79 protein-coding genes and 1 tRNA gene are annotated in these 89,825 nt (G+C 69.1%); 51 read left to right on the plus strand and 29 right to left on the minus strand.

Features of this window, described 5'->3' with window-relative positions; translation table 11 throughout:
- Positions 1–77: 77 nt before the first annotated feature.
- From A5757_RS04325 to lpqB, 10 genes are all read left to right on the plus strand, one after another.
- Positions 78–1,391, plus strand: a complete 1,314-nt coding sequence (locus A5757_RS04325; RefSeq protein WP_066828991.1) for a lipase family protein — start codon at positions 78–80, stop codon at positions 1,389–1,391.
- Positions 1,392–1,492: 101 nt separating this feature from the next.
- Positions 1,493–2,311: a GAF domain-containing protein gene (locus A5757_RS04330; RefSeq protein WP_066828993.1), complete on the plus strand. Its 819-nt coding sequence runs from the start codon at positions 1,493–1,495 to the stop codon at positions 2,309–2,311.
- 92 nt (positions 2,312–2,403) lie between these two features.
- Entirely contained in the window at positions 2,404–3,429 is a 1,026-nt protein-coding gene (locus tag A5757_RS04335; protein ID WP_066828994.1) for an iron ABC transporter substrate-binding protein, read from the plus strand.
- Positions 3,430–3,432: 3 nt separating this feature from the next.
- Positions 3,433–4,971: an iron ABC transporter permease gene (locus A5757_RS04340; protein WP_066828995.1), complete on the plus strand. Its 1,539-nt coding sequence runs from the start codon at positions 3,433–3,435 to the stop codon at positions 4,969–4,971.
- On the plus strand, positions 4,964–6,028 hold the full coding sequence (locus tag A5757_RS04345) for an ABC transporter ATP-binding protein (protein WP_066828997.1): 1,065 nt from the start codon (positions 4,964–4,966) through the stop codon (positions 6,026–6,028). The genes A5757_RS04340 and A5757_RS04345 overlap by 8 nt, the downstream gene beginning before the upstream one ends.
- A 2-nt stretch (positions 6,029–6,030) precedes the next feature.
- The gene (locus A5757_RS22670) at positions 6,031–8,673 is read left to right on the plus strand and encodes an AMP-binding protein (RefSeq protein ID WP_231983883.1); all 2,643 of its coding nucleotides are present in this window, start codon (positions 6,031–6,033) and stop codon (positions 8,671–8,673) included.
- A complete protein-coding gene (locus A5757_RS04350) occupies positions 8,582–9,169 on the plus strand; it encodes a dTMP kinase (protein WP_231983887.1) in 588 nt (195 codons plus the stop codon). Before A5757_RS22670 ends, A5757_RS04350 begins: the two co-directional genes overlap by 92 nt.
- A gap of 79 nt (positions 9,170–9,248) precedes the next feature.
- Positions 9,249–9,935 carry a two-component system response regulator MtrA gene (gene mtrA, locus A5757_RS04355; RefSeq protein ID WP_066828999.1) on the plus strand — a complete coding sequence of 229 codons (687 nt, stop codon included), beginning with the start codon at positions 9,249–9,251 and terminating at the stop codon, positions 9,933–9,935.
- Positions 9,936–9,957: 22 nt separating this feature from the next.
- A complete protein-coding gene (mtrB, locus tag A5757_RS04360) occupies positions 9,958–11,628 on the plus strand; it encodes an MtrAB system histidine kinase MtrB (RefSeq protein ID WP_066829001.1) in 1,671 nt (556 codons plus the stop codon).
- On the plus strand, positions 11,625–13,388 hold the full coding sequence (lpqB, locus tag A5757_RS04365; RefSeq protein WP_066829003.1) for an MtrAB system accessory lipoprotein LpqB: 1,764 nt from the start codon (positions 11,625–11,627) through the stop codon (positions 13,386–13,388). The genes mtrB and lpqB overlap by 4 nt, the downstream gene beginning before the upstream one ends.
- Before the next feature lie 15 nt (positions 13,389–13,403).
- On the opposite strand, the gene A5757_RS04370 is transcribed toward lpqB, so the two are convergent.
- Positions 13,404–14,717 (minus strand): DUF2252 domain-containing protein, encoded by a 1,314-nt coding sequence (locus tag A5757_RS04370; protein WP_066829005.1) that lies wholly within the window; start codon positions 14,715–14,717, stop codon positions 13,404–13,406.
- A gap of 88 nt (positions 14,718–14,805) precedes the next feature.
- Here A5757_RS04370 and A5757_RS04375 point away from each other — a divergent pair, with 88 nt between their 5' ends.
- From A5757_RS04375 to secA, 3 genes are all read left to right on the plus strand, one after another.
- Entirely contained in the window at positions 14,806–15,420 is a 615-nt protein-coding gene (locus A5757_RS04375) for a ComF family protein (protein ID WP_066829007.1), read from the plus strand.
- A 299-nt stretch (positions 15,421–15,719) separates the two neighbouring features.
- A complete protein-coding gene (hpf, locus tag A5757_RS04380) occupies positions 15,720–16,442 on the plus strand; it encodes a ribosome hibernation-promoting factor, HPF/YfiA family (protein WP_066829119.1) in 723 nt (240 codons plus the stop codon).
- Between the two features lie 156 nt (positions 16,443–16,598).
- Positions 16,599–19,430 (plus strand): preprotein translocase subunit SecA, encoded by a 2,832-nt coding sequence (gene secA, locus A5757_RS04385; protein WP_066829009.1) that lies wholly within the window; start codon positions 16,599–16,601, stop codon positions 19,428–19,430.
- Between the two features lie 3 nt (positions 19,431–19,433).
- On the opposite strand, the gene A5757_RS04390 is transcribed toward secA, so the two are convergent.
- The gene (locus tag A5757_RS04390; protein WP_066829013.1) at positions 19,434–19,958 is read right to left on the minus strand and encodes an Rv3235 family protein; all 525 of its coding nucleotides are present in this window, start codon (positions 19,956–19,958) and stop codon (positions 19,434–19,436) included.
- A gap of 211 nt (positions 19,959–20,169) precedes the next feature.
- Here A5757_RS04390 and A5757_RS04395 point away from each other — a divergent pair, with 211 nt between their 5' ends.
- The 5 genes from A5757_RS04395 to A5757_RS04415 all read left to right on the plus strand — a co-directional run bounded on the left by A5757_RS04395 (position 20,170) and on the right by A5757_RS04415 (position 26,434).
- Positions 20,170–21,579 carry a wax ester/triacylglycerol synthase family O-acyltransferase gene (locus A5757_RS04395; protein ID WP_066829015.1) on the plus strand — a complete coding sequence of 470 codons (1,410 nt, stop codon included), beginning with the start codon at positions 20,170–20,172 and terminating at the stop codon, positions 21,577–21,579.
- 61 nt (positions 21,580–21,640) lie between these two features.
- Positions 21,641–23,368 (plus strand): BCCT family transporter, encoded by a 1,728-nt coding sequence (locus tag A5757_RS04400; protein ID WP_066829017.1) that lies wholly within the window; start codon positions 21,641–21,643, stop codon positions 23,366–23,368.
- A gap of 34 nt (positions 23,369–23,402) precedes the next feature.
- Complete coding sequence (locus A5757_RS04405; RefSeq protein ID WP_281498367.1) at positions 23,403–23,903, plus strand: hypothetical protein; 501 nt, start codon at positions 23,403–23,405, stop codon at positions 23,901–23,903.
- A gap of 44 nt (positions 23,904–23,947) precedes the next feature.
- Complete coding sequence (locus tag A5757_RS04410; RefSeq protein WP_066829021.1) at positions 23,948–25,078, plus strand: ferredoxin reductase; 1,131 nt, start codon at positions 23,948–23,950, stop codon at positions 25,076–25,078.
- A 69-nt stretch (positions 25,079–25,147) separates the two neighbouring features.
- On the plus strand, positions 25,148–26,434 hold the full coding sequence (locus A5757_RS04415) for a fatty acid desaturase (RefSeq protein ID WP_066829023.1): 1,287 nt from the start codon (positions 25,148–25,150) through the stop codon (positions 26,432–26,434).
- 98 nt (positions 26,435–26,532) lie between these two features.
- On the opposite strand, the gene A5757_RS04420 is transcribed toward A5757_RS04415, so the two are convergent.
- The 3 genes from A5757_RS04420 to aroA form a co-directional block, all read right to left on the minus strand.
- Entirely contained in the window at positions 26,533–27,393 is an 861-nt protein-coding gene (locus A5757_RS04420) for an aldo/keto reductase (protein WP_066829025.1), read from the minus strand.
- A 93-nt stretch (positions 27,394–27,486) separates the two neighbouring features.
- The gene (gene rsgA, locus A5757_RS04425) at positions 27,487–28,467 is read right to left on the minus strand and encodes a ribosome small subunit-dependent GTPase A (RefSeq protein ID WP_066829028.1); all 981 of its coding nucleotides are present in this window, start codon (positions 28,465–28,467) and stop codon (positions 27,487–27,489) included.
- Positions 28,464–29,774 (minus strand): 3-phosphoshikimate 1-carboxyvinyltransferase, encoded by a 1,311-nt coding sequence (aroA, locus tag A5757_RS04430; protein ID WP_156618163.1) that lies wholly within the window; start codon positions 29,772–29,774, stop codon positions 28,464–28,466. Before aroA ends, rsgA begins: the two co-directional genes overlap by 4 nt.
- A gap of 54 nt (positions 29,775–29,828) precedes the next feature.
- On the opposite strand from aroA, the gene A5757_RS04435 reads away from it, so the two are divergent.
- Both A5757_RS04435 and A5757_RS04440 read left to right on the plus strand, forming a co-directional pair.
- A complete protein-coding gene (locus A5757_RS04435) occupies positions 29,829–30,596 on the plus strand; it encodes an SOS response-associated peptidase (protein WP_066829032.1) in 768 nt (255 codons plus the stop codon).
- The gene (locus tag A5757_RS04440) at positions 30,593–32,101 is read left to right on the plus strand and encodes a methyltransferase (RefSeq protein ID WP_066829034.1); all 1,509 of its coding nucleotides are present in this window, start codon (positions 30,593–30,595) and stop codon (positions 32,099–32,101) included. Before A5757_RS04435 ends, A5757_RS04440 begins: the two co-directional genes overlap by 4 nt.
- On the opposite strand, the gene A5757_RS04445 is transcribed toward A5757_RS04440, so the two are convergent.
- The 3 genes from A5757_RS04445 to ybaK form a co-directional block, all read right to left on the minus strand.
- Positions 32,089–32,883, minus strand: coding sequence for a class I SAM-dependent methyltransferase (locus A5757_RS04445; RefSeq protein WP_066829037.1), 795 nt, complete (start codon positions 32,881–32,883; stop codon positions 32,089–32,091). The two genes, A5757_RS04440 and A5757_RS04445, sit on opposite strands and share 13 nt — an antisense overlap.
- A 128-nt stretch (positions 32,884–33,011) precedes the next feature.
- A complete protein-coding gene (locus tag A5757_RS04450) occupies positions 33,012–33,869 on the minus strand; it encodes an NAD(P)-dependent oxidoreductase (protein WP_082929310.1) in 858 nt (285 codons plus the stop codon).
- A 125-nt stretch (positions 33,870–33,994) separates the two neighbouring features.
- Entirely contained in the window at positions 33,995–34,486 is a 492-nt protein-coding gene (gene ybaK, locus A5757_RS04455; protein WP_066829039.1) for a Cys-tRNA(Pro) deacylase, read from the minus strand.
- 232 nt (positions 34,487–34,718) lie between these two features.
- On the opposite strand from ybaK, the gene A5757_RS04460 reads away from it, so the two are divergent.
- Positions 34,719–35,348, plus strand: coding sequence for a sigma-70 family RNA polymerase sigma factor (locus tag A5757_RS04460; protein WP_066829124.1), 630 nt, complete (start codon positions 34,719–34,721; stop codon positions 35,346–35,348).
- Entirely contained in the window at positions 35,345–35,653 is a 309-nt protein-coding gene (gene rsrA, locus A5757_RS04465) for a mycothiol system anti-sigma-R factor (protein ID WP_066829042.1), read from the plus strand. The genes A5757_RS04460 and rsrA overlap by 4 nt, the downstream gene beginning before the upstream one ends.
- Before the next feature lie 73 nt (positions 35,654–35,726).
- Here the strand turns inward: rsrA and A5757_RS24010 are convergent, their stop codons facing one another.
- Complete coding sequence (locus tag A5757_RS24010; protein ID WP_003882799.1) at positions 35,727–35,819, minus strand: 50S ribosomal protein bL37; 93 nt, start codon at positions 35,817–35,819, stop codon at positions 35,727–35,729.
- Positions 35,820–35,967: 148 nt separating this feature from the next.
- On the opposite strand from A5757_RS24010, the gene A5757_RS04470 reads away from it, so the two are divergent.
- Together A5757_RS04470 and A5757_RS04475 are read left to right on the plus strand one after the other, a co-directional pair.
- Positions 35,968–36,183, plus strand: coding sequence for a biotin/lipoyl-binding carrier protein (locus tag A5757_RS04470; protein ID WP_066829127.1), 216 nt, complete (start codon positions 35,968–35,970; stop codon positions 36,181–36,183).
- A gap of 33 nt (positions 36,184–36,216) precedes the next feature.
- Positions 36,217–37,713, plus strand: a complete 1,497-nt coding sequence (locus A5757_RS04475; protein WP_066829044.1) for a sensor histidine kinase — start codon at positions 36,217–36,219, stop codon at positions 37,711–37,713.
- Positions 37,714–37,800: 87 nt separating this feature from the next.
- On the opposite strand, the gene whiB1 is transcribed toward A5757_RS04475, so the two are convergent.
- Entirely contained in the window at positions 37,801–38,055 is a 255-nt protein-coding gene (gene whiB1 / locus A5757_RS04480; RefSeq protein WP_003893300.1) for a transcriptional regulator WhiB1, read from the minus strand.
- Between the two features lie 257 nt (positions 38,056–38,312).
- Positions 38,313–39,266, minus strand: a complete 954-nt coding sequence (locus A5757_RS04485; RefSeq protein ID WP_066829048.1) for a diacylglycerol kinase family protein — start codon at positions 39,264–39,266, stop codon at positions 38,313–38,315.
- Positions 39,267–39,305: 39 nt separating this feature from the next.
- On the opposite strand from A5757_RS04485, the gene A5757_RS04490 reads away from it, so the two are divergent.
- A complete protein-coding gene (locus A5757_RS04490; protein ID WP_066829049.1) occupies positions 39,306–39,740 on the plus strand; it encodes a hypothetical protein in 435 nt (144 codons plus the stop codon).
- Here A5757_RS04490 and A5757_RS04495 read toward each other — a convergent pair.
- Genes A5757_RS04495 through A5757_RS04505 form a run of 3 tightly spaced genes read right to left on the minus strand, consistent with a single transcriptional unit; the run spans position 39,692 to position 41,879 of the window.
- Positions 39,692–40,174 (minus strand): GNAT family N-acetyltransferase, encoded by a 483-nt coding sequence (locus tag A5757_RS04495; RefSeq protein WP_066829050.1) that lies wholly within the window; start codon positions 40,172–40,174, stop codon positions 39,692–39,694. The two genes, A5757_RS04490 and A5757_RS04495, sit on opposite strands and share 49 nt — an antisense overlap.
- A complete protein-coding gene (locus A5757_RS04500) occupies positions 40,171–41,268 on the minus strand; it encodes an isochorismate synthase MenF (protein ID WP_066829130.1) in 1,098 nt (365 codons plus the stop codon). The genes A5757_RS04495 and A5757_RS04500 overlap by 4 nt, the downstream gene beginning before the upstream one ends.
- Positions 41,265–41,879, minus strand: coding sequence for an acid phosphatase (locus A5757_RS04505; protein WP_066829051.1), 615 nt, complete (start codon positions 41,877–41,879; stop codon positions 41,265–41,267). The genes A5757_RS04500 and A5757_RS04505 overlap by 4 nt, the downstream gene beginning before the upstream one ends.
- Positions 41,880–41,930: 51 nt before the next feature.
- Here A5757_RS04505 and A5757_RS04510 point away from each other — a divergent pair, with 51 nt between their 5' ends.
- Positions 41,931–42,737, plus strand: a complete 807-nt coding sequence (locus tag A5757_RS04510) for a ParA family protein (protein ID WP_197497248.1) — start codon at positions 41,931–41,933, stop codon at positions 42,735–42,737.
- Positions 42,738–42,743: 6 nt separating this feature from the next.
- Here A5757_RS04510 and A5757_RS04515 read toward each other — a convergent pair whose 3' ends face one another.
- Both A5757_RS04515 and A5757_RS04520 read right to left on the minus strand, forming a co-directional pair.
- Complete coding sequence (locus A5757_RS04515) at positions 42,744–43,961, minus strand: hypothetical protein (RefSeq protein ID WP_066829053.1); 1,218 nt, start codon at positions 43,959–43,961, stop codon at positions 42,744–42,746.
- Positions 43,962–43,979: 18 nt separating this feature from the next.
- Positions 43,980–45,575, minus strand: coding sequence for a DEAD/DEAH box helicase (locus A5757_RS04520; protein WP_082929312.1), 1,596 nt, complete (start codon positions 45,573–45,575; stop codon positions 43,980–43,982).
- Between the two features lie 230 nt (positions 45,576–45,805).
- Between A5757_RS04520 and A5757_RS04525 the strand changes: the two genes are divergently transcribed.
- Complete coding sequence (locus A5757_RS04525; RefSeq protein ID WP_066829055.1) at positions 45,806–46,510, plus strand: ferritin-like fold-containing protein; 705 nt, start codon at positions 45,806–45,808, stop codon at positions 46,508–46,510.
- Position 46,511: 1 nt separating this feature from the next.
- Here the strand turns inward: A5757_RS04525 and A5757_RS04530 are convergent, their stop codons facing one another.
- On the minus strand, positions 46,512–47,438 hold the full coding sequence (locus A5757_RS04530; protein ID WP_066829057.1) for a hypothetical protein: 927 nt from the start codon (positions 47,436–47,438) through the stop codon (positions 46,512–46,514).
- Between the two features lie 235 nt (positions 47,439–47,673).
- Here A5757_RS04530 and A5757_RS04535 point away from each other — a divergent pair, with 235 nt between their 5' ends.
- Positions 47,674–47,925: a DUF3107 domain-containing protein gene (locus tag A5757_RS04535; protein ID WP_066829059.1), complete on the plus strand. Its 252-nt coding sequence runs from the start codon at positions 47,674–47,676 to the stop codon at positions 47,923–47,925.
- Here A5757_RS04535 and A5757_RS04540 read toward each other — a convergent pair.
- Positions 47,912–48,589, minus strand: a complete 678-nt coding sequence (locus tag A5757_RS04540) for a TetR/AcrR family transcriptional regulator (protein WP_066829063.1) — start codon at positions 48,587–48,589, stop codon at positions 47,912–47,914. The two genes, A5757_RS04535 and A5757_RS04540, sit on opposite strands and share 14 nt — an antisense overlap.
- Positions 48,590–48,756: 167 nt before the next feature.
- Here A5757_RS04540 and A5757_RS04545 point away from each other — a divergent pair, with 167 nt between their 5' ends.
- The 3 genes from A5757_RS04545 (at position 48,757) to A5757_RS04555 (ending at position 52,123) form a co-directional block, all read left to right on the plus strand.
- Positions 48,757–49,803 carry a DUF3152 domain-containing protein gene (locus A5757_RS04545; RefSeq protein ID WP_066829065.1) on the plus strand — a complete coding sequence of 349 codons (1,047 nt, stop codon included), beginning with the start codon at positions 48,757–48,759 and terminating at the stop codon, positions 49,801–49,803.
- 185 nt (positions 49,804–49,988) lie between these two features.
- Positions 49,989–51,167 carry an adenylyltransferase/sulfurtransferase MoeZ gene (moeZ, locus tag A5757_RS04550; protein ID WP_066829067.1) on the plus strand — a complete coding sequence of 393 codons (1,179 nt, stop codon included), beginning with the start codon at positions 49,989–49,991 and terminating at the stop codon, positions 51,165–51,167.
- A 101-nt stretch (positions 51,168–51,268) separates the two neighbouring features.
- Entirely contained in the window at positions 51,269–52,123 is an 855-nt protein-coding gene (locus tag A5757_RS04555) for a TIGR02569 family protein (RefSeq protein WP_066829137.1), read from the plus strand.
- On the opposite strand, the gene A5757_RS04560 is transcribed toward A5757_RS04555, so the two are convergent.
- On the minus strand, positions 52,120–52,416 hold the full coding sequence (locus tag A5757_RS04560) for an MGMT family protein (protein ID WP_066829069.1): 297 nt from the start codon (positions 52,414–52,416) through the stop codon (positions 52,120–52,122). The genes A5757_RS04555 and A5757_RS04560 overlap by 4 nt on opposite strands.
- Positions 52,416–53,198, minus strand: coding sequence for an alpha/beta fold hydrolase (locus A5757_RS04565; protein WP_066829071.1), 783 nt, complete (start codon positions 53,196–53,198; stop codon positions 52,416–52,418). The genes A5757_RS04560 and A5757_RS04565 overlap by 1 nt, the downstream gene beginning before the upstream one ends.
- A gap of 64 nt (positions 53,199–53,262) precedes the next feature.
- On the opposite strand from A5757_RS04565, the gene A5757_RS04570 reads away from it, so the two are divergent.
- Both A5757_RS04570 and A5757_RS04575 read left to right on the plus strand, forming a co-directional pair.
- A complete protein-coding gene (locus A5757_RS04570) occupies positions 53,263–56,409 on the plus strand; it encodes an ATP-dependent DNA helicase (protein WP_066829073.1) in 3,147 nt (1,048 codons plus the stop codon).
- On the plus strand, positions 56,406–59,669 hold the full coding sequence (locus A5757_RS04575) for an ATP-dependent DNA helicase (RefSeq protein ID WP_066829075.1): 3,264 nt from the start codon (positions 56,406–56,408) through the stop codon (positions 59,667–59,669). Before A5757_RS04570 ends, A5757_RS04575 begins: the two co-directional genes overlap by 4 nt.
- A 4-nt stretch (positions 59,670–59,673) precedes the next feature.
- Here the strand turns inward: A5757_RS04575 and A5757_RS04580 are convergent, their stop codons facing one another.
- Positions 59,674–60,069: a hypothetical protein gene (locus A5757_RS04580; protein WP_066829076.1), complete on the minus strand. Its 396-nt coding sequence runs from the start codon at positions 60,067–60,069 to the stop codon at positions 59,674–59,676.
- 46 nt (positions 60,070–60,115) lie between these two features.
- Between A5757_RS04580 and A5757_RS04585 the strand changes: the two genes are divergently transcribed.
- Together A5757_RS04585 and nudC are read left to right on the plus strand one after the other, a co-directional pair.
- The gene (locus A5757_RS04585; RefSeq protein ID WP_066829078.1) at positions 60,116–61,210 is read left to right on the plus strand and encodes a TrkA family potassium uptake protein; all 1,095 of its coding nucleotides are present in this window, start codon (positions 60,116–60,118) and stop codon (positions 61,208–61,210) included.
- Positions 61,207–62,148, plus strand: a complete 942-nt coding sequence (gene nudC / locus A5757_RS04590; RefSeq protein ID WP_066829080.1) for an NAD(+) diphosphatase — start codon at positions 61,207–61,209, stop codon at positions 62,146–62,148. The genes A5757_RS04585 and nudC overlap by 4 nt, the downstream gene beginning before the upstream one ends.
- Before the next feature lie 83 nt (positions 62,149–62,231).
- On the opposite strand, the gene A5757_RS04595 is transcribed toward nudC, so the two are convergent.
- Entirely contained in the window at positions 62,232–62,495 is a 264-nt protein-coding gene (locus A5757_RS04595; RefSeq protein ID WP_066829082.1) for a mycoredoxin, read from the minus strand.
- 82 nt (positions 62,496–62,577) lie between these two features.
- Here A5757_RS04595 and A5757_RS04600 point away from each other — a divergent pair, with 82 nt between their 5' ends.
- From A5757_RS04600 to A5757_RS04605, 3 genes are all read left to right on the plus strand, one after another.
- Positions 62,578–64,692: an ATP-dependent DNA helicase UvrD2 gene (locus A5757_RS04600; RefSeq protein ID WP_231983885.1), complete on the plus strand. Its 2,115-nt coding sequence runs from the start codon at positions 62,578–62,580 to the stop codon at positions 64,690–64,692.
- Positions 64,693–64,819: 127 nt separating this feature from the next.
- Positions 64,820–65,014, plus strand: a complete 195-nt coding sequence (locus A5757_RS23095; protein WP_156618165.1) for a hypothetical protein — start codon at positions 64,820–64,822, stop codon at positions 65,012–65,014.
- Positions 65,015–65,160: 146 nt separating this feature from the next.
- Positions 65,161–65,436, plus strand: a complete 276-nt coding sequence (locus A5757_RS04605) for a WhiB family transcriptional regulator (RefSeq protein WP_066829084.1) — start codon at positions 65,161–65,163, stop codon at positions 65,434–65,436.
- Positions 65,437–65,461: 25 nt separating this feature from the next.
- On the opposite strand, the gene A5757_RS04610 is transcribed toward A5757_RS04605, so the two are convergent.
- The 3 genes from A5757_RS04610 to A5757_RS04620 are packed head-to-tail and all read right to left on the minus strand — an operon-like array spanning position 65,462 to position 69,121.
- Positions 65,462–66,796, minus strand: coding sequence for an AarF/ABC1/UbiB kinase family protein (locus A5757_RS04610; protein ID WP_066829143.1), 1,335 nt, complete (start codon positions 66,794–66,796; stop codon positions 65,462–65,464).
- A gap of 36 nt (positions 66,797–66,832) precedes the next feature.
- Complete coding sequence (locus tag A5757_RS04615) at positions 66,833–67,666, minus strand: cyclodehydratase (RefSeq protein WP_066829086.1); 834 nt, start codon at positions 67,664–67,666, stop codon at positions 66,833–66,835.
- Positions 67,667–67,723: 57 nt separating this feature from the next.
- Complete coding sequence (locus A5757_RS04620) at positions 67,724–69,121, minus strand: zinc-dependent metalloprotease (RefSeq protein WP_197497249.1); 1,398 nt, start codon at positions 69,119–69,121, stop codon at positions 67,724–67,726.
- Between the two features lie 73 nt (positions 69,122–69,194).
- Here A5757_RS04620 and A5757_RS04625 point away from each other — a divergent pair, with 73 nt between their 5' ends.
- The 12 genes from A5757_RS04625 (at position 69,195) to A5757_RS04680 (ending at position 86,521) form a co-directional block, all read left to right on the plus strand.
- Positions 69,195–70,223, plus strand: coding sequence for a PDZ domain-containing protein (locus A5757_RS04625; RefSeq protein WP_066829146.1), 1,029 nt, complete (start codon positions 69,195–69,197; stop codon positions 70,221–70,223).
- Positions 70,224–70,318: 95 nt separating this feature from the next.
- Positions 70,319–73,339: a UPF0182 family protein gene (locus A5757_RS04630; protein WP_066829089.1), complete on the plus strand. Its 3,021-nt coding sequence runs from the start codon at positions 70,319–70,321 to the stop codon at positions 73,337–73,339.
- Positions 73,340–73,370: 31 nt separating this feature from the next.
- Positions 73,371–76,817 (plus strand): BTAD domain-containing putative transcriptional regulator, encoded by a 3,447-nt coding sequence (locus A5757_RS04635; protein WP_066829091.1) that lies wholly within the window; start codon positions 73,371–73,373, stop codon positions 76,815–76,817.
- A 97-nt stretch (positions 76,818–76,914) separates the two neighbouring features.
- Complete coding sequence (locus tag A5757_RS04640; protein WP_066829093.1) at positions 76,915–78,303, plus strand: FAD-binding oxidoreductase; 1,389 nt, start codon at positions 76,915–76,917, stop codon at positions 78,301–78,303.
- Positions 78,304–78,456: 153 nt separating this feature from the next.
- A tRNA-Met gene (locus tag A5757_RS04645) sits at positions 78,457–78,530 on the plus strand.
- A 192-nt stretch (positions 78,531–78,722) separates the two neighbouring features.
- Entirely contained in the window at positions 78,723–80,252 is a 1,530-nt protein-coding gene (gene putP, locus A5757_RS04650; protein ID WP_066829095.1) for a sodium/proline symporter PutP, read from the plus strand.
- A gap of 170 nt (positions 80,253–80,422) precedes the next feature.
- Positions 80,423–81,412: a methionine ABC transporter ATP-binding protein gene (locus A5757_RS04655; RefSeq protein WP_066829097.1), complete on the plus strand. Its 990-nt coding sequence runs from the start codon at positions 80,423–80,425 to the stop codon at positions 81,410–81,412.
- Positions 81,409–82,104, plus strand: coding sequence for a methionine ABC transporter permease (locus A5757_RS04660; RefSeq protein WP_082929314.1), 696 nt, complete (start codon positions 81,409–81,411; stop codon positions 82,102–82,104). Before A5757_RS04655 ends, A5757_RS04660 begins: the two co-directional genes overlap by 4 nt.
- Positions 82,105–82,139: 35 nt before the next feature.
- Positions 82,140–83,075, plus strand: a complete 936-nt coding sequence (locus A5757_RS04665; protein ID WP_066829100.1) for a MetQ/NlpA family ABC transporter substrate-binding protein — start codon at positions 82,140–82,142, stop codon at positions 83,073–83,075.
- Positions 83,072–83,968, plus strand: a complete 897-nt coding sequence (locus A5757_RS04670; protein ID WP_066829102.1) for an amidohydrolase family protein — start codon at positions 83,072–83,074, stop codon at positions 83,966–83,968. The genes A5757_RS04665 and A5757_RS04670 overlap by 4 nt, the downstream gene beginning before the upstream one ends.
- A 1-nt stretch (position 83,969) precedes the next feature.
- On the plus strand, positions 83,970–85,205 hold the full coding sequence (locus tag A5757_RS04675) for a hypothetical protein (RefSeq protein WP_066829104.1): 1,236 nt from the start codon (positions 83,970–83,972) through the stop codon (positions 85,203–85,205).
- Positions 85,202–86,521 (plus strand): LLM class flavin-dependent oxidoreductase, encoded by a 1,320-nt coding sequence (locus A5757_RS04680; protein WP_066829106.1) that lies wholly within the window; start codon positions 85,202–85,204, stop codon positions 86,519–86,521. The genes A5757_RS04675 and A5757_RS04680 overlap by 4 nt, the downstream gene beginning before the upstream one ends.
- Positions 86,522–86,564: 43 nt before the next feature.
- On the opposite strand, the gene A5757_RS04685 is transcribed toward A5757_RS04680, so the two are convergent.
- Genes A5757_RS04685 through A5757_RS04695 form a run of 3 tightly spaced genes read right to left on the minus strand, consistent with a single transcriptional unit; the run spans position 86,565 to position 88,645 of the window.
- The gene (locus A5757_RS04685) at positions 86,565–86,966 is read right to left on the minus strand and encodes a nitroreductase/quinone reductase family protein (RefSeq protein WP_066829108.1); all 402 of its coding nucleotides are present in this window, start codon (positions 86,964–86,966) and stop codon (positions 86,565–86,567) included.
- Positions 86,967–87,006: 40 nt separating this feature from the next.
- Complete coding sequence (locus A5757_RS04690; RefSeq protein ID WP_066829109.1) at positions 87,007–88,002, minus strand: zinc-binding alcohol dehydrogenase family protein; 996 nt, start codon at positions 88,000–88,002, stop codon at positions 87,007–87,009.
- 40 nt (positions 88,003–88,042) lie between these two features.
- Complete coding sequence (locus A5757_RS04695) at positions 88,043–88,645, minus strand: NADPH-dependent F420 reductase (protein WP_082929317.1); 603 nt, start codon at positions 88,643–88,645, stop codon at positions 88,043–88,045.
- 143 nt (positions 88,646–88,788) lie between these two features.
- On the opposite strand from A5757_RS04695, the gene A5757_RS04700 reads away from it, so the two are divergent.
- Positions 88,789–89,391: a TetR/AcrR family transcriptional regulator gene (locus tag A5757_RS04700; RefSeq protein ID WP_231983886.1), complete on the plus strand. Its 603-nt coding sequence runs from the start codon at positions 88,789–88,791 to the stop codon at positions 89,389–89,391.
- Between the two features lie 59 nt (positions 89,392–89,450).
- Here the strand turns inward: A5757_RS04700 and A5757_RS04705 are convergent.
- Positions 89,451–89,825: HNH endonuclease signature motif containing protein (locus A5757_RS04705; RefSeq protein ID WP_197497250.1), on the minus strand; the 375-nt coding region annotated here is incomplete at its 5' end.

Below are 89,825 nucleotides of genomic sequence, written 5' to 3' on the forward strand. Positions count from 1 at the left end.
TTCGGACACCTCCACACCGACCACAACAACCGAGCAAAGCCTTGCCAAACGGCAGCGGCTTGACATAGGAGAAACGCGTGGGACGGGGCTTCTGCGGGTTGTTCGTCGCGGTCGTGTTCGTTTTGACCACCGGGGTCGCGCCCGCAGCGGCCGACGACCCGACCGTCGACCAGCACCATCCCTATTTCAACGAGGACGAATACCAGGCGTTCTACACGCCACCGGATCCGCTGCCGCCGAGTGAACCCGGCGATCTGGTGCGCACGGAGCCGTCGCGCCTCGTGCTCGAGCCGTCCGGGCAGCTCGGCATGATCATGGCCGAGGGTACGCGAATCATGTACCGCAGCAACGACGCTCGTGACAAGCCGAACGTCGTCACCGGCACCTACTTCGAACCGCACAACCCCTGGCCGCATCCGGGACCGCGACCGCTGATCGTCTACGGTCCGGGCACTCAGGGCCAGGCCGACCAGTGCGCGCCGTCGCGGCAGTTCAATCAGGGCATCCACTGGTCCCCGTACCTCGACATCGCGTTCAACTACGAGGAGCTGTTCGTCGCGACGATGGTGGCGCGCGGGTTCGCGATCGTCATGACCGACTACGAAGGCCTGGGCACCCCGGGGCTGCACACCTACGCGAACCGGGTGTCGCAGGGGCACGCGATGCTCGACGCGGCGCGCGCGGCCAAGAACCTGCCGGACACATCACTGGCCCCCGACGGTCCGGTGGCGTTCTGGGGGTACTCGCAGGGCGGGGGTGCGGCGGCGTCGGCGGCGGAGATGGCCGAGTCCTACGCCCCTGAACTCGACATCGTCGGCAGCTACGCCGGGGCGCCGCCGGCCGACCTGAAGGCGTTGTTCCCGTTCATCGACGGCAGCATGCTGGTGGGTGCGGTGGGTTACGCCCTGAACGGTGTCATCGCCGCCTATCCGGAACACGAGGCGGCGATCCGCTCGAAGCTCACCCCACGGGGCGCCGACCTGTTGTTCAAGACGCAGGATCAGTGCGTCGCCGAGACGCTCACAAAATTCATGTTCCGCCGCCTGCAGCCCTACTTCAACGAGGACATCCTCGCCGTCGTTCGGCAGGAGCCGTTCTCGTCACTGTTCGACGAACAGAAGCTGGGACGCACGAAACCCAATGCGCCGGTACTGATCAACGCCAACCGGTTCGATCCGCTGGTGCCCTGGGCGGCGGCGATGCAGATGGGGCGTGACTGGTGCGCACAGGGCGCCGACATCGAGGCGCGCACCAACGAGCAACCGCCGTTCCTGAACAAGGCCATGATCAACCACGGTCTGCCCATGCTGGTCGACGGTGAACCCGCGATGCAGTGGATCGCCGACCGCTTCAAGGGTGTGCCGACCGCGCCGAACTGCGGACGATTCTGAGTCGCCGAACCTGACGCGGATCTGACGGTCGCGTTGGGACGCGGTTAGCCGAATCACGCCTGGGGTAAAGAACGCTCACACTCCCCGACGAGAGGCGAACGATGAGCGGATTCCGCGGCGATGATCAGAACCACGACCACGACTCGGCGACGACGTGGGTGGCCGGGGTGAATCTGATCTCGCACGCCAGCGTTCGCGCCGCGGTAGCCCGACTTCAGGATGAGCACGCAATCACCAACCCGGACAACGCCTTCGACGCCCTGTACCGGGTGTCGCGTCGGTCGGGCGTCAAGCTGCGGCAGCTGTCGGCCGCGGTGCTCGACGGCGCCGCGATCCCCGTGGGCAAGGCGCCCGCCGCTCCCGCGCTCTCCTTCTCCCTTCGCGGCCGCGGCGGACGGCCCCATCCGTCCGACGTGCTCGCCGATCTCACCACCACCGCGCTCGAACTCACCGGCGCCCAGGGTGCCGTGGTCCAGGTGAAGGACGCCATGCACGGTGGCCTGTGCATCGAGGGGCACGCCGGACTGGGCGAGCAGTATCGCCACCACTTCAGCTACGTCGACGACGGCGGCTCCGCGGCCGGTCGCGCCACCGCGCGATGCGAGGTCGTCCGCGTCGACGACGTGTCCGTCTCCCCGCTCTACAGCCTCGGCGATCAGGCCGTGTTGGCCGCCGAGGGCGTCCGCGCCGAACTGGCCGTGCCCATGTGCGACGAGGACGGCACCAACCGGGGCGCGGTGACCGTCGTGTTCGGCGCCCGCCATCCGAACATCGACCCATTCGCGATCGAGATGCTGCACGGCCACGCCGATTCCTGCGCGCAGTGGTTGCGGTGGTACGACGCCACCGTGCTGCCCGCCCTCGTGGCCGCCGTGCACGAGGCGGCCGCGGCCTCCGCTGAAGAAGCCGTCTCCGCCTGATCCCCGACGTTGGTGAGGCTTACCTTCTCGGGTAGGTTCAGGCCACGCTCCGGTCGTATCGGCGGCCGGTGATCTCGGAAGGAACTCGCCGGATGTGGCCTTCAATCGTGCGGGTGATCGGTGTGGCAGCCGCTGCCGCAACCGCGCTCTCGTTGTCGTCGTGTTCTGACAGCGGCGGCGAGGACGAGTCCAAGCTCGTCGTCTACTCGGGCCGCAGCGAGGAACTGATTGCTCCGCTGATCGAGAAGTTCAGCAGTGAGACCGGCATCGAGGTCGAGGCCCGCTACGCCAACTCCGGTGAGCTCGCGGCGCAGCTGCTCACCGAGGGTGAGCGGTCCCCAGCCGATGTCTTCCTCTCCCAGGACGCCGGCGCGCTGGGAGCGGTCTCGAAGGCCGGTCTGTTCGCGCCGATCGCCCCCGACACGCTCGCTGCGGTGCCGGTGACCTACTCGGCCGCCGACGGCACCTGGCTCGGAGTGTCCGGCCGAGCGCGGGTCATCGTGTTCAACCCGACGCTGGCCCCGAACGCCCCCGACACCATCGACGGTCTCCTCGCGCCCGAGTGGAAGGGCAAGATCGGATTCGCCCCGAGCAACGCGTCATGGCAGGCGTTCGTGACCGGTCTGCGCGTCATCCGCGGCGACGACGGCGCCGAACAGTGGTTGCGCGCCTTCAAGGCCCAGGAGCCGCGCGCCTATGAGAACAACGTCGCCATCCGTGACGCCGTGGATTCCGGGCAGATCCCGCTGGGGCTGGCCAACCACTACTACCTCTACGAGTTGATCGACTCCAAGGGCGCCGAGGCGGTCACCGCCGAGAACCGCTTCATGGCGCCGGGTGACCCGGGCGGACTCGTCAACGTCGCGGGCGTCGGCGTCCTCAAGACCGCCCCCCATCCGGCGGAGGCCCAGAAGTTCGCGGCCTACCTGGTCGGGACGTCGGCCCAGGAGTACTTCGCGAACGAGACCGACGAATATCCCCTCGTCGCGGGTGTCGCGTCGAAGGACGGCATGCCTCCGCTGAACAGCCTGCAGCCGCCCGCGGTCGACCTGTCCGACCTCGACGACCTGGAGGCCACCCAGGAGATGCTCGTGTCCACCGGCCTCCTCACCAAGTAGGTCGTGCGCACAGCACGCACCCGGGCGCCGCTGCTTCTGGTGGTGCCCGCTGTGCTGGTGGTCGCGGTCACGCTGCTGCCGCTGGTCTACCTGGGTGAGCGCGCCCTCGAGCGCGGCTGGTCGTTCGTGGTCGACGAGCTGCTCCAAGCCCGGACCCTGCATCTGGTGATTCGCTCGCTGGCGCTGGTGGGGACGGTGACTGCGGCCTGCGTGCTGATCGGCGTGGCGATGGCGGTCCTGGTGACCCGCACCGACCTGCCCGGCCGCCGCCCGCTGGCGGTGATCCTCACCCTGCCGCTGGCCATGCCGAGCTATCTCCTGGCCTATCTCTGGGTGTCCGCGGTGCCCGCGGTCGCCGGTTTCTGGGGGTCCGCGCTGGTGCTCACCCTGGTCAGCTTCCCCCTCGTCATGCTCACCACCGTGGCGGCGCTGACGCGGGTGGACCCCGCACAGGAGGAGGTGGCGCGGTCGCTGGGCCTCGGCGGTGTGGCGGTGCTCTTCCGGGTCACCCTGCGGCAGGCCCGCGCCGCGATCGCCGCGGGCGCGCTGCTGGTCGCGCTGTACGTGCTCAGCGATTTCGGGGCGGTGGCCGCGATGCGCTACGAGGCGTTCACCTGGGTCATCTTCGGGGCGTACCGGTCGGGGTTCAATCCCGCCCGCGCAGCGGTGCTGTCGCTGGTGCTCCTCGCGTTCGCGGTCGCGCTGGTGGTCGCCGAGAACCGGGCCCGCGGCCGGGTCGCCGCGGCGCGGATCGGCGGTGGCACGCCCCGCCCGGCGCCGGTCAGCCGGCTGGGACGATGGTGGCCGGTGGCTGCGCTCGCGCCGGCCGCGGTGTTGGTGGCCGCGGCGGGGGTCCCGGCATGGGAGCTCTCGCAGTGGTTGCGCGGCGTCGGGCCGCGCTGGGACGCCGGCGAGTGGGCGGCGGCCCTGGGCGCCACCGTGTGGCTGTCGGCGAGCGCCGCCGCGGTGTGCACGGTCGCCGCGCTGCCCCTCGGTGTCCTGGCGGCCCGATACCGCGACCGTGCCACCCGCGTGCTGGAGGGCGGGAGCTACATCGCGCACGGTCTACCCGCCATCGTCGTCGGGATCTCGATGGTCTCTGTGGGAGTGGTGCTGCTGCGCCCCATCTATCAGGAGGCGCCACTGCTCATCGCCGCCTACGCCGTACTTCTGGTGCCGCTGGCGGTGGGATCGACCCGCGCCGCGGTGGAATCCGCGCCGATCCGCCTCGAAGAGGTGGCGCGCACCCTGGGGCGTCGACCGCTGCGTGCGTTCACCGCGGTGACGGCGCGCGTGGCGGCCCCCGGCATCGCCGCGGGCACGGCCCTCGTGCTGCTGACGGCGATGAAAGAACTGCCGGTGACACTGCTGCTGCGGCCCACCGGCACCGCCACCCTGGCCACCCGGCTGTGGGATTTCAGCTCGATCAGCGACTACGCCTCGGCGGCGCCCTACGCGGTCGCACTCGTGGCCTTCGCCGCGCTGCCGACCGCGGTGCTCGGGCTGTGGAGTTCCGGTTGGCGGGACGTGCGCAGTGATTGAGCCGTCGGGTGTGCGGGCGGTGGGCGTGCGGAAATCCTTCGGCGCCCGCACCGTGCTGGCCGGAGTCGATCTCGACGTTCCGGCAGGGACCATTGCCGCCGTTCTGGGACCGAGCGGTTGCGGGAAGACCACGTTGCTGCGGATCCTCGCCGGATTCGAGGATCCCGACGCCGGTGAGGTCCTGATCGCCGGACAGTCGGTGGCGACGCCCAACCGCGTGGTCCCCGCACACCGAAGGCGCGTCGGCCTGATGCCGCAGGAGGGCGCGCTGTTCCCGCATCTGAGCGTGGGGGACAACGTGGCATTCGGCCTGCCGCGTGCCGGAGCCGCCGACAAGGCGAAGACCGTGCGACGCTGGCTCGATCTCGTCGGCCTGGACGGGTTCGCCGATGCCCGTCCACACCAGCTGTCCGGCGGTCAGCAGCAGCGGGTGGCGCTGGCCCGCGCACTGGCTGCCGAGCCCCGCGTGCTGCTGTTGGACGAGCCCTTCGCCGCGCTCGACGCCGGGATGCGGGTGCGGGTGCGGGAGGAGATCGCCGAGGTGCTCCGGATCGCGGGCACCACTGCCGTCCTCGTCACCCACGACCAGGCCGAGGCGCTGTCGCTCGCCGACTCGGTGGCGCTGCTGATCGACGGCACCGTCGTCCAGCAGGCCGCACCGGTGGAGCTCTACGATCGTCCCGCGACACTGGCCGCCGCCCGATTCGTCGGAACCACCGTCGAGATAACCGGTGAGTGCCGGGACGGCACGGTGCTCAGTGCGCTCGGAACGACGCCCGTGCGCCTGTCGGTCCCCGAGGGGCCGGTCGTCGTCGTACTGCGGCCCGAGCAGCTGCGCCTCGTACCGCCCGGGGAGGGCACCACCGCGACGGTGGCGGCCCGTCGCTTCTACGGCCCGGACTCCGTTGTCCGCGTCCGGTTGGCCGACGGACAGCACCTCGACGCGCGGACGGTGGCCGGTGCGGTCAGCCACGCGGACGGCTCCGTGGTCGGGGTCGCCGTGGACGGCCCCGTGCTGGCCTACCCGCAGCGCCCGCCGGTGACCGGAGAAGACTGACCGTGGCGACTCTCATAGACCACCTCGCCGCATTCGGCGACCGGCCCGCGATCATCGCCCCCGAGGTCGAGCTGACCTACCGCCAACTCGCCGACCGCGTCGCCGCCACGGCCGAGGCGCTCGGTCCGCGCCGCAGACTGGTCCTGATCGAGACCCGCAACGAGATCGGGACTCTGGTGCCCTATCTCGCCACGCTGGCCGGCCGGCACGTCGCCTTGCCGGTGCCGCCCGACCGTCACGCCGATGCCATCGTGGCCACCTACCGACCCGACGCAACGGTCTCGCGCGACGGCGACATCGTGGTGCTCGGGGAGCCCACCGCGAGGCTGCACGACGATCTCGCGCTGCTGCTGAGCACCTCGGGGAGCACCGGTTCCCCGAAACTGGTCCGGTTGTCCCGCGACAATCTGCTCAGCAACACCGAAGCCATCGCGAGCTATCTGAGTATCGACGAGAACGATTGTGCGCCAACGACGTTGCCGATGTCCTACTGCTACGGCCTGTCAGTGGTGCACAGCCATCTGCTGCGTGGGGCGCGGCTGTTGCTGTCCGACCGCTCCGTGATCGATCCGCGGTTCTGGGAACTGTTCGTCCAGCACCGGGCCACCTCGTTGGCCGGGGTGCCCTACACCTTCGATCTGCTCGACCGGACCGGCTTCGACACCATGTCCCTGCCCGATCTGCGCTACGTCACCCAGGCGGGCGGCCGGCTGGCGCCGGACCGGGTGCGGCGCTTCGCCGATCTGGGCGCAGCCCGGGGCTGGGACCTGTTCGTGATGTACGGCGCCACCGAGGCGACGGCGCGGATGGCCTATCTGCCGCCGCACCGCGCGCGCACCGACCCGACGTCGATCGGACGTCCGATCCCCGGTGGCGAGTTCGACGTCGCGCCGATCGACGGGTGGGCCGATCCGGGGGTGGGGGAGCTGGTCTACCGCGGACCCAACGTGATGCTCGGCTACGCGCAGCAGCGCGACGATCTGGCGCTCGGCCGGTCCGTGACCGAACTGCGCACCGGTGACGTCGGCCGGCGCCGCCCCGACGGGCTCTACGAGGTGATCGGCCGCAGGGACCGCTTCGTCAAACTGTTCGGCCTACGCGTCGACCTGCAACGCGTGGAGGCCCTGCTGCGACAGGCCGACGTGCACACGCAGTGCACCCACGACGGCCGGCGGTTGCTGGTCGCCGTCGCCGGCAGTCCCACCACGGCACCCGACGCCGCCCGCGTGCGTGCGCTCGCAGCCGAGGCCGCGGGTGTCCCCGCCGATGCGGTCACCGTGGTGCCGGTGGACGAGCTGCCGATGCTGCCGTCGGGCAAGCCGGATCATGCGGCGGTGCGGGCGGCAGCAGCCGCGGCCGAGCCATCGGAGCCGAGCGACACCGATATCCGCCGGCTGTTCGCCGACGTGTTGCACTTGGACCCCGGGCAGATCCGGCCCGACGCCACGTTCACCGCACTGGGCGGAACGTCGCTGAACTACGTCACGATGTCGGTGCGGCTGCAGAGTCTGCTCGGCCGACTGCCGTCCGGCTGGCCGGACGTGCCGGTGGCAGACCTGGAACGGCAGACGGCGACCGCGGCGGCTCCGTCTTCCCGCCTGCTGTCCGGAACCGTCGAGACCAGCGTGCTGCTGCGCGCCCTGGCGATCGTGCTGATCGTCGGCTCCCACGCCGAGTTGTTCGAACTCTGGGGCGGCGCCCATGTCCTGCTCGCCGTGGCCGGCTACAACTTCGCGCGCTTCGGGCTGTTCGCGGGGCCACGGCCGGAACGGATTCGCCGGCTGCGCACGACCATCGCCTGGATCGCGCTGCCGTCGATCGCGTGGATCGCGCTCGTCATGACGTTCTCCGACGATTACCACGCGTCGAACCTGTTGCTGGCCAACAAGATCCTGGGTCCCCACGACAGTATGACCGCGGGTCGACTGTGGTTCATCGAGGTCCTGGTGTACACGCTGATCGCGCTGACTCTGCTGTGTGCGATCCCCGCCGTCGACCGGTGGGAACGCCGCGCGCCGTTCGTCTTCGCCGCGGTGTTCCTGGCCGGCGGCGTCGCGCTGCGATACGACGTCCTGGGGCTAGAGCTGGGGCAGCAGGCCTGGTTCACCTACACGGCCCTGTGGTTCTTCGCCGCCGGCTGGGCCGCGGCCAGGGCGCGCACTACCGTCGAACGCGCCGTCGTGAGTGCGGTCATGGTCGTCTGTCTGACCGGATACTTCGGCGACGGTGTGCGCGAGATGCTGGTGCTCACCGGTGTGCTGTTGCTGATCTGGCTGCCCGCGTTGCGCTGTCCCCGCTGGACGGTGGCCGCGGCCGGGGTGCTGGCGGAGGCGTCGCTCTACACCTATCTGACGCACTTCCAGGTCTACCCGCTCTTCGAGGGTCACCCCCTGGTCGGCGTGACCTGCGCGCTGGCCGTCGGTGTGCTCCTGTCGTCGGTGATCGCGGGCCTGCGCCGTCGGCGTGCCGCCGGAACCGGTCTCGCCCTGACCCCGCTACGCTCGCCGCGTGCTCATCGCGATAGAGGGCGTCGACGGGGCCGGCAAACGGACGTTGACCAACGGACTGCGGGCGGCGTTCGAGGGCGCCGGCAGGTCGGTGGCGACGCTGGCGTTTCCCCGCTACCACCGGTCGATCACCGCTGATCTCGCCGCCGAAGCGCTGCACGGTGCACACGGTGACCTCGCCGATTCGGTGTACGCGATGGCGGTGCTGTTCGCTCTGGACCGCTCCGGCGCCCGCGACGAGATGGAGCACCTGTCGGCCGCGTACGACGTGGTGATCCTCGACCGCTACGTCTCCTCCAACGCGGCCTACACCGCGGCCCGGCTGCATCAGGACGCCGACGGGGAGGCGGTCGAGTGGGTGCGCGCGCTGGAGTTCGATCGGCTCCTCCTGCCGGTGGCCGACTGGCAGATCCTGCTCGACGTGCCCACCGCCCTGGCCGCCGAACGCGCCGAACGCCGTGCCGAACAGGAATCCGACCGGGCCCGTGACTCCTACGAGCGCGATGACGGTCTGCAGCGACGCACCGCCGCGGTCTACACCGGGCTGGCTGCCGCGGGCTGGGCAGGCGGCTGGAAGGTCGCCGGACCGGACGTCGACCCGGCGGCGCTGGCCGCCGAGTTGACCGGGCGCTGACCGCCACTGGAACCCTCCGCAAGCCCGAACGCGAAACGCCCTGCGTGGTAGCCGCGTTTTATCGCGATCTGGTGACACCATGGACACCATGAGGCAAAGGATCCTGGTCGTCGACGACGACCCGTCGCTGGCCGAGATGCTCACCATCGTCCTGCGCGGAGAGGGTTTCGACACCGCCGTGGTGGGCGATGGCACCCAGGCGCTCACCGCCGTGCGCGAACTGCGCCCGGATCTGGTGCTGTTGGACCTGATGCTGCCCGGGATGAACGGTATCGACGTGTGCCGGGTGCTGCGCGCCGACTCCGGCGTCCCCATCGTCATGCTGACCGCCAAGACCGACACGGTCGACGTCGTGCTGGGCCTGGAATCCGGGGCCGACGACTACGTCATGAAGCCGTTCAAGCCCAAAGAGCTGGTAGCTCGAGTTCGTGCCAGGCTGCGGCGCAACGAGGACGAACCCGCGGAGATGCTGTCGATCGGCGACGTCGAGATCGACGTTCCGGCCCACAAGGTCACGCGGCTGGGGGAGCAGATCTCGCTGACGCCACTGGAGTTCGACCTGCTGGTGGCGCTGGCACGGAAACCGCGCCAGGTGTTTACTCGAGATGTGCTGCTCGAACAGGTGTGGGGCTACCGGCATCCCGCCGACACCCGTTTGGTGAACGTGCATGTCCAGCGCCTCCGGGCCAAGGTCGAGAAGGACCCGGAGAATCCGCAGGTGGTGTTGACCGTTCGAGGAGTGGGATACAAGGCCGGACCTCCGTGACACCAGCCGTGGACCGGTCGCCGTGATCTGGGGGTCCAGGCGGCGCATCCACCGGCGGTCGGCGCCACTGGTGCGCGGGCTGGGTGTGCTCGGCCGCGCGCTGAGTCTGGCGTGGCGACGCTCGCTGCAACTGCGGGTGGTCAGCCTGACCCTGGGGCTCTCCCTCGCCGTCATTCTGGTCCTCGGCTTCGTGCTGACCAGCCAGATCACCGACCGCATCCTCGAGATCAAGGTCAAGGCCGCGACCGAGGAGATCGAACAGGCCCGCAACACCGTCGGCGGCATCGTCAGCGGCGAGGAGACCCGTTCCCTCGACAGCAGCCTGCAGCTGGCGCGCAACACGCTCATCGACCGAAAGTCCGACGCCGGTGCGGGTCTGGCCGGCGCCTACGACGCGGTCCTGGTGGTGCCCGGCGACGGCCCCCGCGCGGCCACCGCCGCCGGTCCCGTCAGCCAGGTCCCCGAGGCGCTGCGCGACTTCGTCAAAGCCGGTCAGGTCAGCTACCAATACGCCACCGTCACCACCGACGGTTTCTCCGGTCCGGCACTCATCGTCGGCAGCCCGACCTCCACGTCCAAGTCCCAGGTCACCAACCTCGAGCTGTACCTCATCTTCCCGTTGAACAACGAGGAGTCCACCATCGCGCTGGTGCGCGGGACCATGGCCACCGGCGGCGTCGTACTGCTCGGTCTCCTCGCCGCAATCGCCCTGCTCGTCGCCCGCCAGATCGTGCTGCCGGTGCGGTCCGCCTCGCGCATCGCCGAACGCTTCGCCGAAGGCCACCTCACCGAACGGATGCCGGTCCGCGGTGAGGACGACATGGCCCGTCTCGCAGTGTCCTTCAACGACATGGCCGAGAGCCTGTCACGCCAGATCACCCAGCTCGAGGAGTTCGGAAATCTGCAGCGCCGCTTCACCTCCGACGTCAGCCACGAACTGCGGACACCGTTGACGACGGTGCGGATGGCCGCCGACCTCATCTACGACCACATCCACGACTCGACCGACGACCCCGACCCGGGGCTGCGGCGGTCCACCGAGCTGATGGTCAACGAACTCGACCGGTTCGAGACGCTGCTCACCGATCTTCTCGAGATCTCCCGGCACGACGCGGGTGTCGCCGAGTTGTCCGTGGAATCGGTGGATCTGCGCTCCATCGTGCGCAGTGCGCTGGACAACGTCGGGCATCTCGCGCAGGACGCCGGCGTCGACCTCATCGTCGATCAACCGGAGAACGAGGTGATCGCCGAGGTCGATCCGCGTCGGGTGGAACGCATCCTGCGCAATCTGATCGCCAACGCCATCGACCACGCCGAGCGCAAACCCGTCCAGATCCGCGTCGCCGCCGACGTGGACACCGTCGCCGTGACGGTCCGCGATTACGGCGTAGGGCTGCGCCCGGGTGAGGAGAAGCTCGTGTTCAGTCGCTTCTGGCGATCGGATCCGTCCCGGGTGCGCCGCTCGGGCGGCACCGGTCTGGGCCTGGCGATCAGCATCGAGGACGCCCGCCTGCACCAGGGCCGGCTCGAGGCCTGGGGCGAACCGGGCAACGGCGCCTGCTTCCGGCTCACCCTGCCGTTGGTGCGCGGCCACAAGGTGACCACCAGCCCGTTGCCGCTCAAGCCGACCGTTCCCGACGCGTCACCGGGGCGCTCCGCCCGGGACCGCCAACCCGCCGAGGAGAAGGTGTGAGACGCCTGCTGGCGGCGGTCCTGCTGCTGGTGCTCGCGGTGACCGCATCCGCCTGTGCCGGGGTGCCGAGTTCCTCTGCGCCGCAGGCGATCGGCACCGTCGAGCGGCCTGCGCCACCGAGCCTGCCGAAACCGACGCCCGGCATGGATCCCGACGTGCTGCTGCGCGAATTCCTCAAGGCCACCGCCGATCCCGCCAACCGCCACCTCGCCGCGCGGCAGTTCCTCACCGAATCGGCCTCGAGAGGATGGGACGACGCCGGCAGCGCACTGCTCATCGACCGCGTGGTGTTTGTGGAAACCCGCGGCGCCGAACGCGTCTCGGTGCAGATGCGCGCCGACATCCTCGGCTCGCTGTCGGATGTGGGGGTGTTCGAGACCGGTGAGGGCGCGTTGCCCGACCCCGGTCTGATCGAGCTGATCAAGACCTCGGACGGATGGCGCATCGACCGCCTGCCCAACGGGGTGTTCCTGGACTGGCAGCAATTCCAGGCCACCTACAAGCGGAATACGCTGTATTTCGTCGACCCGACCGGAACCACCGTGGTCCCCGATCCGCGCTACGTCGCGGTCTCCGATCCCGACCAGCTGGCGACCGAACTGGTCAGCAAGCTCATCGCCGGACCCCGGCCGGAGATGCTCAACACCGTCCGAAACCTCGTCGGGTCGCCACTGGGGCTGCGCGGTCCGGTGACGCGCGCCGACGGCGGCAAGACCGGCATCGGCCGCGGATACGGCGGGGCGCGTGTCGATCTGGAGAACCTGTCGACCACCGATCCGCACAGCAGGCAGTTGCTGGCCGCCCAGATCATCTGGACCTTGAACCGCGCCGGTATCAACGGACCCTATGTGCTCAACGCCGACGGCGCGCCGCTCGACGACCGCTTCGCCGACGGGTGGGAGACCTCCGACGTCGCGGCCACCGATCCGGGCGCCTTCCCCGGCGCCGCGGCGGGTCTGCACGCGCTGATGGGCGGCTCGCTGGTGTCGCTGGACGGGCAGCGGGCGCCCCGGGTGTCGGGATCCTTCGGTGAGGCGCCCAACCAGGTGTCGGCGGCGATCTCGCGCAGCGGTCAAGACGCGGCCTCGGTGGTCGTCGAGCGGCCCGGCGCCCCCGACGTGTCGGCAACGCTGTGGATCGGTCCCCTCGGCGGCCCGGCCGCCCAGGCGCTGCAGGCGCGCAACCTGTCCCGGCCGAGCTGGTCGCTCGAGGACGCGGTGTGGGTGGTGGTCGACGGCAACAACGTCGTCCGGGTCCTGCAGGACGCGTCCGGCCAGGCCGCGCGGATTCCCGTCGACACCGCGCCGGTGGCCGCCAAGTTCCCCGGCCCGATCACCGAATTGCAGCTGTCCCGCGACGGCACCCGCGCGGCGATGGTGATCGTCGGACAGGTCATTCTCGCCTCGGTGGAACAGATGCCCGGCGGCCAGTACGCGCTGACATATCCGCGCCGGCTCGGATTCGGTCTGGGTGACAGTGTGGTCTCGCTGTCCTGGCGCACCGGCGACGATGTGGTGGTCAGCCGCAAGGACTCCCAGCACCCGGTGTCCTACGTCAACCTCGACGGAGTCAACTCCGACGGCCCCAGCAGCAACCTCGCGATGCCGGTGACGACTGTGGCCGCCAACCCGTCGACCGTCTACGTCGCCGACGCCCGGGGGGTCGTGCAGCTGTCGGCGGCGACCGCGGAGGGGGTTCCGTCGTGGACCGAGGTGCGGCCGCTGATGACGCCCGGGACGCTGCCGGTGCTGCCCGGCTGACGCGCCCGGTGCCCGTCACGTCGCGCTGACGCCCGGAATCCGGCCCGCGCGGAACGCCTCGACGAAGTGCCGGTGATCGTCGCGCACCACCACGGCGTACTCCAGCGCGAAAGAGACCAGATCCGAGACGAATTCGTCGATGCCGTCGCCGATGGCCGCGACGATCGCGTCCTCGGTCTGGAACGGGACGAGCGACTGGTCGCTGTCGGAGTCGCTGACGCAATGGACCTTGGCGACCGCCCGCCCGAGTTGCTCGACCACCTCGGCGAGCTCGGCGGGTTCGGTCAACTCGGTCCAGTCGAGATCGGCCTCGTACGGCGAGATCTCGCTGACGACGAACCCGGTGCCGTCGATGTCGGTATATCCGAGCAGCTGGTCGGCGTGCGCCTGCAGGGCGCGCTGTGAGACCGCGGTGCGATGGCCGTGGTGCTGGAAGTACTCGTGGACCTCGCGGTCGTCGACGATGCGGCTGGGCGCGGCCACGTTGCCCTGCTTCATCGACAACACGACGTCGTTGTCGAGCGCCTGGTTGAACCCTTCGATGAGCACGGTGTAGCTGGGCAGGCCGGCACTGCCGATGCCGAACCCCGTCTTGCCGATCACGTCTTTGACGTCGTAGGTGATGCCGTGGAACTGCTTCGGTCGCGGGATGGTCTGCAGATAGCGCCCGAAGGCCTCCTCCACCTTGTCCCGCTCCGCGTCGTCGAGTCTGCGGACGCCGGGCAGATCGCGGAAGCGGCGGTCCCATTCATCCACCACCGTCATGCGGTTGAGCATCTGTGCGCGGGTCGACATCCTCGCCGACTGCAGCGCCGCCAGCACCGCGCCGCGCGCGGTCTGCAGATTCAGCGCGAACGACGCGTCGGCGTCATGCTCGGTGAACCACCGCACCTGATCGACATATGCGTGTGCGAAAGTCGTTGTCAGCGCTGCGATCTCTTCGTCCGACAGCGCTTTCTGCCAGCACAGCAGCGCCAGGCTCGCCACGAACCGCTGCAGGTCCCAGGTGAAATGCCCCACGAACGCCTCGTCGAAATCGTTGACGTCGAAGATCAGCACGCCGGAGCCGTCCATGTAGGTGCCGAAGTTCGCGGCGTGCAGATCACCCTGGATCCAGACCCGCCCGGTGCGTTCGTCGGCCCACCGGTCCGGCCGCGCGGCCACGTCGGCGTAGAACACGCAGGCGCTGCCCCGGTAGAACGCGAAGGGGTCGGCGGCCATCTTGCGGAACTTGGTCCGGAACGCATCAGGGTCCGCCGCCATCAGATCCGAGAACGCGTCGACGAGGCTGTCGACGATGAAGGATTCGCGTTCGCTGCCGGTGCGCATGCCGCAGTGTTGCCCGTGGCATCCGGTTCCACGCCCTTCGGCCGTCGGCTCCCTGCGAGTTGTCGGAGCCCCGCGCGACACTGGCCCCGTGCTCGATCTGGTGCTGCCTCGCGAATGCGGGGGTTGCGGCGCACCCGGGGTCTCCTGGTGCGGCAGCTGCGCCGGGGATCTGGCGGTCCGCGACGATCAGCCGCACGTCGTCATCCCACGGATCGATCCCGGCGTCCCGGTGTTCGCCCTGGGCCGCTACGCGGGGCCGCGCCGTCGCGCGATCGTCGAACTCAAGGAGCACGGCCGCAGTGATCTCGCCGCGGTGTTCGCACCCGCGCTGCGGCAGGCGCTGACACACCTGGCGACCTGGGGAATCGTGGACGGCGCGGTCGCACTGGTGCCCGCGCCCACCCGGTTCCTCGCGGCGCGCCGCCGCGGCGGTGACCCGGTGACGCGGATCGCCAGAGCGACCGGGCGGAAGGTGATCCCCGCGCTGCGCACGCGTCCGTTCACCCGGGATTCCGTGGGTCTGTCGGTCACCGACCGGGAGCGCAACATCGCAGGCCGCATCCGGCTGACGGCGCCGCCCGGCCGGGTGGTGCTGCTGGTCGACGACGTCATCACCACCGGCGCGACGGCCGCCGAATCGGTCCGGGTGCTGCAAACCGCCGGCGCGGAGGTTCCCGCAGTCCTCACCCTCGCGTACGCATGATCTACGGCCGTCGATTACCTCGGGATCAAACCGGCGTGAAGAACTCGAAACAGGTCCGGGAATCACTGGCCGACCGCGTGAACAACGACTACCGTCGGCCTTAACCAGCCGTGAACTCCACGGTGGGCGCTCAGCACGAAGCGCCACTTCGCCGCACAACGGTAGGAGGTGAGTACTCGACACCTTGCGCCGGTGGGCTGCGGCCTCCGTTTTCTCGACCGCACTCTCATCGGCGCGTCTCGTGATTGGTCCCGGCACGCCACCGGCGTGCGATGCGCAAGAGAAACGAGTTGCACAGTATGTCAACCCATTCCATCGAATCCGACAGCACTGCCGTCATGGACAGAGTGGTCGACCCCGAGCGTTCTTCCACCGAAGGTGGCTCGGCCGACGTCGTCGTCAAGGGCCGCAACGTCGAGATCCCCGATCACTTCCGCACCTACGTCGCCGAGAAGCTCGCGCGGCTCGAACGATTCGACCGCAGCATCTATCTCTTTGACGTCGAACTCGACCACGAGAACAATCGCCGTCAACGCAAGAACTGCCAGCACGTCGAGATCACCGCGCGCGGTCGCGGACCCGTCGTGCGCGGCGAGGCCTGCGCCGAGAGCTTCTACGCCGCCTTCGAGGCCGCGGTGAGCAAACTCGAGAACCGGCTGCGTCGCAGCAAAGACCGCCGCAAGATCCACTACGGGGACAAGCGTCCCGTCTCGGTGGCCGAGGCGACCGCCTTCACCGCGATGCTCGATGAGTCCGCACCCGCACCCGTCGACGAGGAAACCCGGATCGACGGCGCCGCTGTCGACGGGGCGGTCCTCGACGATCACGAACCCGGCCGCATCGTCCGCGTCAAGGACCACCCCGCCACCCCGATGACCGTCGACGACGCGCTGTCCCAGATGGAGCTCGTCGGTCACGACTTCTTCCTGTTCCACGACAAGGAGACCGATCGGGCCTCGGTGGTCTACCGCCGCCACGCCTACGACTACGGCATCATCCGGCTGACGGAGCCGCCCGGCTGATTCCGCGCCCACTGCTCGGACACGAGAACCCCGCGACCACCGCGTCGCGGGGTTCTTGCGTATCGGGGGCCGGACTTATGGCCCGGGGAATCGGCGTTCCCAGGTCCGGCCTCTACCATGGACGACGTTCCTTACCTCAAACACAGGGGAAAAAGCGTGCTCGATAAGTTGCTCCGTCTCGGTGAAGGCCGCATGGTCAAGCGCCTCAAGAAGGTCGCCGACTATGTCAATACCTTGTCCGACGACGTCGAGAAGCTGTCTGACGCCGAGCTGCGCGCCAAGACCGACGAGTTCCGCAAGCGGGTCGCCGACGGCGAAGACCTCGACGATCTGCTGCCCGAGGCGTTCTCGGTGGCCCGCGAGGCCGCTTGGCGGGTACTGAGCCAGCGGCACTTCGACGTCCAGGTGATGGGCGGCGCCGCCCTGCACTTCGGCAACGTCGCGGAGATGAAGACCGGTGAGGGCAAGACCCTGACCTGTGTGCTGCCCGCGTATCTCAACGCGCTGTCCGGCAAGGGCGTCCACGTCGTGACGGTCAACGACTACCTGGCCAAACGCGACAGCGAATGGATGGGCCGCGTCCACCGCTTCCTCGGCCTCGAGGTCGGCGTGATCCTGTCGGGTCTGACCCCCGATCAGCGCCGCGCCGCCTACGCCGCGGACATCACCTACGGCACCAACAACGAGTTCGGTTTCGACTACCTGCGCGACAACATGGCCCACCGGCTCGAGGATCTCGTGCAGCGCGGCCACAACTTCGCCGTTGTCGACGAGGTCGACTCGATCCTCATCGACGAGGCCCGCACCCCGCTGATCATCTCCGGGCCGGCGGACAGCGCGTCGAACTGGTATCCGGAGTTCGCGCGGCTGGCGCCGCTGATGGAGAAGGACGTCCACTACGAGGTCGACCTGCGCAAGCGCACCGTCGGTGTGCACGAGCTGGGCGTCGAGTTCGTCGAGGATCAGCTCGGTATCGACAACCTGTACGAGGCCGCGAACTCGCCGCTGGTCAGCTACCTGAACAACGCGCTGAAGGCCAAGGAGCTGTTCCAGCGCGACAAGGACTACATCGTCCGCAACGGCGACGTGCTCATCGTCGACGAGTTCACCGGCCGCGTGCTGATGGGCCGACGCTACAACGAGGGCATGCACCAGGCCATCGAGGCCAAGGAGCACGTCGAGATCAAGGCCGAGAACCAGACGCTGGCCACGATCACGCTGCAGAACTACTTCCGCCTCTACAACAAGCTCGCCGGCATGACCGGCACCGCTCAGACCGAGGCGTCGGAGCTCTACGAGATCTACAAGCTGGGCGTGGTGCCCATCCCGACCAACCGACCGATGGTGCGCGCCGACCAGACCGACCTCATCTACAAGACCGAAGAGGCCAAGTACATCGCGGTGGTCGACGACGTCGTCGAGCGCTACGAGAAGGGTCAGCCGGTCCTGATCGGCACTACCAGCGTCGAGCGTTCGGAATACCTGTCCAAGCAGTTCACCAAGCGCAAGGTGCCGCACAACGTCCTCAACGCGAAGTTCCACGAGCAGGAGGCGAACATCATCGCCGAGGCCGGCCGCCTCGGCGCGATCACCGTGGCCACCAACATGGCCGGCCGCGGCACCGACATCGTGCTCGGCGGCAACGTCGACTTCCTGGCCGACAAGCGCCTGCGCGAGCAGGGCCTCGATCCCGTCGAGACTCCCGACGAGTACGAAGCCGCCTGGGACAAGACCGTCAACCAGATCAAGGACGAGGTCGCCGCGGAGGCCGAAGAGGTCCGCGAAGCGGGTGGGCTCTATGTGCTGGGCACCGAGCGGCACGAGTCGCGCCGTATCGACAATCAGCTGCGTGGTCGCTCCGGCCGCCAGGGCGATCCCGGTGAGTCGCGGTTCTACCTGTCGCTGGGCGATGAACTCATGCGGCGCTTCAACGGCGCCACCCTCGAGGCGCTGCTGACCCGGCTGAACCTGCCCGACGATGTGCCGATCGAGGCCAAGATGGTCACCCGCGCCATCAAGAGTGCGCAGACCCAGGTCGAGCAGCAGAACTTTGAGGTCCGCAAGAACGTCCTCAAGTACGACGAGGTGATGAACCAGCAGCGCAAGGTCATCTACAAGGAACGCCGCCTCATTCTCGAAGGCGAGAACCTGCAGGACCAGGCGCACCAGATGCTCGTCGACGTCGTCACCGCCTACGTCGACGGCGCCACCGCCGAGGGGTACTCCGAGGACTGGGACCTGGAGAAGCTGTGGGAGGCGCTGCGGCAGCTGTATCCGGTGGGCGTCGACCACCACGACCTCATCGACTCCGACGCGATCGGCGAGGCCGGCGAGCTCACCCGCGAGGAACTGCTCGACGTGCTGATCAAGGACGCCGAGAGCGCGTACGCCGAGCGTGAGCGTCAGCTCGAGGAGATCGCCGGCGAGGGCGCGATGCGCCAGCTCGAGCGCAACGTGCTGCTCAACGTCATCGACCGCAAGTGGCGTGAACACCTCTACGAGATGGATTACCTCAAGGAGGGCATCGGCCTGCGCGCGATGGCTCAGCGCGATCCGCTCGTCGAGTACCAGCGTGAGGGCTACGACATGTTCGTGGCCATGCTCGAGGGCCTCAAGGAGGAGTCGGTCGGCTTCCTATTCAACGTCGCGGTGGAGGCCAACCCGTCGCCTACGGTCGCGCCGGTCGCGCCGCCGCAGGGCTTGGCCGACCTGGCCGGCGGTAAGGGCAATGCCCAGGCCGAGGCACGTCAGGGCGGCGGCGTGGCGACCAAGGAGCGCGAGACGCCGGCGCCGCAGGTGCGGGCCAAGGGCATCGAGAACGAGGCGCCGCCGCTGACCTACGTCGGTCCCGGCGAGGACGGGTCTGCGGAGGTTCAGCGCAGCAACGGCGGCGCCCCCGCCGCCGCGGGCGGCACCCGCCGCGAGCGCCGCGAGGCCGCGCGCCGGGAGGCCAAGACCAACTCGCCGAAGACGCGCCGCCGCGGCTGACGCTCAGCCGATCTGTAAAGCGGTCACCTGCCAGCGGCCGTCGCCGAGCGGTTCGACCCGCGCGGCGATGGCGCGTACGCGGGTGCCGCGGGTGTAGGTCGCGGACACCTCGACGGCCGAGTGTCCGTTGCTGCTGTGTAACCGCATCCGGCGCAGCGCCGCACCGGTCTGCTGCGCGCTGCGGGGCTGTCGGCTCAACGCCGCGACCGCGTCGAGTTGCGCCGGGGCGAGCAGCGTCTTGAGGTGCGACACCGGCCGTCTGCGGTCGAGTACCTCCAGGACGCGGCGCAACGCCAGGTCGGTGAACACCGCCGCGGCCCGCGGGGGGCCGGTACCGGACCCCGTATCCGACTCCGTGCCCGATTGTGCTGTGCGCGTTGACCGCAACGGTCGCGGAGTGTGCCTGCGCAACGCCGCGGGGGACGGTGCCGGACACGGTGCGGACGCCGAACCCACCGGTGCGGGTTCGTAGTCGACGACCGGCGACGTGAACGATCGGCGGGCGGCGGGCGGACGGGATGTGGTCACGGCGACTCTCCGAAGACACTGCGGGACAGGGGCGCCGTCGCGGGGAGAGGAACGGGCCGTTTCATCGTCGCACGGTTCGGCGGGGGTGCTGTGCACCCGTGATGCGCGTGCACAGCCTGTCCGGTTACCGTGGCCAGGACCGCTGATGGGCCGCCGACGGGTCGCCGATGGGCCGATGAGGTGACGGACGTATGGGGGAGGGCACTGCCGCATGGTGACGAGGCTGTCGGCGTCCGACGCGGCGTTCTACCACCTGGAGAACTCCGCGACGCCGATGTACGTCGGCAGCCTGTCGATACTGCGCAGACCCCGTAACGGCCTGAGTTACGAGACGCTGCTGGCCACCGTGGAACAGCGGCTGCCGCAGATCCCGCGGTACCGGCAGAAGGTCCGCGAGGTGACCATGAATCTGGCCCGGCCGGTGTGGGTCGACGACCGCGACTTCGACATCACCTACCACATCCGCCGTTCGGCGCTGCCGTCTCCGGGCAGCGACGCCCAGTTGCACGAACTGGTGGCCCGCCTGGCCGCGCGACCGCTGGACAAGTCGCGCCCGCTCTGGGAGATGTACCTGGTCGAGGGTTTGGCGAAGAACCGGGTCGCGATCTACACCAAATCCCATCAGGCGCTCGTCAACGGGATGACCGCGCTCGAGATCGGCCACGTCATCGCCGACCGCACCCAGAAGCCGCCGACGTTCGGCGAGGACATCTGGGTGCCCGCGCGGGAGCCGAGTGACCGTGCGCTGCTGATCGGCGCGGTCGGGGAGTGGCTGATGCGCCCGGCCGACCAATTGGCGTCGCTGCGGACGACCGTGGCCGAGGTGACGACCAACGCCGAGGAACTCCTCGCGGTAGGGCGGCGCTTCGCGGACGTCGCACGGCTGGTGGCGCGGGGCACGGCGCCGTCGAGCCCGCTGAACGCCACGGTGTCGCGCAACCGGCGGTACACGGTGGCCAACCACAGCCTCGACGACTACCGGGCCGTGCGGGCCCGCTACGACTGCGACATCAACGACGTGGTGCTCGCGGTCGTTGCCGGCGCGCTGCGGAACTGGTTGCTGTCGCGCGGGGAACCCGTCACGCCGACGACCACCGTGCGCGCCATGGCGCCGATGTCGGTGTATCCCGACGCCGAACTCGACGCGACCGGTCCCGGGCAGGCCATCAGCGAGGTGGCGCCGTTCCTGGTGGATCTGCCCGTCGGCGAGGGCAATGCCGTCATCCGGTTGTCGCAGATCGCCCACACCACCGAATCGCACCCGACCGCCGCGAGCCTGGTCGACGCCAGGACCATCGTCACGCTGTCCGGTTTCGCGCCACCGACGTTGCACGCCATGGGAACTCGCGTGGCCACCAGCTTCTCGGCCCGGCTGTTCAACCTGCTGATCACCAACGTCCCCGGCGCGCAGAAACAGATGTACGTGGCCGGGACCAAACTTCTCGACACCTACGCCGTCCCGCCTCTGCTGCACAACCAGGTGCTGGCGATCGGGGTGACGTCCTACAACGGTCAGCTGTACTTCGGCATCAACGCCGACCGGGACGCGATGAGCGACGTCGATGTGCTCCCGGCTCTGCTGCAGGAGTCCCTCGACGAACTGCTCGAAGCCGCCCGCTGACGGTCCCCGAAAGGGCCGGGGAGTTGACGGGGCTGCCCGTCAGGGGTCTCATGGTCAGACCATGACCACCTCCACTGAGAAGCCCAGAGGCGAGAAAGCCCGCAAAGCGCTGCGCTCACCGACCGGCGGCGCCATCCCGCATCCCGTCCTCGACATCGAGGTGGACGAGGACGCCCAGAAACGCCGTCGCGGCGTCGACTGGATCGTCTTCGGTGTCACCGCCGCCCTGGCGGTGGCGTTCCTGACCTGGGGCGCAGTGAGCACCGAGTCGCTGGCGTCGGCGTCCGCCGCGGCGCTCGGCTGGGTGATGGACAACACCGGCTGGTTGTTCGTGATGACCGCGTCGGGATTCGTCGTGTTCGTCGTGTGGCTGGCCGTCAGCCGGTTCGGCAACATCCCGCTGGGCCGCGACGACGAGGAGCCCGAGTTCCGGACCGTGTCGTGGATCGCGATGATGTTCAGCGCCGGTATGGGCATCGGCCTGATGTTCTACGGCGTGGCCGAACCGCTGACGCACTTCGTCACCCCGCCGCCGGGCACGGGTGAGGCCGGTAACGAGCACGCCGCCCAGACCGCGATGGCGACCACGCTGTTCCACTGGACCCTGCACCCGTGGGCCATCTACGCGGTGGTCGGCCTGGCGATCGCCTACGGGGTGTACCGCAAGGGCCGGCTGCAGCTGGTGAGCGCCGCCTTCGAGCCGTTGCTGGGCAAGCGTGTCCACGGTGGCTGGGGCAAGGTGATCGACATGCTGGCGATCTTCGCCACGCTGTTCGGTTCCGCCGCGTCGCTGGGACTGGGCGCGCTGCAGATCAGCAGCGGCCTGCAGATCGTGGCGGGGATCGGTGAGACCGGCAACGCGGTGCTGATCGGCATCATCGCGGTGCTGACCGCCGCCTTCGTGCTGTCGGCGGTGTCGGGCGTGGCCAAGGGCATCCAGTGGCTGTCGAACATCAACATGGTGCTGGCCGTGGTGCTGGCGTTGTTCGTGTTCGTCGTCGGCCCGACGGTGTTCATCCTCAACCTGATTCCGACCTCGTTGGGCAGCTACTTCCAGGATCTGGCGCTGATGTCCGCGCGTACCGGCGCCGAGGGCGGCGACGTCAACTCCTGGCTGCAGAGCTGGACCGTCTTCTACTGGGCGTGGTGGCTGTCCTGGACGCCGTTCGTGGGCATGTTCATCGCCCGCATCTCACGCGGCCGCACCATCCGGCAGTTCGTCGCCGGCGTGCTGCTGGTGCCCAGCGTGGTGTCGCTGATCTGGTTCTGTGTCTTCGGCGGCGCCGCGATCCGCGAACAGCAGTCCGGCGTCGACGTGGTGGGCGACGGCAGCAGCGAGGGTCAGTTGTTCGGGCTGCTCGAGCAGTATCCGCTGGCAACGATCGCCAGCGTGCTGGTGATGGTGCTGGTGGCGATCTTCTTCGTCTCGGGTGCGGACGCCGCCTCGATCGTGATGGGCTCGCTGTCGGAGCACGGCACGATCGAACCGTCACGGCGGACCGTCGTGTTCTGGGGTGTGGCCACCGGTGCGGTCGCGGCGGTGATGCTGCTGGTCGGCGGCTCGGACGCACTCAACGGGCTGCAGACCATCACGATCCTCGCGGCGGTGCCGTTCGTGCTGGTGATGGTCGGGCTGTGCGTCAGCCTGGTCAAGGATCTGCGGCTGGATCCGTTGATGGTGCGCAAGCGATATGCCTCGGAGGCGGTCGACAACGCGGTCGTCCACGGCGTGATGGAGCACGGCGACGACTTCGTGATCTCGGTGGAGAAGGATCCGAACGCCGACTGATCGGCAGGTTGGTCCCTACCGTCGCTAGTCTCGCCTGGTGCGCGTCTACATCCCGGTGACCCTGGCCATGCTGTCGCAGCTCGTCGCCGACGGGTCGATCCACGCGCTGTCCGGCACCGCGTTCGCGGTCACGCCGACGCTGCGGGAGTCCTACGCCGAGGGCGATGAGGACGAACTCGCCGAGATCGCGATGCGTGACGCGGCGCTGGCATCGCTGCGGTTGCTGTCCGGTGCGCAGGACGCGGGGGGCCATCCGCCGCGCCGGGCCGTGCTGGTGGCCGACGCCGAGGCCACGGTCCGGCCCGACCTCGACGATGCGGTGGTCCGGCTCGCCGGACCGGTGGCACTGAGCGATGTGGTGGCCGCCTACGTCGACATCGCCGACGCCGAGGCGGCCGTCCGGCGGGCGATCGAGGCGGTCGATCTGGCGGATCTCGGAGACGAGGACGCCGAGCTCACGGTCGGCGACGCCCAGGACCACGATCTGGCGTGGTACGCGCCGCAAGAGCTGCCGTTCCTGCTCGAATTGCTCTGATCCGGGGTGGTGACGGCCCTGTAACCTACGGTACCGTAGGTTGCATGGCCAAGAACTCGATCAAGGTCTCGGCCAACGTCGCCGAGACCGTGCGCCCCAAGATCACCAGCAGGCATCCTGCGCTGGCCGCCCTCCGCTCGCTTGCCGTGCGCGTGACGACTCCGCTGCTGCCCGACGACTATCTGCAGCTGGCCAATCCGCTGTGGTCGGCGCGCGAGCTGCGCGGTCGTGTGCTGGAGGTCCGCCGCGAAACCGAGGATTCAGCGACCCTGGTCATCAAACCCGGATGGGGTTTCTCGTTCGACTACCAGCCTGGTCAGTACATCGGCATCGGCCTGCTCATCGACGGCCGGTGGCGCTGGCGGTCCTATTCGCTGACGTCGAGTCCCGTCACCGGCGAGCGCACCATCACGATCACCGTCAAGGCGATGCCCGAGGGCTTCCTGTCGACCCACCTCGTCGGCGGAGTGCAACCCGGCACGATCGTGCGGCTCGCCGCACCCCAGGGCAACTTCGTGATGCCGGATCCGGCGCCGGCCAAGATGTTGTTCCTCACCGGAGGTTCCGGAATCACCCCCGTGATGTCGATGCTGCGGACCCTGGCCCGCCGTGACCAGATCACCGACATCGTCCACGTCCACTCCGCGCCGACCGAGGCCGACGTGCTGTTCCGAACCGAACTGGCCCGGCTGCACGACGACCACCCGGGCTACCGCCTGACACTGCGCGCCACCCGCTCCGAGGGCAGGCTCGACATGGCCGCACTCGACGCCGAGGTGCCCGACTGGCGCGATCGGCAGGTGTGGGCCTGTGGACCGGAGGGAATGCTCTCCGAAGCGGAGAAGAAGTGGACCGCCGCCGGCATCGCCGAACACCTGCATCTGGAGCGCTTCGCCGCGGTCCGCACCGCGGTGCACGGCGCAGGCGGCACGGTGCAGTTCGCCCGCAGTGGCAAAACCGTCGAGGTCGATGCGGCGACGTCGCTGATGGACGCCGGCGAACAGGCCGGCGTACGGATGCCGTTCGGCTGCCGGATGGGCATCTGCCAATCCTGTGTGGTCAGCCTCGTCGACGGCCACGTCCGGGATCTGCGCACCGGTGTCGAGCACGAACCCGGCAACCGGATTCAGACCTGCGTCTCCGCCGCGTCAGGCGACTGCACGCTCGATGTCTGAGGTTTACTGGCTGGTAACCTACGGGTACGTAGGTTACGGTAGCGTAGGAAGTGAAGGGAGGCGGAAACCATGGCAGTCACAGACGTACCGGCATTCACGCATTTGACGGAAGCCGACATCGAGGCGTTGGGCGCCGAGCTCGACGCGATCCGCCAGGACATCGAGGACTCCCGCGGCGAGCGCGATGCGCGCTACATCCGCCGTGCCATCGCCGCACAGCGGGCGATGGAGCTGGCAGGCCGCGTGATGCTGGCCGCGAGCTCGCGCCGCTCCGCGTGGTGGGCAGGTACCGCGACCCTGGGCGTGGCCAAGATCATCGAGAACATGGAGATCGGCCACAACGTCATGCACGGCCAGTGGGACTGGATGAACGATCCGGAGATCCACTCGTCGACCTGGGAGTGGGACAACGCGGGCGCCTCCAAGCACTGGCGCTTCACCCACAACTTCATGCACCACAAGTACACGAACATCCTCGGTATGGACGACGACGTGGGCTATGGGCTCATCCGCGTCACCCGGGACGCCAAATGGAAGCCGTTCAACCTCGGCAACCTGTTGTACAACACGATCCTCATGCTCGGCTTCGAGTGGGGAATCGGCCTGCAGCACGTCGAGCTCGGGAAGATCTTCAAGGGCCGCGACAACCGCGACGACTCCAAGGTGCGGGCGCAGGAGTTCGCCAAGAAGGCGGGCGCTCAGCTGGCCAAGGACTACGTCGCGTGGCCGGCGCTGACGGCGCTCTCGCCCGGTGCGACCTACCGGTCGACGCTGACCGCCAACGCGATGGCCAACGTCATCCGCAACGTGTGGTCGAACGCGGTGATCTTCTGCGGTCACTTCCCCGACGGCGCCGAGAAGTTCACCAAGACCGACATGGTCGGCGAGTCCAAGGGGCAGTGGTACCTGCGCCAGATGCTGGGCAGCGCGAACTTCGAGGGCGGCTGGGTGCTGCGGTTCATGAGCGGCAACCTGTGCCACCAGATCGAGCACCACCTGTTCCCCGATCTGCCGAGTAACCGGTACCACGAGATCGCGGTCCGGGTCAGGGAGATCTGCGACAAGTACGACCTGCCCTACACCACGGGCTCGTTCTTGCTGCAGTACGGCAAGGCGTGGCGCACCATCGCCAAGCTGTCGCTGCCGGACAAGTACCTGCGCGACACCGCCGACAACGCTCCCGAGACCCGCAGTGAGCGGATGTACGCCACGCTGGAATCCGGTTTCGGCGTGCAGGATCCGGTCACCGGCCGGCGACGCGGGTTGCGCACGGCGATCGCCGAGGCGCGGGCGCGTCGGCGCGAGAAGCGGGCGATCAAGGCGGTCGAGTCGAACCTGATCGACACCGCCGCCTGATCGACACCGACTGCCTGACAGCACAGACGAACGAAGCGGGCCTGCGGTTTTCACCGCAGGCCCGTTTCGCGTCTCGGGGGAAGAGTCAGTCGGGGATGTCAGTCGGGGATGTAGTCGAACGTGTCCGGATTCGGACCGGTCCGGCCGTCCTCACCCTTGTCGAGCGCGGTCAGTGCGTCGATGTCCGCGTCGCCGAGCTCGAAGTCGAACAGGGCGAGGTTCTCCTCAATTCGCTTGGGCGTCACCGACTTCGGGAAGACGATGTCGCCGCGCTGGATGTGCCAGCGCAGCACGACCTGGGCCGGGGTCTTGCCCGTGGCCTCGGCGATGCGGGTGACCTCCGGATCGTCGAGGACCTTGCCCTGCGCGATCGGTGACCACGCCTCGGTGGCGATGCCGTGCTCCCGGCCGTAGGCGCGGACAGCCTCGTTGACGAAGTACGGATGCACCTCGATCTGGTTGACCGCGGGCACCGTCTCGGTCTCCCGGGCCAGCCGCTCCAGGTGATCGACCTGAAAGTTCGAGACGCCGATACTGCGCGCGCGGCCGTCCTTCTTGAACTCCTCGAGGGTCTGCCACGTCGAGACGAAATCGCCGTCGTACAGCGTCGGCAACGGCCAGTGGATGAGGAACAGATCCACGTAGGCGTCATCGCCGTCGAAACCCAGCGCCTGCAACGTCTCGTCGAACGCGCGCCGCGCCTTGTCGGGCTCGTGGAAACCGTTGTTGAGCTTGCTCGTGATGAACACCTCGCCGCGGCTGATGCCGCTGTTGCGGATGCCTTCGCCGACGCCGCGCTCGTTTTGGTACATCTCCGCGGTGTCGATGTGGCGATAACCCAGATCCAGCGCGGTCTTCACCGCGTCGGCGGTCTCGTCGGGGTCGATCTGGTAGACGCCGAAGCCCAGCTGGGGGATCGTTGCGCCGTCGTTCAGGGTGATCGTGGGAATGGTGCTCAAGGTCGAGCCTCCTTCTGGTCGTGGTCCCCACTTGCCGGAGTGCCCGCTGATCCGGACGTGCACACGCCCGCCACCCTGTGCGTTATCTGGGTATCAGGCTTCCTTGAGCGCGGTGAGCAGCCTGCGGGCGGCGGCCACCCGGTCGGCCGCCGCACCGGTCAATGCGTCGAGAGCGCATTCGGGGTCCGCGGGGGGCCCCATGTGTCCGCAGCCGCGGGGGCAGTCGGCGATCGCCTCGGCCAGATCGGAGAACGCGAGCAGCACGTCGTCGGATTCGATGTGGGCCAGACCGAACGACCGGATGCCGGGGGTGTCGATCACCCAGCCGGATCCGGCCAGCGGCAGCGCCACCGACTGCGTCGAGGTGTGTCGGCCCTTGCCGACGCCGCTGACGCTGCCGATGGCCCGGTGCGCCTCGGGCACCAGCCGGTTCACCAGGGTCGACTTACCGACCCCCGAGTGTCCGAGCAGCACGGTCACCTTGCCCTCCAGCAACGGCCGCACCGCGTCGAGCGGGACGTCGCGGCCCGCGGTCGTCACGGTCAGATCGAGACCGGCGAACTGCGCGGCGAACTGTTCGGCCGGTGCCAGGTCGGATTTCGTCAAGCACAGGATCGGGTCGAGCCCGCCGGCGTACGCGGCGATCAGCGCCCGTTCGACGAATCCGGTGCGCGGCGGTGGATCGGCCAGGGCCACCACCGCGAGCAACTGGTCGGCGTTGGCGACCACCACCCTTTCGGTGGGGTCGGTGTCATCGGCGGTGCGGCGCAACACCGTTCGGCGCTCCCGCCGCCGCACGATCCGCGCCAGCGTGTCGGGGCGGCCGGTCAGGTCGCCGACCACGTCCACGTCGTCGCCGACGACGATGGGGGTGCGGCCCAGTTCGCGGGCGCGCATGGCGACCACCACGTTGTCCGGATCCCCGTCCAGTGCGCAACCCCACCGGCCGCGGTCCACCGTTACGACCATCGCGCTGCGTGCATCGGCGTGTTCGGGCCGGGTCTTGGTCCGCGGTCGAGAGCCCCGACCCGGCCGTATCCGGACGTCGGACTCGTCGTACTCGCGACGGCTCAAGCGCCGTCCCCGGCGACGGGGATCGTCTGTCCGGCCAGCATGTCGGCCCACATGGCGGCAAACTCGGGCAGCGTCTTGGCGGTGGTGCCGATGTCCTCGACCTCCACCCCGGGCACCCGCAGCCCGACGATCGCGCCCGCCATGGCCATCCGATGGTCGGCATAGGAATGCCAGGTGCCGCCCGTCAGTGGCGTCGCCTTGATGAGCAGACCGTCGTCGGTCTCCTCGCAGTCACCGCCGAGCCCGGTGATCTCGGCACGGAGCGCGGCCAGCCGGTCGGTCTCGTGACCGCGCAGGTGGGCGATGCCCGACAGCCGCGACACGGAGCCGGGCGTCGCCAGTGCTGCGAGGGCGGCCACCGCGGGTGTCAGTTCGCCGACATCGTGCAGATCGGCCTCGAACCCGTCGTAGAGCCGGCTGCCCTGCACCTCGAGGTAGGTGTCGGCCTGCCGGACGTCCGAGCCCACCTTCTCGAGGATGGCCAGGATCGCCTCGGCGGGCTGGATGCTGACGGGTGGCCATCCGGTCACCCGCACGGCCCCTCCGGTGACCACCGCGGCGGCCAGGAACGGCACCGAGTTCGACAGGTCGGGTTCGATCTCCCAGTCCCGGGCCGCGACGGGGCCGGGATGCACGGTCCACCGGTTGGCTTCCCGGTCGTCGACCTCCACGCCGGCTTCCCGCAGCATCGCCACCGTCATCGCGATGTGCGGTGCCGACGGCACGGAGGTGCCGGTGTGCACGATCGTCAGCCCCTCCGTGAACGCGGCACCCGACAGCATCAACCCGGACACGAACTGCGAGGACGCCGACGCATCGATTTCCACTGTTCCGCCGGACACCGCACCGGCGCCGCGCACCCGGAACGGGAGACCGTCCCCGTCGACGTCGACCCCGAGCCCACGCAGACCCGCCAGCAGCGGTGTGATGGGCCGCACGCGGGCCTGCTCGTCGCCGTCGAACTCGACGGTCTCGGTGCTCAGCGCCGCCACGGGCGGCAGGAACCGCAGCACGGTGCCGGCCAGCCCGCAGTCAATGCGCACGTCCGGTGGCGGGGCCAGCCGCCCGCCGACCCGGAGCCGGCTGTCGACGGCGTCGGCGCACTCGATCTCGACCCCGAGGGCCCGCAGCGCTCCGATCATCAGGTCGGTGTCGCGGCTGCGCAGCGCGCCGGTGATCGTGGACGGGCCCTGGGCGGTGGCCAGCGCAGCCAGCACGAGGGCCCGATTGGTCTGGGACTTCGAACCCGGAACGGTGACGGTCGCATGCACCGGGGTCGGCGTCGAGGGGGCCGGCCAATTGGTCACGGACCCATCCTGCCTCACAGCGGTGAACGCCTCGCCCGTGCCACTATCGAAGGTATGTGCGGACGTTTCGCGGTCACCACCGATCCGGCCCTGCTGGCCGAGAAGATCCAGGCCATCGACGAGACCACGGCCACCACGGCGTCGAAGGACAGCGGTCCCAATTTCAACGTGGCGCCCACGACCGTCATCAGCACCGTCGTCAAACGCCACACCGACCCCGACGACGAATCGACGCGCCGTATCCGCTCCATGCGCTGGGGCCTGATACCGCCGTGGGTGAAGTCGGCCGACGACGGCGCCCCGGACAACAAGGGCCCGCTGCTGATCAACGCCCGCGCCGAGAAAGTGAACTCGTCGCCGGCGTTCCGCAGCTCCGCGAAGAGCAAGCGCTGTCTGGTGCCGATGGACGGCTGGTACGAGTGGCGCGGCTCGAAGGGTGCCAAGACCCCGTTCTACATGTACGGCGCCGACGGGGAACCGCTCTTCATGGCCGGCCTGTGGTCGACGTGGCGGCCCGCTGGAAAGTCCGGGGCGGCGCCGTCCGATTCCCCGCCGCTGCTCAGCTGCACCATCATCACCACCGACGCCGCAGGGCCGCTGGCCGACATCCACGACCGCATGCCGCTGTCGATCAGCCGCGACGACTGGGACCGCTGGTTGGACCCCGATGCGCCGATCGACGAGGGATTGCTGCGCGGCCACGGCGACCTGGACCGCATCCGGGTCCGTGAGGTCTCCCGGCTGGTCAACAACGTTCGCAACAACGGACCGGAGCTGATCGAACCGGCCGAACCGCAGCCGGAGCAGGCGACGCTGCTGTGAGCGCGCCACTGCGGTCCGGTGCGCTCATCGACGCCCTCGGCGCGGATCTGCGCTCGGCGGGCTACACCACCGACGGGGTGGTCGAACTGCTGGGCGCCGACGCCGGTGCCGCCTTCAGCCGCGGGCTGTGGTGGGCCGCGCTGCGCGCCACCGACCGCGCCGATCCGGGCAGACAGCGCCTCGCGGTGCTGGTGCGGCTGTTCCTGCTCGGCGCCGACGAACTCCGTGAGCGGGTCGAGACGGCGGTGCCGACCGCCGGCGTCGATGGGCTGCAGGCCGAAGGGGTGCTGGAGACCACCCCGCAGGGCACGGTCAGGGCCGCCCTCGACATCCGCCCGCACAGTGACGGGGCGCGCGACTTCCTCGTGGTGTCCGACCAGGACGCGGCGCTGCGCGCAGGCCCGGTGCGCCACGACCACGTGCTGGGAATCGGCGGAGCGTCGGCGTCGCTGGCACACGCGGTGATCCGCACGCCCGTCGGCCGTGCGCTGGATCTCGGTACCGGCTGCGGCATCCAGTCGCTGCACCTCGACGCGCACTGCGAGCAGATCGTCGCCACCGATCTGAACGAACGGGCGCTCGCGCTCGCCGCGGCCACCGCACGCCTGAACGGGATGACGTGGGATCTGCGCGCCGGCAGTCTCTTCGAGCCGGTGGCGGGGGAGCGGTTCGATCTGATCGTGTCCAATCCGCCGTTCGTGGTGGGCACCGGCGCCCGCGACTACCTGTATCGGGATTCCGGGATGGCCGGCGACTCGGTGTGCCGGCAGCTGATCGAGCAGGCCGGCGACCACCTCGAACCGGGCGGAACCGCGCAGATCATGGCCAATTGGATCGTCCGTGAGGGCACCGATTGGCGAGAGCGCGTGCGGAATTGGCTGGCCGATACCGGTCTGCACGCGTGGGTGGTGCAGCGGGAGTTCGCCGACCCGGTCAACTACGTGTCGCTGTGGACGTCGGACGCCGGGGAACCGCCGGAGCAGGCGGCGCTACGGGGCGGGCAGTGGCTGGACTGGTTCGATGACCAGAACATCGCCGGCATCGGGATGGGCATGATCACGCTGCGCGCGCCCCGGCCCGGCGAACGCCGGGCACCCGAGCAGATCCTCGAGGAGATCACCGGCGTGGACGAGGGTCTGACCGGACCCGAGGTCGACGCGTTCTTCGCCCGCCGCGAATACCTGCACGACACCTCCGACGACGCCCTGCTGTCCGTGCGATTGAGCACTGCTGCGGTGTTCCTGGAGGAGCAGTCGCTGCCTGGCCCCCAGGGCTGGCAGACGGTGGGTGCGGCGGTGCGCCGGCCCGGCGGCCCGGCCGCGGTGATCGGGGTGGACGAGGTGTCGCGGGCCCTGCTGGCGGGGTGCCGCGGCGAGGTGCCGCTGGGCACCCTGATCGACCTGCTCGCCGCCCACCACGGGGTGGACGCCGGCGCGCTGGCGACCGCGGCGCTGCCGGTGGTGCGCGAGGCGATCGGCCGGGGCATCCTCTATCAGGCCCGGTGACCGTCCGGGTCCCCGGACCGGACGGCGCTGATCACCGCATACGGGGCATCGAACGACACCCCGCCGCGCTGATCGGCGTGGCCGGCCATCGCCTCGGCGAACGCGGCGAGCAGCGCCTGGCGCGCGGTCGGAACGCGGGCGAGCGCTGCCACATGCATCGGCGACTCGTCGGTGATGAACCGCATGGCCGCCTCGTGCGAGTCGAAATGCCAGGCATGGACGCCTGATTCGAACGCGACGTCGTCGAAGTCGGCGTCGAGCCGGGCTGCCGCGAGGTCTGGCCGCCCCCACTGGTCCGGGGTGTACCCGGCGTCGGGCGGGGCGCCGAGCACCGACACGATGGGGTCGAAGAAGGGGTTGGTCTCACCGCGCACCCAGGTCGAGAAGGCCAGCGTGCCGCCGGGCCGGAGCAGGCGGGTCACCTCGGCGATCTGCGCGGTCGGTTCCACGAAGATGATGCCCATATTCGAGACGACGACGTCGAACGACTGCTCGGGCAGTCCGGTGGCGGAGGCGTCGGCCGCCACCCACGTCACCCCCGTGCCGCCGTCTCGGGCAGCGCCGATGGCCATCAGTTCAGGGGTGATGTCGACGCCGGTCACGTGCGCCCCACGCGCCGCTGCGATCAACGCGGCATTGCCTGTCCCGCAGGCCAGGTCGATCAAAGCCGCATCTTTGAGCGGCCGCCGTCGGGCGGCGACGTCGACGACCTCGGCGGCGATGGTCGCAATGCGTTCGGCAACGGCTTCATAGCGGCCCGCGGACCAACTCGTCGATGTCACCTCCTCAGCCTGCCACTATGGCGTCACAGGCGGAGGGGGTCGCCCGGCCACCCGCGAGCGTGCGCAAAATGCCACAATTTCGCGGCGTGTCGCGTGTAAACACGCACGCTCGGGGAGTGGCGGAACGCCTACGGCGCTTCGTAGCCCGGCGGATTCGGGCTGTCCACCCACAGATCGACACCCAGGTCGGAGCCCGGCACGCAGTCGTAGACCGACAGGTCGGTGACTCCGGCGTCGAGCAGCACGTCCTCACACAGCAGGCTCTGGCCCGTGTACTCGCGGGCCGGCTTCGTCACCACCGCGTAAGCCGCGTCGGCGTAGACCTCTGGCTTGCGCGCACGTGCCATCGCCTCGTCGCCGCCGAGCAGGTTCTGCACCGCCGCCGTCGCCACCATGGTGCGGGGCCACAGCGTGTTGGAAGCAATGCCCGCATCGCGTAGTTCTTCAGCAATGCCCAACGCACACAACGTCATTCCGAACTTCGCCATCATGTAGGCGGTCGGTTTGAGCCACTGCTGCTCCAGCCGGATCGGCGGCGACAGCGTCAGGATGTGGGGGTTCTCGCGATTCTTCATGTGCGGGATGCAGGCCTGGGTGACGGCGTACGTGCCGCGCACCTGGATGCCGTTCATCAGGTCGAAGCGTCTGAGCGGCACCTCCTCGACCGAACCGAGGTTGATCGCCGAGGCATTGTTCACGCAGATGTCGATGGCGCCGAACCGTTCGACGGTCTGTACCACGGCTGCGGTGACCGCATCGCCGTCGCGGATATCGCCGACGATCGGCAGCGCCTGCCCGCCGGCTTCCTCGATCTCTGCGGCCGCGGAATAGACCGTGCCGTCGAGTTTGGGGTGGGGTTCGGCGGTCTTGGCGATCAGCGCAATGTTCGCACCGTCGGCCGCGGCGCGCTTGGCGATCGCCAACCCGATACCGCGGCTGGCGCCGGAGATGAACATGGTCTTCCCGGACAGGGGCTTGTCTGCCATGGCCTCACCCTATGCCGCGGCGACGGTCGGCCTGGGCGATGCGGCGCAGAATCATCGACGCCCGTTCGACCAGCGGCGAGCGCGGCCGCGCCGGGTGGGCCACTCGACGTCACGCCGCCTGAGCATCACGTAGCGGCGATGTCCGCCGTCACCGCATCGGTCAGCCGGATGAGATCTGCGGGTGCGACGGCGATCTCGAGGCCCCGCTTGCCGGCACTGCACAGGATCCGGTCCCACTGCAGCGCCGACGCGTCGATCACCGTCGGCAACCGCTTGCGCTGGCCGAGCGGCGAGATGCCGCCGAGGACGTAACCCGTCGACCGTTCAGCCGCAGTCCGTTCGGCCATGCTGGCCTTTCCGACACCCAAAGCGGCGGCCGCCGCCTTGAGCGACAGCTTGGCGGGCACCGGGACGACCGCCACCGCGAGCCCCTTCGGCAGGGCGATCACCAGTGTCTTGAAGATTTGCTCGGCGACCACCCCGGCGCGATCGGCGAGTTCGCCGACGGCTTCGTCGCCGAAGGACGTTGCGCGCGGATCGTGGTCGTACTGCAGCACCTCGTGATCCACGCCGGCCGCCACCAGGGCGGCGATGGCAGGAGTCGCTGCGCGAGACACGCGATCAGCCTAAGAGGTGGGGAACAGCGGGCCGCCCGCCGCTGTTGTGACCACATGCGGCGCACAATTCAGTGCGGCCGGAGCAGATGTCGGTTCAGCCTTTAGGATCGTGGGAGGGTTTTCGGTGCCAACGGCCTGCCTGGAACGTCCGGTGGATCTACCGGGCCTGTTCGTCGGCGCCCCAACAGACGCCCCGACAGAAGGGACGGTGTCGACAGAGATGCCCGACATGATGCCCGACACGGACGGATCAGCGGCCGCGCCGGCGGAGTCCGACGCCGAGCTGACCGCGCGCTTCGAGCGGGACGCCATTCCGCTGCTCGACCAGCTCTACGGCGGCGCACTGCGGATGACGCGCAATCCCGCCGACGCCGAGGATCTGCTACAGGAGACCATGGTCAAGGCGTACGCCGGCTTCCGGTCGTTCCGCGAGGGCACCAATCTCAAGGCGTGGCTCTACCGCATCCTGACCAACACCTACATCAACAGCTACCGCAAGAAGCAGCGGCAGCCGGCCGAATACCCGACCGAGGAGATCACCGACTGGCAGCTCGCCGCGAACGCCGAGCACAGCTCGACGGGTCTGCGGTCCGCCGAGGTGGAGGCCCTCGAGGCGCTGCCCGACACCGAGATCAAAGCGGCGCTGCAGGCGTTGCCCGAGGATTTCCGGATGGCGGTCTACTACGCCGACGTCGAAGGGTTTCCGTACAAGGAGATCGCCGACATCATGGACACGCCGATCGGCACCGTGATGTCGCGTCTGCACCGGGGCCGTAAACAGCTTCGTGAACTGTTGGCCGATGTGGCCAGGGACCGCGGGTTCATCCGCGGCGAACAAGCCCCGGAGGAGGTTCCGTCATGAGCGAGCAGCCCGAGTCGGAGGAGCGGTGGCGCCCGCCGGTCGGTCCGGTCGACCCCGAGCATCCCGAGTGTGCCTCGGTGATCGCCGAGGTGTGGACGCTGCTCGACGGCGAGTGCACCCCTGAGACGCGCGATCGGCTCAAGCATCACCTCGAGGAGTGCCCGGCGTGCCTGCGCCACTACGGCGTCGAAGAGCGCGTGAAACGGCTGATCGCGGCGAAGTGCAGCGGTGAACGCGCTCCGGATCGGCTGCGTGAGCGGCTGCGGATCGAGATCAGCCGGACCACCATCATTCGGGGCGGCTGACCGCTCCCGAACAGCAAGACGCCCGCCTGATCCCCTCGGGGACGGCGGGCGAATTGTTCGCGTCAGCGGGCGATCAGCGCACGGACTTCGAACCGGCGTTGGGTCGCTTGCCGTGGTTCGCCTTCGAGTGCTTCCTGTCGCGCTTCTTGCGGCCACGCTTGGCCATGAGAGTTCCTCCGTACGGTCTTCGGTATATCCGGCCCGCATCTCGTGCAGACAGGTCTCAGCCATTGTCTCATGACGCGGTGCATGCTCCGGCCACCCGGGGTGTGGTTCGATAGAGCGCGAAACTGCAGACAGTGAGTGGGGTGAAGATGGCCGAGGACGTTCGCGCCGAGATCGTGGCCAGTGTGCTCGAGGTCGTCGTCTCCGAGGGAGATCAGATCGGCGAGGGCGACACCGTCGTGCTGCTGGAATCGATGAAGATGGAGATCCCGGTGCTCGCCGAGGTCGCCGGAACGGTGACCAAGGTCAACGTCGCCGAGGGCGACGTCATCCAGGCCGGCGACCTCATCGCCGTCATCACGTAGCGATCGGTCCGTCCGGCCCCTCGGTGACATCCGATGTCCACACTCGGTGACCTGCTCGCCGAGCACACCGTTCTCCCCGGTAACGCGGTCGACCATCTGCATGCGGTGGTCGGGGAGTGGCAGCTGATCGCCGATCTGTCCTTCGCCGACTACCTGATGTGGGTGCGCCGCGACGACGGCGTGCTGGTGTGTGTCGCGCAGGTGCGGCCCAACACGGCGTCGACGGTGCTGTTGGCCGATGCCGTCGGTACCACCGCGGTCGCCCAGACCATGCCCCTGGTGGCCGACGCCTTCGAATCCGGCACGATCGGGCGCGAGGGCGCACCCCAGCCCGACGCGCCCGGCCTCAACGTCGAGGCCGTCCCGGTGCGCTACCGCGATGCCGTGGTGGCGGTGCTCACCCATCAGACCGCCCTGGCGGCCCACCGCACCGCGAGCCCGCTCGAGAATGCCTATCTCGACTGTGCCGGCGATCTACTGCTGATGCTGTCGGAGGGCACGTTCCCCAACGTCGGCGACCTGGCGATGTCCCGGTCGAGTCCGCGCGTCGGGGACGGCTTCATCCGCCTCAACCGCATCGGGGACGTCGTCTTCGCCAGCCCCAACGCGATCTCGGCCTACCACCGTATGGGCCTGACCGCCGAACTCGGCGGGCACAACCTGGTGACCGTCACCCGGCCCCTGATCTCCGACCCATTCGAGGCGCAGGAACTGGCCAATCACATCCGCGACTCCCTGGCCGGCGGGGCGAGTATGCGCATGGAGGTCGACGCGGGCGGTGCGGCGGTGCTGCTGCGCACGCTGCCCCTGGTGGTGCACGGCGAGGCGGTGGGCGCCGCCGTGCTGATCCGGGATGTCACCGAGGTCAAACGCCGTGATCGCGCGCTGCTGAGCAAAGACGCCACGATTCGCGAGATCCACCACCGCGTGAAGAACAACCTGCAGACCGTGGCGGCGCTGCTGCGGCTGCAGGCCCGCCGCACCAACAACGCCGAGGGACGCGAGGCACTGATGGAGTCCGTGCGCCGGGTGTCCTCGATCGCCCAGGTGCACGATGCGCTGTCGATGTCGGTCGACGAGGAGGTCAACCTCGACGAGGTGGTGGACCGGATCCTGCCGATCATGAACGACGTCGCCAGCGTCGGCCCGCCCATCCGCATCACCCGCGAAGGCGACCTCGGGGTCCTCGACGCCGACCGCGCCACCGCGCTGGTGATGGTGATCACCGAACTGGTACAGAACGCGATCGAGCACGCCTTCGATCCGACCGCCGCACAGGGCGCGGTGACGATCCGGGCCGAACGGTCGGCGCGCTGGCTGGACATCGTGGTGCACGATGACGGCCGGGGGGTCCCTGCGGGGTTCAGCCTCGAGAAGTCCGACCGCCTCGGGCTGCAGATCGTGCGGACCCTGGTGTCGGCCGAACTGGACGGCTCACTGGGACTGCACGACGGGGCGGGTGGCGGCACCGACGTGGTGCTGCGGGTTCCGATCGGCCGCGCCAGACTCAGCGCCCGGGTCCCGCAATAGCGTTGCGCGCCAGGGCACGGAAGGCGAGACAACGAAGACGGCCCCGGCGTTCGCCGGGGCCGTCTTCGTGGAAATCCGTTGAGGCGATCAGACTCCGGTGCGGGCCTTCGTCCGCGCGTTGCGCCGCTTGAGCGCACGTCGCTCGTCCTCGCTCATACCGCCCCACACACCTGCGTCCTGACCCGATTCCAGCGCCCAGCTCAGGCACTCGGTCGTGACGGGGCAACGGTTGCAGACGAGCTTCGCGTCGGCAATCTGCGCAAGGGCCGGTCCACTGTTTCCGACGGGGAAGAACAGCTCCGGATCCTCGTCGCGACAGACGGCCTTGTGGCGCCAATCCATTAGATGTAACTCCTCACTTTGTGCGCAGCACGGCGCACGAGCTTTTCTTCGGCTGTTAACGCGTGCACCCGAATGTTTCTGCACTGTTGCATCCGATGTTTTCACAGGCTCGACGGATGTCAAGAGAACTGCGTTAACACGTGTGCAACGTCACTTGGTGGCAACCCGGGACCACGCTGTCGGTGCGCGTACCCGGTTGTACTAGACTTCAACCCACATACGCCCTTGTTCGGGCCGTTGTTTCGGATCAGCCGAGTTCACAGCGTTTTCGTAGGTGGAGCGACCACGGCGAGCGCATCCGGCACCGACGTGAAGGTCATGGTGTCGCGCAGCCCGATGTAATCCCCGTCGATCTGGCACGCCACCGGCACCGAGGAACTCACCCGCACCCACGCCAGGTCGTCGTCGCGCACCAGATGGCGAGCCACCGGATCGGCTTCACGAGCGAACATCTGCCGAGCCAGACGCAAATTCGCCCACGCATTCATGCTGGTGGTCGCGAACAACCCCAATCCGGTCTCGAATGTGGTTCTCGGATTGGTCCAGATCGGCCGTGTATTCGCATATGTCCAGGGGCTGGAGTTGGACACGAATGCGAAGTGGACCCCGCTGATGGGGTCGCGGTCGGGGAGCGTCACCGTCAATGTCGGTTCTTTGCGCACGCTGGCCAGCATCTCGCGTACGGCAACGCGGATGTAGCGCGATGCGGTCACCGTCCGCCCCCGGGCCCGCTGCGCCTCGACCGCGGCCACCACGTCGCCGTCGACGCCGAGTCCCGCGGTGAAGACCGCCCAGCGCTCCCCGCAGTTCATCAGTCCGATGCGCCGCCAGGCCCCGCCCCGCCGGTACGCGCCGAGCAGGTCGACGAGCTGGTTGGTCGCCTCGATCGGATCGGGGTTGATGCCGAGCGCGCGGGCGAAGACGTTGGCCGACCCACCGGGCACGACGCCGATGGCGGGGGCGTCGCCTGCGCGGTCGCGACCGCTCAGCACGCCGTTGACCACCTCGTTCACCGTGCCGTCACCGCCGTGGACGATCAGTACGTCGACGCCGTCGTCGGCGGACTCGCGGGCGATCTCGATGGCGTGCCCGCGGTGGTCGGTGTGGACCACGCGCAGCTCGACGCGGCTCTCCAGGGCGTGCGCGAGCAGGTCACGCCCGGCCGCGGTGGTCGACGTGGCGTTCGGATTGACGATCAGCACGGCGCGCACGAGCCATGAGCCTAACGGCGGGCATCTAGTCTCGACAGCGTGACCGTTCCCGCGCCGACCGCTGTCCGCCAGGCCGCCGTGCTCGTGCTGCTGGAGGGTGCCGCCGGGCTCGCGGCCGCCGTGGTGCTGGTGGTTCGCGGGTTGATGGGCGCCGACCAGCACATCGTCAGCGGATTCGGCACCGCGATCTGGTTTCTGGTGATCGGTGGCGGGGTGTTCGCGGCGGGTTGGGCGCTGTGGACGGGCCGGCGGTGGGGCCGTGGCATCGCGGTGTTCGCCCAGCTGCTGCTGCTCCCGGTCACCTGGTACGTGGCGGTCGGCTCGCACCAGTGGTTCTACGGAATCCCCGTCGCGGTCGTCGCGCTGGTGGCGCTGCTGCTGTTGTTCAGCCCGGCGGCGCTGCAGTGGCTGGCCGCCGACGAGGATCAGATCTCCGAGGCGAGCGCCGACAACTCCGGTCCCGACACCCGGTAGGTGATCCAGTCGGTCTGCTGTTTGCCGCCGACGGCGTCGTAGAGCGCGATCGCGTCGACGTTCCAGTCGAGGACGGCCCAGCTCAGCCGGCTGTAGCCGTGCTCGACGCATTCGCGGGCCAGGGTCGCCAGCAGCTTCTGCCCGAGCCGGCGGCGGCGGAACTGCGGCCGGACGAACAGGTCCTCCAGATAGATACCCGCCACGCCGTCCCACGTCGAGAAGTTGTAGAACCACAGCGCCCCCGCGGCAACCTGCCCGTCGACCTCGACGATGTGCCCGTACACAGGGGGTCCGTCACCGAACAACGCGTCGCGCAACTGATCTTCGGTCACCGTGCACTCGGCGGCGGCGTGCTCGAACTCGGCGAGCTCGTGTATCAGCGCGGTCAGTTCGACCTCGTCACCGGGCCGGGCCCGGCGGATCTCGACGGTCATGGCGTCACCCCCAGTGCGGACAGGATCGTGGTGAATTTCGTTGTGGTCTCGGCGACTTCGTCGTCGGGGTCGGATTCGGCGACGATCCCGCCGCCGGAGTGGGCGTCGGCGCTGCGCCGGTCGGCCGACAGCTGCGCGCACCGGATGGACACCACCCACCGCCCGTCGCCGGACGCATCGCACCAGCCGACGGCGCCGGCGTAGAAGCCGCGATCACCCTCGAGCCGGTCGATCAGGGCGGTCGCCGCATCGACGGGGACGCCGCCGACGGCCGGCGTCGGATGCAGCGCGATCGCGAGATCCAGTGCGGTGGTACCACTTTCGCGCACTCGCGCGGTGATCGGGGTGTTGAGGTGCCATACGGCGGCGGTCGCGCTGAGCTGCGGTTGCGGCGCGATCTGCAGATCGACGCACAACGGTTTCAGTGCGGCGCGGATCTCGTCGATCACCACGGCGTGCTCGTGACGGTTCTTGGCGGACTCAGCCAGTGCGGCACCGCTCGCGCGGTCGGCATCGGGGTCGGTGAACCGTGGTGCGGATCCGGCGAACGGTCGGCAGGTCACCACGTCACCGCGGCGGGCCACCAGCAATTCCGGGCTGGCGCCGACCAATCCGGCGCCGGCGTACCGGCCGCCCGCGGGGGTGAGATCGGCGAAATAGACGTTGGCGTGCGGATCGTCGGCCGCCAACCGTCGCAGGACGGTCCGCGCGTCGATCTCACCGTCGGCGGCCAGCCGCAACGCCCGCGCCAACACCACCTTCTGCAGACCGCCCGCCGGATCGTTGAGCGTGCCCACCGCGGCGGCGACCCGCGCCCGGTGCTCGTCGGGGGCGGGCAGCGTCTCGGTGACGCGCACGGCCGGCAGCTGCGCAAGCGGCCAGTCCGGGAGCGTGTCGACGAAGCGCACCCGCTGCGGACGCATCAGCGCGGCCGGGCGGGTCTTGTCGAAAGGCAAGGCGCCCAACACGATCGGCGCCGAGCCGGACGTCAACGCGGCCCGTGCGTCGGCGAGGACGGGGTAGGCGGTGTGCATCCCGTCGGCGATCACCGCCCCGTCGGCGCCGGCGAGGACGAACGACGGTTCGGCCGTCACGGCGTCGGTGCGCACGAGTGGGGATACCCCGTGAGCGCCAGTGCGCTGATCTGGCGCACCCCGTGTTCCCATCCGCACACGGCGACCGAGGCAGCCACCATGGCGAAGCGAATCCCTTCGGCCAGCGGCAGTTCCACCCACCGGGTGAGTACCGAGCGCGAGAAGTGGCCGTGCCCGACGAAGATCACGTCGCGCTGTTCGAGATGCTGCAGCGCCATCTCGACCGCCCGGTCGGCGCGCGCGGCGACGTCGCCGACGCTCTCCCCGCCGGGACAACCGTGGGTCCACACCAGCCACTCCGGATCGGTCTCGCGGATCTCGGGGGTGGTCTTGCCCTCGTAGTCGCCGTAATCCCATTCCGACAGTTGCTCGGACACCTCGTCCACCGTCAGTCCGGCCAGCGCCGCCGTATCCAGGGCGCGGCGGCGGGGGCTGCTGATCACCAGGGGATCGTCGAGTTCCAGCCGCGCCAGCGCCTCGGCCGCGCGGGTGGCTTGGTCGCGACCGGTGTCGGTCAACTCCAGGTCGGTGCGACCGGTGTGCCGCCCCGAGCGCGACCATTCGGTTTCGCCGTGCCGGATCAGCAATAGCCGGTGATCGGTGAGGCCCACGCCCACCGATTCTGCCGCACGTCCCGGTGCTCGGCGGGTGGGCGTGTCAGGATGGGCAGCGTGACGCGAGTACTTGCGGTCGCCAATCAAAAGGGTGGGGTCGCCAAAACGACGACGGTGGCGTCGCTGGGTGCAGCGATGACCGAAAACGGCAAACGGGTGCTGCTCGTCGACCTGGATCCACAGGGGTCGCTGACGTTCTCCCTCGGGCATGACCCGGACAAGTTGCCGGTGTCGGTGCACGAGGTGCTGCTCGGCGATGTGGAACCGGACACGGCGCTGGTGGAGACACCGGAGGGGATGACGCTGCTTCCGGCGAACATCGACCTGGCGGGGGCCGAGGCGATGCTGTTGATGCGGGCGGGGCGCGAGCATGCGCTCAAGCGGGCGTTGGCGAAGGTGAGCGCCCGTTTTGACGTGGTGATCATCGATTGTCCGCCGTCGCTGGGGGTGCTCACGCTCAACGGTCTGACCGCCGCCGACGAGGTGATCGTGCCGCTGCAGTGCGAGACGCTCGCGCACCGCGGCGTGGGGCAGTTCCTGCGCACGGTGTCCGACGTCCAGGCCATCACCAATCCGGACCTGAAGATGCTCGGCGCGCTGCCGACGCTGTACGACTCCCGCACCACCCACAGCCGTGACGTGCTCTTCGACGTCGTCGACCGCTACGCGCTGCCGGTGCTGGCGCCGCCGATCCCGCGGACCGTGCGGTTCGCCGAGGCGAGTGCGTCCGGATCGTCGGTGCTGGCGGGGCGCAAGAACAAGGGTGCGGTGGCGTATCGGCAGCTGGCCGAGGCCCTGCTCAAGCACTGGAAGAGCGGTAAGGCGATGGCCACGTTCACCCCCGAGGTCGATTAGGGGCGCTCAGCCCGCGCCGAGGACCACCAGTTCGCTACCGCGCTGTTCGACGATGTGCGTACCGGCGACGGCGGGGATCACGGCATCCGGTGTGGCCGGCCGGGCGATCGGTAGATGGCGTTCGCCCGCGCCGTCGGCCGGGTTGAACACGTCGTAGCCGTCGGTCACCGGTACCAGTAGCCGCCCGGCCATCTCGGTGCCGGGGCCGAGCGGCAGATGCCCGCCCGACGGGGTCACGGTGTACTGGTAACGCAGCCCCTCGGCGGCGAACACCATGACCTCGCTGCCGGTCCACCAGGTGAGCAGGTCACCGGCTCGCGCGGCGGCGGCCTGCGAAGTGGCAGGCCGGCCGACCAGGGTGCTGGCGATGGTCGTCCCGGTCTCGTCGACGATGTTCACCGTCGGTGCGGGGGTGGGGAGGTAGACCGCCGTCGTGGTGCCCGACACCGCGATCACGCGGGCGTCGGAGTCGGCTGCCACGCCGGGCAACTCGACGTATTTGATGTCCGGGATGTCCTCCTCGTCCGAGGGCCGCAGCAGGGTCAGCCGCAGATCCGGTGCGTCGGGGCAGGCCTCGAGCACCGACACCGCCGACGAACTGGCCGCCGCGGACGTCAGACGGCACAGCGGGGTGATGGGCACGTCGGGTTTGATGCGGGCGTCCAGTGCGCCGTAGCTGATCATCCGCACCATGTCCGAGCGCCACAGTTCCAGTCGGTTCTCCCCGGCGGAGAGGACGGTGGTGCCGTCGGTGGACAGGGTGACGGTGTCATCGGCGTAGCTGGTGCGGGCGGCGCCCCGTTTGCCGGTGCGGCCGTTGACAGTGCTGACCTGGCCGCAGCCCCGCCGGTCGGGGTAGACCGCGACGGCGTAGTGGTAGACCGAGGTGACACCGCACAGTTCGCGGTCGCGGGCGTAGCTCCACAGGGCGGCCCCGGTGGCCGGATCGTGGCCCTCGACGGTGCCGCCGTCGCCGGTCACCACCACGCCGCCGACCACGACGGGCCGGCGTGTCTCGGGGCTCTGGGCGCTCCACAGTTCGTGCAGGGTGGTGGGAACGGCGTCGGCGGACGGGAGGTCCTCGATCGTGGTCGCCGCGGGCCGGCTGATGGTGGCCCTGGCGTCGCTGGTCCACCAGACCAGGGCGGCGGTCACCGCGATCACCGCGACGATCGCGGCGGCGGCCACCATGTCACCGCGCGTGCGGCGTTCGGGTCGAACCACGGAAGTCCGGGCTCGGAATCAGCTGCTGGTGGTTGTCGACGCCTTGCGCGGACGGCGCCTGCGCCGCCGGCGCGCCGGCTGGGCCTCGTCGCCGTCGGCGGGGCCGCTCGACGGGTCTGCGGCGGTGTCGGCAGGTCCGCTGTCGTTCGCGGGGGCGAAGTGCCCGGTGCTGGGCTCGCCGGCGCGCGTGCGGCGGCGGGTGCGGGTCCGGGTGCGGGCCGGCTTGTCGCCGGAACGGTCGGTGCGCTCGGAACGCTCGGTGCGCTCGGAACGGTCGCCACGCTCGGTCCGCTTCGCCGGAGCCTTGGCCTGCGATGCGCCGATCGAGCCGCCCGCGTCGGTCGGAATGCTCAACTCCTCGTACAGGTGCGGGGAGCTCGAGTACGTCTCGACCGGTTCGGGGACGCCCAGGCTGAGCGCCTTGTCGATCATCGACCAGCGGGGCAGTTCGTCCCAGTCGACCAGCGTCACCGCGATACCGGTCTTGCCGGCGCGGCCGGTACGGCCAATGCGGTGGACGTAGGCCTGCTCGTCCTCGGGGATCTGGAAGTTGATCACGTGGGTGATGTCGTCGATGTCGATGCCTCGTGCCGCGACGTCAGTCGCGACCAGCACGTCGATCTCACCGGTGCGGAACGACTTGAGCGCCTTCTCGCGGGCGCCCTGACCCAGGTCGCCGTGTACGGCGCCGACCTTGAACCCGCGTTCGGCCAGCTCGTCGGACACCTTCTGGGCGGTGCGCTTGGTACGGGTGAAGATCATCGTCGCGCCGCGGCCCTCGGCCTGCAGGATGCGGCTCACCATCTCCACCTTGTCCAGCGCGTGCGCGCGGTAGGCGAACTGCTCGGTGGTGTCGTGCGTGGCCGCCGAATGCGGCGCCTCCGCCCGGATGTGCGTGGGCTGGGTCATGAAAGTGCGGGCCAGGGTGATGATCGGATCCGGCATGGTCGCCGAGAACAGCATCGCCTGCCGGACCTCGGGGATCTGGCGCAGGATGCGCTCGATGTCGGGTAGGAAGCCCAGGTCCAGCATCTCGTCGGCCTCGTCGAGCACCAGCATGCTCAGACCGCCCAGGCGCAGGTGGCCCTGCTGGGCGAGGTCGAGCAGCCGGCCGGGGGTGCCGATCACGACGTCGACGCCCTTCTGCAGCGCCTCGATCTGCGCTTCGTAGGGACGGCCGCCGTAGATCGACGTGACGGAGAGTTTGCGGTCGCCGACGCGGAGGTACTTGGCGGCGCGGGCGATGTCCTCGTAGACCTGCAGGCACAGCTCGCGGGTGGGGACGACCACGAGCGCGCGCGGGATGCCGCTGAGGTCGCGCTCGGGGTCGGTGGTGATGCGCTGCAGCAGCGGCACACCGAAGGCCAGGGTCTTGCCCATGCCGGTGCGGGCCTGGCCGATGAGGTCGTCGCCGGCCAGTGCCATCGGCATGGTCAGTTCCTGGATGGCGAAGGGGTGTTCCTTACCGTCCTCGGCCAGCGCGCGGACGATCTCTTCGCGCACGCCCAGATCGGCGAAGGAGATCTTGGCGGGTTCGGCCTCGACAACCTCGGTGACCTGGGGGATCGCGGTGTCGTCGGTGGTTTCGGAAGTGGTGTCGGTGAATTCGGTCATACGGTAGGACAGTGCCTTTCGAGTCGATCCTCGTGGTTCATCGCGGATGTTCACGCGCGCACGAGTTTCGACGAAGTAGCACCGGGGCCCGGGCCTCATAGGTAAGGCAGACCGACTGCGTGCACGCACATTATCTCTGGTCACAGCTGCAAAACAGCGGACCCGTCGGCCATTCTACCTGGTGGGGTTCGCGATCTGTCGGCGGCGGCGTCGCCGTCTAGAGTTGCCGCATGACTCCGACCCAGCCCGCGGCCCCATCCGGGCAGGCCGCAGCCCCTGACGTGTCCGGCGTGTCGGCCGACCATCCCGGTGTCGTCGAGTTGTTCGCCTTACTGGCCTACGGCGAGGTCGCCGCGTTCTACCGGCTCACCGAAGAAGCGCGGATGGCGCCCAATCTGCGCGGCCGGATCAACATGGCGAGCATGGCGGCCGCGGAGATGAGTCACTACGAGTTGCTCCGCGACGAGCTGGAGCGCCGCGGGGTCGACATCGTGCCGGCGATGACCCGGTACGCGTCGGCGCTGGAGAACTACCACCGGTTGACGACGCCCAGCACGTGGCTGGAAGCGCTGGTCAAGACCTACATCGGCGATGCCCTGGCCGCCGACTTCTATCTGGAGATCGCCGACGCTCTGCCACCGCAGATCGCCGACGTGGTGCGCGGGGTGCTGGCCGAGACCGGCCATTCCCAGTTCGTGGTCGCCGAGGTGCGTGCCGCCGTCACGGCCAGCGAACGTCAGCGGCACCGGCTCGCGCTGTGGTCGCGCCGACTGCTGGGCGAGGCGATCACGCAGGCCCAGTACGTCCTCGCCGACCACGATGAACTCGTCGACCTGGTGATGGCCGGCGGTGAGGGCCTCACTCAGATCGCAGAGTTCTTCGACCGGTTGCAGGAGACCCACCGGACGCGCATTCAGGAGCTGGGCCTGGCCTGAGTCACTGCGTGCAGGTGGCCAGCATCGACGGGTTGGTCTGCGCGACCAGCGTCGTCCCGGCGGTATCGGTGATCGCGCAGGTCAGCTGCCCGCCGACACTCGTCGCAGTGACCGACTTGAGCTGCACCCCGGGATCGAGGGTGACGGTCTTGGTCCACGGCAGCGCCACGTTCAGCTCGGTCTGCAGCGCACCCTGCCGATCGGTGTAGATGACCGTGACCAGGTCGATGAGCTGCTTGTTGCCCGCGACGGTGTAGGTGATCGTGCGGGGGTCCGCTGTCGCGGCCGGCGGCGCCGCCGCGGCGGTCGGCAGAGGAGCGGGCGCGGCGGTGACGCTCGGATCCGGGGTCCGGGGGGCCGTCGGCGTCACGGTGGTCACGGTCTCGGGGGAGAGCGTGACCGACGGCGCCTGACGTGCGGACGGCTCCGGCGCCGCTGCGGTCGCCGGTGTCCTGCTCTCGGTGGGCGCAGCCACCGTCGCCGACACCGATCCGCTGTCGCCGCCGCCGAGGATGACCATCGTGCAGATCACCGCGACCAGCAGCACTGCGCCGGCCATACCGCCGATCCACACCCAGCGGCGGTCCACCTCGGTGTAGGCGCCACCGACGTAGGCGTCGTAATCCTCTCCATCGTCGCCGTAGCCGTAGTCGCCGTAGCCGTCCTCGAAATCGTCGGCTCGGCCCGACGCGCCGGAGTAGCCGTAGCTCTCGTGGCCTGCGTAGCCGGGGTGATCGTCGCGGTGCCGGGTGCGCGTGCGCACCGAGTGGTCCTGGTAGCTCGATCCGTGATCACGGCCGGAACGCCGGTAGGAGTCGTAGGTGCTGTAGTCGCCGAAGGTGCCGTAGGGCGAGCTGCCCGCGCCGGGGCGTTCGAGACGCTCGGTACGGGTGGGGGACTGGGGGTTCGGCGGAAAAGGCCTGCTCATGACTACTTCCGGTAGACGGGTGAGAGGGTCTGATCCGAGACTAACGAGACAGAAGTGACAGACGAGGCGCCAAGGCGACGTGTTGATCACGGTCCGGATTCGGTTCGGTCGCTCCCGGCTTCGCTCAGCGCGTAGTGCCCGCACAGGCGCAGTCGTGGCCGCGTCCACTAGCCTTTCGACAGGAACGCGGCAGCCGCCGGGCGGCGGCGACGGAATACGAACGGAAGGTTTCAGCGTGGAGGTCAAGATCGGTGTCACGGACAGCCCGCGCGAGCTCGTCTTCAACAGCGCGCAGACGCCGACCGAGGTGGAGAAGCTGGTCACCGATGCGCTGACCGAGGGCACCGGTGTGGTCGGGCTGACCGACGAGAAGGGCCGGCGGTTCCTGGTGCAGACCTCGCGGATCGCCTACGTCGAGATCGGCGCCGCGGACGTGCGCCGGGTGGGCTTCGGGGTGGTCGGCGCGGAGGCCGTCAAGAACGGGTGAGCGGTACGTGTGACAGTCCGCCCCAGGCGAACTGCACCGTGCCGTCGACCGCGTCGTCCTTGGAGATCGGCCGGTCGGCGTCCAGCCAGTAGCGGGCGCAGTCGACGCTGATGCCCACCAGACCCACCGCGATCATCCGGGCGCGGTGGGCTTCCAGCCCGGAATCCCGGCTGATCAGGTCGAATACGGCATCGGTGCACGCCTCGGTGGCGACCTTCACCGCGGCGGCCACCGACGGCTCGCTGACGTAGTCGTTCTCGAAGATCAGCCGGTAGCCCTGGCTGTCGTGCTCGATGAAGTCGAAGAACGCCTGCACCGCGGCGCGCAGTCGCTGCCGGTTGTCGGTGGTGGTGCGCAGCGCCTGCCGCACGCCGGAGACCATGTTGTCGACATGCCGCTGCAGCACCGCGAGGTACAGCTCGAGCTTTGACGAGAAGTGTTGATAGAGCACCGGTTTGCTGACTCCGGCGCGTTCTGCGATCTCGTCCATACCGGCCGCGTGGTAGCCGCGGTCGACGAAGACCTCGCTCGCGGCGATGAGCAACTGCCCGCGACGTTCGTCGCGGGGCAGTCGGTTACCGCGCCGGTTGCCGCCGGAGGAGGGCCCGGCACCGTTGGCCGGCTTGTCGCCTCTCCGCTCAGCGGTGTTGGCGAGATCGCTCATCACGTCCTTCAATCTGGTTTCGGGTGGCCCGTCTGACGCTGCCGGATCGGCGCGCTCATCCCGTCGACAGTACTACCGATGGCCTGACAGGCGCCTCATGACACCGGTCCGCCCAGCCGGTGGCGCGCCGGGGCCGGAAGTCGTTGTCGCTGTGCCATCCTGTTGCGGTGACCTACGACCCGGGACGTCACGGGGGCGGTCATGTTCCGGCGCTGCGCCATGAGTGGGAAGAGTCGGGACGTGCCGTGCGCGAACCCCTGCGCGCACATCGTGATCCGTTGGCGATCGACGCCGGCCGGGTGCGTTCGAACCGGGACGACCGTCAGCAGTGGCGCAAACAGTCGTGGCTGGGTCGCTTCATCTCGACCTACGGCTGGCGCGCGTACGCGCTGCCGGTGCTGGCGGTGCTCACCGTCGTCGTCATCTTCCAGACCATCACCGGCACCACCGCGCCCCAGCAGGTGGCCGACGAAGGCCCGGTGCAGGGTCCGCCGACCATCGGGGTGGACAGCACCGCGATCGTCGGGGCGCCGCCCAAGGGCCTCACCCAGTTCGACGCGAACCTGCCGACCGGGATCCTGCCCGCCGGCGGCGCGTTCACCGAGGCCGGCGCCAAGACGTGGCACGTCGTACCCGGAACGTCCCCGCAGGTCGGGCAGGGCACCACGAAGGTGTTCACCTACACCGTCGAGGTCGAGGACGGGCTGGACACCACCGGTTTCGGCGGTGACGAAGGTTTCGCGCGGATGGTCACCGAGACGCTGGCCAACCCGAAGAGCTGGACCCACAATCCGCAGTTCGCGTTCGTCCGCGTCGACTCGGGCGAACCCGATTTTAGGGTGTCGCTGACCTCGCCCCTGACCATCCGGGAGGGCTGCGGCTACGACATCCCGCTGGAGGCGTCCTGCTACAACCCGGCGTATCTGGGTGACCAGTCGAGGGTGTTCATCAACGAGGCGCGCTGGGTGCGCGGCGCCGTGCCGTTCCAGGGCGACGTCGGCTCCTACCGGCAGTACGTCATCAACCACGAGGTCGGCCACGCGATCGGCTACCAGCGCCACGAACAGTGCCCGGAGAACGGCGCGCTCGCGCCGATCATGATGCAGCAGACGTTCTCGACCAGCAATGACGACGCGGCCCGCTTCGATCCGGAGACGGTCAGCGCCGACGGGTTGAGCTGCCGCTTCAACCCGTGGCCGTATCCGATCGCCTGACCTGACCTGACCTGACCCGCCGAGCGTGCGTGTCTGCACGCGACACGCCGGCGATCGGTGGCATTTCGCGCACGCTCGCCGCCGTCGACGGGAAGCAATGCGCCACGTTCGCGGTTATGCCAGACGCCTATCCTGATATGCGTGCGTCTGCGTACCGCGGGCCGCTGAACTGAGGAGATATTCGGGTGTCGTCATCGTTGCCGCCGCTGGTCGAACCCGCGGCCGAACTGACTCGCGACGAGGTCGCGCGATACAGCCGTCACCTGATCATTCCCGATCTGGGCGTGGACGGTCAGAAGCGACTGAAGAACGCGAAGGTCCTCGTCATCGGCGCCGGTGGTCTGGGTTCTCCGACGCTGCTCTACCTGGCCGCCGCCGGGGTGGGCACGATCGGCATCGTGGAGTTCGATGTCGTCGACGAATCCAACCTGCAGCGCCAGATCATTCACGGCGTGTCCGATGTCGGCCGGTCGAAAGCCGAGAGCGCGCGGGACTCCGTGCTGGAGATCAACCCGCTCGTCACGGTCAACCTGCACGAGTTCCGGCTCGAGCCCGACAACGCCGTCCAGCTGTTCGAGCAGTACGACCTGATCCTCGACGGCACCGACAACTTCGCCACCCGGTACCTGGTCAACGACGCTGCCGTGCTGGCGCACAAGCCCTACGTCTGGGGATCGATCTACCGGTTCGAGGGGCAGGTGTCGATCTTCTGGGAGGACGCGCCCAACGGACTTGGCCTCAACTACCGCGACCTCTACCCGGAACCGCCGCCACCGGGGATGGTCCCGTCCTGCGCCGAGGGCGGGGTGCTCGGCATCCTGTGCGCCTCGATCGCGTCGGTGATGGGCACCGAAGCCATCAAGCTGATCACCGGCATCGGCGACCCGCTGCTGGGCCGGCTGATGGTCTACGACGCGCTGGACATGAGCTACCGCACCATCCGGATCCGCAAGGATCCCGCGACGCCGAAGATCACCGAGCTCATCGACTACGAAGAGTTCTGCGGCGTGGTGTCCGACGCCGCCGCCGAGGCCGCCGCGGATTCGACGGTCACCCCGCGGGAGCTCAAGGAGCTGCTGGACTCCGGGAAGCCGCTGGCGCTCATCGACGTCCGCGAACCGGTCGAGTGGGACATCAACCACATCGACGGCGCCGAACTGATCCCCAAGGGCGCCTTCGAGTCCGGTGAAGCGCTCTCGCGTCTGCAGGTCGACCGCACGCCGGTGTTCTACTGCAAGACCGGGGTGCGCTCCGCCGAGGTGCTGGCCATCGCGAAGAAGGCCGGTTTCTCCGACGCCATGCACGTTCAGGGCGGAATCGTGGCGTGGGGCAAGCAGCTCGAGCCCGACATGGTGATGTACTGACGGCTGTCGTTGCCAGGAGGGTGCCGGTCCGTTGCCCAGCCGTGATGCGACACGGCCGTCATCCGGGCTGGACCTGCGGCTTTAGCCAGTAACCTGTGCTGGTGAATTCCGAGCGACCGCCCGACCATGTCCTTGCGGCGTTCGGTCTGGTCGGTGTGCGGCCGGTTCCGCTGGGGTCCTCCTGGGAGGGCGGCTGGCGCTGCGGCGAGGTGGTGCTGTCGATGATCGCCGACCACGCCCGCGCGGCCTGGTCGGCGAAGGCCAGGGAGACGTTGTTCGTCGACGGTGTGCGCCTGGCCCGGCCGGTGCGGTCCACCGACGGTCGCTATGTCGTATCCGGCTGGCGCGCGGACACTTTCGTCGCAGGTACACCCGAACCGCGCCACGACGAGGTGGTCTCGGCGGCCGTGCGGCTACACGAGGCGACGGCGACGCTGGAACGGCCGCGTTTCCTGACCCAGCCCCCGGTGGCGCCGTGGGCGGACGTCGATGTCTTCATCGCGGCCGACCGGGCGGCGTGGGAGGAGCGGCCGCTGCACTCGCTGCCGCCCGGTGCGCGGGTCGCGCCCGGATCCACCGACGGACAGAAATCCGTCGAGCTCATCAACCAGCTGGCCACGCTGCGCCGGCCCACCAAGAGCCCGAGTCAGCTGGTGCACGGCGATCTGTACGGCACCGTGCTGTTCGCCGGTGCCGCTGCGCCGGGGATCACCGACATCACCCCGTACTGGCGGCCGGCGTCCTGGGCCGCGGGCGTCGTGGTGGTCGACGCGCTGTCCTGGGGCGAAGCCGACGACGGTCTGATCGAGCGGTGGGCGTCGCTGCCGGAGTGGCCACAGATGCTGTTGCGCGCGTTGATGTTCCGGCTCGCCGTCCACGCTCTGCACCCGCGGGCGACGGCGGCGGCGTTCCCCGGGCTGGCGCGTACCGCCGCCCTGGTCCGGCTGATCCTCTAGAACGCGAAGCGCACCTCGCGCAGCGCCACCCTGCCGTCGGAGGCGAGCACCCCCTCGGCGCGCAGCAGTTCGAGCTGGCGGTCGGCCAGATGGGCGGCGGGGCGACCGGACGCCGGGACGACGCGGTGCCAGGGCAGGTCGGAGGAGTCGGTGCGCATGATCCAGCCGACGATGCGCGCGCTGGACAGCCCGGCGGCGTCGGCGATGTCCCCGTAGGTGCTGACCCGCCCGGCCGGGATGGCGGCGACCAGTCGACGCACGGTCTCCACCTGGGCGTCGGTGATCGCCGCCATCACCGGTCCCGGTCGAGGTGCCCGCGGATCACCGCCGCGGTCTCCTCGGGCCGCGCGTGCGGCACCATGTGGTCGCAATCCCACTCCAGGACCGTGAGATTGGGTCCCAGCGCGGCATCCAGCGCGCCGAGCAGCTCGTCGGTGGCATACGGAGGGTGCGTGCGGGTGGCGCGCACCAGCGTCACCGGCATGCCGTCGCGCGGGACGGGGACCGGACGGGCGAGCTCGCTCCAGTAGGCCATCATCGCGGGCAGGCTGATCCGCCACCCGCTGCGGCCGTTGGGCAGTTCGACGAGGTGCTCGTCGAGGTCGCGGTCGAGTTCGGCCGCGGGCACCTCGCCCCAGGACCCCGACACCTTCTCCTGGCGGGCTTCGGCGCGATCGGTGTAGTCCGGCGAGGCGAACATGTCGTCGGCGATCTCGCGCATCCAGTCCCCGTCGAGTCCCACGGCCGGGTCGAGCAGCACCAGCCCGGACACCAGATCCGGGCGCTGCGCGGCCAGGGCTAGCGCGACCGCGCCACCGAACGAGTGCCCGGCCACCACGACCGGACCCTCGGCCTCGGCGTCCACGAGCGCCGCCAGCGCCGTGGCGTTCGCGTCGATGGTCCACGGCGCCGCCCACGTCGAGCGTCCGTGCCCGATGAGGTCGGGTGCGACGACGGTGAACTCGGGCAGGTGCCGGGAGAGCGTCTCCCACCGCCGTCCGTGCCCGGTCAGGCCGTGCAGGGCGAGCAGATGGGCGGGGCCGTCGGGTCCGTAGCGGTGCACGTGCAGGGGCATACAGCCGATGGTGCCAGCTTTCGCAGCGGACCGACTTGTCAGACCCCCGTGGTGTCATGCGTTCATGACCGCTTCAGACGTGGACACGGCGCCCCGGCCCATGCTCGATCCCGGCAGCCGCGGGTTGGTCCGGCTGGTCGGCGGTCCGGGTACCGGTAAGTCGACGCTGCTGACCGGTACCGCGGCCGCGCACATCCGTGCCGGTGTCGACCCCGAATCGGTTCTGCTGCTGACGGGTTCGGCTCAGCTCGGCGCACAGGCGCGGGCCGCGATCACCCGTGAGCTGTTGCGCGACGGCGTCCGTCGTGTGGTGCGCCAACCGCTCGTGCGCACCGTGCACTCGTACGCGTTCGCGGTGCTGCGGCTGGCAGCTCAACGCAACGGCGGTGCGCCGCCGCGGCTGATCACCGGCGCCGAGCAGGACGGCATCATCCGCGAGCTGCTGGCCGGCGACCTCGAGGACGGTGACCGTTCCGCCGTGGCCTGGCCCGAGGCGCTGCGCCCGGCCCTTTCGACGGCTGGTTTCGCCGGTGAGCTGCGCGATCTGATGGCACGGTGCACCGAGCGCGGCGTCGATCCCGCTGCGCTGCAACGACTCGGCCGGCGGTGTGGACGGCCGGAATGGTCGGCCGCGGGCCGGTTCGCACAGGCCTACGAGCAGATCATGCTGCTCCGCGCTGCGGTCGGCATGGCCGCCCCCCAGGCCACCGTGCCCGCGCTCGGCGCCGCCGAACTCGTCGGCGCGGCGCTCGAGGCCTTCGCCGCCGACCCCGATCTGCTCGCCGCCGAACGCGCTCGCGTCGGGCTGTTGCTGGTGGACGACGCCCAGCACCTGGACCCGCAGGCGGCGCAGCTCGTGCGGGTTCTGATGCCGGGTGCCGATCTCACGGTCATCGCGGGGGATCCCGATGAGGCGGTGTTCGGGTACCGCGGCGCAGACCCGGCACTGCTGCGCGAGCCGTCCGACAGCCCGGTCATCACGCTCACCCGGTCGTATCGCTGCGCGACCGCCGTGGCCGATGCGATCTCCGGTGTGGCGCAACGCCTGCCCGGTGCCGCGGCCCCCACGCTCGCCGGTGTCCCGGACCGCGCCGGGTCGGTGACCGTACGGTTGGCGGCGAGCACCCACGCGGAGTCGGCGCTGGTAGCCGACGCGCTGCGGCGGGCCCACCTGATCGACGGTGTGCCGTGGTCGGAGATGGCGGTCGTCGTGCGGTCCATGGCTCGGGTGGGCGCCCCGCTGGCCCGCGCCCTGACCGCGGCAGGCGTCCCGGTCGACCTGCCCGCGGCCGCGGCACCGCTGGCCGAGCAACCCGCGGTGGCCGCCCTGCTCACGGTGCTCGAGGCCGCCTCGGATGGGCTGACCGGCGCGCAGGCCGAATCGCTGCTCGCCGGTCCGCTCGGCCGGGTCGATCCGGTGTCGATGCGGCAGTTGCGGCGCGTGTTGCGCCGCGCCGACGGCAGCAGGCCGCCCCGCGACTTCGCCGATCTGCTCGTCGACGCTCTGACCGGGGAACCTCCGGTCCTGCCGACGGCGTTGCAGCGACCGCTGCGCCGGATCCGTGCGGTGTTGTCGGCCGCGGAACGCAGCGCGGCCGCCGGGCTCGATCCGCGGAACACCCTGTGGCAGGCCTGGCACCGCAGTGGACTGCAGCGCCGCTGGCTGGCCGCCGCTGAACGCGGCGGTCCGGCCGGTGTACAGGCTGACCGCGACCTGGACGCGGTCACCGAATTGTTCGATGTCGCAGAGCAGTTCGTGACCCGTACGCCCGCGGGTTCGCTGCGGGCCTTCATCGACCACGTGTCGGCACTCGGGCTGCCCCCGCGCAGCCCGGCCGAGCAGTCGACCGCCGACGCGGTCACCGTGCAGAGCGCGCACCGCGCCCTGGGCAGCGAATGGGAGTTCGTCGTGATCGCCGGGCTGCAGGAGGGGCTGTGGCCCAACACCGCACCGCGTGGCGGCGTGCTCAACACCCAGCGCCTCGTCGACGTCCTCGACGGCGTCATCACCGACGAGGACCGGGGGGTGTCGTCGCGGGCGCCCCTGCTGGCCGAGGAGCGACGCCTCCTCGTGGCCGCCCTGGGCCGCGCCCGCACACACGTCCTGGTGACCGCGGTGGACAGCGACGCCGGCGACGAGGCGATGCTGCCGTCGCCCTTCTGCGCCGAACTCGCCGAGCTGGCGCGCGAACGCCCGGGTGGCTCGCGGCCGGCCGACGAGATCGCCCCGGTCCGCGCACCCCGGGTGCTGGCGCCCGCCGCGCTGGTCGGCCGGTTGCGCTCGGTGGTGTGCGCCCCTGACGGCACCGTCGACGACGCGGCGCGCGACTGTGCCGCAGCGCAACTCGCCCGGCTCGCGCGGGCCGGCGTCCCCGGAGCGGATCCGCGGCACTGGCAGCCCCTGACGCCGCTGTCGACCGAGGAGGCGTTGTGGTCCGACGGCCAGGACGTCGTCACGCTGTCACCGTCGACGCTGCAGACGCTGACCGACTGTCCGCTGCGCTGGCTGCTCGAACGCCACGGCGGCAGCGACAGCCGGGACGTGCGCTCGGCGGTCGGCTCGCTGCTGCACGCGCTGGTGGCCGAATCGGGGCTGACCGAGACCCGGCTGCTCAACGATCTGCGGCGGATCTGGTCGCAGCTGCCCTACGAGGCGGCCTGGCACGCCGACAACGAACTGGGTCGGCACGAGGCGATGTTGACCGCGTTCGCACAGTGGCGCGGCCAGACCCGCGGTGAGCTCACCGAGGTCGGTACGGAGATCGACGTGGACGGCCTCGTCAGCGAGGCCGCCGACGGGGTGCCTGCGGTGCGGCTGCGTGGACGGCTCGACCGGTTGGAACGCGATGCGCAAGGCCGACTCGTGGTGGTCGACATCAAGACCGGTAAGACGCCGGTGACCAAGGACGACGCCCAGCAGCACGCTCAGCTGGCGATGTACCAGCTCGCCGTGGCCGCGGGGCTGCTGCCGGACGGGGACGTCCCCGGTGGCGGCAAACTGGTCTATCTGGGCCGCAGCACGGCAACGGGTCCCGCGGAGCGCGAGCAGGATCCGATGGGCGCCGAAGCGCTCGACGCGTGGCGCGCGCAGGTCGGCTGGGCCGCGGCGGCCACGCAGGGCCCGCGGTTCACCGCAAGGGTCAACGAGGGGTGCGCACACTGCCCGGTACGCAGCAGCTGCCCGGCCCAGACGGCGGGTGAGCGGCCGTGAGCGCCCGCTACAGCCCGGACGAATTGGCCTCGGCGCTCGGTCTTTTCGCGCCGACCGAAGAACAGGCGGCGGTGATCGCGGCGCCACCGGGGCCGCTGGTGGTGATCGCGGGCGCCGGGGCGGGCAAGACCGAGACGATGGCCGCCCGGGTGGTGTGGCTGGTGGCCAACGGATACGCGACACCGGGTCAGGTGCTCGGTCTGACCTTCACCAGGAAGGCCGCGGGGCAGCTGCTGCGGCGGGTCCGCACCCGGCTCGCGCGCCTGGCCGGCGCCGGGCTGGTTCCGGGCGCCGGCGGCGGCGACGCCACCGACATGCCGACGGTGAGCACCTATCACGCGTTCGCCGGAACGCTGCTGCGCGAACACGGTCCACTGCTCGGTTTGGAACCCGACACCCGGCTGGTCGGCGAGACGGAGCTGTTCCAGCTGGCCCACCAGGTCGTCTGCGCCCATCCCGGCCCGCTCGAGACCGACAAGACACCGGCCGCGGTGACGCGGATGGTGCTGCGGCTGGCCGGTCAGCTCGCTGAGCACCTCGTCGAGACCGATCAGCTCCGTGACACCCACGTCGAGCTGGAACGGTTGGTGCACACGCTGCCGGCGGGTCCGTATCAGCGCGACCGGGGCCCCAGCCAGTGGCTGCTGCGGATGCTCGCCACCCAATCCGAACGCGCCGAGCTGGTGCCGCTCATCGATGCCCTGCACACGCGGATGCGCGCCGACAACGTCATGGACTTCGGCATGCAGATGGGCGCCGCGGCCCAGCTGGCCGCCGACTTCCCCCAGGTGGGCGCACACCTGCGCAGCCGCTACCGGGTGGTGCTCCTCGACGAGTACCAGGACACCGGACACGCGCAGCGCGTGGCGCTGTCGGGGCTGTTCGGCGGCGGCGCCGACGACGATCTGGCGTTGACCGCGGTCGGGGACCCCATCCAGTCGATCTACGGCTGGCGCGGTGCGTCGGCGACCAACCTGCCGCGGTTCGCCACCGACTTCCCGCGCGCCGACGGCACCCCCGCACCGACACTGGAACTGCGCACCAGCTGGCGTAACCCGGCGAGCACGCTGCACCTCGCGAACGCCGTGTCAGCCGAGGCGCGTCGGCGTTCGGTCGCGGTGCGGGCGCTGCGGCCACGGCCCGACGCCCAGCCCGGAACCAATCGGCTGGCGCTGCTCAATGATGTTGCTGCCGAGCGGAACTGGATCGCCGATGAGGTGGCGCAGCGCTACCATGCCGCGCGGGCGGCGGGTGAGGCGCCGCTGACGGCGGCGGTGCTGCTCCGGCGCAACGCCGACGCCGCGCCGATCGCAGAGGCGTTGACCGAGCGTGGGGTGCCCGTGGAGGTGGTCGGTTTGGCCGGCCTGCTCGGCGTCGCAGAGGTCGCCGACGTCGTGGCGATGTTGCGGCTGGTCGCCGATCCGACCGCCGGCAGCTCGGCGATGCGGGTGCTGACCGGTCCGCGCTGGCGGCTCGGCGGCCGGGACGTCGCCGCACTCTGGCGGCGGGCCAGGGAACTCGACGACACCGGAGGTGCTGGACCGGAGGCCACCGCCGAGGAGATCGTCGCGCGCGTCGCCCCCGACGCCGACACCGCATGCCTGGCCGACGCGGTGTGCGATCCCGGCTCCGCCGAGCGGTATTCGGCCGAGGGGTACCGCAGGATCACCGCGCTCGGTGACGAACTGACATCGCTGCGGTCCCATCTGAGCTTCCCGCTGCCGGATCTGGTCAACGAGGTGCGCCGGGTGCTGGCCGTCGACGTCGAGGCCCGCGCCGCCCGGCCGATGTCCGCGGGCTGGTCGGGAACCGAACACCTCGACGCCTTCACCGACGTGGTGACCGACTACGCCGGCCGGCCGGGTGCGTCGGTGAACGGGTTGCTGGCCTTCCTCGACACGGCGATGGAGGTCGAGAACGGGCTGGCGCCTGCGGAACTGACAGTGTCCACCGAGCGCGTGCAGATCCTCACCGTGCACGCGGCCAAGGGATTGGAATGGCAACTGGTCGCGGTGCCGCACCTCAGCGGTCGCGTGTTCCCGTCGACGGGCCGCATGCGTACCTGGCTGACCGATCCCGCGGATCTGCCGCCGCTGCTGCGCGGCGACCGCGCCACCACCACCGACCACGGGGTTCCGGTCCTCGACACCTCCGACGTCAACGACCGGAAAGTTCTGTCGGACAGGATCAATGACCACAAGAGCCGGCTCGAGCAGCGCCGGACCGACGAGGAGCGCAGACTGCTCTACGTGGCGCTGACCCGCGCCGAGGACACGCTGCTGCTGTCAGGGCACCACTGGGGCGGCACGGAAGCAAAGCCGCGCGGTCCGTCGGAGTTCCTCTGTGAGCTCAAGGACATCATCGACCGGGCGGCGGCCGCGGGCAGTCCGTGCGGTGTCGTCGACCAGTGGGCGCCCGAACCGGCGCCGGGAGAGTCGAACCCGCTGCGCGGCAACGTCACCGAGGTCCTGTGGCCGGCCGAACCAGCCGCGGACCGCCGCGCCGACCTCGACGCCGGCGCCCTACGGGTGGCTCGCGCGATGGCCGGACACGATGTGACCGGCGGCCAAGGTTCAGAGGACCTCGAAGGGTGGGCGGCAGACGTGGACGCGCTGCTGGCCGAACGGGAGCGGACCCCGGATGCCGAGCCGGCGGCGCTGCCGGTGCAGGTGTCGGTCAGCACCCTGGTCGAGCTGAGCGGCGACCGCGACGGGGTACTTCAGCGGCTGCGCCGCAGGCTGCCCACCCCGCCGGCCCCGCATGCGTTGCTGGGCACGGCTTTTCACGACTGGGTGCAGCGATTCTATGGGGCCGATCGGCTGTTCGATCTCGACGATCTGCCCGGCGCCGTCGACGGAGCCGAACAGCTCGTCCAGGAACGGGAGCTCGAGGGGCTGCAAGAGGCGTTCATGGTCTCGCCGTGGGCGGCCCGCACGCCGATCGAGACCGAGGTGCCGTTCGAGATGGTCATCGGCGAGACGATGGTGCGGGGACGCATCGACGCAGTGTTCGCCGACGACGACGGTGGATTCACCGTCGTCGACTGGAAGACCGGTGCACCGGCCGGGGACCCGGAGGCGCAGCGGCAGGCCGCGATCCAGCTCGCGGTGTACCGCGAGGCGTGGGCGGAGCTGCACGGGTGTCCGGTCGAGCGGGTCCGGGCGGCCTTCCACTACGTGCGGTCGGGTCGCACCGTGCATCCGCCCGCGCTGCCGGATGCCGCCGAGTTGGCGTCGATGTTGCGGACGGAGGCGGCGTGACGGTCTAGGAGCTGCGGTAGATCTTCAGGGCTTGGGTGATCATCGGGATCTGCAGGGGCAGCCGGGCCAGCGCGATCGCGCGCATCGGCCACGGCTTGTCCCACCAGAGCCGCACCATGTTCACGTTGCCCGGGAAGACCGCGAGATACAGCGCGATCGCCGCCAGGGCGCCGGCCTTGCGGGTTCGCGGTGCGGCCAGTGCGGCGGCGACGCCGAGTTCGGCAACGCCGGAGGCGTAGGTGTAGAACCGCGGCGTGCCGGGCAGCTCGACGGGCACGATGCCGTCGAAGGGCTTGGGCGCCACGAAGTGCAGGGTGCCGATGCCGGCGAGCATCGCCGCCATGCGGACAGCGCGTGTCGGGTTGGCGATCTGCTGCAGTTCGGCCGGTTGAGAGGTCATGATTACATTGTGCTGGTGCGGCAAGCCCATCCGATGATGGACCCTCGTGGCTAAAGGCCGGCTTCGGCGGCGACTCGCCGCCATCGAGCAGGATCTGACATCTCAGCCCGACGCGGCGCTGGTCGACGTGTTGCGCATCCCGGAGCCGTTCGTCAGCCCCACGCAGAAGATCCTGCGCCGCATCCTCTACGCGGCGGGCGCCCTCTTCGCGGCGGTCATCATCGTCTACCTCGACCGGCACGGCTACCGCGACATCGAGGCCACGCCGGAGACCAGCGACCCGCTGTCGTTACTGGACTGCGTCTACTACGCGACGGTGTCGCTGTCGACCACGGGTTACGGCGACATCACGCCGGTCACCGAATCCGCCCGCCTGATCAACGTCCTGGTTATCACCCCGCTGCGGGTGGCGTTCCTGATCGTCCTGATCGGCACCACGGTCGAGACCCTGACCAGTCAGTCGCGCGCGGCATTGAAGATCCAGCGATGGAGGAGCAGAGTGCGCAACCACACCGTCGTCATCGGCTATGGCACCAAAGGCCGTACCGCGGTCGCGGCCATGGTCGGGGACGACATCGCCCCTGCCGACATCGTCGTCGTCGACACGAACGGCACTGCGCTGGAGCGGGCCAAGGGCGCGGGCCTGGTAACCGTGCACGGCGACGCCACCAAGGCCGAGGTGCTGCGGTTGGCCAGTGTCCAGCACGCCAAGTCGATCATCGTGGCCGCCGACAACGACGCCAGCGCCGTGCTCGTCACGTTGACCGCCCGCGAGCTCGCACCCAACGCAAAGATCATTGCCGCGGCCCGCGAATCGGACAATCAGCACCTGCTGCGACAGTCGGGGGCCGACTCGACGGTGGTCTCCTCGGAGACCGCCGGACGCCTGCTGGGTATAGCCACCCAGACACCCAGCGTCGTCCAGATCATGGAAGACCTGCTGACGCCCGATGCCGGCTTCGCGATCGCCGAGCGCGAGGTCACCCCCAAAGAGGTCGGCGGGTCCCCGCGGCATCTGCACGACATCGTGCTCGGAGTGGTGCGCGACGGGTCGCTGCTGCGGGTCGATTCGCCGGACGTCGACACCGTCGAATCCGGTGATCGCCTGCTCTACATCCGCAACGCGGACTCCGAGCGATGAGGGACTTCTCGGCGCTACGCAACGTCCCTTTGCTGTCGCGGGTCGGCGCCGACCGTGCCGACGCGTTGCGCACCGACATCGATGCGGCATCGGCCGGCTGGGCCGACGCGCTGCTGCTGCGGGTGGACCGGCGCAACCAGGTGCTGATCGCCGGGGGACAGGTGGTGCTGGGACGGGCGAGCGCCCTGGGCGATGCGCCTCCCGACCACGCGGTGTTCCTCGGCCGGCTCGCCGACGGCAGGCACGTCTGGGGGGTGCGGGCCAACCTCGAGCCGCCGGAGGACGGGGCTGCGGCCGGCGACCAGGTGGAGGTGCTCGACCTGCGGCGCGCCGGTCAGATCTTCGATGACACCAGCGCACAGCTGGTCGCGACCGCGACCGCCCTGCTGAACTGGCACGACCACGCGCGGTTCAGCCCGGTGGACGGTGCACCCACCAAGCCCATCAAGGCCGGGTGGTCGAGGGTCAATCCGGTCACGGGTCACGAGGAGTTCCCGCGTATCGACCCGGCGGTGATCTGCCTGGTGCACGACGGCCACGACCGCGCCGTCCTCGCCCGCCAGACGGTGTGGCCGCAGCGGCTGTTCTCGATCCTCGCTGGATTCGTCGAGGCTGGGGAGTCCTTCGAATCGTGCGTAGTGCGCGAGATCGCCGAGGAAGTCGGGCTGACCGTCACCGACGTCCGCTACCTGGGCAGCCAGCCGTGGCCGTTCCCGCGGTCGCTGATGGTCGGATTCCATGCGATCGGCGATCCCGAACAGCCGTTCTCGTTCAACGACGGTGAGATCGCCGAAGCCGAGTGGTTCACCCGCGACGAGATCCGCGCGGCCCTGGCCGACGGGGACTGGAACAGCACGTCATCGTCACGTCTGTTGCTGCCCGGCTCGATCTCGATCGCCCGGGAGATCATCGAATCCTGGGTCTACGCCAACGACTGACCGCCCAAACGAACAAGCGGGCGGGAAAGTGCGAGAAGAACCCGCCATTACGTCGATCTGGGCATCCCGCATGGGCGCGGAGCTCAGCGGCCGAGCTTGGCCTTGACGTCTTTGATGCTCGGATTCGTCAGCGCCGAACCGTCCGGGAACTTCACCGTCGGCACCGTCTGATTACCGCCGTTGACCGACTCGACGAACTTCGCGGCCTGCGGATCTTCTTCGATGTTGACCTCGGACCAGCTGATGCCCTCGGCCTTCATGGCCTTCTTCAACCGCACGCAATAGCCGCACCAGGATGTGGTGTACATGGTCACTTCGCCAGTCGATCCGGCGCTGTCAGCACTCATAAGAATTCCAACGTATCCGACGGCCTCGACATGCCCCACACGGGACGGGCGGTTGTCGGTGACGCCTGCCAAGATGGACTGCATGCCGGTCGAGGTCCACACCTCGTCACGGGAACGGCTCCTGACCGATCTCGATGACGAGCAGAGCGAGGCCGTCTTGGCGCCCCGCGGGCCGGTGTGCGTGCTCGCCGGCGCCGGGACCGGCAAGACGCGCACGATCACCCGCCGCATCGCCCACCTTGTCGCCGCCGGCCACGTCGCACCCGGTCAGGTCCTGGCGGTGACGTTCACCTCCCGCGCCGCCGGCGAGATGCGCTCTCGCCTGCGCGCGCTGGATCAGCAGGCGGGCGGCGTCGGCACCGGCGCGGTCCAGGCGATGACGTTCCACGCCGCCGCCCGCAGGCAGCTGCGCTACTTCTGGCCGCGCGTGGTCGGTGACACCCACTGGGAACTGATGGACAGCAAGTTCACCGTCGTCGCGCAGGCCGCCAACCGAGCCGGTGTACCGACCGGCACCGACAACGTCCGCGATCTGGCCGGTGAGATCGAATGGGCCAAGGCGTCCCTGATCAGCCCCGAGGGCTACCCGGCCGCCGTCGCCGAGGTCGGCCGCGACGTCCCGTTCGACGCCGAAAAAGTGGCCGCCGTGTACGCGGGCTACGAGACGCTCAAAGCCCGCACCGACGGCACTACGCTGCTGGACTTCGACGATCTGCTGTTGCACACCGCCGCCGCGATCGAGAACGACGCCGCCGTCGCCACCGAGTTCCGGGACCGCTACCGCTGCTTCGTCGTCGACGAATACCAGGACGTCACCCCGCTGCAGCAGCGGGTGCTCGACGCCTGGCTCGGCCCCCGAGACGATCTCACCGTCGTCGGCGACGCGAACCAGACCATCTACTCCTTCACCGGCGCCACCCCGCGCTACCTGCTCGACTTCTCCCGCCGGTTCCCGGACGCCTCGGTCGTCCGGCTCGAACGCGACTACCGGTCCACCCCGCAGGTGGTCTCGCTGGCCAACCGCGTGATCTCCGCAGCGCGCGGCCGCATGGCCGGCAGCAGACTGCACCTGGTCGGACAGCGGCCGCCCGGTCCCAACCCGACGTTCGCCGAACACCCCGACGAGGTGGCCGAGGCCGCCGCCGTCGCGAAGGAGATCAAGCGGCTGCTCACCGCAGGCACACCGGCCGCGGAGATCGCGGTGCTCTACCGCATCAACGCCCAGTCCGAGGTGTACGAGGAGGCGCTGACCGAAGCGGGGATCGCCTTCCAGGTCCGCGGCGGCGAGGGGTTCTTCAGCCGCCAGGAGATCCGCCAGTCGCTGGTCGCCTTGCAGCGGGCCGCCGAACGCGACGTCGACGGCGCGCTGACCGAGGTGGTGCGCGCGGTGCTCGAACCGTTGGGCCTGACCGCCGAACCGCCCGCCGGTACCAGGGCCCGCGAACGCTGGGAGGCGTTGACAGCGCTGGCCGAACTCGTCGACGAGGAAGTCGCCGTGCGGCCCGAACTGGATCTGCATGGTCTGGTCACCGAGCTGCGCCAGCGGGCCGACTCCCGACATCCACCGGTGGTGCAGGGCGTGACGCTGGCGTCGCTGCACGCCGCCAAGGGTCTCGAATGGGACGCGGTGTTCCTCGTCGGGCTCGCCGACGGCACACTCCCGATCTCCCACGCGCTGTCCCACGGACCCGACAGCGAACCGGTCGAAGAGGAGCGACGGCTGCTCTACGTCGGAATCACCAGGGCGCGAACACATCTCATGCTGAGCTGGGCGCTGGCCCGGGCTCCGGGCGGTCGGCAGAGCCGGCGCCCGTCACGATTCCTCAACGGGGTGGCGCCCCAGTCGGCGACCGACACCGGTCCTAGCAAGCCGCGCCGCCAGCGTGGCGCGACCCCGCGCTGCCGGGTGTGCAACAGCGCGCTGACCACGCCGCCGTCGATCATGTTGCGCCGCTGCGAGACCTGCCCGTCCGATCTCGACGAGGCACTGCTGGCCGAACTGAAGGAGTGGCGCCTGCAGACCGCCAAGGAGCAGAAGGTCCCGGCGTATGTGGTGTTCACCGACAACACGCTGATCGCCATCGCCGAGAGCATGCCGACCGACGAAGCGGCGCTGGTGGCGATCCCGGGCATCGGCGCCCGCAAGCTCGAGCAGTACGGCGGCGATGTGCTCGCCATGGTCAGAGCCCGGTCGTGAGAACGGTCAAGGACCGTAAAAATCGCGCCAAAACCGCTGGTAGAAATTCACTTGTGCGTTTCGGCTGTTAGCGTTTAGCCTCAGAATCTCAGGTTGGGCCAAGCGTGCGGAAGGAGGGTGCCCGGACATGATCAGCTTCAATGCGTTCACCGGCGTAGGCCAGTTCGCGCCTGCCGGCATGCCGCGCACCCACCGTGCTGTCGCTCCGATCACCGTCGCAGCGGCGCATATCGCGGCCCCGGCTGCCGCTCCTGTGGAGCGTAAGCGCCGTGCCGCTACCGCCGCCGCGACAGGCGCGTCCGTGAAGCGGGGCACCACCTAGGTAAGCCCCCCAAGAGCCGAATGGCCACGGACCCGATGTCACCGGATCCGTGGCCATCTTTGTCGGAGCTCCCGACGACCTGGTCGCAGATCCTCGAAAAGTCAAGTGCAAGAGGACAACAACGACCAGGAAGCAGGATTGCACTGATGTCTCTCGCGAGCACCCTCGACGAGAAGTTGCTGCCGGAACTGCCGTGCCACGCCGGAAATCCCGATCTGTGGTTCGCCGAGAGCCCCGTCGATCTCGAACGCGCCAAGGCGCTGTGTGTGGACTGCCCCATCCGCCGCGAATGCCTCGACGCGGCTCTGCGGCGTCAGGAGCCGTGGGGGGTGTGGGGCGGCGAGATCCTCGATCGCGGCAGCGTCGTGGCCCGCAAACGCCCGAGGGGACGCCCGCGTAAGGAGCGCTCGGCAGTCGCGTAACTGCCGGGCGCTCCGGCGCCCAGGCCTAGGCCGCGTCCTCGGCGAAACCTGGAATCAGTTCGAGCGCAAGCGATCTGGTGGGGATGTGCGCATCCAGCTGACAGGAGATCGCGACGTTCGACGCGATGACGCGCATCGGGATCGCGAGTTTGGCGGGTACGTCCATCTGGCGCACCGTCTTGATCTGCTGCACCGAGCGGTCCATGTTCACGGCCGTCATCTTCTGCAGCCACTTGCGGGTGTAGTGGAACACCTCGGACTCGAGCGGTTCGACATACTGGCGCAGCATGTCGTCGAGATCCTCGGGTGACACCTGCTCGCCGCGCTGGATGAAGCCGATCTGCTCCATCGTGGGCAGCAGCCGGTCGTAGTCCTTGGCCAGCGCGTAGCGCACCGCCTGGCCCAGTTCGACGGGAATGCCGCCCGGCAACGGCGCCACCGCGCCGAAATCGATGACACCCATCTTGCCGTCGGGCATCAGCATGAAGTTCCCCGGATGGGCGTCTCCGTGCATCATCTCCAGCCGCCGCGGCGCGTCGTAGGTCAGCTCGAACAGCCGGGTGCCCATCAGATCGCGTTGTTCCTGGGTCCCGTTGCGGATGATGTGGGACATCGGGATGCCCTCGATCCACTCCGCGATGACCACCTTCGGCGCGCTCGCGACGACGGCGGGGATCCGGAAGTGCGGATGGTCGTGGTAGGCCTTGGCGAAGGCGCGCTGGTTCTCGGCCTCCAGCCGATAGTCGAGCTCCATCTCGGTGCGTTCGATCAGCTCGTCGACCACACCTTCGACGTCGGCGCCGGGGGAGAGCTGGCGCAGCACGCCGACCATCCGCTGCATCGTCTTCAGGTCGGCGCGCAGCGCTTCGTCGGCGCCGGGGTACTGGATCTTGACGGCGACTTCGCGGCCGTCGCGCCACAACGCCTTGTGTACCTGCCCGATACTCGCCGAGGCGATCGGGGTGTCGTCGAACGAGGTGAACCGGTCCCGCCACTTCGTGCCGAGCTGCGCGTCGAGCACGCGGTGCACCTTTGCGGCGGGCAGCGGCGGTGCGTCCTTCTGCAGTTTCGTCAGCGCTTCCCGGTACGGCTTGCCGTACTGCTCCGGAATCGCCGCCTCCATCACCGACAGCGCCTGCCCGACTTTCATGGCGCCGCCCTTGAGTTCGCCCAGCACGGTGAACAGCTGCTGGGCGGCCTTGTCCATGAGTTCGGCGTTGACCTCGTCCTTGGACTTGCCGGTCAGCCGTTTGCCGAAGCCGAGAGCCGCCCGGCCCGCCATGCCGACCGGCAGACTCGCCAGCTTCGCATTGCGGGCGGCGCGCCCACGTTTGATGTCAGCCACCAGACCATCATCCACCACGCCGGTGAAGGCGCAGCGCCGAACCGGTGACGATCACGTCCAGCACTCGCAGCGGGGATGGTGCGACCAACGGCGAATGGTCGTGGTGCGGGTGGCGACATCGAACTCGTAGGTGGTGTCCACCGCGGGCGCGGGTTCCCCGGCGACGCCGATCGCGCCCGATTCGCGGATCGCGCGCAGTAGTCGCTCCACCTGCTCCAGGGCCAGCGCCGCGGTGGCCAGCACCGTCGCCCGGTCGGCGTTCCCGACCGTCCCGCGCAACTGCGCCGCGACCGCCGGCCAGGCCGCGTCCCGGTCGCTGCGATGCAGATCCGCGCAGGCCAGGCAGCTGGTGCGGCCGGGCAGCACCAGCGGACCGACCAGGCCGCTGCCGTCACGTGTGCGCACCGCCAGGTGCGGAACCCGGGCTTTGTGCAGGTCGCGCAGCAGCCGCGGTTCGGCGATGAGGTAGTCGGCCAGGATCACCAGATCGGTCGCCTCCGGCGGCGCGGACGCCTTCGGGGCACGGGTGTGCCCGACCCGCGCCCCGGAGCAACGCAGCCCCGCGACCAGCAGATCGGACAGCGGTCCGCGACCGTGGATGCGCACCGACGGGGTGCGGTGCGCGCGGGGCCGTTCCGGGGTCACCACACCCGCCTCGATGAGATTCGCCAGCAGATCGGCCAGCGCCGGGGTGTCCGCCTGCGCGGTGAGATCGTCGACGGTGGTGCCGGACTGCATGCCGCGCAACAGATTCGCCAGCGTGGTTGCGGTCAGACCCGCGGGAGGTTCGACGAGCACCGCCCGCCGCGGATCCCATCCGACCTGGACGGCGCCGTCGGGCCGCAGCAGCACCGGCAGGGTGGGATTGAGCAGATAGCCCGGCATGCGACGACAATGCCACGCCGCGCACCGGCGGCCCGGACGTTATCCACAGGGTGGCGATCAGCCCTGTGGATCGTTCTTTCCGTCGGGATCGTCCTCACCCTTGCCGAGGTCGCGTTCCAAGCCGGCGATCGCCTCTTCGATGGCGCTGTCGATGCCGCTGGTGTCGCCGCCGACGACGCGATCGATGAACGCCGCAGGCTCGTCGAGATCCGCCGACGAGGGCAGCAGATCGGGGTGCTGCCACACCGCGTCACGGGCGTCGGCGCCGACGGCCTGGGTCAGCCGTTCCCACAGCGCCGCGGCCTCGCGCAGCTTGCGCGGCCGCAACTCCAGCCCGACGAGCGTGGCGAACGTCTGCTCGGCCGGACCGCCGGTGGCCCGCCTGCGGCGCTGCATCTCCGACAGGGCGCCGGTGCCGGGGATGCGTTCCCCGAGCGCAGCGGTGACGACGGTCTGCACCCAGCCCTCGATCAGGGCCAGCAGCGTCTCGAGCCGTTCGAGGGCCGCGACCTGCTCGGGGGTGGCCTTGGGTTCGAAGATGCCCTGGTTGAGCAGCTGCTCCATCTGCGCCGGGTCGGTCAGCGCGGCGGGGTTGATGCCCTGCGCCAGATCCTCGATGCCCGACATGTCGACCTTCATCCCGCGGGCGAAGGCCTCGACCGCCGACAGCAGCTGGCTCGACAGCCAGGGCACGTGGCTGAAGAGCCGATGGTGCGCGGCCTCGCGGGCCGCCAGGAACGTCAGGACCTCGCTGCGCGGCTGCTCCAATCCCTCCGACAGCGTCTCGACCGCCTCGGGCAGCAGTGCGGCCACACCCTTGGGGCCCAGCGGCAGACCGATGTCGGTGGAGGTCAGCACCTCCCGCGAGAGCTTGCCCAGCGCCTGCCCGAGCTGGGAGCCGAACGCCATCCCGCCCATCTGCGACATCATCGCCATCAGCGGGCCGGCCATCGCCCGGGCCTCCTCCGGCAGGGCCGAGGCCCACACCGTCGAGATCTGCTCGGCCACCGGGTCGCACAGCCGCTTCCACGTCCCGAGGGTGTTGTCGATCCAGTCCGACGGCGTCCACGCCACCGCGCGGGTGGTGCCCGCCGGCAGCGGGGTGACGCCGTCCAGCCACATCTCGGCGAGGTGCACGGCGTCGGTGATGGCCGATGCCGTCGCCTCCGGAATGGGCGCCACGAAGCCGATCGCGTTGGAAGCCAACTGCCGGGCCAGGTCGTAGTTGACCGGGCCGGCCTGGTTGCCGCCGCCCATAGTGCCTGCGCCGCTGAACATCTCACCGAGCTTGGTGAAGATCTGTCCGAGATCGGACATGTCGAAACCGGCCCCGCCGAATCCGAACGGGTCCGACGGCGAACCGCCGTCGGGGTCCTTCTTGCGTTTGTCGCGCTCCGGGTCGTCACCAGAAGAGAAGCCGAAGGGCAGGTCAGACATGCCTTCAACCGTACTCACCGGGGGCGCGGCGTGCGCCACGGCCGGTCACGCTGTCAGTGAACGCTGCGGGACTACCTCTACTGTGGGCGGCGTGAACAGGCGGATTTCGACGCTGCTGGTCGCGCTGGTGCCGGTGGTCGCGCTCTTCGTGCTGCTCTCGGCCGTGACGGTGCCGTTCGTCTCGCTGGGTCCGGGGCCGACGTTCAACACCCTCGGCGAGGTCGACGGCAAAGAGGTCGTCGACATCGAGGGCACCGAGGTCAAGCCGACGTCCGGGCACCTCAACATGACGACCGTGTCGCAGCGCGACGGGCTGACCCTCGCGCAGGCGATGGCGCTGTGGATGTCCGGCCGCGAACAGCTCGTACCGCGCGAACTGGTCTATCCGCCGGACAAGAGCAAGGACGAGATCGATGAGGCCAACACCACCGACTTCCGGCGCTCGGAGGACAACGCGCAGTACGCGGCGCTGTCGTATCTGAAGTACCCCGAGGCCGTGACCGTCGAATCGGTGACCGACCCCGGACCGTCGGCCGGCAAGCTCGAGGACGGCGACGCGATCGACGCTGTCAACGGCAAACCCGTCGCCAACGTCGAGGAGTTCCAGGCGATCCTCAAGACCACCAAACCCGGCGACGACATCGTCATCGATTACCGCCGCAAGGACGAGGCCAATCCGATCGGCACGGCGACGGTGACGTTGGGCACCAACCCCGACCGCGATTACGGGTTCCTCGGCATCGGGGTGGTGGATGCGCCGTGGGCGCCGTTCACCGTCGAGTTCAACCTCGCCAACGTCGGCGGCCCGTCGGCGGGGCTGATGTTCAGCCTGGCCCTGATCGACAAACTCACCACCGGCGACCTCAACGACGGCCGCTTCGTGGCAGGCACCGGCACCATCGACGGGGAGGGCGAGGTGGGTTCGATCGGCGGCATCACCCACAAGATGCTGGCCGCGCGCGAAGCCGGTGCGACGGTGTTCCTGGTGCCCGCCGACAACTGTCCCGAGGCCAAGACGGACCCGCAGGACGGGCTGGACATGATCAAGGTCGGCACGCTGACGGAGGCCGTCGACGCGCTGAACACGATTTCCGCTGGTGGCGAACCACCGCGCTGCTGATCAACGGACAAACACCCGATGCGTAGAGTTGGTCCACATCAGATGTGGCGTCCCTGTGACGTCCCCTTTCCCGTGAGCGAGACTGGAGACACCAAGTGGGTATGCGGCCCGGGCCCGCGGCAAGGATGCCGAAGCTGACGCGACGAAGCCGGATTCTGATCGGGGTGGCCCTCGCCCTGGTGGTGCTCCTGCTGATCGGGCCACGGCTGATCGACACCTATGTGAACTGGCTGTGGTTCGGCGAACTCGGCTACCGCTCGGTGTTCACCACCGTCCTGTTCACCCGTGTCGTGGTGTTCCTCGTCGTCGCCGCGGTGATCGGCGGCATCGTCTTCGCGGGTCTGACCCTGGCCTACCGCACGCGGCCGGTGTTCGTGCCCACGGCCGGACCCAATGACCCGGTCGCGCGCTACCGCACCCAGGTGATGGCGCGGCTGCGGCTGTTCGGCATCGGCATCCCGGTCTTCATCGGCGTGCTGGCCGGCATCGTCGCGCAGACCTACTGGGTGCGCATCCAGCTGTTCCTGCACGGCGGCGACTTCGGCGTCACCGACCCGCAGTTCAATCTCGACCTCGGCTTCTACGCCTTCGAACTGCCCTTCTACCGCCTGGTGCTGAGCTTCCTGTTCGTCGCGACGTTCCTGGCATTCGTGGCGAATCTGGTGGGCCACTACCTGTTCGGCGGTATCCGGCTGTCCGGGCGCACCGGTGCGCTGAGCCGCGCGGCGCGCATCCAGCTGGTCACCCTGGTCGGCGTGCTGATCCTGCTCAAGGCCGCCGCCTACTGGCTGGACCGCTATGAACTGCTCAGCCACACCCGCGGCGGCAAACCGTTCACCGGCGCCGGCTACACCGACATCAACGCGGTACTGCCCGCGAAGCTGATCCTGCTGGCGATCGCCCTGATCTGTGCGGTGGCGGTGTTCTCGGCGATCGTGCTGCGTGATCTGCGGATCCCCGCGATCGGTGTCGTCCTGCTGCTGCTGTCCTCGCTCGTGGTGGGCGCGGGCTGGCCACTGGTCGTCGAGCAGTTCAGCGTCAAGCCAAACGCCGCGCAAAAGGAAAGCGAATACATCGCGCGCAGTATCACCGCGACCCGGCAGGCCTACGGTCTGACCGACCAGACGGTGACCTATCGCGACTATCCGGGCAACGCGCCCGCGACCGCCCAGCAGGTCGCCGCCGACCGGTCGACCACGTCGAACATCCGCGTCCTCGACCCGAACATCGTCAGTCCCGCGTTCACGCAGTTCCAGCAGGGCAAGAACTTCTACTTCTTCCCCGACCAGCTGGCCATGGACCGCTACCGCGACGACAACGGCAACCTGCGCGACTACGTCGTCGCCGCACGCGAACTCAACCCCGACCGGCTGATCGACAACCAGCGCGATTGGATCAACCGGCACACCGTGTTCACCCACGGCAACGGGTTCATCGCCTCGCCGGCGAACACGGTCCGCGGCGTCGCCAACGACCCGAACCAGAACGGTGGCTACCCCGAGTTCCTGGCCAGCGTCGTCGGCGCCGAAGGCGTCGTATCCCCGGGCCCGGCTCCGCTCGACCAGCCGCGCATCTACTACGGCCCCGTCATCGCCAACACCGCTGCGGACTACGCGATCGTGGGTGAGAACGGCGCGCCCCGTGAGTACGACTTCGAGACCAACACCGAAACCAGGAACTACACCTACACCGGTTCCGGTGGCGTGCGGGTCGGGAACTGGTTGGCGCGCAGCGTGTTCGCCGCCAAGTTCGCCGAGCGCAACTTCCTGTTCTCCAACGTCATCGGCGAGAACAGCAAGATCCTGTTCAACCGCGACCCCGCCGACCGCGTCGAGGCCGTCGCGCCGTGGCTGACCACCGACACCACGGTCTACCCGGCGATCGTCAACAAGCGCGTCGTGTGGATCGTCGACGGCTACACCACGTTGGACAACTATCCGTATTCGGAGCTGACGTCGCTGTCGTCGGCGACCGCGGATTCCAACGAGGTCGCCATGAACCGCCTGCAGCTCAACAAGCAGGTGTCCTACATCCGTAACTCCGTCAAGGCCACCGTCGACGCCTACGACGGCACCGTGACCCTGTACGCCCAGGACGAGAACGACCCGGTGCTGCAGGCGTGGATGAAGGTGTTCCCGGACACCGTCAAGCCCAAGGGCGACATCAGCGACGAACTGCAGCAGCATCTGCGCTACCCCGAGGACCTGTTCAAGGTGCAGCGCGCACTGCTGGCCAAGTACCACGTCGACGATCCGGTGACCTTCTTCTCGACGTCGGACTTCTGGGACGTCCCGCTCGACCCGAACCCGACGGCGAGCAGCTTCCAGCCGCCGTATTACATCGTCGCCAAAGACCTTGCGATGGAGGACAGTTCGGCGTCGTTCCAGCTGACCAGCGCGATGAACAGGTTCCGGCGTGACTTCCTGGCCGCGTACATGAGTGCCAGCTCCGACCCGGATACCTACGGTCAGATCACCGTGCTGACCATTCCCGGCCAGGTCAACGGTCCGAAGCTGGCGTTCAACGCCATCAGCACCGACACCACGGTGTCCCAGGACCTCGGTGTCATCGGCCGCGACAACCAGAACCGGATCCGGTGGGGCAACCTGCTGACGCTGCCGGTCGGGCCGGGCGGTCTGCTGTATGTGGCACCGGTGTACGCCTCGCCGGGCTCCAGTGACGCCGCGTCGACGTACCCCCGGTTGATCCGCGTGGCGATGTTCTACAACGACCAGGTGGGATACGGGCCGACGGTGCGCGACGCGCTGATCGAGCTCTTCGGTCCGGGTGCCGACGCGACGGCCACCGGCCCAGCGCCCACCAGTGCCGACGGTCAGGCGCCGAGGGCCACCCCGCCCGTGGCCGGACAGGCGCCGTCGGGTCAGCCGCCCGCAAACCAGGCCGGCAGCGTTCCCGCGGCGCCGGCTCCGGAGGCGGCCGTCCCCGGTCCGACCGGACCCCAGCAGCTGTCGGCGGCGAAAGTCGCGGCACTGCAGGAGGTTCAGGAGGCCATGAGCGGTCTGCAGAGCGCGCAGCGCGACGGCAACTTCGCCCAGTACGGGGAGGCGTTGCAGCGGCTCGACGACGCGATGGCGGCTTACAGCGAAGCGCGCTGACCCTTGCGGGTGCTGCCCTTAAGCTCGGTGGGTGCATTTCCGCGTACTCGGGTCGCTGCAGGTGGTCGACGGTGACCGCCCGGTCGACATCGGCCCGCCCAAGCAGCGTGCGGTGCTCGCCGTGCTGCTGCTGGCGTCCGGACGGGTGGTCTCGGTCGATCGGCTGATCGACGCGGTATGGGGCGACGACGCGCCCGGTAGTGCGACGGCCGGTCTGCAGGCCTACATCTCGAACCTGCGCCGGGCGTTGCGCGACGGGACGCATGGGCAGGTGGCCTCGCCGATCGTGCGTCAGCCACCCGGTTACTTCCTCGGATTGGACGCGGGCCGGCTCGACCTTGCGGAGTTCGCCGCCGGTGCCGGCAGGGCTGCCGAGGCGCTGGCAGCAGGGGACTGGCAGAGCGCGCTCGACACGGCGGATGCCGCGCTCGGGTTGTGGCGCGGGCCGTTCCTCGCCGATTTCCGGGACGAGCCCTGGGCCGCCGAGGAGGCGGCACGCGCCGAGCAGCAGCGCATCGAATGCCTCGACGTCCGGGTCGCTGCGTTACTGGCGCTGGGCCGGGTTCCGCAGGCGCTCACCGCAGCCGCCGACCTGCACAGCGCCGATCCACTCGCCGACCGCGGCTGCTGGCTGCAGATGCTCACCCTATACCGGGCCGGCCGCGCCTCCGACGCGCTGGAGACCTACACCCGATACGCAACGCTTCTCGACACCGAACTGGGTCTCGAACCCGGCAGCGAACTGCGCGATTTGCAGACCGCGATCCTGCGGCAGGCCCCCGAACTGGCCGCCTGGCCGCGCCCGCCGGAATGGACCGGGGCGCAGGAGGTCAGCACCCCCGCGCCGCCCGACATCGGTCCCGGGGCGGCCGAGGTGCAGCCCCGGCGCGCAGGGTTGATCGGACGCGACCGCGAGATCTCCGCGGTGACCCAGGTATTCGCCGATGTGGCGGTGGGATCGACGCGGTGGCTGGTGCTCTCGGGCCCGCCGGGTATCGGTAAGACCCGGCTGGCCGAGGAGTTCGCCGAGCGGGTGGGCGAAAGTGGCGGGCGGATCGTCTGGGTGAGTTGTCCCGACGAACGTGCCACCCCGCCGTGGTGGCCGATGCGCCAACTGGTTCGCGCCCTGGGCGCCGATCCCGACGACCTGCTCCAAGTTCCGGCCAACGTCGATCCCGATACCGCGAGATTCCATGTCTACGAACGTGTTCAGGCCCTCATCGAATCCGTTCCCGGACCGTTGGCCATCGTCGTCGACGACGTCCAGTGGGCCGACTCCACCTCGGCGGCCTGTCTGGCCTACATCGCCGGATCGCTGCGCGACCGCCCCGTGGCCATCGTCCTGACCCTGCGCGACGGCGAGCACAGCTCCGAGGTGGCGCGGCTGGTGGCCACGGTGGACCGCCGGGACCGCAACCGGCACATCGCCGTTCCGGCGTTGTCTCCGGAAGACGTTGCCGCCCTGGCCAATCAGATCGCCGATGATCCACAGCACATCGTCACGGACGCCGAAGCCGCGCTGCTCGCCGTTCGGACGGGCGGCAACCCGTTCTTCGTGTCCGAATACGCCCGGCTGCCGCGGACGCAGCGGATGGGCAACGAGATCCCGGTGGCGGTGAAGTCGGTCCTCGACCGCCGACTCGACGGGCTCGGCGAGGCGGCGGTGCAGATGCTGCGCGCCGCAGCGATCATCGGTGACACCGTCGACTCCGATGCGATCCCGGTACTGGCGGGCGCCACCGGGATGGACGTCGACACCCTCGCCGATCACCTCGACGACGCCGCCGACGAACGCATCCTCATCGCCGCACACACCGGGGACGGATACACCTTCGCCCACGGCCTCCTGCGCGACCACCTGATCGCGGGCATCCCCACCATCCGTCGGCAGCGACTGCACGCCCGCATCGCCGAGGTGCTCGCCGACAGCACGGCAGACGATGCCCTGACTCGTCGCGCCCAGCATCTGCTGGCCGCGCAACCGTTGATCCAAACCGCCGAGGTCGTCGACGCCTGCCGACTGGCCGCGCAGGATGCCACCGCGCGGTGGAGTTCGGACATTGCGGCCCGCTGGTGGCAGGCGGCCCTGGACGCCTATGACCGGTTGCCGCCGGCCCAGCGTGTCGACAGCGAACGTGACGCCCTGACCGTCTCCCTACTGGAGGCGCACTCGCGGGCCGGCCGCGGCCGGTTGGTGCTGGTCACGGTGGAGAAACAGCTGGGCGAGGCCGTGGACACCGGCCGGACGGCGACGGCGGGGCGGGTGGCCAGCGCCCTGTTGCGGGCCAGTGGCGGCTGGCCGTGGCTGGCCCCCGGGCACGATCCCGGCATGTTGCTCTCGCTGCTCGACCGGGCGGTGGCGCTGGCCGACGCAGACCCGGCCGCGGGTGCGCGGGTGCGGGCGGCGCTGGCCGTTGGGAACTGCTACCACCCGGACGGCGGCGTGGCGGCGGGGCTGCTCGACCGCGCAGGCGAACTGGCTGACGAGACCGGTGATCCGGACGTCATCGCCGACGTGCTGATGGGCCGGCTGATCACCTACTCCGGCGTCGCCACCCGCAGCGCCGAGACCCTTGACTGGGTGGCGCAGATGAAGTCGTTGCGCCACAGCAGGTTCCGTGAGGACAGCGTGATCGCTCACTCGGTGGCGACGATGGCGACGATGAACCTGGCCGACGTCGAAGGCACCCAGTCGCACCTGCGGGCGGGGATCGCCGGCAGCGAGGAGTTGCAGCTACCGGTGCTGCGAGCCCAGCTGCGCTGGATGGAGGCGGTGCTGGCGGTGTGGCGGGGTGACTTCGCCGAGGCTGAAAGACATCACGCGATCGCCGCGCACGTACACGAGCAGACCGAGCTGTACGAGGCGGGCAGCGGCCTGGTGGCGGCGGTGACCCTGATGCGGGAGAAGGGCGATGCGGTGCCGCCGGGCTGGCCGGGATTGCGCGCGGACGTCGAGAGCGGCGGGCAGGGCATGGTCGGTCTGGTGCACACCGCACTGCTGACCATCCAGAGCGGAGCGCAGGCGCAGGAACAGGCCCGGTTCCGGCTGCGTGAATGGCATGCGGTCCCCGACCGGCCCCACGTGTGGACGACGCTGGGTCACGCGGCGCTGCTGGCCCACCTGGCAGCCGATCATCGGCTGCCCGAATTCGCCGCCGGACTTCTCGATGTGCTGAGACCGTTCGAGGACCGCATCGCGGTGATCGGCCAGGTGGGTGCCGTCGGCCCCGTAGCGCTGGCGTCGGCGCGGCTGCACGCTCTCCTCGGTGCCGGGGACGCCGCACTGGCGGCCGTGCGCCGCGCCGAGGACATCGCCGAACGCACCGAGGCGGCGCCCACGCTGCTGCGCTGCCGGTTGGTGCGCTGCGAGTTGGGCCCGCCGGGGCCGCAGCGCGCGGAGCAGGCCCGGGCGATCGCCGCAGACGCGGAGAAGCTCGGTATGCACGCCGTCGCCAGGGCCGCGCTGACACTGCAGTGACGTCCGCTTGGAGAGCGCTTGGCGCCGCCGCCAAGCCGACGCCAAGCGCATTGATCTTCACTGGGCACCGACTTCACCGCCCGGGAAAGGACTTCTGATGACCATGACCGACCTCACCTGCGACGATCTCGCCGACCGGCTGACCGGTCTGCGCGAGCAGGTGGCCGCGCCGGTGGCACTGCCGGGGGAGGCCGGCTACGAACGGTGCACGCCGTGGAACGTGGCCGCCGACGTGCGCCCGGCGGCGGTCGTGCTGGCCAGGACGGCCGGCGACGTCGCCGAGACGGTGCGCTTCGCTGCGGCCAGGGGCCTGCAGGTGACCGTGCAGTCCACCGGGCACGGCGCCATCGGTGTCAGCCCGGATACCGTCATGATCGTCACCTCGGGGATGACCTCGTGCACAGTCGACGCGCACAACCGCATCGCGCGGGTGGGTGCCGGAGTGCGCTGGCAGCAGGTGCTCGACGCGGCCTGCCCGTTCGGGCTGGCGCCGGTGCTGGGATCTGCGCCGAGCGTAGGTGTCGTCGGCTTCCTGACCGGCGGCGGGATCGGCCCGCTGGTGCGGACGGTGGGTGCATCATCGGACCATGTCCGCAGCTTCGAGTTGGTCACCGGCACAGGTGAACTGCTGCACGTGACGCCGGAGCGGCACGCCGATCTGTTCTGGGGGTTGCGGGGCGGTAAGGCGACGCTCGGGATCGTGACCGCGGTCGAGATCGATCTGCTCCCCATCCCCGAGTTCTACGGTGGCGCTCTGTACTTCGACGGCACCGATGCGGTGGCGGTGCTGCACGCGTGGGCGCGGTGGTGCGCGACGCTGCCGGAGACGGTGAACACCTCGATTGCGCTGCAACAGCTTCCGCCGCTGCCCGGGGTGCCGGAACCGCTGGCGGGCCGGTTGACGGTCGCGGTGCGCTACACGTCGGTCGGCGACCTGGGGGAGGGGCAGCGGCTGCTGGAACCGATGCGGGCGGTGGCGGTACCGGTCCTGGACGGCACCGGGGTGTTGCCGTTCGCGGCGATCGGGATGGTGCACGCCGATCCGGTGGATCCGATGCCGGTGTGGGAGAACCACACGCTGCTACACGGTGTCGACGCCGAGGCCGTGGAGGCGCTGCTGGCGGTCGCAGGGCCCGGTTCGGGTTCGGTGCAGGCGATCGTCGAGCTCCGGATGCTCGGCGGAGCTTTCGCCCGCGAACCGCGGCACCGCAGCGCGATGTGCCATCGAGACGCGCCGTTCGCGTTGACGACGATCGGTGCGCTGGCGCCGCCGGTGGCCGAGATGGTGCCGCAGCATGCGGCGGCGGTGCTCGCGGCGATGGCGCCGTGGTCGACCGGCGGGCAGCTGCCGAACTTCGCGCCGGCGGCCGATGCGCAGCGGGCGGCTCGGGTCTACACGGAGGACACGCGGCAGTGGCTGGCCGCGCTGGGGGAGCGCTACGACCCGGTGGGCATCTTCCGCACGGGCCAGGTCGTCCGCGGCTGACCCCTTCCCCGCGAGCGTGCGTGTCTGTACGCAGACACGCCGGTGAAAGCGTGCACTTTGCGCACGCTCGCGGAGGGTGAGCAGCGTCATAGCGTCCGGCGACCTCGCGATTTGGAGGACCGCCGCGACCCCGGTAACCTCGTGTTCACCCAACGCGGGGTGGAGCAGCTCGGTAGCTCGCTGGGCTCATAACCCAGAGGTCGCAGGTTCGAATCCTGTCCCCGCTACTAAGTAGAACGGCCCTCGGAGATAATCCGAGGGCCGTTTTTTCATGGCTCGGGCGGCCCCGCGCATTGGTGAACCGGCCAAAGAGTTCGTCCATATTGCATACGATCGGCCAAGAAGTTCAGATAGCCGTCCTGCTTTCATGATCGAAATGACGAGCGCATCTCACGACCTTCGACGGAACGAGTGAACTCATGTCCGACACCGCGTTTCAGATGTTGGCGATCGGGCTGTACTTCGCCCTGATGCTCGCGATCGGCTTCTACGCCTTCCGCCGGACCAGCGACCTCGACGACTACATGCTCGGCGGCCGCAAGCTCACCCCTCCTGTGGCGGCGCTGTCGGCGGGCGCGTCGGACATGTCCGGATGGCTGCTCCTCGGCGTCCCCGGCGCCATCTACGCCTCGGGCCTTGTCGAGTCGTGGATCGTGATCGGTCTGGTGATCGGAGCCTGGCTCAACTGGAAGTTCGTCGCACCGCGGCTGCGGGCCTACACCGAGGTCGCCAACAACTCGATCACCGTGCCGAGCTTCTTCGAGAACCGGCTGCGTGACAGATCGCATGTCCTGCGGATCGCGGCCGGCGCCATCATCCTGGTGTTCTTCACCTTCTACGTGTCATCCGGCATGGTCGCCGGTGGCGTGTTCTTCGAGACGTCCTTCGGCTCGTCCTATCTGACGGGCATGCTTCTGGTCGCTGGAGTCACGCTGTGCTACACGCTGTTCGGCGGCTTTCTCGGTGCCTCACTCACCGACGTCGCGCAGGCGCTGCTGATGTTCGCCGCACTCGTCACGATCCCGGTCGTCACGATCTTCGCCACCGGCGGGCCCGGCGAGATGGTCAATCTGGTCCAGGCCGCCGACGCCGCCCACAACGCCGCCAACCCCGGTGACGAAGTCCATCGCACGTCACTGTTCTTCGGCGGGAGTTTCCTCGCCATCGTGTCGGCCGCGGCCTGGGGGCTCGGCTACTTCGGCCAGCCTCACATCATCGTCCGGTTCATGGCGATGCGCTCCTCGGCCGATGCCAAGGCCGGTCGCCGGATCGGGATCAGCTGGATGATCCTGACCTCAGCAGGGGCGATCCTCACCGGATTTGCGGGGCTGGCGTACTTCTTCCGCGAAGGCGTGACTCTCGACAATCCCGAGACGGTGTTCCTCGAGTTGGCGAAGGTGATGTTCCATCCGTTCGTCGCCGGGATCGTGCTCGCCGCGGTGCTGGCGGCGATCATGTCGACGATCTCGTCGCAGCTCATCGTGTGTTCATCAGCCCTCGTCGAAGACATCTACCGGGCGTTCGGCAAGGAGGCCAGTTCGAAGAAATTGGTCGTCTACGGGCGCCTCGGGGTGCTGACCGTCGCGGTGGTGGCGATCCTGTTGGCGCTCAACCCGGACGGGTCGATTCTCGACCTGGTCGGCTTCGCGTGGGCCGGCTTCGGCGCCGCGTTCGGCCCCTTGATCATCCTGTCGCTGTTCTGGCGCAAGCTCACCACGCCCGGTGCGGTCGCGGGCATGATCGCCGGTGCCGTCGTGGTCGGCATTTGGGGTCAGACCGAGGCCCTGTCGAGCGCGATGTACGAGATCGTTCCCGGCTTCATCGCATGCCTGGTCGTCGCTGTCGTCGTATCGCTCATGACGGCTCGGGAGGACGACGAGATCCAGCGCGAGTTCACCGAGATGGCAGAGATGGCCGAGAAGATCGACGAATCCGCGGCTTCCGCCTGACGCCCCGGCAGCGCTCGTCAGCGCTCGTCAGCGTTCTTTCTCTCACCGCGCGCGAAAAGGTGGTCACCTCCTCCCGCCGGCCATAACGTCTTTCGCTGTACACCGTGCCACGCACGGCGTTGCCGCGGTATCGCGGCCACCGAGCCCTTTCGACAGCAGGAAAGACCTCAATGACGTTGCGTGTGGCCGATGTGTCCAAGAAGTACGAAGACACAACGGTTCTGGAGGGGCAGTCCTGGACCGCGGAGAAGGGCGAAATCCTCGCGGTGGTGGGGCCAAGCGGTTCCGGAAAGAGCACGCTGCTGAACCTGGTCAACCTTTCGACACGTCCGACGACCGGCTCGATCCACCTCGACGATCAGGACCTGACCGCGCTCGGGCGCCGCCACCTCCGGGTGGCACGGCGCAAGATCGGCACCGCGTTCCAGTCCGCTGCGCTGTTTCAGCGCCGCACCGTCATGGCGAATGTCGCTCTCCCGCTTACCTACATGTCCGTGAACAAGACACAGGCACGCGATCAGGCCACTCGTCTCATCGACCGCGTCGGCCTCACCGACCGGGCCGACTACTATCCCGGGCAGCTGTCCGGCGGCCAGAAGCAGCGTGTCGGCATCGCTCGGGCGTTGGCTCTGAATCCCCGGGTGCTGCTCGCCGACGAGATCACCTCGGGACTCGACCCGGTGACCACCGGCGCCATTCTGAAGTTGATCAAGGACCTTCGGGACGAACTGGAACTCACCGTCGTCCTCGTCACCCACGAGATGGACGTCGTCCGGCAGGTCGCTGACTCCGTGCTCTACCTCGAGCACGGGAAGGTTGTCGAATACGACACCACCACCTCCCTGCTGCGCAATCCGACCTCACGGGTAGGGGCACAGCTCCTCAGCTGGGGAGAAGATGACGGGTCTCTGGTCGACGAAACAAGCGGCGGCGTACTCGATCTCGTCTACGCCTCCGACCGTGTGCCCGGGAACTGGGTCGGTGACCTCACGGTGCGCTTCGACACCAACGTCGACCTGATCGAGGCACTCGTGGAACGACTGCGCGACGAACAGTTCGGGCGGGCCCGGGTGCGGATCGGCGATCACCGCAAGGTGCCCGAGATCAAGACCTATCTCGCGACCCAAGGCATCGCCGTCCTGCGGGAGGGCGCGGCGTGACAGCCCTGGCGTCTGCGCGTGACTTCAACACCCCGTGGAGTGAGGTCCCGGCCACGCTGTGGGCGGCCCTGCTCGAGACCCTGGCCATGGTCTTCTTCACATCGGTGATCGTGCTGACCGTCGGTCTGCTGATCGGCATCGTCCTGCACAACACGTCGGCGCGTGAATCCGCGCTGTTCACCAACGAGAAGGTCTACGGCGTCCTCGATTTCATCGTCAACATCGGGCGGTCGCTGCCGTTCCTCATCCTGATGGCGTTCATGATCCCGTTGACTCGCCTCATCGTCGGCACGTCGGTCGGTATCCAGGCGGCGGTGATCCCGATGGCGATCGGCGGTATCCCGTACTTCGCGCGGCTGGTAGAGAACGCTCTGCGCGGTCTTCCCGACGAGGTGGTGCGCGCCAGCGTCGTCGCCGGTGCATCGAAGGTTCAGGCCGTACAAACCTCCCAGCTGTCCGAGGCACTGCCCTCCCTGGTAGGCGCGGCGACGATCCAAGTCATCGGCCTCATCGAATTCTCCGCCGTGGCCGGCGCCATCGGGGCGGGTGGACTGGGCAATCTGGCACTTGCCTACGGCTATCAGGCGTTCGACGACCACATCATGTTGGCCACCGTGATCACCCTCATCGTTCTCGTTCAGCTGGTGCAGCTGAGCGGAAACCTGTTGGCCCGGTTGCTGACCCGGCCCTGAACCAATCACCCAGCAGATAAGACAAAGGATCAGTCATGAGTAATGACCCGCAGGGGTTCGTCATCGAGAAGCGACCGAAGTGGAAGTGGATCACCGGAGTCGGCGGCGTCGTCGTCCTCGTCGTAGCGATCGTCGTCGCGGTCACCCTGCGGGGAGAAGAGGAGAACAAGGGATTCACCTCGTCGCTCAAGATCGCCTACGCGACGTCGACCCCTGCGCAGAAGGCGATCATCGATTACGTGAACGACGAGATCGCCCCCGACTACGGGATCACGCTCGAAGCCGTCGGATACGGCGACGGCGACGCGATCTACCGTTCGGTCGACGAGCACAAGACCGCCGGACACTTCACGGCGCACCGGTACTGGACCGAAGAGGTCAACAAGAAACTCGGCACCCACAATTTCGCCACGGACGCGGAGATCTACACATGGGTGGGCAGCATCTACTCGCCCAGATACCGCGATCTCAACGACATTCCGGACGGCGCGAAGGTCAGCATCCCGCAGGAACCGTCCGTCCAGGCCCAGCAGCTCCAGGTGATCGCCAACCTCGGCTTCATCACCCTCGACCCGGGCGTCGACCCGCTGTTCGTCAGCTTGCGCGACGTCACCAGCAATCCGCGCAACTGGAAGCTCACCCCGATCGAGCTCACCAGCCAACCGCGGGTCTACCAGGACTTCGACGTGACCTTCGGAGGAGGTGAGGGCGTCGACCCGAGTTGGCTCATCACCACCGTGCCGCTGCCGCGGGCGTATTCGCCGCCGCTGACGGTCGCCGACGACAGTCGTACCGACCCCAACATCGTCAAGCTGTATGACGCGCTGCGAGATCCGCGTCTGCAGCGTTGGCTCAAAGAAGGTGACGGGCAGCAGTACAACCTCGTGATTGCCGCGGTGCCGACCGATCAGCCCCTGGCGCATCCCGAGCTGTACGTCCCGCTCGACCCCGGCACGGAACGTCAGCAGTGAGCGGCACGCGAAGCGTCCTGCTCGACGTCCACACCCACTACGTCGACCCGTCGTGGTACGAGCAGGACGGTACGGCGGAAGCCACCCGCCACGAGCTGATCGGTGATCTCGACGCACTCGGCCGGTTGGCCGCCGGCGACGCGGACGTGATCCGGGTACTCAGCGCCCCGCCGGAGATCCTCTACGGCACATTGCCGCCGTCGGACAGCCAGCTGCGCCGCCACAACGAGCAGCTCGCCACGATCGCGGCGAGTCGCTCCGGTCTCCGCGCCTTCGGCTCCGTTGACGCCTTCTCCGATGACGCCGCGGGCCAGATCGCCCATGCCGTCGACGATCTGGGATTGGCGGGCGTCGTGGTGGACTCAGGACACGGAGACGCCCATTTCGGTGACACCCAGACGTGGAGGGTGCTCGAAGCCGTCGCCGAGCGGAACGTACCGCTGTTCGTCCACCCCGTGTGGACCGCGGACTCCGACAGCGTGCGGGAACGCCACGGAGCCCAGGCCGCGGCATGGGGTCGCGGTTACCGCAATGGGATCGCCCTGCTGAACCTGCTCGACTCCGGTGTGGCGAAAAAATTCCCCGACGTGAAGATCGTCATCACGGGTTTGGCGGCCGGGTCACTGTGGTTCGCCCATCAGCAGATCCATGAGCTGCGTGACGAACTCGGTGCGAATCCGCACTTCTACATCGACACCACCTCGTTTCACGCCCCGTCGGTCCGCTACCAGGTCGACGTGCTGGGTGCCGACCGGGTGGTGCTGGGCAGCGATTGGCCGTTCCACACCGACGGCACGCGAGACGTGGCGGAGTCGGTGCTCGTGGAGGCCGGTCTCTCCGACAGCGACGCCCGAAACGTGCTGTCCGCAAACCTGACGAGTCTGATCGCCTGATATGCCACCTCTTCAAAGCAATGCCGATTTCGGTCAGCGATTCGCCGAACTGCTTCCGCAGCTCGCGGCCGGCACCGTCGACCGGGAACGGAAACGCGAACTGCCACATGCCGAGATCCGCGAACTCCTCGGAATCGGTTTCGGCACACAGCGAATCCCGGGGGAGTGGGGCGGCCCGGGATGGGATCTCGCGCGCACGCTCGGATCGGTGATCGACCTGGCGGCCGCGGATCCCCACATCGCACACGCCTTCCGCGGTCACTTCAACGTCATCGAGGATTCGCGGTTGGCGGCCCCGAACCACCATCCGGCGCTGATCGAGGCGCTGGTCGCAGGTCAATTCGTCGGCACGGCATACTCGGAGCGCACGCTCGGCCCGGATCGGGAGGCGCGTCTGCTGCACCGCGACGGTGTGTATCACCTGAGCGGGGTGAAGTACTACACGACCGGCAGCGTGTACGCCGACTGGATCGTCGCGGCAGGGCGGGACGTGGTGACCGGGGAGCACGTCAACGTGATCGTGGACGCCCACCACCCGGGCGTCGACATCGTGGACGACTGGGACGGGTTCGGTCAGACGCTGACCGGCAGCGGCACCACCCGATTCACCGATGTCCCGGTGGCGTACCGCAATCACGTCGGGAACGAATCCGATCTCCGGCCGCCGAACGCCCACCAGGCCGCGTTCCTGCAGCTGTATCTACTGGCGGTGATCGCGGGCATCAGTGCCGCGATAGCCCGCGACGCCGTCACCTTTGTGCGACCCCGGCAGCGCACCTTCGGGGTGGCGGCCGTCGCGGAGCCCCGGCGCAACCCGCTGGTTCACGAGGTCGTCGGGGAGTTGCACGGCATTGCTGTCACGGTGCGGTCGACGGTGATCGACGCAGCCCGTGCACTCGGCGATCTGCAGGTTCTGCTGCGCGACAGCACCATCGAGGAAAAGGTCAAAACGGAGGCCGCCGCGGTGGAGCTCATCCGGGTGTACACCATCCAGTCACAGGTGATCGATCTGGCGCTGCGCGGCGCCGGTCGGATCTTCGACGTGGGCGGGGCCTCGGCGACCAGCGTCGAGTTGGCCCTCGACCGGCACTGGCGCAACATCCGCACGATCGGTGCGCACAATCCGGCCGCGCAGCGGCTGCAGCAGGCAGGCAACTTCTACCTCAACGGCGTGCGGCCGCCCGCACTCGGACATCTGCAGCCAGCCGACATCGGACTGATCGGACCGCCACGATGACCAGAAGAGCGGCGGGCGAGCAACTGCACCTGAATGTCAACATCCTCCCGTCCGGCTCACACCCTGCTGCGTGGCGCTCGAAACACGGTGTCTCACGGGGGTTCATCGATATCTCGCTGTACCAGCAGATCGGCAGGATCGCCGAGCGTGGGAAGCTCGACGCCATCTTCCTGGCCGATACCTTGGCACTGCCGTCCGGGGTGATCGCCTCGGGTCCGACGTGGTCACTCGACCCTGTGGTGATCCTGACTTCGGTCGCTGCGGTCACCGAGCACATCGGGTTGATCGGCACCGCCAGCGCAACGTTCCACAATCCGTGGACGCTGGCCCGGACCTTTCTGTCCCTCGACCACGCCTCGGGCGGCCGAGCCGGCTGGAACATGGTCACCACCAGCGAACCGTCGTCCGCGTTCAACTTCGGCGATCAGCCGCTGCCGCCCAAGGCGCATCGGTACGCCCGTGCAGCAGAATTCGTGGAGCTGGTGAAGGCGCTGTGGAACGGCTGGGCCGACGATGCGCTGGTGGCGGATACCGCATCCGGCGTCTTCGCCGACCCGGCACGGATCACCGCACCGGATTTCCACGGCGACTACTTCGACGTGGCCGGCCCGCTCGCGTTACCACGGTCACCGCAGGGGCAGCCCCTTCTGGTGCAGGCGGGTGGCTCGCCGGAGGGACGCGACCTGGCCGCCCGGCACGCGGATGCCTTGTTCAACGCCCAGCTGACACTCACCGGCGCTCAACGCTATTACCGCGACATCAAGAACCGGGCCCGCGAGTACGGTCGAGACCCCGGCACCATCGCCGTACTCCCCGGGGTCGAGATCACCGTCGGGGAGAGCACCGCGGATGCGTGGGCTCGCAAGAACGAGCTCGACGACCTCATTCCCCGTGCCGTGCGGTTGCAGAACTTCGCGGCCCGCATCGGGATTCCGGTGCAACACCTGTCCTGGGACGAACCCATACCGGCCGACTTCCGCGACGCGGTCACCGAGCACAGCTTCGGATTCGCCTCCGCATTCCGCGATCTCAACGACGAGGAGCGGCTGCCCGTCGGGGAATTGATCCGCCGGGGTGGCGGCGTGCATCGCACGCTGGTCGGCTCGCCGACCGACATCGCGGATTCGCTCGAGGAGTGGTTCGAGGAGGAGGGTGCCGACGGATTCAACGTCAACATTGACGTGTTTCCCGAAGGACTCGAACGGTTCGTCGACCTCGCCGTACCCGAATTGCAGCGACGCGGCCTGTTCCGCCGCGAGTACGCGCAGTCGACGCTACGGCAGCGCTACGCCAATTCCGCAGTGCTGCCGGTGTGAACAGCCCCGGCGGCATAGCGGGCGCGCCGTCACCGCGCTCGAATCATCCCACTGGTTGGAGAACCACCACCGGAATGGTGCGGTCAGACCGAGCCGCGAAATCGTCGATCATCGGCATGATCGCCCTTTGGGTATCCCAGATGCGTTGCCGCTCAGCGTCCCCAGCTACGCGCGCCACGGCTCTGTACCGTAAGCCCCCGACTTCGATTTCAACGCTGGGATTGGCGACGACGTTGTGAAACCAAGATGGGTGGGTGGGCGCCCCTCCGTTGGAGGCGAATATTGCCCAGCTGCCGCCCAAATCCTGATGGATCAGCAGTGATTCGCGTTCCAGTCCACTCTTGGCGCCGGTACTGTGCAACACGAGCAGGTCGGCTTCGCCGTCTCCGAAACTGGCGACTTTGCCGCTGTTGGAACGGAACTCGTCGATCAGTCTCTCGTTCATCTCTCTAGGGTCAGTCACTTCATGCCGTTCGGTCAGTAGGTCAGGTTTCGATGACGATCTTGCCGATGGTGCGACGGCTCTCGATCAAGGTGTGCGCCGTCTTCATGTTGTCCACGGTCAACCCCGTGAGTTTGGTCGTCGCAATCGGGCGCAACTGGCCGCTGACGACGTACTCACTGATGGTGTTCAGGATGCAGCTCTGGTTAACCGGGCCCGTCCCGCCGCCTGGTCGGCTGAACACCATTTCGGTGTGCAGCGAGATGGATTTCTGTGTCAGCGGGGCGAGGTCGAGTGGGGCACCGAGGTCGACGGTCGACAGGTGGCCGAAGGGCCGTAGGAGAGCGCCGATCCAGGGGAGGTTGTCCACCGTCCCGGCGGTGGACAGCACCATGTCGACTTGCTCGATGCCGTTGTTGCCCAGTTGTTCAAGGACATCTGACGCGCGGTCCACCACCAGATCCGCGCCCATCGTGCGACACCAGGCTCGAGACTGAGGACGGGAGGCGGTGCTGATGACGAGCGCCTCGGTCCTGGCCTTGAGCAGCTGCGTCGCCAATGATCCGACCCCACCGGCACCGCCGACGATCAGGATGCGCTCCACTCCCGGCGGCAGGGCCGGCTGGTCGCGGAACATCGCCTCCCAGCCGGTCAGCGCGCCGATGGGCAACGAGGCAGCATCGGCAAAAGGGAGCTGCTCGGGGATCTTGGCGACGAGCCGATGGTCGACGGCCACTCGCTCCGCCCAGCAGCCGTCTCGAGCAAGGTCGCCGGTACCCATGACCCGGTCGCCGGCCGCGAACCCGGTGGCCGAGGATCCGGTTTCGACGACGACACCCGCGAACTCCCAGCCGAGGATGAGTCTCCCGCCCGGCTCGGCGCTACGCACCGAACGGATCAACGCCTCTCCGGGATTCACGCCGATTGCCCGGATGTCGACCAGGAGGTCACTATCCCGGGGTACCGGCTCGTCTACCTCGATATGATCCAGCGCGAACGCGTCGACCGGATGTGCTCGCTCGTAAGCCAGCGCCTTCACCGAGCCCCTCCGTCGTGCGGACTTGGAGCGATCATCGACGTCAGTCCTGTTTGAGGGCGTGCAGTCCCGAGAGCGGGCCGCCGCCGACCTGCATCAGTCGGCCGCCGTCCCGCAACGATCCCATGTCGACCGGGGCGAAGCCGAAACCGTCGACCAACTCACCGAAGGTCGCCTTCGCTGCGTCGTCGTCGCCGGCGTAGAACAGGACTTGACGCCCGGCCGGGTGGCGCGGGTCGGGCGCCAAGTAGTCGGCGCGCAGGGTATTGAACGCTTTGATCACCCGGGCGCCGGGCGCGAGCGCGGCGACCCGCTCGCTTCCGGTCTGATCGCCGAGGTCGGCCACCTCAACCGGGTCCAGTCGCGCGAATTGGTTGGTGCAATCGACCAGGATGCGTCCGTCCCACGGTGGCAGGTCAGCCAACGCGGCCGGGATGGCCGGCCACATCACCGCGAGGAACACCATGTCCGCTTCCGCGGCTTGCGCAATCGTTCCTGCCGAGGCCAGCGGACCCAGGTCGGCGACGACCTCAGTCAACGTCGACGGACCGCGGCTGTTGCTCAACGTCACGCGGTGACCGGCCGTCACCAGGTGACGGGCCAGCGCCTGGGCGATGGTGCCGGCGCCGATGGTTCCGAAGTTCACGCGTTGTCCCATCTCTCGAGCGTTTTGATGACGATCATCATCGATTAGTTATGATGTCATGTGTCATCAAAAGGCGTCAAGCAACGACGGCGTTCTGATCGAATCGGTCGACCCGCCGGAGAGGGGATTTTGAGGTGCCTCGTGTGTCACGGCAGCAGAAGGAGCGCAACCGCGAGCGCATCGTCGCCGCTGCCAGTGAAGGTTTCAAGGCTCGCGGGATCGACGCTGTGGGCATCGACGAGCTGATGAACGCGGCTGGGATGACCCGCGGTGGTTTCTACAATCACTTCTCGTCGAAGGAAGACCTCGCCCTGGAGGTTCTCAATCAAGGCTTCACCGCCTCCCTGGGAACCGTCGACGACCTGATCGGCGCCCACCCGCGCTCGAGCCGGGCAGCCCTGAACGCCATCATCGACAGCTACCTGACCACGTACCACCGCGACCACCCCGAGGACGGATGCGCGTCCGCCGCTCTCGCCGCGGACGCCGGGCGGCATGGCGTCCAGGCTCAGGAGGAGTACCGCCGTGGCTTGCAGGGCTACATCGCCGCCATTGCCGAACTACTTCAGGCCGGCGCGCGGCAGACCGGCACGAAGCTGGATGCACGCAGGGCGCGGGAGCAGGCCATCGCGCTGTTCAGCCAGCTGGTCGGCGCACAGCTCATCGCCCGCGCCATCGCCCAGGCGGACCCCGCACTTTCCGATGAAGTCCTCGCTGCCAACAGGAAAGAACTCAAACGCGGATGATCTTGGCGCGCTCCAGCGGGCGCCCCATTTCGCCGCGGGGGTCGTCGCGGTTTCTCGACCTACGCGGCGGCCGGTGGTGGTTTGGGTTGGTAGGGGGTGTACCACCACCAGTCGGCGCGTTCCCCGGTCGGTCCGGGGCACGGTTTCACATCCGGTGGAGGTGTGGTGGGTGGCCGGGCGAGAGCGCGGTTGGTCATTCGCTTGCCGGTGGCGTCGGTGACGGCGAGGTGGTCGGCGGGTCCGGTGAGGGTGATGTCGCCGCGGTGATGGGCGCGGTGGTGGAACGGGCAGACCAGGGCCAGGTTCCTCAGTTCGGTGGGTCCGCCGTCTTCCCAGTGCTGCAGGTGGTGGGCGTGTAGGCCGCGGGTGGCCCCACAGCCGGGGACCACGCAGGACTGGTCGCGGTGCTCGAGGGCGCGGCGTAGGCGGCGGTT

Origin of the sequence: Mycobacterium sp. 852013-51886_SCH5428379, from assembly GCF_001665575.1 — a bacterium.
Lineage (GTDB): Bacteria > Actinomycetota > Actinomycetes > Mycobacteriales > Mycobacteriaceae > Mycobacterium.

Bases quoted from the DNA above. Each gene is read 5' to 3' on its own strand.
- putP (WP_066829095.1), top strand. From the start codon at position 78,723: ATGTCCGACACCGCGTTTCAGATGTTGGCGATCGGGCTGTACTTCGCC.
- A5757_RS04530 (WP_066829057.1), bottom strand. From the start codon at position 47,438: ATGAGCAGGCCTTTTCCGCCGAACCCCCAGTCCCCCACCCGTACCGAG.
- A5757_RS04335 (WP_066828994.1), top strand. From the start codon at position 2,404: ATGTGGCCTTCAATCGTGCGGGTGATCGGTGTGGCAGCCGCTGCCGCA.
- A5757_RS04560 (WP_066829069.1), bottom strand. From the start codon at position 52,416: ATGGCGGCGATCACCGACGCCCAGGTGGAGACCGTGCGTCGACTGGTC.
- A5757_RS04685 (WP_066829108.1), bottom strand. From the start codon at position 86,966: ATGAACGAGAGACTGATCGACGAGTTCCGTTCCAACAGCGGCAAAGTC.
- A5757_RS24010 (WP_003882799.1), bottom strand. From the start codon at position 35,819: ATGGCCAAGCGTGGCCGCAAGAAGCGCGACAGGAAGCACTCGAAGGCG.
- A5757_RS04395 (WP_066829015.1), top strand. From the start codon at position 20,170: ATGGTGACGAGGCTGTCGGCGTCCGACGCGGCGTTCTACCACCTGGAG.
- A5757_RS04470 (WP_066829127.1), top strand. From the start codon at position 35,968: ATGGCCGAGGACGTTCGCGCCGAGATCGTGGCCAGTGTGCTCGAGGTC.
- A5757_RS04520 (WP_082929312.1), bottom strand. From the start codon at position 45,575: ATGACCGAATTCACCGACACCACTTCCGAAACCACCGACGACACCGCG.
- A5757_RS04565 (WP_066829071.1), bottom strand. From the start codon at position 53,198: ATGCCCCTGCACGTGCACCGCTACGGACCCGACGGCCCCGCCCATCTG.
- A5757_RS04410 (WP_066829021.1), top strand. From the start codon at position 23,948: ATGGCCAAGAACTCGATCAAGGTCTCGGCCAACGTCGCCGAGACCGTG.
- A5757_RS04330 (WP_066828993.1), top strand. From the start codon at position 1,493: ATGAGCGGATTCCGCGGCGATGATCAGAACCACGACCACGACTCGGCG.
- A5757_RS04450 (WP_082929310.1), bottom strand. From the start codon at position 33,869: ATGGCAGACAAGCCCCTGTCCGGGAAGACCATGTTCATCTCCGGCGCC.
- A5757_RS04495 (WP_066829050.1), bottom strand. From the start codon at position 40,174: ATGACCGTCGAGATCCGCCGGGCCCGGCCCGGTGACGAGGTCGAACTG.
- A5757_RS04525 (WP_066829055.1), top strand. From the start codon at position 45,806: ATGACTCCGACCCAGCCCGCGGCCCCATCCGGGCAGGCCGCAGCCCCT.
- A5757_RS04540 (WP_066829063.1), bottom strand. From the start codon at position 48,589: ATGAGCGATCTCGCCAACACCGCTGAGCGGAGAGGCGACAAGCCGGCC.
- nudC (WP_066829080.1), top strand. From the start codon at position 61,207: ATGAGGGACTTCTCGGCGCTACGCAACGTCCCTTTGCTGTCGCGGGTC.
- A5757_RS04605 (WP_066829084.1), top strand. From the start codon at position 65,161: ATGTCTCTCGCGAGCACCCTCGACGAGAAGTTGCTGCCGGAACTGCCG.
- mtrA (WP_066828999.1), top strand. From the start codon at position 9,249: ATGGACACCATGAGGCAAAGGATCCTGGTCGTCGACGACGACCCGTCG.
- A5757_RS04600 (WP_231983885.1), top strand. From the start codon at position 62,578: ATGCCGGTCGAGGTCCACACCTCGTCACGGGAACGGCTCCTGACCGAT.
- A5757_RS04400 (WP_066829017.1), top strand. From the start codon at position 21,641: ATGACCACCTCCACTGAGAAGCCCAGAGGCGAGAAAGCCCGCAAAGCG.
- A5757_RS04510 (WP_197497248.1), top strand. From the start codon at position 41,931: ATGGGCAGCGTGACGCGAGTACTTGCGGTCGCCAATCAAAAGGGTGGG.
- A5757_RS04475 (WP_066829044.1), top strand. From the start codon at position 36,217: ATGTCCACACTCGGTGACCTGCTCGCCGAGCACACCGTTCTCCCCGGT.
- A5757_RS23095 (WP_156618165.1), top strand. From the start codon at position 64,820: ATGATCAGCTTCAATGCGTTCACCGGCGTAGGCCAGTTCGCGCCTGCC.
- A5757_RS04675 (WP_066829104.1), top strand. From the start codon at position 83,970: ATGCCACCTCTTCAAAGCAATGCCGATTTCGGTCAGCGATTCGCCGAA.
- hpf (WP_066829119.1), top strand. From the start codon at position 15,720: ATGTCAACCCATTCCATCGAATCCGACAGCACTGCCGTCATGGACAGA.
- A5757_RS04460 (WP_066829124.1), top strand. From the start codon at position 34,719: ATGCCCGACACGGACGGATCAGCGGCCGCGCCGGCGGAGTCCGACGCC.
- A5757_RS04680 (WP_066829106.1), top strand. From the start codon at position 85,202: ATGACCAGAAGAGCGGCGGGCGAGCAACTGCACCTGAATGTCAACATC.
- A5757_RS04580 (WP_066829076.1), bottom strand. From the start codon at position 60,069: ATGACCTCTCAACCGGCCGAACTGCAGCAGATCGCCAACCCGACACGC.
- A5757_RS04415 (WP_066829023.1), top strand. From the start codon at position 25,148: ATGGCAGTCACAGACGTACCGGCATTCACGCATTTGACGGAAGCCGAC.
- A5757_RS04655 (WP_066829097.1), top strand. From the start codon at position 80,423: ATGACGTTGCGTGTGGCCGATGTGTCCAAGAAGTACGAAGACACAACG.
- A5757_RS04640 (WP_066829093.1), top strand. From the start codon at position 76,915: ATGACCATGACCGACCTCACCTGCGACGATCTCGCCGACCGGCTGACC.
- A5757_RS04370 (WP_066829005.1), bottom strand. From the start codon at position 14,717: ATGCGCACCGGCAGCGAACGCGAATCCTTCATCGTCGACAGCCTCGTC.
- A5757_RS04570 (WP_066829073.1), top strand. From the start codon at position 53,263: ATGACCGCTTCAGACGTGGACACGGCGCCCCGGCCCATGCTCGATCCC.
- rsrA (WP_066829042.1), top strand. From the start codon at position 35,345: ATGAGCGAGCAGCCCGAGTCGGAGGAGCGGTGGCGCCCGCCGGTCGGT.
- A5757_RS04665 (WP_066829100.1), top strand. From the start codon at position 82,140: ATGAGTAATGACCCGCAGGGGTTCGTCATCGAGAAGCGACCGAAGTGG.
- A5757_RS04435 (WP_066829032.1), top strand. From the start codon at position 29,829: ATGTGCGGACGTTTCGCGGTCACCACCGATCCGGCCCTGCTGGCCGAG.
- A5757_RS04595 (WP_066829082.1), bottom strand. From the start codon at position 62,495: ATGAGTGCTGACAGCGCCGGATCGACTGGCGAAGTGACCATGTACACC.
- whiB1 (WP_003893300.1), bottom strand. From the start codon at position 38,055: ATGGATTGGCGCCACAAGGCCGTCTGTCGCGACGAGGATCCGGAGCTG.
- A5757_RS04615 (WP_066829086.1), bottom strand. From the start codon at position 67,666: ATGCCGGGCTATCTGCTCAATCCCACCCTGCCGGTGCTGCTGCGGCCC.